At 31.8% G+C, this 115343-nt stretch carries 122 protein-coding genes and 1 riboswitch; of the genes, 6 read left to right on the top strand and 116 right to left on the bottom strand.

Features of this window, described 5'->3' with window-relative positions:
• Positions 1–148: 148 nt before the first annotated feature.
• From JOC47_RS00610 to lysA, 13 genes are all read right to left on the bottom strand, one after another.
• Positions 149–1717, bottom strand: a complete 1569-nt coding sequence (locus JOC47_RS00610) for a secretin GspD/PilQ domain-containing protein (RefSeq protein WP_204700021.1) — start codon at positions 1715–1717, stop codon at positions 149–151.
• A 93-nt stretch (positions 1718–1810) separates the two neighbouring features.
• On the bottom strand, positions 1811–2341 hold the full coding sequence (locus JOC47_RS00605) for a hypothetical protein (protein ID WP_204700020.1): 531 nt from the start codon (positions 2339–2341) through the stop codon (positions 1811–1813).
• Positions 2342–2830, bottom strand: a complete 489-nt coding sequence (locus tag JOC47_RS00600) for a hypothetical protein (protein ID WP_204700019.1) — start codon at positions 2828–2830, stop codon at positions 2342–2344.
• Positions 2831–2833: 3 nt separating this feature from the next.
• Positions 2834–3358 (bottom strand): PilN domain-containing protein, encoded by a 525-nt coding sequence (locus JOC47_RS15840; protein ID WP_204700018.1) that lies wholly within the window; start codon positions 3356–3358, stop codon positions 2834–2836.
• Between the two features lie 18 nt (positions 3359–3376).
• Positions 3377–4240 (bottom strand): pilus assembly protein PilM, encoded by an 864-nt coding sequence (pilM, locus tag JOC47_RS00590; RefSeq protein ID WP_204700017.1) that lies wholly within the window; start codon positions 4238–4240, stop codon positions 3377–3379.
• Between the two features lie 23 nt (positions 4241–4263).
• The gene (locus JOC47_RS15270) at positions 4264–5841 is read right to left on the bottom strand and encodes a LamG domain-containing protein (protein ID WP_204700016.1); all 1578 of its coding nucleotides are present in this window, start codon (positions 5839–5841) and stop codon (positions 4264–4266) included.
• A 54-nt stretch (positions 5842–5895) separates the two neighbouring features.
• Positions 5896–6375 (bottom strand): prepilin-type N-terminal cleavage/methylation domain-containing protein, encoded by a 480-nt coding sequence (locus JOC47_RS00580; protein ID WP_204700015.1) that lies wholly within the window; start codon positions 6373–6375, stop codon positions 5896–5898.
• Positions 6376–6464: 89 nt separating this feature from the next.
• Positions 6465–7529 carry a LamG-like jellyroll fold domain-containing protein gene (locus tag JOC47_RS00575; RefSeq protein ID WP_204700014.1) on the bottom strand — a complete coding sequence of 355 codons (1065 nt, stop codon included), beginning with the start codon at positions 7527–7529 and terminating at the stop codon, positions 6465–6467.
• Between the two features lie 128 nt (positions 7530–7657).
• On the bottom strand, positions 7658–8032 hold the full coding sequence (locus JOC47_RS00570; protein WP_204700013.1) for a type IV pilin protein: 375 nt from the start codon (positions 8030–8032) through the stop codon (positions 7658–7660).
• A gap of 31 nt (positions 8033–8063) precedes the next feature.
• A complete protein-coding gene (locus tag JOC47_RS00565; protein WP_204700012.1) occupies positions 8064–8402 on the bottom strand; it encodes a hypothetical protein in 339 nt (112 codons plus the stop codon).
• A 157-nt stretch (positions 8403–8559) separates the two neighbouring features.
• Positions 8560–9804, bottom strand: coding sequence for a type II secretion system F family protein (locus tag JOC47_RS00560; RefSeq protein ID WP_204700011.1), 1245 nt, complete (start codon positions 9802–9804; stop codon positions 8560–8562).
• A gap of 125 nt (positions 9805–9929) precedes the next feature.
• Positions 9930–11621: a GspE/PulE family protein gene (locus tag JOC47_RS00555; RefSeq protein WP_204700010.1), complete on the bottom strand. Its 1692-nt coding sequence runs from the start codon at positions 11619–11621 to the stop codon at positions 9930–9932.
• A gap of 242 nt (positions 11622–11863) precedes the next feature.
• A complete protein-coding gene (gene lysA, locus JOC47_RS00550; protein ID WP_204700009.1) occupies positions 11864–13180 on the bottom strand; it encodes a diaminopimelate decarboxylase in 1317 nt (438 codons plus the stop codon).
• Positions 13181–13265: 85 nt separating this feature from the next.
• A riboswitch (Lysine riboswitch) is annotated at positions 13266–13405 on the bottom strand.
• Between the two features lie 160 nt (positions 13406–13565).
• On the opposite strand from lysA, the gene JOC47_RS00545 reads away from it, so the two are divergent.
• On the top strand, positions 13566–14963 hold the full coding sequence (locus tag JOC47_RS00545; RefSeq protein ID WP_204700008.1) for a deoxyribodipyrimidine photo-lyase: 1398 nt from the start codon (positions 13566–13568) through the stop codon (positions 14961–14963).
• A 16-nt stretch (positions 14964–14979) separates the two neighbouring features.
• Here JOC47_RS00545 and JOC47_RS00540 read toward each other — a convergent pair whose 3' ends face one another.
• The 23 genes from JOC47_RS00540 to JOC47_RS00430 all read right to left on the bottom strand — a co-directional run bounded on the left by JOC47_RS00540 (position 14980) and on the right by JOC47_RS00430 (position 35388).
• Entirely contained in the window at positions 14980–15915 is a 936-nt protein-coding gene (locus JOC47_RS00540; protein ID WP_204700007.1) for a DMT family transporter, read from the bottom strand.
• A 64-nt stretch (positions 15916–15979) separates the two neighbouring features.
• Entirely contained in the window at positions 15980–16321 is a 342-nt protein-coding gene (locus tag JOC47_RS00535; protein WP_204700006.1) for an Mth938-like domain-containing protein, read from the bottom strand.
• Between the two features lie 24 nt (positions 16322–16345).
• Complete coding sequence (locus JOC47_RS00530) at positions 16346–17785, bottom strand: UvrD-helicase domain-containing protein (protein ID WP_204700005.1); 1440 nt, start codon at positions 17783–17785, stop codon at positions 16346–16348.
• Between the two features lie 5 nt (positions 17786–17790).
• On the bottom strand, positions 17791–17970 hold the full coding sequence (locus tag JOC47_RS00525) for a hypothetical protein (protein WP_204700004.1): 180 nt from the start codon (positions 17968–17970) through the stop codon (positions 17791–17793).
• 150 nt (positions 17971–18120) lie between these two features.
• Positions 18121–18690 (bottom strand): TetR/AcrR family transcriptional regulator, encoded by a 570-nt coding sequence (locus JOC47_RS00520; RefSeq protein WP_204700003.1) that lies wholly within the window; start codon positions 18688–18690, stop codon positions 18121–18123.
• 19 nt (positions 18691–18709) lie between these two features.
• On the bottom strand, positions 18710–20146 hold the full coding sequence (locus tag JOC47_RS00515) for a hypothetical protein (RefSeq protein WP_204700002.1): 1437 nt from the start codon (positions 20144–20146) through the stop codon (positions 18710–18712).
• A gap of 82 nt (positions 20147–20228) precedes the next feature.
• Entirely contained in the window at positions 20229–21041 is an 813-nt protein-coding gene (locus JOC47_RS00510) for an outer membrane lipoprotein-sorting protein (RefSeq protein ID WP_204700001.1), read from the bottom strand.
• Between the two features lie 283 nt (positions 21042–21324).
• The gene (locus JOC47_RS00505) at positions 21325–24006 is read right to left on the bottom strand and encodes an efflux RND transporter permease subunit (protein ID WP_204700000.1); all 2682 of its coding nucleotides are present in this window, start codon (positions 24004–24006) and stop codon (positions 21325–21327) included.
• Positions 24007–24146: 140 nt separating this feature from the next.
• On the bottom strand, positions 24147–25118 hold the full coding sequence (locus tag JOC47_RS00500; RefSeq protein WP_204699999.1) for an acyl-CoA dehydratase activase: 972 nt from the start codon (positions 25116–25118) through the stop codon (positions 24147–24149).
• On the bottom strand, positions 25115–26209 hold the full coding sequence (locus tag JOC47_RS00495) for an acyl-CoA dehydratase activase-related protein (RefSeq protein ID WP_204699998.1): 1095 nt from the start codon (positions 26207–26209) through the stop codon (positions 25115–25117). Before JOC47_RS00495 ends, JOC47_RS00500 begins: the two co-directional genes overlap by 4 nt.
• Position 26210: 1 nt before the next feature.
• Entirely contained in the window at positions 26211–27134 is a 924-nt protein-coding gene (locus tag JOC47_RS00490) for an acyl-CoA dehydratase activase-related protein (RefSeq protein ID WP_204699997.1), read from the bottom strand.
• A gap of 18 nt (positions 27135–27152) precedes the next feature.
• Positions 27153–28607 carry a spore germination protein gene (locus JOC47_RS00485; protein ID WP_239550831.1) on the bottom strand — a complete coding sequence of 485 codons (1455 nt, stop codon included), beginning with the start codon at positions 28605–28607 and terminating at the stop codon, positions 27153–27155.
• On the bottom strand, positions 28591–29166 hold the full coding sequence (locus JOC47_RS00480) for a stage V sporulation protein AE (RefSeq protein WP_204699995.1): 576 nt from the start codon (positions 29164–29166) through the stop codon (positions 28591–28593). Before JOC47_RS00480 ends, JOC47_RS00485 begins: the two co-directional genes overlap by 17 nt.
• 45 nt (positions 29167–29211) lie before the next feature.
• The gene (gene spoVAE / locus JOC47_RS00475; RefSeq protein ID WP_239550830.1) at positions 29212–29565 is read right to left on the bottom strand and encodes a stage V sporulation protein AE; all 354 of its coding nucleotides are present in this window, start codon (positions 29563–29565) and stop codon (positions 29212–29214) included.
• Positions 29566–29567: 2 nt separating this feature from the next.
• Positions 29568–30653 carry a stage V sporulation protein AD gene (gene spoVAD, locus JOC47_RS00470; RefSeq protein ID WP_204699994.1) on the bottom strand — a complete coding sequence of 362 codons (1086 nt, stop codon included), beginning with the start codon at positions 30651–30653 and terminating at the stop codon, positions 29568–29570.
• A 15-nt stretch (positions 30654–30668) separates the two neighbouring features.
• Positions 30669–31115 carry a stage V sporulation protein AC gene (gene spoVAC / locus JOC47_RS00465; RefSeq protein WP_204699993.1) on the bottom strand — a complete coding sequence of 149 codons (447 nt, stop codon included), beginning with the start codon at positions 31113–31115 and terminating at the stop codon, positions 30669–30671.
• A gap of 25 nt (positions 31116–31140) precedes the next feature.
• Positions 31141–31572 carry a stage V sporulation protein AB gene (locus JOC47_RS00460; protein ID WP_204699992.1) on the bottom strand — a complete coding sequence of 144 codons (432 nt, stop codon included), beginning with the start codon at positions 31570–31572 and terminating at the stop codon, positions 31141–31143.
• A gap of 14 nt (positions 31573–31586) precedes the next feature.
• Positions 31587–32234: a stage V sporulation protein AA gene (locus JOC47_RS00455; RefSeq protein WP_204699991.1), complete on the bottom strand. Its 648-nt coding sequence runs from the start codon at positions 32232–32234 to the stop codon at positions 31587–31589.
• Positions 32227–32388, bottom strand: a complete 162-nt coding sequence (locus tag JOC47_RS00450; protein ID WP_204699990.1) for a hypothetical protein — start codon at positions 32386–32388, stop codon at positions 32227–32229. The genes JOC47_RS00455 and JOC47_RS00450 overlap by 8 nt, the downstream gene beginning before the upstream one ends.
• Positions 32389–32524: 136 nt before the next feature.
• Positions 32525–33307 (bottom strand): SigB/SigF/SigG family RNA polymerase sigma factor, encoded by a 783-nt coding sequence (locus JOC47_RS00445; RefSeq protein ID WP_204699989.1) that lies wholly within the window; start codon positions 33305–33307, stop codon positions 32525–32527.
• An 11-nt stretch (positions 33308–33318) separates the two neighbouring features.
• The gene (gene spoIIAB, locus JOC47_RS00440) at positions 33319–33750 is read right to left on the bottom strand and encodes an anti-sigma F factor (protein WP_204699988.1); all 432 of its coding nucleotides are present in this window, start codon (positions 33748–33750) and stop codon (positions 33319–33321) included.
• 5 nt (positions 33751–33755) lie between these two features.
• Positions 33756–34097, bottom strand: a complete 342-nt coding sequence (locus tag JOC47_RS00435; protein ID WP_204699987.1) for an STAS domain-containing protein — start codon at positions 34095–34097, stop codon at positions 33756–33758.
• 106 nt (positions 34098–34203) lie between these two features.
• A complete protein-coding gene (locus JOC47_RS00430) occupies positions 34204–35388 on the bottom strand; it encodes a D-alanyl-D-alanine carboxypeptidase family protein (RefSeq protein WP_338035287.1) in 1185 nt (394 codons plus the stop codon).
• 215 nt (positions 35389–35603) lie between these two features.
• Here JOC47_RS00430 and JOC47_RS00425 point away from each other — a divergent pair, with 215 nt between their 5' ends.
• Complete coding sequence (locus JOC47_RS00425; protein WP_204699986.1) at positions 35604–36065, top strand: chemotaxis protein CheX; 462 nt, start codon at positions 35604–35606, stop codon at positions 36063–36065.
• Between the two features lie 60 nt (positions 36066–36125).
• Here JOC47_RS00425 and JOC47_RS00420 read toward each other — a convergent pair whose 3' ends face one another.
• From JOC47_RS00420 to folD, 24 genes are all read right to left on the bottom strand, one after another.
• The gene (locus tag JOC47_RS00420; protein ID WP_204699985.1) at positions 36126–37430 is read right to left on the bottom strand and encodes a pyrimidine-nucleoside phosphorylase; all 1305 of its coding nucleotides are present in this window, start codon (positions 37428–37430) and stop codon (positions 36126–36128) included.
• A gap of 268 nt (positions 37431–37698) precedes the next feature.
• On the bottom strand, positions 37699–38529 hold the full coding sequence (locus JOC47_RS00415) for a purine-nucleoside phosphorylase (RefSeq protein WP_204699984.1): 831 nt from the start codon (positions 38527–38529) through the stop codon (positions 37699–37701).
• Between the two features lie 15 nt (positions 38530–38544).
• Complete coding sequence (locus tag JOC47_RS00410) at positions 38545–39723, bottom strand: phosphopentomutase (RefSeq protein WP_204699983.1); 1179 nt, start codon at positions 39721–39723, stop codon at positions 38545–38547.
• A gap of 190 nt (positions 39724–39913) precedes the next feature.
• Entirely contained in the window at positions 39914–40561 is a 648-nt protein-coding gene (gene spoIIM, locus JOC47_RS00405; RefSeq protein WP_204699982.1) for a stage II sporulation protein M, read from the bottom strand.
• Positions 40554–41210, bottom strand: a complete 657-nt coding sequence (locus JOC47_RS00400) for a hypothetical protein (RefSeq protein ID WP_338035286.1) — start codon at positions 41208–41210, stop codon at positions 40554–40556. The genes spoIIM and JOC47_RS00400 overlap by 8 nt, the downstream gene beginning before the upstream one ends.
• Before the next feature lie 77 nt (positions 41211–41287).
• Positions 41288–42370, bottom strand: a complete 1083-nt coding sequence (locus JOC47_RS00395) for a DUF3866 family protein (protein ID WP_239550829.1) — start codon at positions 42368–42370, stop codon at positions 41288–41290.
• Positions 42371–42476: 106 nt separating this feature from the next.
• Positions 42477–43592 (bottom strand): M20/M25/M40 family metallo-hydrolase, encoded by a 1116-nt coding sequence (locus tag JOC47_RS00390; protein ID WP_204699981.1) that lies wholly within the window; start codon positions 43590–43592, stop codon positions 42477–42479.
• 122 nt (positions 43593–43714) lie between these two features.
• Positions 43715–43810, bottom strand: a complete 96-nt coding sequence (locus JOC47_RS00385) for a MetS family NSS transporter small subunit (protein WP_204699980.1) — start codon at positions 43808–43810, stop codon at positions 43715–43717.
• Positions 43811–43812: 2 nt separating this feature from the next.
• Entirely contained in the window at positions 43813–45342 is a 1530-nt protein-coding gene (locus JOC47_RS00380) for a sodium-dependent transporter (RefSeq protein WP_204699979.1), read from the bottom strand.
• Between the two features lie 147 nt (positions 45343–45489).
• Positions 45490–46296, bottom strand: coding sequence for a glycosyl transferase family 4 (locus tag JOC47_RS00375; protein ID WP_204699978.1), 807 nt, complete (start codon positions 46294–46296; stop codon positions 45490–45492).
• Positions 46297–46300: 4 nt separating this feature from the next.
• Positions 46301–46966, bottom strand: coding sequence for a glycosyltransferase (locus tag JOC47_RS00370; protein ID WP_204699977.1), 666 nt, complete (start codon positions 46964–46966; stop codon positions 46301–46303).
• A gap of 4 nt (positions 46967–46970) precedes the next feature.
• A complete protein-coding gene (locus JOC47_RS00365) occupies positions 46971–47555 on the bottom strand; it encodes a copper transporter (RefSeq protein WP_204699976.1) in 585 nt (194 codons plus the stop codon).
• 10 nt (positions 47556–47565) lie between these two features.
• Positions 47566–48687, bottom strand: a complete 1122-nt coding sequence (steA, locus tag JOC47_RS00360; protein ID WP_204699975.1) for a putative cytokinetic ring protein SteA — start codon at positions 48685–48687, stop codon at positions 47566–47568.
• A 146-nt stretch (positions 48688–48833) separates the two neighbouring features.
• Positions 48834–49625 (bottom strand): sporulation transcription factor Spo0A, encoded by a 792-nt coding sequence (spo0A, locus tag JOC47_RS00355; protein ID WP_204699974.1) that lies wholly within the window; start codon positions 49623–49625, stop codon positions 48834–48836.
• Positions 49626–49718: 93 nt separating this feature from the next.
• The gene (gene spoIVB / locus JOC47_RS00350) at positions 49719–50885 is read right to left on the bottom strand and encodes a SpoIVB peptidase (RefSeq protein ID WP_338035298.1); all 1167 of its coding nucleotides are present in this window, start codon (positions 50883–50885) and stop codon (positions 49719–49721) included.
• A 423-nt stretch (positions 50886–51308) separates the two neighbouring features.
• Positions 51309–53006: a DNA repair protein RecN gene (gene recN, locus JOC47_RS00345; RefSeq protein ID WP_204699973.1), complete on the bottom strand. Its 1698-nt coding sequence runs from the start codon at positions 53004–53006 to the stop codon at positions 51309–51311.
• Positions 53007–53018: 12 nt separating this feature from the next.
• Positions 53019–53474 (bottom strand): arginine repressor, encoded by a 456-nt coding sequence (gene argR / locus JOC47_RS00340; RefSeq protein ID WP_204699972.1) that lies wholly within the window; start codon positions 53472–53474, stop codon positions 53019–53021.
• 17 nt (positions 53475–53491) lie between these two features.
• Entirely contained in the window at positions 53492–54349 is an 858-nt protein-coding gene (locus JOC47_RS00335) for an NAD(+)/NADH kinase (RefSeq protein ID WP_204699971.1), read from the bottom strand.
• Positions 54350–54402: 53 nt separating this feature from the next.
• A complete protein-coding gene (locus JOC47_RS00330; protein WP_204699970.1) occupies positions 54403–55212 on the bottom strand; it encodes a TlyA family RNA methyltransferase in 810 nt (269 codons plus the stop codon).
• Between the two features lie 113 nt (positions 55213–55325).
• The gene (gene dxs / locus JOC47_RS00325) at positions 55326–57197 is read right to left on the bottom strand and encodes a 1-deoxy-D-xylulose-5-phosphate synthase (protein WP_204699969.1); all 1872 of its coding nucleotides are present in this window, start codon (positions 57195–57197) and stop codon (positions 55326–55328) included.
• A gap of 79 nt (positions 57198–57276) precedes the next feature.
• Entirely contained in the window at positions 57277–58161 is an 885-nt protein-coding gene (locus JOC47_RS00320) for a polyprenyl synthetase family protein (protein WP_204699968.1), read from the bottom strand.
• Entirely contained in the window at positions 58161–58397 is a 237-nt protein-coding gene (gene xseB / locus JOC47_RS00315; protein WP_204699967.1) for an exodeoxyribonuclease VII small subunit, read from the bottom strand. The genes JOC47_RS00320 and xseB overlap by 1 nt, the downstream gene beginning before the upstream one ends.
• Positions 58398–58474: 77 nt before the next feature.
• Positions 58475–59707 carry an exodeoxyribonuclease VII large subunit gene (gene xseA / locus JOC47_RS00310; protein WP_239550828.1) on the bottom strand — a complete coding sequence of 411 codons (1233 nt, stop codon included), beginning with the start codon at positions 59705–59707 and terminating at the stop codon, positions 58475–58477.
• 1 nt (position 59708) lies between these two features.
• On the bottom strand, positions 59709–60569 hold the full coding sequence (gene folD / locus JOC47_RS00305; RefSeq protein ID WP_204699966.1) for a bifunctional methylenetetrahydrofolate dehydrogenase/methenyltetrahydrofolate cyclohydrolase FolD: 861 nt from the start codon (positions 60567–60569) through the stop codon (positions 59709–59711).
• A 326-nt stretch (positions 60570–60895) separates the two neighbouring features.
• Here folD and JOC47_RS00300 point away from each other — a divergent pair, with 326 nt between their 5' ends.
• Positions 60896–61246: a ribonuclease H family protein gene (locus tag JOC47_RS00300; RefSeq protein WP_204699965.1), complete on the top strand. Its 351-nt coding sequence runs from the start codon at positions 60896–60898 to the stop codon at positions 61244–61246.
• A gap of 158 nt (positions 61247–61404) precedes the next feature.
• Positions 61405–61671, top strand: a complete 267-nt coding sequence (locus JOC47_RS00295; RefSeq protein WP_204699964.1) for a hypothetical protein — start codon at positions 61405–61407, stop codon at positions 61669–61671.
• Positions 61672–61851: 180 nt separating this feature from the next.
• On the opposite strand, the gene JOC47_RS00290 is transcribed toward JOC47_RS00295, so the two are convergent.
• From JOC47_RS00290 to JOC47_RS00205, 18 genes are all read right to left on the bottom strand, one after another.
• The gene (locus JOC47_RS00290) at positions 61852–62808 is read right to left on the bottom strand and encodes a Kae1-like domain-containing protein (protein ID WP_204699963.1); all 957 of its coding nucleotides are present in this window, start codon (positions 62806–62808) and stop codon (positions 61852–61854) included.
• On the bottom strand, positions 62801–63229 hold the full coding sequence (nusB, locus tag JOC47_RS00285) for a transcription antitermination factor NusB (protein ID WP_204699962.1): 429 nt from the start codon (positions 63227–63229) through the stop codon (positions 62801–62803). The genes JOC47_RS00290 and nusB overlap by 8 nt, the downstream gene beginning before the upstream one ends.
• 144 nt (positions 63230–63373) lie before the next feature.
• Entirely contained in the window at positions 63374–63607 is a 234-nt protein-coding gene (locus tag JOC47_RS00280) for a DUF2273 domain-containing protein (RefSeq protein ID WP_204699961.1), read from the bottom strand.
• 18 nt (positions 63608–63625) lie between these two features.
• Positions 63626–64174, bottom strand: a complete 549-nt coding sequence (gene amaP, locus JOC47_RS00275; protein WP_204699960.1) for an alkaline shock response membrane anchor protein AmaP — start codon at positions 64172–64174, stop codon at positions 63626–63628.
• Positions 64175–64280: 106 nt separating this feature from the next.
• Positions 64281–64700 (bottom strand): Asp23/Gls24 family envelope stress response protein, encoded by a 420-nt coding sequence (locus tag JOC47_RS00270; protein ID WP_204699959.1) that lies wholly within the window; start codon positions 64698–64700, stop codon positions 64281–64283.
• 30 nt (positions 64701–64730) lie between these two features.
• Entirely contained in the window at positions 64731–66089 is a 1359-nt protein-coding gene (accC, locus tag JOC47_RS00265) for an acetyl-CoA carboxylase biotin carboxylase subunit (protein WP_204699958.1), read from the bottom strand.
• 298 nt (positions 66090–66387) lie between these two features.
• Positions 66388–68277 carry an acetyl-CoA carboxylase biotin carboxyl carrier protein gene (gene accB / locus JOC47_RS00260; protein WP_204699957.1) on the bottom strand — a complete coding sequence of 630 codons (1890 nt, stop codon included), beginning with the start codon at positions 68275–68277 and terminating at the stop codon, positions 66388–66390.
• Positions 68278–68455: 178 nt separating this feature from the next.
• On the bottom strand, positions 68456–69064 hold the full coding sequence (locus JOC47_RS00255; protein ID WP_204699956.1) for a SpoIIIAH-like family protein: 609 nt from the start codon (positions 69062–69064) through the stop codon (positions 68456–68458).
• Between the two features lie 8 nt (positions 69065–69072).
• Positions 69073–69687, bottom strand: coding sequence for a stage III sporulation protein AG (gene spoIIIAG, locus JOC47_RS00250; protein WP_204699955.1), 615 nt, complete (start codon positions 69685–69687; stop codon positions 69073–69075).
• Between the two features lie 14 nt (positions 69688–69701).
• Positions 69702–70253, bottom strand: coding sequence for a stage III sporulation protein AF (spoIIIAF, locus tag JOC47_RS00245; RefSeq protein WP_204699954.1), 552 nt, complete (start codon positions 70251–70253; stop codon positions 69702–69704).
• A gap of 6 nt (positions 70254–70259) precedes the next feature.
• Positions 70260–71438, bottom strand: coding sequence for a stage III sporulation protein AE (spoIIIAE, locus tag JOC47_RS00240; protein ID WP_204699953.1), 1179 nt, complete (start codon positions 71436–71438; stop codon positions 70260–70262).
• An 11-nt stretch (positions 71439–71449) separates the two neighbouring features.
• The gene (gene spoIIIAD / locus JOC47_RS00235; protein ID WP_204699952.1) at positions 71450–71836 is read right to left on the bottom strand and encodes a stage III sporulation protein AD; all 387 of its coding nucleotides are present in this window, start codon (positions 71834–71836) and stop codon (positions 71450–71452) included.
• 23 nt (positions 71837–71859) lie between these two features.
• Positions 71860–72054 (bottom strand): stage III sporulation protein AC, encoded by a 195-nt coding sequence (spoIIIAC, locus tag JOC47_RS00230; RefSeq protein ID WP_204700237.1) that lies wholly within the window; start codon positions 72052–72054, stop codon positions 71860–71862.
• Positions 72055–72068: 14 nt separating this feature from the next.
• A complete protein-coding gene (spoIIIAB, locus tag JOC47_RS00225) occupies positions 72069–72578 on the bottom strand; it encodes a stage III sporulation protein SpoIIIAB (RefSeq protein WP_204699951.1) in 510 nt (169 codons plus the stop codon).
• Positions 72579–72586: 8 nt separating this feature from the next.
• Positions 72587–73543 carry a stage III sporulation protein AA gene (spoIIIAA, locus tag JOC47_RS00220; protein WP_204699950.1) on the bottom strand — a complete coding sequence of 319 codons (957 nt, stop codon included), beginning with the start codon at positions 73541–73543 and terminating at the stop codon, positions 72587–72589.
• Positions 73544–73813: 270 nt separating this feature from the next.
• A complete protein-coding gene (gene trhA, locus JOC47_RS00215; protein WP_204699949.1) occupies positions 73814–74455 on the bottom strand; it encodes a PAQR family membrane homeostasis protein TrhA in 642 nt (213 codons plus the stop codon).
• A gap of 130 nt (positions 74456–74585) precedes the next feature.
• A complete protein-coding gene (locus JOC47_RS00210; protein ID WP_204699948.1) occupies positions 74586–76184 on the bottom strand; it encodes a methyl-accepting chemotaxis protein in 1599 nt (532 codons plus the stop codon).
• A gap of 52 nt (positions 76185–76236) precedes the next feature.
• Positions 76237–77319, bottom strand: a complete 1083-nt coding sequence (locus JOC47_RS00205; RefSeq protein ID WP_204699947.1) for an AI-2E family transporter — start codon at positions 77317–77319, stop codon at positions 76237–76239.
• Positions 77320–77481: 162 nt separating this feature from the next.
• Between JOC47_RS00205 and JOC47_RS00200 the strand changes: the two genes are divergently transcribed.
• Positions 77482–77916, top strand: a complete 435-nt coding sequence (locus JOC47_RS00200) for a hypothetical protein (RefSeq protein WP_204699946.1) — start codon at positions 77482–77484, stop codon at positions 77914–77916.
• A gap of 13 nt (positions 77917–77929) precedes the next feature.
• On the opposite strand, the gene JOC47_RS00195 is transcribed toward JOC47_RS00200, so the two are convergent.
• From JOC47_RS00195 to JOC47_RS00120, 16 genes are all read right to left on the bottom strand, one after another.
• On the bottom strand, positions 77930–80170 hold the full coding sequence (locus JOC47_RS00195; protein ID WP_204699945.1) for a PAS domain-containing sensor histidine kinase: 2241 nt from the start codon (positions 80168–80170) through the stop codon (positions 77930–77932).
• 324 nt (positions 80171–80494) lie between these two features.
• Positions 80495–81052 carry an elongation factor P gene (gene efp, locus JOC47_RS00190; RefSeq protein WP_204699944.1) on the bottom strand — a complete coding sequence of 186 codons (558 nt, stop codon included), beginning with the start codon at positions 81050–81052 and terminating at the stop codon, positions 80495–80497.
• A 19-nt stretch (positions 81053–81071) separates the two neighbouring features.
• Complete coding sequence (locus JOC47_RS00185) at positions 81072–82544, bottom strand: BamA/TamA family outer membrane protein (RefSeq protein WP_239550826.1); 1473 nt, start codon at positions 82542–82544, stop codon at positions 81072–81074.
• Positions 82545–82573: 29 nt separating this feature from the next.
• Positions 82574–83644 (bottom strand): M24 family metallopeptidase, encoded by a 1071-nt coding sequence (locus JOC47_RS00180; protein WP_204699943.1) that lies wholly within the window; start codon positions 83642–83644, stop codon positions 82574–82576.
• A gap of 249 nt (positions 83645–83893) precedes the next feature.
• A complete protein-coding gene (gene aroQ, locus JOC47_RS00175) occupies positions 83894–84319 on the bottom strand; it encodes a type II 3-dehydroquinate dehydratase (RefSeq protein WP_204699942.1) in 426 nt (141 codons plus the stop codon).
• Between the two features lies 1 nt (position 84320).
• The gene (gene aroB, locus JOC47_RS00170) at positions 84321–85409 is read right to left on the bottom strand and encodes a 3-dehydroquinate synthase (RefSeq protein WP_204699941.1); all 1089 of its coding nucleotides are present in this window, start codon (positions 85407–85409) and stop codon (positions 84321–84323) included.
• A 220-nt stretch (positions 85410–85629) separates the two neighbouring features.
• Positions 85630–86148, bottom strand: coding sequence for a shikimate kinase (locus JOC47_RS00165; RefSeq protein WP_204699940.1), 519 nt, complete (start codon positions 86146–86148; stop codon positions 85630–85632).
• Positions 86149–86154: 6 nt separating this feature from the next.
• Positions 86155–87351, bottom strand: coding sequence for a chorismate synthase (gene aroC, locus JOC47_RS00160; protein ID WP_204699939.1), 1197 nt, complete (start codon positions 87349–87351; stop codon positions 86155–86157).
• Positions 87352–87515: 164 nt separating this feature from the next.
• Complete coding sequence (locus JOC47_RS00155; RefSeq protein WP_204699938.1) at positions 87516–88034, bottom strand: hypothetical protein; 519 nt, start codon at positions 88032–88034, stop codon at positions 87516–87518.
• On the bottom strand, positions 88031–88570 hold the full coding sequence (gene pilO, locus JOC47_RS00150) for a type 4a pilus biogenesis protein PilO (RefSeq protein WP_204699937.1): 540 nt from the start codon (positions 88568–88570) through the stop codon (positions 88031–88033). Before pilO ends, JOC47_RS00155 begins: the two co-directional genes overlap by 4 nt.
• Positions 88567–89091: a PilN domain-containing protein gene (locus JOC47_RS00145; protein ID WP_204699936.1), complete on the bottom strand. Its 525-nt coding sequence runs from the start codon at positions 89089–89091 to the stop codon at positions 88567–88569. Before JOC47_RS00145 ends, pilO begins: the two co-directional genes overlap by 4 nt.
• 14 nt (positions 89092–89105) lie before the next feature.
• Positions 89106–90116 (bottom strand): pilus assembly protein PilM, encoded by a 1011-nt coding sequence (gene pilM, locus JOC47_RS00140; protein WP_204699935.1) that lies wholly within the window; start codon positions 90114–90116, stop codon positions 89106–89108.
• On the bottom strand, positions 90117–90923 hold the full coding sequence (locus JOC47_RS15265; RefSeq protein ID WP_204699934.1) for a helix-hairpin-helix domain-containing protein: 807 nt from the start codon (positions 90921–90923) through the stop codon (positions 90117–90119).
• Positions 90923–91351, bottom strand: a complete 429-nt coding sequence (locus JOC47_RS00130; protein WP_204699933.1) for a hypothetical protein — start codon at positions 91349–91351, stop codon at positions 90923–90925. Before JOC47_RS00130 ends, JOC47_RS15265 begins: the two co-directional genes overlap by 1 nt.
• Before the next feature lie 4 nt (positions 91352–91355).
• Positions 91356–91712, bottom strand: coding sequence for a prepilin-type N-terminal cleavage/methylation domain-containing protein (locus JOC47_RS00125; protein ID WP_204699932.1), 357 nt, complete (start codon positions 91710–91712; stop codon positions 91356–91358).
• Positions 91713–91724: 12 nt separating this feature from the next.
• Positions 91725–92189 (bottom strand): pilus assembly FimT family protein, encoded by a 465-nt coding sequence (locus JOC47_RS00120; RefSeq protein ID WP_338035297.1) that lies wholly within the window; start codon positions 92187–92189, stop codon positions 91725–91727.
• 205 nt (positions 92190–92394) lie between these two features.
• Here JOC47_RS00120 and JOC47_RS00115 point away from each other — a divergent pair, with 205 nt between their 5' ends.
• Complete coding sequence (locus tag JOC47_RS00115) at positions 92395–92580, top strand: hypothetical protein (protein ID WP_204699931.1); 186 nt, start codon at positions 92395–92397, stop codon at positions 92578–92580.
• 97 nt (positions 92581–92677) lie between these two features.
• Here JOC47_RS00115 and JOC47_RS00110 read toward each other — a convergent pair whose 3' ends face one another.
• The 22 genes from JOC47_RS00110 to JOC47_RS00005 all read right to left on the bottom strand — a co-directional run bounded on the left by JOC47_RS00110 (position 92678) and on the right by JOC47_RS00005 (position 115162).
• The gene (locus JOC47_RS00110; RefSeq protein ID WP_204700234.1) at positions 92678–93544 is read right to left on the bottom strand and encodes a shikimate dehydrogenase; all 867 of its coding nucleotides are present in this window, start codon (positions 93542–93544) and stop codon (positions 92678–92680) included.
• Positions 93545–93580: 36 nt separating this feature from the next.
• A complete protein-coding gene (locus JOC47_RS00105) occupies positions 93581–95194 on the bottom strand; it encodes an alpha-amylase family glycosyl hydrolase (RefSeq protein WP_204699930.1) in 1614 nt (537 codons plus the stop codon).
• A gap of 295 nt (positions 95195–95489) precedes the next feature.
• Entirely contained in the window at positions 95490–96197 is a 708-nt protein-coding gene (locus JOC47_RS00100; protein ID WP_204699929.1) for a hypothetical protein, read from the bottom strand.
• 118 nt (positions 96198–96315) lie between these two features.
• Entirely contained in the window at positions 96316–96798 is a 483-nt protein-coding gene (locus JOC47_RS00095) for a nucleoside recognition domain-containing protein (protein WP_204699928.1), read from the bottom strand.
• Positions 96799–96816: 18 nt separating this feature from the next.
• On the bottom strand, positions 96817–97230 hold the full coding sequence (locus JOC47_RS00090) for a nucleoside recognition domain-containing protein (protein ID WP_204699927.1): 414 nt from the start codon (positions 97228–97230) through the stop codon (positions 96817–96819).
• Between the two features lie 102 nt (positions 97231–97332).
• A complete protein-coding gene (locus JOC47_RS00085) occupies positions 97333–97476 on the bottom strand; it encodes a hypothetical protein (RefSeq protein WP_204699926.1) in 144 nt (47 codons plus the stop codon).
• 14 nt (positions 97477–97490) lie between these two features.
• A complete protein-coding gene (gene feoB / locus JOC47_RS00080; RefSeq protein WP_204699925.1) occupies positions 97491–99332 on the bottom strand; it encodes a ferrous iron transport protein B in 1842 nt (613 codons plus the stop codon).
• A gap of 19 nt (positions 99333–99351) precedes the next feature.
• The gene (locus tag JOC47_RS00075) at positions 99352–99567 is read right to left on the bottom strand and encodes a FeoA family protein (RefSeq protein WP_204699924.1); all 216 of its coding nucleotides are present in this window, start codon (positions 99565–99567) and stop codon (positions 99352–99354) included.
• 234 nt (positions 99568–99801) lie between these two features.
• A complete protein-coding gene (locus tag JOC47_RS00070; RefSeq protein WP_204699923.1) occupies positions 99802–101508 on the bottom strand; it encodes a BamA/OMP85 family outer membrane protein in 1707 nt (568 codons plus the stop codon).
• 229 nt (positions 101509–101737) lie between these two features.
• Positions 101738–103549, bottom strand: coding sequence for a DUF3857 domain-containing transglutaminase family protein (locus tag JOC47_RS00065; protein WP_204699922.1), 1812 nt, complete (start codon positions 103547–103549; stop codon positions 101738–101740).
• Positions 103550–103578: 29 nt separating this feature from the next.
• Positions 103579–104061 carry a 2-amino-4-hydroxy-6-hydroxymethyldihydropteridine diphosphokinase gene (gene folK / locus JOC47_RS00060; RefSeq protein WP_204699921.1) on the bottom strand — a complete coding sequence of 161 codons (483 nt, stop codon included), beginning with the start codon at positions 104059–104061 and terminating at the stop codon, positions 103579–103581.
• A 123-nt stretch (positions 104062–104184) separates the two neighbouring features.
• Positions 104185–104550 carry a dihydroneopterin aldolase gene (gene folB, locus JOC47_RS00055; protein WP_204700233.1) on the bottom strand — a complete coding sequence of 122 codons (366 nt, stop codon included), beginning with the start codon at positions 104548–104550 and terminating at the stop codon, positions 104185–104187.
• Between the two features lie 10 nt (positions 104551–104560).
• Positions 104561–105358: a dihydropteroate synthase gene (gene folP / locus JOC47_RS00050; protein WP_204699920.1), complete on the bottom strand. Its 798-nt coding sequence runs from the start codon at positions 105356–105358 to the stop codon at positions 104561–104563.
• A 135-nt stretch (positions 105359–105493) separates the two neighbouring features.
• A complete protein-coding gene (gene folE / locus JOC47_RS00045) occupies positions 105494–106054 on the bottom strand; it encodes a GTP cyclohydrolase I FolE (protein ID WP_204699919.1) in 561 nt (186 codons plus the stop codon).
• Between the two features lie 6 nt (positions 106055–106060).
• The gene (locus JOC47_RS00040; RefSeq protein WP_204699918.1) at positions 106061–106825 is read right to left on the bottom strand and encodes an aminotransferase class IV; all 765 of its coding nucleotides are present in this window, start codon (positions 106823–106825) and stop codon (positions 106061–106063) included.
• A complete protein-coding gene (gene pabB / locus JOC47_RS00035) occupies positions 106794–108149 on the bottom strand; it encodes an aminodeoxychorismate synthase component I (protein ID WP_204699917.1) in 1356 nt (451 codons plus the stop codon). Before pabB ends, JOC47_RS00040 begins: the two co-directional genes overlap by 32 nt.
• The gene (locus tag JOC47_RS00030; protein ID WP_204699916.1) at positions 108127–108726 is read right to left on the bottom strand and encodes an anthranilate synthase component II; all 600 of its coding nucleotides are present in this window, start codon (positions 108724–108726) and stop codon (positions 108127–108129) included. The genes pabB and JOC47_RS00030 overlap by 23 nt, the downstream gene beginning before the upstream one ends.
• A gap of 215 nt (positions 108727–108941) precedes the next feature.
• The gene (locus tag JOC47_RS00025; protein WP_204699915.1) at positions 108942–109742 is read right to left on the bottom strand and encodes an ATP-binding cassette domain-containing protein; all 801 of its coding nucleotides are present in this window, start codon (positions 109740–109742) and stop codon (positions 108942–108944) included.
• A gap of 5 nt (positions 109743–109747) precedes the next feature.
• Positions 109748–110809: a taurine ABC transporter substrate-binding protein gene (locus JOC47_RS00020; RefSeq protein ID WP_204699914.1), complete on the bottom strand. Its 1062-nt coding sequence runs from the start codon at positions 110807–110809 to the stop codon at positions 109748–109750.
• Between the two features lie 175 nt (positions 110810–110984).
• Positions 110985–111809, bottom strand: a complete 825-nt coding sequence (locus JOC47_RS00015) for an ABC transporter permease (RefSeq protein WP_204699913.1) — start codon at positions 111807–111809, stop codon at positions 110985–110987.
• A gap of 261 nt (positions 111810–112070) precedes the next feature.
• The gene (locus tag JOC47_RS00010) at positions 112071–113765 is read right to left on the bottom strand and encodes an FAD-dependent oxidoreductase (RefSeq protein WP_204699912.1); all 1695 of its coding nucleotides are present in this window, start codon (positions 113763–113765) and stop codon (positions 112071–112073) included.
• Between the two features lie 77 nt (positions 113766–113842).
• Positions 113843–115162 carry a YeeE/YedE family protein gene (locus tag JOC47_RS00005; RefSeq protein ID WP_204699911.1) on the bottom strand — a complete coding sequence of 440 codons (1320 nt, stop codon included), beginning with the start codon at positions 115160–115162 and terminating at the stop codon, positions 113843–113845.
• Between the last annotated feature and the right edge of the window lie 181 nt (positions 115163–115343).

Raw genomic sequence — 115343 nt, 5'->3', positions numbered from 1 at the left:
TTGCTGCTCATTTTCTATCTTATGTAATTGTATCATAAAACAAGATTAAAAAAAAGCACAGAACCCAGCAATTCCAAAACAAAAAGAGCTATTTTAATAATAGCTAAAATAGCCCTGAAATATATTGCTTATAATTCTTTAATGAAAATTATAATTCTTGTCCTTCTTTTAAATGGGTTGTTTTAAAAAAATATTTATAATCATAATTTTTAAGTTCTTGAGCAACTTGCTTTGCTCTATCTTTATTTACAAAAGGACCTACATATATCTTGTATAATTCTCTTTTAATCAACACAGGGTCAAATTGATTAGTTCTTAGCTCTTTTAATAATTTTTTCGCATTATCTCTATTCTTAAATGCCCCTAACTGTAATACATAATGTTTAGTTACTGGTTCTTGAGACATTAATTGAGAAATAAATAATAGCTTAGGACTTTTATAAGTTTCTTGTTCATCCTTAGCTTGTTGTTTGAGATTTGTTTTATTGCTTTCTTCTGTTCGAGTACTTTTTGAATCTGTAGAAGCATTTTCAGATGAATCTTTTGCAGCATCTTCATTCTGTTTTTCGCTTCTAACTGGCTGCTTATCATCAAGGTCTATAATTTTAGGAGTAATAAAAATTACTAATTCTCTCTTCTCATGTTCGGTTTTTTCTGTTCTGAATAATTTTCCTAAAACAGGCATATCCCCTAAGAAAGGTATTTTAGACATGTTTTCACGTTCCGTTTCTTGAATTAATCCCCCGATGGCAATAGTCTGTCCATCTTTAACTTCCACTTTAGTCTGCACCTTCTTCACACTAGTCTTAGGATAACGATTCTGTCCTACCTCTTTCCACTCTAAAAAAGTAGTAACTTCTGGCTGTAAATCAATAAATATTTTACCATTCTCCCTGATCTTAGGCAAAATATTTAAATCAATTCCTACATTACGGTATTCTACCTCAGTCGAAGTCTCAGTAGTTCCATCATCCTCTTCAGTTGTTTCTACCTTAACAATTGGAATTTCATCTCCAATATTAATATGAGCTTTTTCTCCTGCCATAGTTGTTATTTTAGGATTAGCTATTACACTTGCTGCCCCTGAATTTTCTAGCACATTTAAGGAAGCCTGATAACCAAACTCTAGGTCACCAACTTGAAAACTATCAGCATCTGAATTAGAACTACTATCTATTTCTCCTTTGCTACCTAACTTCCAATCAATGCCTAATTCCTTCAGTTTAGTATGAGAAATTTCTTCAAATCTTACTTGCAAAGAAACCTGTTGTCTAGAATAATCTAAACCTTTAATTGTCTGGTCTATTTGCTCTAAATCATCCTGATAAGTAGTAATTATTAAACTATTAGTCCGCTCATTAATTTTAATTGTGCCTTCTTCTACTAAATGGTCAATATTTTCTTTAATCTTCTCTGGATTAGCATTTTCTAATTTGAAAATTTCGGTGCGCATTTGATTATAATTATTTTTAATCTTTTCCTGGGGGGCAATATAAATTGTCCCCTTAATAAGCTGATAGTCTAAACCATGGGTTCTAGTTAAAGCATCTAAAGCATCATAAACAGTGACATCATTTAAATAAAGCGTAGCAGTACCCTGAACTGAACTATCAATTGCAATATTCATTTCTGTCATTTCTGCTAAATTTCTAAAAGCTTCGGTTAATGGCAACTTACTAAAATTAATATCTAAATTCTGTTGTTCATCCGCCTGCACTGCAAAATTTATAATAAATAACGAGATAATGACTAAAATTATAATTCTGCTTTTTTTAAGTCGTTTAATTTTGATTACCCCCTTGTGCTTAGTTTACTGCTTCTTTTTCTTCTCTTCCCCTCCTAACCAAAAGGTGAATCTTTGCTCAGCCTTTTTTAGAACCACATTATTCTCATTTATTTCCACTAATTTAAAACCCTTTATTTCTTCACCAACAGTTAATCTTTTTATTTCTTTCCCTACTGCTATACTTACTAAACTACGGTTATTGTTTTTTAAAATACCTAACAATTTAAAAAACGGGCGCGGATTTTTAGCTTGCATCTTTTCTTTATTTTTTTGACTTTCAGTTCCAGATTTTTTCTCCTCATTAGCTATATTTTCCTGTTCTTCATTCAATTTTAGTTCTGAAATAAAAGGAGAAATAACTCTAATCTTTTTCTTCTGTTTAGTAGTAGTTTCATTTAATTGAACTGTTACTTCTTCTTCTACTGTTAATGGCTGATCCATTTCTGCTTTAAATTGGGCTAACTGCTCTAATTTTTGTTGCCAATTATTATTATAATATAAGTACAGACCACTACTTAAAGCAATTATTAATAAAATAATAACCCATTTTTTCAATTATTCATCAGCCCCTTCTATAGGAAAAATTAGAGTTAAAGAAGCCTTTAACTCTTTTCCTTTATTAGTAATTGTTAACTCTTGAGTATTATGACTATATTTCAACTCTGCTAAAAAATCATAAATTTCTTCAAACTGACCCTTAAGAGCAAAAGTCAACTTTAGATTATTAGTCGGATTAGAATTGAATTTTATATCTTCTACTACTTGATAAGCATTTAAGTTAATAATAAAATCATTGATTCTATCAGAACTTAAAAAATCAGTAGTACTTTGCTCTTTTAATTTTTTCTCTAATTTTTTATTTTTAAGTTTTAATTTTTCTAGAGTTAGTAATTTTTCTTTATTATCTTCTAGTCGATTAATTTCTTGACTTAGTTTAACAACTGCTTGTCCTTTTTTACTTTCTAATTTATTATAGATTAAAAAATAATAACCAGTTGCTAATAATATAATAATTAACAGAATAATACCTAGCTTGCGATTCATAACTTACTCTCCTTTCTGCAATTGGCCCTCAATCCTAAATATAACAAATTTTTTTCGCTTATTAATCTCATCTAAGTAAAACTTCTGTAATAAGCTCGTCTCTTCTAATTGTCTGTTTAATAAATTCAAATACTGCATATCTTTAGTAATGCCACTAATATTAAAATTTTGTTCACTAAATTCAAAACTCTGCAATTGTATATCAGGAGAAGCAAGTAAACTCAATTCTTCCCAAACTTCTTTCGCTTCAGTCATTTCTTTAAGTTGCTGTTGTTTAGTCTCAATTTTTTCTTTTATATTAGCATTTTGCTCTTCAATTTTCTCAATCTGGGCTATCTTATCTTTTAATTTTTGATTCTGTTTAGCTACAACTTGCTGTTTTTCTTTTAAAAGCTTAAGCTCTAAATAACTATTTATAGTATAATAAGCAACAGCAAAAATTAATAAAATAGATAATATAATTAATATAAAATAAATAAGTCCCTGTCTTTGTTCCCAGATAAATTCTTTTGTTAGAAAGTTAACCACTCAATAACAACCTCCTCTCTAATCATTCTTTACCCTCAGGGCCAATCCTTTAGCAACTGAAAATTCACTTTCCTCTAAACGCTGCGTAGTAATTCCCACCTGATTTTCCAAATATTCTTTAAGTCCTTTAACCTTACTACTGCCACCAGTTAAGAACAACTTAGAAACTGTACCCCGATATTCAGATTGAAAATAGTCCAAAGAACTATAAATCTGGGTTCTTATCTCCTCCAGTACTAATTTTAAATCATCTGTTTCAATCTCTGTCTTTTTATATTCTTCTGCTTCCTCTATTGTCATATCATTTATTTTAGCTAGTCTTTCACTAATATGTTGTCCCGCAAAGCCAAAACTTCTAATAAAGACTGGCTGACTATTTTTAGCAATTATTAAATCAGTTTTATTCTTGCCAATATCAATTAAAGACACTGTCTGTTGTAAGTTAGGATGTTGCTGATATAAATAACGAATATTAGCATGAAATTCTGTTTCTATCACTTGCGGCTTAAAACCTAATTCTTTCATTTGATCAAATTTATCTTGAATCAATTCTTTGTCTACTGCTAAAGCAATTATATATTTATCAGCAAAAAAATCAATTATTTCATACTGCAAAATCAAATTAGGCTCTTCAAATTCTAATTCAATCATCTGCTCTATCTCATTTTCTGATAAATTTTCAGGCACATCAAGAAATTTAATTCGAATTTGATTACTATCAATCGCAGTCACTAAATCTTTAGTATTAAAATCTTCTTTTATCTGTGTACTTAAATCTTGATATTCTTTAGTCTTAAAAGTATTGTCTTTATACTGAGCTGCACGAATACTATTCCCTATATCGATACCCAATTGAGCATCAGAACCAAATATGCCAAACAAAAAATCACCTCCACAATATTACTTTAATTCTTATTTATCTCCAATTGTTCTATTTTTATATAATCAATTCTTACTGTTCCATCTCCATTAGTACTATTCACTTTAAATACAGGTCTGAAACTTTCTACTGCTGAATCTAAGATAGTAGGATTTATCCCAGTAGGTACATTATCTGCCCCAGTAAAATATCCAACAAAAGTTTGCCAACCATCACTAGCTTGCAGAGACACATCATTAGCCGCTACATAATAATTATCTATTGCTTGTTCATTAATATCTAATCCCTGTACACCAAGGAAACACTTTTGGCCCCCTGAATTAGGGTCTTGTTCTTGCTTAACTCTAGCACTTACACGATAGATTTTACTAGGATCATAATTAGAATTACTATCTTTATAATAAGTCTGTTCATTTATTAACTCTAAAGCCGAATTATTTACTGCACTATTGTCATCTACTACTTCTGTATTTTCTCCAACATTTAAAGGAGTAACTTCTAAATTACGAAAACGAGCATCTTTTAAACCATCTGCCATTGGCCCGTAGCTCCCAGATTCCAAATCACTATCATTAGCTTCTAAGACTGGAGTCGGATTATCATTAAAATAGACTTTTAAATTATTTCCTTCAGCTCGAATCTTAATATTAGTCCAACTAGCTAAACTATATTTATCATTAGGCTGAAAATCAAAAAAATAATCATTATCAGCAACTAATTCTGATAAACCTGAGCTAGAAGTTTTCTTATAGATAGCAATTTCATGATATTCAATCTTAAAAATAAAAATATAATCAACTTTCCTTTCCCAACTAAATAAATAATAATTATCCTCATCTTGATATCTAAATACAAAACCCATCTTGTCATTATCATCATTATTATTTCTCATTTCTACTTCAATTTCATAATCCTGCAAAGCAATATCATTAGAATTATACATCCCACTAATTACGGAAGGCTCCTTTTTAGTATATAAATATTGCTCACCACTATTATAACCCCAAATACTATTACCACTATTATTTCCAGGTGGTCCGCCCCCGTTTGGTGGTCCAGCATGGTCGGGGGGACCACCTCCTTCAGGGGGTCCAGCATGGTCAGGACGACCTCCACCATTATTTCCATTACCACCAGTTACTCCAAAATACTGCCACGGTCCTGTTTTATTATTTAAACTAATATTTTTGGGCTCTTGATTAGGATTAACCCAATTATTAAATTCAGCAAAATTATTATAATCGTTCATTAGAACAGGCATTTCTTTTTTTACCGCTAATTTTTTATTTCGTCCATCTACTATACCTTGACTACTTATCAAAAGTTGACCTTGATTATTAATTTCAACTGTAGTCTGATATGAGCCTGCCCCTAAATTACTAGCAGTTGAACCTAAGGTGATCTCCCCTGCTTCTAAGTTATTAAGTTCTTCTTCTAAACCAGCTCTAGCTAACTTTTTAGCTTTTTCTAACTTTTTATCACTTTCAAAACGATTAGTATCATTATAAATAATTCTATTCATCGCAGTAATAAAAATTATTGAAACTGATAACAAAATCAGCGTTAAAATTAAAACTGCTCCCTTTTCACTATTAATTTCCACTTCAATCACCACCTAAGTTAGCAGAGCTTTATAAAGTCAAGCGACTATTTAAAATCAATTTGTAGTATAATTAACAGAGCCAATATGAAAATATTTTGTTATTTGTTCTTTGAAATCTCCACTTTTTAAGCTAATATCTACTTTGATTAATCTAGCTTCAGCTTTAGTAAATTTAATATCAGTTACTACTTCACTATACTGCTCAAGATTAGATTGACTATAAGTTACAAGTTCATCACTACTAGTCGCCTCAAAAACACCGTCTTGATTTTTATCTAATTTCAGTTCTAGTTGCTGGTCATTCACTAACTCATAATCAATTGCTTGACTAATATCCTTTTCTAAATAAGAAATGAACAACTCACTATTTTCCACTACTTTAGCCTGATTAGTGTTAAACTGCCATATCTCATACTGGCTAATAATTGTTCCTCCTAAAGCAGTAGCTAGCATTCCCACTACAGCAACAACCATTACTAATTCTAGTAAAGTGAATCCTTGTTCTTCTTTATATAATTTTGCCTTCCACCTCACATCAGATCACCACACAAATACTGAATTTATATATCACTAATTGATAATCAACAAAGAATAAATTATAACGCTTCATTCTCTTTTAATTATCAATTAGTTTTTCGCTGCCACCAAAAGACTTTTTGATACTGCGCTCCAGAGATTGTACCATTATTGCCCCCAGCATAATCATAAGCAATATCACCGGTACCTTCATCTAATTTCCAATAGCCTACTAAGCCCGCTTCTCCACCTTTAGATTCTTGATACATTTTAGTTTCTATTTCTGCTTTTGATAAAGCTGTCTGCCATAACCTAATTTCTTTTAATTGAGCAGTTGTATATTCTGATAATCTATCATCACTCTTATGGCTAGCTGCTACTAATAAAGAATGGTTATTGCTTAAAATAGTATCATTGATATTAATACTATCCTGCAATTGACCATCTAAATAAAATAATTGTTTAGTTCCTGTAAAAACTCCAGCTACATGATGCCACTTGTTATCAGTTAACTCCTTATTACTTTCAAGTGGCTGATTTCCAGCATCATCATAAGTTACAGAGAATGCTAACTTTCCATCAGATAAATATTCAAAGAACCAAGAAAAATCAAATCCACTTTGATAAGTTCCTTTAGCTACAGGAACAGCAGATGACCCGCTGGCTGGTTGAGCAGTAGCTTTAAACCAAAATTCTATAGTCATGGGTCCTGTAATATCTAAACTAGCACTATCCTTAATTTCAACATAATCATCACTGCCATCAAAATCTAATGCATATTCTTGATTTCTTTTATCAGTTATCATAGTGTTTAAAGTAACTTGACTATCTGGCCAACTAACTGTTACTTTAACCTTAGGCGGATTTGAAAAAGATACTTCCCTTTCAAAATCTATTTTATAATCAGTAATTGTAGTTGATTCTGCATTAGCTATAGCAGTTAATTCAGCTTTGAAATCATCACTTAGATCTAAATTTCCTGCTTCAGCTTTCATCTTTTCGAGAGAGTTTTTAGCTAATTCAGTAGCAATATGATGAGTCTGAATATCTTCTAAAGCTCCTGTGCTAGTCTGCCAATAACCCATCACAGCAACTGCTAAAATACCTAAGACAGCAGTTCCTAATATTATTTCTAAAAGAGTAAATCCTGCTTCAGATTTAAGACCAAACATAAGATTTCACCACACAAAGTATTATAGTTTATAGTTGATAATGTACAATTGACAATTAAAAAGCTAAAGTGTGAAATGGGAGCCCGAGCCAAAAAGATTGGCCCGGGACTTATCTACCTATAAATGATTTAATAAGTTGAATAACCACCGCCAGTACTAATTTTAGAGCTACTAGATTCAATATAATAAGTAGTCCCATTTACTTCTTTGTACACAGAGTAATTTTTATTATCATCATCTACAGAATAATTATACCCTGTACTATCAATATTTAAATCAGATAAAGCATCAGGATATTTATTATTATTACTTTCATTTAACTTATACTGCTCTAAAGCAGTTTGAATACTAGATAAACTAGCTTTTGTACTATTCACCTGTGCATCTTCTTGAATATTACCAATCTGTGGTACTACAATTGCAGCTAAAATACCAATCACTGCAACTACTACAATTAATTCTAATAAAGTAAAACCTGCTTCTTTTTTTAACATCTCTTTCATATCATTTTCCTCCTTAAATTTTATTTACAATTTATTTTGGGGATGCTAAAGTAGGCGGCTGCTCGGCATCTAGCTTTTTTTCTACACCAAACTTACGACTAGATACATATAAATAGTCATCTACTCTACCATCATTATCAAAATCAAGCTTAATACTGACTACATATTCTTTTTTATTTTGAAAAGTACGATATCTAAAGTCATGTTCATTTATTTTAAATATAGATAAATCCTTAGGATATTGTAAGCTATCATTTCTAGCTCTGTATTGAGCCAACATCTTCTGTAAATTAATCAAACTAGCTATCATTTCTTTCTGTTCTGCTTCCTGTTGAAAATCAATAATATAAGGTATTACTAATCGAGCCATAATCACAATCACTAACACCAACAAGACAAGCTCTAAAACGGCAGGGTCTTTTTTCTAAACCACCACTTATTTCTTTCTTCTTGTTCAGTCTCTCTTTCCTCCTTCAGCAGCACCACCTCCTTAAAAACTAATTAACTTAAAAACTAATTAACTATTTTCACCCCATGCCTTGGGACATCTTAAAGATAGGCAATATAACTGAAGCTACTATTCCTCCAATGACTACTGTTAAGAAAATAATCATCATTGGTTCTAACATTGATACCATTTTTTCGAATTTTTCTTCTACTTCTTCTTCATAAAAATCTACAATATCCTCTAATTTTTCATCTAACTCTCCTGTGTTTTCTCCTACTTGGATCATTTGTAGAGCAATTCCTGGAAAGACCTGCTGCCGTTCTAGAGCCGTAGTAATATTAATTCCATCTTTAATCCGTAATCTAGCTGTTTCCAATTTATTTCTAATCACTGCATTATCGATATTACGATTTACTATCTCCATACTCTGTAAAAAAGCCACTCCACTTCTTTCTAGCAAGCTTAAGTTTTTTGCAAATACGATTAGTGAATTCTCTAAAATAAAAGATTTTAAAACAGGAACCTTTAACATCAATCCATCAATCATCTCTTTTCCACTTTCAGTCTGATAGTAATAATAAATCCCTACTATAGACCCTACTACAGCTGATAATACTGCCCACCAATAACTAGTCATAAAAGAACTAATCCCTAAAACTATCTTTGTTGGTAAAGGTAGTTCTACATTTAACTTTTGAAATGTCTCCATAAATTTAGGTAGTACTGTCACCATTAATAATATTAAGACAGTAATTGAAGCTAACATTGTAATCACAGGATAACTAATAGCTGAAATAACTTGCTTCTTCTGTTGATTCTGTTTTTTAAAATATTCGCCTAAATTAGTCAGAGTCTGATCTAAAAATCCACCTGTTTCTCCAACCTCTACTAACTTAATGAAATAATTAGAAAAAACTTCCGGATGCTGCTTTAATCCATCTGATAAACTTTTTCCTTTTTCTATTTCTACCGCTAAATCTTCCGTCACTTCCCGTAAAGTCTTATTTTCAATCTGCTGGGCCAAGGAATTTAGCCCTTCTACAATAGGAATTCCAGAATGCAACATAGAAGATAACTGACGACAGAATAAATATTTATCTTTTAATCCTACACTTTCAGCAGTTAATTCAATACTATTTAATTTATCAATAATCCCTTTAAAGCTAAAATTAAAATTGTTCTTTTCTTTAACTTCAAGCGGAATTAAACCTCTATTTTTTAACCTGGATAAAGCTGTCTGCTTGTCAACAGCTTCAATTGTACCTACTTCTTTATCACCATTTTTGGCCCGAGCCTGATAATTAAAATTTTTCGGCAGTATCATCACCCCCAAAAAAACAGTAATGAGTAACAAGTGAAGAGTCATCAGTTAAAAACCAAAGGAAAATTCAAAATAAAAATTGTTAGATAGTTGACTCATTACTGATCACTGTTTACTCATCACTATTCTTACTCTATATTAGCCACACGCATAACTTCTTCCACACTAGTAATTCCATCATTCACCTTTTTTAATCCGTCTTGAAATAAAGTATCCATTCCTTCTTCTTTAGCTATCTTATTTAATTGTGTAGAAGTACTCTGCTTCACAATTGCTTCTTTAATAGAATTAGATACCATTAACAACTCATGAATAGCAGTTCGTCCTTTATAGCCAATATCTTTACATTCACTACATCCATCTGCTTGATAATGAGTAAAATCTTCTTCTAGATACTCTTGTAAATGTTGGTACTCTTGCTCATCTCCCATAACTTTGCATTCATCGCATAATTTTCTTACTAGTCTCTGTGCTACTACGCCAATCACTGAATCTGCAATTAAGAACGGTTCAATCCCCATATTGATCAATCTACTAATTGCTCCTGCAGCACTGTTAGTATGCAAAGTACTTAATACTAAGTGCCCCGTTAAAGCAGACTGTATAGCTGTTTCAGCTGTCTCCTTATCTCTAATTTCACCAACCATAATAATATCAGGATCCTGACGAACAAAAGTTCTTAAAGCACTTGCAAAAGTCATATCTTTTTTAGGGTTAACTGGAGTTTGAGTAATCCCTTCGAGGTTATATTCAACCGGGTCTTCAATGGTCACAATATTTTTCGTTTCTTCATTTAAATAATTTAACCCAGTATATAAAGTAGTCGATTTACCACTGCCAGTAGGACCAGTTAATAAAATCATTCCATTTGGTTTTTGAATTAATTGTTTGAATTTTCTTAAATTTTCATCAGAAAAACCTATAAAATCAAAACTTAAATTCAAACTACTCTTATCGAAAATTCTAATTACTACTGTTTCACCCAATGAAGAAGGTAAAATAGAAATACGCAAGTCAGCTTTATAGGGGCCAAATTCAACATTAATTCGTCCATCTTGTGCTTTTCTTCTTTCAGCAATATCTAGTCCACTCATTACTTTAATTCGTGATACAATGGCCATATGTATATTTTGCTGGAAATCCATTTCTGTATGTAAAACACCATCAATTCGATAACGCACTCTAGTACCTTGCTTAGTCGGTTCAATATGAATATCACTAGCCTCAGTTTGAATTCCAGTAGCAATGATTTTATTGACTGTTTTAATAATTGGAGTCTCTTCTAACTGCTGCTCTAAAGCCCCTTGGTCAATATTTTCTTCATCCTCTTCTACTTGTTCAAAGGCCATCTGATCAATTTCTTCTAGAAATTGTTCAATTCCCATTTCTCCTAAATAATTATCAATTAATTCATCAATTTCAGTAGGAGTAGCAATTCTCGGCACTACATCTAAATCAGTTTCATCTTCTATCTCATCCATTACTACTATATTTTGAGGATTTTCCATTGCTACAATTAATACTTGTCCCTCTCTACGAATTGGAAAAATTCTTTCTTCGCGAATATAATCAGAATCAACTATATTAATAACTTCATCTTGAATGTTTTCTTTATCAATATCCTTTAATCGCAAAATTCCTAATTGACGATTTAAAGCCATAGCAATCTGCTCTTCACTGACAAACCCTAAATCTTTAAGCACTTGGCCTAGTTTTTTATCTGAATTTTTTTGTTGACTTAATGCTTCTTGCAGTTCTTCCTCAGTGATTAAATCTTCATCTATTAAAATATCTCCTAATCGTTTCTTCTTTAACCCCATTGTTTTCCTCCTCTTTCCAAATAGGAGTTATTAAATTATAATTATATCAAATTATTCCAATTGGCAACAAAAAAATATTGTATACTGAATTATTTTTGCTCTTTTATTTTATTTCGACAGACTAAGGGAAATTACCTCCTTTTGATTCAAAAAAATTATTTTTTAATCTTTCTTGAAATTAAAACTATAGATATTAAAAAAAAGCAGACCACAACTGGTCTGCTTTAAGCTAATCTAATTATTTATTTTTTTAATCTATCTGGTACAACATCATTAGAAATTAAATCTTGATTAGTTTCAGGTTTAACAATCCAATCAACATTATCTTCACTCACTAATAATACACCAGGTCGAGGCAGGCCATTATAATTACTACTCATAGAATAACCATAAGCACCTGTACAAGAGATCAATAATAAATCTCCAGTTTCAACTGTTGGTAATTCAATATCTTCAATAAATATGTCACCAGATTCACAACACTTACCTGTAATTGTAACCTCTTCTTCTGGTTTTTGATCTGCTTTATTCGGAATAATAGCTTCATAATCAGCATCATAAAGAGCTGGTCTAATATTATCTGACATTCCGCCATCAACAGCTACATATTTTCTCACATCTGGTATTTCCTTAATTGAGCCAACTTCATATAGAGTAGAGCCAGCAGTTCCTACAATCGAACGACCAGGTTCATTAATTATTTTTGGTAGTGGCAAGTCTAATTTATCACAAACAGCTTTAACTTCATCTGCTACAATCTTAGCATATTCTTCAATATCAGGTTTCTCTTCATCTTCAGTATATGGAATTCCAATACCTCCACCAAGATTCAATTGTTCTAAAACTACTCCTGCTTCTTCATGGATTTCTTCAATGAACTCGATCATCACGTCAATAGCTTTAGCAAAAGATTCTAGTTTGAAAATTTGTGAACCAATATGACAGTGAATTCCAACTAAATTTAAATTATCTAAGTCTACTGCCTTTTTAATAGCCTCTAAAGCTAACCCATTTTGAATTCCTAAACCAAATTTAGAATCAGTCTGTCCTGTTTGGATATAACTATGTGTATGCGCTTCAATTCCTGGAGTAACTCTCAATAATATTTCCGGTTTTTTATCATATTCTTCCGCCATTTGATTCAATAAGTCTAATTCATAATTATTGTCTACTACAAAATAACCAATATCAGCCTCTAAAGCCTGTTCAATTTCTTGAGGAGTCTTATTATTACCATGAAAATAAATTTCTTCTGTTGGAAAGTCTGCTTCTAAAGCAATACTTAACTCTCCTCCAGATACTACATCTAATCCTAAACCTTCTTGGTCAATAATTCTAGCCATTGCTACAGATAAAAATGCTTTACTAGCATATAAAGTCTGTGAATTAGGATACCACTTATTAAATGCCTCCCGATAAGCCCTGCAATTCTTTCTAATTTCTTTCTCATCCATAATATAAAGCGGAGTATCATATTCTTCTGCTATGTCTACTAAATTCTGATTACCAATCTCTAACTCTCCATTTTCATTAATCTCCATTGTTCCCTGTAATTTCATTTAAATTAACTCCTTTCTCCCTACTCAATTTTTTAATATACTAAAAAAAGCGATTATGACCTATCCCATAATCGCTTAGTAAACGTTTGGAGATAGCTCTTCACATAGGTGAAAGTTCTATAACTATTAATTATAGAACCAACTGCAAAGCAATAAGCTTTGCAGTTTCGGCAGTCTTCCCTTTCATTAAAAATTACTATTGAATTCTGCTCCTCTATCTTAGTCTTTATTTTAGGTTATATTAACATACTACTTATTGCTTGTCAATAAAATTTTGAGATTGATTATCAATATTTTTTTATTAATAATAATTATTTCTATTACTAGGCAGGAATCAAAAATTAACTTATAGAATTATTTATATAGAAAAGGAGGCAAACAATTAATGAAAAAATCACGCATTAAATCTCTTAATCAACAATCTCTACAAAATGGAGAGTACATATTATACTGGATGCAAGCTTCACAAAGAGTAGCTAACAATCACGCTTTAGAATTAGCTATTGAAAAGGCCAATAATTTAAAACAACCTTTAGTGGTGTTTTTTGGGTTGACTGCTAATTTTCCCGAAGCAAATGCTAGACACTATTATTTTATGCTCGAAGGATTACAGGAGGTCCAAAAAAAGTTAAAAAAACGTAATATAAAAATGATTATCAGACATATATCACCACCTGAAGGAATCAAAGAATTAGCTGAACAAGCTTCATTAGTAGTTACTGACCGCGGGTATTTAAAAGTAGAAAAGGACTGGAAAGCAAAAGCAACACAAGAAATTCCTTGTCCTCTATTACAAGTAGAAAGTGATGTTGTAGTTCCTGTCGAAGAAGCTTCAGATAAAGAAGAATATGCTGCTTATACCCTACGTAAAAAGATAAATAAGAAGTTAGATGATTATTTAAATCCTATCGAAACAAATCAAATTCAGGTCTCATCACTAGATTTTAAAATGGAAGGATTAAATTTAGATAACTTAGAGCAAATAATTAATGACTTAAATATAGACGAAACTGTAAATAAATCTCCTGGCTTTACTGGGGGGAATTCTGAAGCTCAAAAATATTTACAAGATTTTTTAAGTAACAAATTAGATAAATACGAAGAATTAAGTAATGATCCAACTACTGACTATCTATCTCACCTAGGTCCTTATTTACATTTTGGTCAAATATCACCATTACATGTGGTTTTAACAGCTAAAAAATATCAAGACAGTTCGGGCTTAGAAGACTTTCTAGATCAAATAATAGTCCGGCGGGAATTAAGTATCAACTTTGTCTATTATAATCAAAATTATGATGGCCAATTAAAAGAAATCCTTTCAGAATGGGCTTATGAAACACTTCAAGAACATAAAAATGATTTGAGAGAGTATAATTACAGCCGTGAAGAATTTGAAACTGCAAAGACACATGATCCTTACTGGAATGCTGCTCAATTGGAAATGATAGCTACTGGTAAAATGCATGGTTATATGCGGATGTACTGGGGTAAAAAAATATTAGAATGGACAGATGATCCTCAAACTGCTTATGACATAGCTCTTTATTTAAATAATAAATACAGCTTAGATGGGAGAGATCCTAATTCCTATGCTGGTATAGCTTGGTGTTTTGGCAAACATGACAGGGCTTGGCAGGAAAGAGATGTCTTCGGTAAAGTCAGATATATGAATGCTAATGGTTTAAATAGAAAGTTTGATGCTGATTTATATGTTAACCAAGTAGCTAAATTATGTAACAAACACAACTTAGAGCATAATCTACCAACTGGGTTACTTTAATTCCCAGTTGGTTTGATTATTCACTAGGTTCTAATTCATAATTTTTGCTTTGTCGACCATAATAATTAGTGCCCCAGACTCCTAAAATAATTAATAGACCGCCTAATAAATGAAACCAATAAAAAGGCTCATTCCTCAATAACACTCCTGCTAATACAGAAATAATTGTCGTTAAATTGGTAAACACTGCTGATTTATAAGCTTCTAATTTCGATAACATAAAATTAACCATTAAAAAGGCCATTACTGAAGATAAAATTCCAAGATACAAAACTGCTATTAGAACATCTTTTGTAGCTAAAGGAGCAAAATAATTAGCTAATTGACCTTTTGAATAATGACGCAGTAAGGACACTCCATTAAAAAACAAAGCACCAATACTCATCATAATATAAGTGATCTCTATTGAAGTGAATTCTAATGAAGATTTACGGGATAGAATATTATATATCCCAGCCGAGATTACTGCTCCTAACAATAAAAACAGTCCTGTTGTATCACTGCTAAAATCAGTATTGCTCTTCATAAAAATAATCAATATTACTCCTACCACAGAGGTAATAATAAATACTACCTGCTTTTTACTTGGCGGTTCTTTTAAGAAAATTGTAGCTAAGATTGCTACTACAACTGGAATTAAAGCAATCATCATGCCTGCTTCAGAAGCAGTACTTAACTTCAATCCCAAAGTTTCAAAAATAAAATAAGCCACTGGTTGAAATAAAGCCAAAAGGAATAATAAATTTAAACTTTTTCCTTTAAAGTTAATTTTAATTAGACCCATTACTTTTAATAAAGTTAAAACTATAAAAGCACAAGCGAATCTGAAACCTAATAAATGAAAAGCTTGGATATTATCTAAAGCTTCTTTAGTAAACAAAAATGAAAAACCAAAAATCACTGATACAAGTAGCCCCGCGAAAATAGGTAAATATTTTGTTTTCTTATCCATTATAATCCTCCTTCAAATAGCTCTGAAACTAAAAGACAATTGTTCTAAACTATAGCAAAAACACTTAACAAGTTAAGTGAAATCCAGCGGCTACTTTTAAATTATTTTTCTGCTGTTCATTAAAAGTCTTTACTGCTTGATTCGTCTTTTCTACAATTAGCTCTAAATCATCCGTTAAATCTTGTCTTAAATTTTGCGGCACAGTCATCACTCCTGATTTACCAGTTCCAATAATCAACAAATCGGGCTTTTGCTTCAAAACCCAAGTTAAATCATTGCGGCATAAGCTATGTCCTTCTTCGCGCCACCAATCAGCCTTTATTTCTTCATCACAAATTAATAAATCAGAACTATACTTTTGATTATCAATCACCATTTCTCCAAAGGAATAATTTTTAATCTCCATTTTATCCCCTCCACAAATTGCTGTTTACTCTGTGTTTTCTTGCTTCATAATATAATTACTTAAAGACTCATTTAACTCTAAAACTCCAGCAGCTCGAGTTAAAGCAACATAAATTATATTTATTTCTTCGCTTACTTCTTCAGCTGTTATTTTTCCCTTATCCAACAACTTCTTGATTAAAGCCACATCTAAAAAATCATCTTCTAAAACTAACTGCTGATATTCCAATCCCTTAGCCCGATGCAAAGTCGAAAGGATAATATCAGCTTGAGCTTTATTATCTAGAGCAAAACGGTTAATTCGTTTAACATAATCTGGAATTTGTCCCTTGTACTTATCTACTACCTTAATTAAATATTTTAACTCTAAATCATTGACATTTTCAGCATACTGCTTCATTTCTTCATAACTAGAAAAAGGAACTAATAAAGGGTCACTATAGGGCTCACCTTGTCTAAATTTCCAGGCTTCAATGAAAGTAGAAAAATTATAAGAATAAACTCCACCTTCAAAATATATTCTTCTCCCTTTTTTGATTTTAGCTACTGCATTATCAAAGACTTTAGCTCTAGTTCGACACAATTTAGTATAACTACTATTTCTATTAACTTCTCCTACTCGTTGATTTTCATTCTTAGCCTTAATTTTAATTGCTCTATCTCCTTTAAAATCATGGAGAAGCAAATTACAAATTTGGGCCAATTCCTCACCAATTCTGAAACTATGTGTTAAATAGTATTTTTCTCCTGATATCTTCTGCAGAGCATCAACAGCTCCATTCCAAGCATAAATCTGTTGATTGGAATCTCCTACTGCTACTTTTTTCATATCTTGTCGCTTAAAAATATCAATTATTACTTCATTTATATCCTGGGCTTCATCTAATAGCAATAAATCATATTTATAATCTAATTGCGGCTTAGTTAATTGATATAACTTAAGATAAAAGTTGTGAGTAATATCTATATCATTATTAGGGTTCTTCTTCAGTTCAAATACTTTTTTAAGTAATTCTAATATTTTATCCTTAGGATTTTTTAATTCTTGTCTCAAATCATCTAAATAATCTTCAATACTAAACGCTGACGAACGCAAATAATTTTTAAACAACCTATTTACTTCAGCAAGCAAATCAACTTGATTAGGATTACTAAAATCATAACCTAAATCTTGGGCCAACTGATAAGTCTTATACTTATAGCTTAATTTATTTTTATATTTATAACCTACTTGTCCATAAGCTAAACTATGTACCGTCCGTACCTCAGTTTTATCTAAACCATTAAACTTTTCTTCTGCCTCTTGCTGCATTGATTTATTAAAAGCCAAATACAGAATTCGCTGTTGCGGACGAGCCTGAGCAAAATTATATAAAGTAGTTGTTTTTCCACTTCCTGCACCAGCATTAACTATTATCTTGTCTGCATTTGACTCTACTACACTCTTTTGTTCTGATGTCAACAAAATTTTTACCTCCCCACAGATGACCTTAACAAAATCAATGGATAAATTAACCAACTTAATAAAATAAAGAATAATGCACCCAAATAATTAATTTCTAATACTCTTCGCTGCTGATACCAATAAACAAGAGCAAATAACAAATTAAATATTACCCCTACTAAATAAATTAATACAATTACATTCATAGTTATCAATCCTTTATTAGTAATATATATTAGTAGTCTATATATATTACTTCTAGACAAATTGATTTTTTCCTTGCTTAAAACAAATATAGGTGAAGAGGGAAGTTAGACCCACTCTTCACCTAGGTTTATAGGCTCTTTATAGCTACCTTAATTAAGCATTCCACTAAGAAAAATATCAATCACTTCTTCTCTAATTTTATCAACTGCCACCTCTCCTTTAAACATAAACCAATGTAAAGCAGTCAAATTAACCATCCCTATCAATGATACAGCAGCAACCTCAGGATCTTTTGCTTTAAATTCATTTTCCTCAATTCCTTCTTCGATAATTCCTTCGATTACTACTGTATAATCACTACGAATTTCTTTAATATTTTCTTCAAACTTATTTTTATACCCCCAAAACTCTCTAGTTAAAAATCTACAAAAATCACAATGTTTTTTGTAAAACTCTAACTGTACCTCAACTACTTTCTTTATTTTATCAGTAGCACTTTCAATACCCTCAATTTCTCTTTTAATTACTTCAGTTAATCTTTCGAACCCATAACTCATTAAAGAAGAAACCAAATCTTCTTTATCTTCAAAATAGCGGTATAAAGTACCTTTTCCCACTCCTGCTTCTTGAGAAATTTCTTTCATTGTAGTCCCCGTAGTACCTTTTTCGGAAAATTTTTTAACTGCAGCATTAAATATTTTTTCTCGTTTTGGGTTCATACTTTCAGCTCCCTATAAATTAAAAATCATATTTGAATTTAGCAGATAGATAATCATTTTCATCAAATTGACCAAAGTCTGTATGATTCTCACCTTCAAATAATTTATAGTTCAAAATCAAGCTCGTATCATCCTTTAATTTCAACTCTAATTCATTATCTAAAACATAATCTTCTCTTTCTAAATTATAAATTAATGTTACTGCTGGCAATACTGTCTGATTTTTAAACTCATCACTAACTTCTAGTGATAATAAATTTGTAAAATACTCGTTATCTTGATTCTGCTGTATATCATAAGAATTATCTTCTATCTCTTCATGATCTAAAATGTATTCACTCTTAACCTGTAAATTAACATTCACATTATGCAGGGGTAAATTTCTATCGCCGCCAATTAACCACGCGATTTTATTATTACGTACTTCAGGATCATCACCTGATGTATCATCAGTTCTATAATAAGCTAATTCTGCTCGAGAATTAATTCCTGCAATTACTGAACTCATTTCAGCACCGAAAACACTAACCTGATCATAATGTAAGTTTAAATCATATAAAAATGATTTGGCATCAGAATAATTTGTCTTGCTATTTGTCTTATAATCATTTTTCAACTTTTCAATTGCCTTCTCATCCATACTAGGTCGCTTTAAATATCCTCGATAAAAGGAAAACCCATAATCATAACCGGCTTTAGAATTAGTATATCGCAATCCAAACTGCCCATCCTCAATTTCTTGTTGGGAATTTTTCTCTAAATCACCCTTTACCTCAGTAGCACTAGCTATTCCAAACTGATCTATTAATACCGGCTCTAAATCATTCATTTGCTGTATCTCATTAGTCACCCAATGACCACTTGTAGCTAAATTATCAGGAGTAAAGTTAGGTGTATAGACTGCTTCTAATGTTCCTCTACCCAAATAATAATTCATTTTAAACATTTCTTCCCCAATCTGTCTGTCTAAATAATCTGGATTAATAAAGTCCGTTAAATCTTCACCATTTAAATTATCAACTACATGCAGTTTATCTCCTTTACCCCACACTTCTTTCTTCTTCCCCACTACTAAATCATAATTATCATAATAAAATCTCATAGTAGCTTCTTCAATTTTAACATTATCATCGGCATTTTCATCAAAATTCAAGGTTACGTCAATCTCTGAATTACCTTTAGTATAATTTAAATTTAAATCTAAAATGGGATCAGAATAAATATCTGATGTACCATTCTTATCTAGAATAGCTCTAGTATCTAATTCTAAAGTACCACTCCAACTTAATTTTTCTTCTGTCTGACTACCAAAAGAGCTAGAAGAAAAAGCACTTTCAGTACTTGATTTATCATCTGAGTTTTTTGCTCCGAAAGCACTTTCTGCTGCCTGCACAGACGTGCCTAATAAACTTATTATTAACACCATACTTAACATAATAAATGTAAATCGTTTCATCTATTCTCCCCCCTTTGTTTAACAATTATTACTTTCGATTAAATTTAATCTTCATCTTTATTTTCCAATTTTAACGTGATATTTATCTACCCTGCTTTAAGAAACGTTGTGTGAATCGTTTTGGACTAATCTTTTTATCATATTCAATAAACGGCTGTCCTGATTGATTTCGTTTAATATACAACCGAGTTTTATGGTCTGCTTCTTTGTCTTCCATTATTGCATTAAATACTGTCCAATACCCACTTATTTTTTCAATATTCTGTTTGATTGTTAATACTTTTTCAATTTCATTAGTCTTTTTACTATACATTTCAACTCGTACTGGGATATCATGTTTTTTAGTAACCCAAGAAATTCTTTTCGCATATTGGGCCTCTTCTTTATCTTTAGGTATAGATTCTACCACATAACACTCATATTTATCTAATTTTTCTTCCCTTAATAATTGATGATTATCTTCTTCAACATCTCTAGTTTCTAAATCATCATAAGTAAAGTCAGACCCAACAAAAGAATCATCACCTTGGTCAGAAGCAATTCTTCTAACTCGACCTAGACCCGGTAAATAAATCCACTTATCATCACCACGATTTTTATTCTCAACTTGTAAAAATCTAGTTCCAGCAATTGAAGCAGGATTTTGAAATTCCATTACTACTTGTGATAAGTCTTCTTCTTTGTTATATTTCATCCCCCAAATTTCTAAAGTCCTTTCTCTAACATTTCCATCTTCATCAATCAAATCCATTCCCATTAAAGCATGCATAGTATCGCCTTCATTTAAAACTCCTTCGGCTTCATCCATTACTTCTTTTCCTGTAATAGCAAAGACAGAAGTGCTCATTAAAAGCATTAATACTAACGTTAAAATCAAACTTCTTTTAACTTTCATTTCTTAACCCCTCCTCATAATAGTCAAAACATTACTGGTCTACTAAACCATCGTTTTCATGTAATATTAATCTTAGCTTACGGGGCTCAAAACGCGAGCCCCTATAGCTCTAGTCTCTCTACTTAGAGCTTATTAAGTACCTACGAGTTTAAAAAGCAAAACTCTCCGTGTAGCCCACAGTCCCTAGCTTTGTTACTAATTATATTGCGCAATCAAAATACAATACATTTTACAGATTACTGTGATTCCGCAATCTATATGCATTGTTTTATTGCTAGGTTGCCTACTTGCTTATAAAGTCAGGCTGAAATAAATTCAATAATGCTGGTAAAATAGTCATTGATGCTATAGAAGAAGTGATCATTGTCAACATTACTAATAAACCTAAATTTACTAACGGATAAAAATTAGAGAATAATAATACTGCAAAACCTGCTGCTACTGAAGCAGCGTTAAAGATAATTGCCTTTCCTGCTGTTAATATAGTATTTTGACAAACTTCTTCTAAATCTTCACTGCGCTGACGTTCATAATGATATGCAGATAAGAAATGAATAGTATAATCAACTCCAATTCCAATCGCAATTGAAGCTACCATTGCTGTTCCAATATCTAATTTTATTCCAGTATAACCCATAATTCCAAAATTGATTAATAAAGAAATCCCTAATGGAATAATACCATATAATCCTGCTATCACAGATCGATATGTGACTGCTACTATCAAAAATACTACTACCAAAGATACTAGAATACTCATAATCTGACTTGATACAATTAAATTATTCACAGCTAAAGACATATCTGCATAACCGGCCATTGAAACTTCATATCCGTCCGGAAAATAATGCTCAATATAATTTTGTATATCCTTTTTAATTTTTTTAATTACAATATTACTACCTGTTTTTATCTGCACCATCATTCGTCCTTTAGAAGGCTCTAGTTGTTCGTTGATTAAATCATCTAAACTTCCTGAATACATTAATAAATACTGTGAAACTAAATTTTTCAATTGTTCTCTATTTTGAGCTGGATATTTTTCTGGATGGTACGGCACTTCATTATAAGCTGCCCCCATATAATTCAATTCTTTACTCACAGCATCAACTAATTCTTCACCTGTTAAATCTAATTTTTCTGCTCTCACTACTGCCTTATTTAATAGTTTAATCACTTCTTTTTCAGACATTTTTTTAGTAGACGGAGCCAGATTTTTAACTTCTTCATTAGCACTTTCAGACTCTTTTTCTTTACTGCTACTGCCAAAATCTGAAGTTGTTTCTTCACTAAAGTCACTAGTTGTTTCAGACCCAAAATCACTCGTGTTCTCTTCTCCAAAACTGCTCGTTGTTTCTTGACCAAAATCTGAAGTTGTCTCATTTTCACTTAAATCTTCAGTCTGCGATTGATTAGTATCTTCAGTTTCTTCTTCAGGGTAATGCATAACTTGGTTCATTCGTTTAATAAAATCTGCTACTGAAGTGACTTTCCCTACTTGATCATATTTATTAATTAAATACTTATTTAAGTTATCCATTTCTTTTAAAACTTCTGGATTAGTAAGACTGCCATCATTAGGACCATCAATCATTACATTTAGAATATTAGTCCCACTAAAGTTTTGATTAATAAATTGATCTGCTTTTCTAATTTCTGTATCTTCTCTAAACATTTCAATCATGACATTATCAATTACTACTTTAGAAATTCCATATAACGAAGCTATCATTATTATAATCGCTAATACCAATACTCTAACTCTAGCTCCAGAAAAATAACTATATAATTTCATCAAAACCCCATTGATAATACTATCTTCTTTTTCTTCTTCATTATATTCTAAATTACCATGCTGAGCTAATAGAATTGCAGGTATTAATGTCAAAGCAACAATTAAAGCTGTAAAAACTCCTATAGCAGTAAAAATACCAAACTCTTTAATTGGAATAATACTACTAGTTGCTAAAGAAGAAAAACCTACAATAGTTGTTAGCCCTGCTAGTAAAACAGGTTTACCTACCTTTTTAACAGTTTTAAATACTATTTCGCGATGTTTTTCTTCAGTTAGATTATGTTTACTTTCTTTTCTCAAGTCATCATAATAATGACTAATAATATGAATTCCATAAGCACTTCCGACTGCTACTAATAACACTGGAATAACTGTAGAAACCATTGTCAGCTCTATTCCTAATAAAGCCATTATTCCTAAAGCCCAAATTGTACTAATAGAAACAGTTAACATTGGTAAAATTACTCCACCAATATTTTTAAAGGATAAATAGAGTACAATTAATACTACAGCAATTACAAATGGTACTAGTCTCCTTAAATCTGATTCCATATTATTTCCCATTAGTACATTAACAGCTGGACTACCTGCTAAATAAAATTCAAAATCATGCTTATTGTATTTTTTTAGCTTATTCTTTATATTATTGTAAACTTCTTCTTTTTCTTCAATCGCTAATCCTTTTTTTAGTTGCACTCTAATCTGCGTTGAAGCTAAATCATCTGAATACAAATTCCCTCGATATAAATCCCAAGCTAATAATTTTTCTTTTAGATCATAGATATCACTTTGACTTTTTGGTAATTCTTCAACTAATTCTTCTACTTTCATTCCTTTACTAGTTCCAGAAATATAATCAGCATTAGTTATTGAAGTTACCTCATCAACATTAACAATTTCTTCTAGAGATTTAGTTATTTGTGATATTTCTTTAATATTTTGCTGATTCAATAAATCTCCTTTTTTACTCTTAATTGCTAAGCCAATAATATCTGAACTACCATATATATCTTCCATCTTATTATTAGCTACTTTAGCAGGATGATCTTCTGGCAAAAAGATCTTAACTGCATTATTGATTTTTATATTTGGTAATTGAAAAGCAAAAAATATAGTTATTATAGCTATAATCCCAATAACCACCCACGGCCATTTTAGTATTCTCTGCATAATTTTTCCTCCTTATATTTTTCTATCAGAACTGACCAGTCAGTTCTATTTGTTTATATTATATTTATTAGAGAAGAGTTTGTCAACTAGAACCTAAAATTAATTTTAACCCGTGGGCCAATTATCAGTATCATACTTATCTACTTACCACTACTTTGAACTTGATTGTTTTCGCCTTTAGAGCATTTAAATCCCCAACGAGCAACTAATTTGCCTTCTTGATGAATATTAATTATCTCACAATGATTAGGACACTGCTGACATTCAAAACTAGAAGCAGTATAATCAAAGTCAGAGACATTAAAACCATTAAAATTACTTTCATCATTTTCTTGCACTGCTTCTTTGGCTAATAATGCTGAACCAAAAGCCCCCATTACATTATAGTATTTTGGAACGATCACCTCTGTATCTAATTCACCTTCAAAAGCTGCCTTGATGCCTTGATTAGCAGCTACTCCCCCTTGAAATATAATCGGCTCTAATATTTCTTTACCTTGTCCCACATTATTTAAATAGTTCCTTACTAACGCTTGCGATAAACCTGCAATAATATCTTCTAGACTATGCCCTAGCTGTTGTTTATGAATCATATCAGATTCAGCAAATACAGAACAGCGCCCAGCAATTCTAACTGGATTATCAGATTCCAATGCTAGCTCTCCAAATTTTTCAATTGCTAATTCTAATCTACTTGCCTGCTGGTCTAAAAAGGAACCAGTTCCAGCTGCACAAACTGTATTCATAGCAAAGTCTACTACTATTCCGTCCCGTAAAATAATAATTTTAGAATCTTGACCGCCGATTTCTAAAATAGTCTTAACTCCTGGAACTAAATGAGACCCTGCTACTGCATGAGCAGTTATTTCATTTTTAACTACATCTGCCCCCACTATTACTCCTGCTAATTCTCTAGCACTACCAGTAGTACCTACTCCCATAATCTCAACTTCTAGATTTTCTTCTATTTTTTTTAATCCATTTTGGATAGCATCAATTGGCTGTCCATTCGTTCTTAAATATAACTTTTTTATTAACTTATTATCAGTTCCTAATACTACTATATTTGTACTTACAGAACCTACATCAATACCTAGAAACCCTTTTTTCATATTACCTCTCCTTTTTGATGATTGCGTTTTAATAAATCTATAAATGCTTCTAAACGAGTAATTACACCAGCTTCACCTGTATGTTCATCAACTGTAATAGATAATACTGGGAGGTCTAAATCTTGACTTACCCGCGGTAAAATGCTTTTAGCAATAATTTCAGGCATGCAAGTAAAAGGACTTAGATGAATAACACCATCATAATTATCTTGAGCATACAAAAATGTTTCTCCAATTGTTTCTAAACCGTGTCCTCCTACCATATGCTGCAAATAGGGTCTTGCAGCCTCCTTAATTTCTTCATGTTTAGTTTCATCTTTGAAATGACCTAAATAGAGATGTTCTTTCACCCACTGGGTCAAAGTTAACGACCTATCTACAACAATTCCTCTTTCTCCTAATTTTTTCTCTATAGCAAAATTAACTGCTGGCTCTAAAACAACATAAATTTCTCCTACGATTCCTACTTTTAAAGGAGAAAAATTTTGGCGTTGTGGTAATTGCTTTAATTCAGTCTGATAACTTTGCTCTAGTTTTTCAATTTCAATTATTCGTTTTGCTGCGTCTATTTCAGTTAAAGCCTGTTCATACATTTCCTGGGCTAACTTTCGATCTTGTGCATAAGCCCTAATCTGGTTAACTGTCTTAGCCAAATTATCAACTGCTGTCCCTTTAGCCCAAGCTCTCTGCCAAGCTTGCTTTAAATTAAACCAAGAGATATTAGTTAATAATAACTTTAATTTCTTATAAAAACCCCACCAATCATTTTGGATTGGTTCTACGATAATCATCTTAAAATCATAACCTAAATCTTCTAATATTTTTCTTTCTACCTCACCATAATATCCAAATCTACATGGTCCAACTCCGCCTCCCATAATGATGGTGTCTGCTCCATTTTCTAAAGCCTCAATATAGTTTCCAATATTTATTTTCAAAGGTAAGCAAGCAAATTCTGGCGAATGTTTAACTCCTAAATCTAAAGTCTTTTGAGTAATTTTAGGAGGGGGTATTACCTCTAATCCTAATTCTTCTAATAAAGTTTTAACAGCAATCTCCATAGTCCCCATTTGAGGAAAAGTAACTTTCATTTTAGTTATCCCTCCACTTAAGCATATCTATAAAGGCTTCTAATCTAGTAATCAACCCTGCTTCTCCAGTATGCTCATCTAAATTAAGACTCATAAAAGGCAAATCAGTTTTGTCTCGTGCTTCACGTGCAATCATTTCCCCTACTAATGAATCAGATCCACAGCCAAAAGCAGTTAATTGAATAATACCATCAATCTCATTATTCTCAAAAAAATGATAGGCTGTTCCTAACATTCGTTCACTAAATGTCCAAAACATATCCTTAGACACTTGTGATAAACCAGACTTTAGTTCTCTCTTATCTAACATTTCAGTTGTAACTGCCCTAACACCTAACTCTTTTAACTTATTAATGAGACCCATATTAATATAATCATCATAAACTATATATTCATGTCCTAAGATTCCAACTTTATATTGCCCCCTCTGCTTTTGTCTGTTCGAAGGATACTGAATAGATCTTTTAAATGCTAAATAGCCTTGTACAAATGCTTTTAAAGATTGATAATAACTTTTATTCAATTGCTGAGTAATTTCTAAAGCTACTTTTAGCAAATTACTTTTCCTGTCTCTTAAATCGATTGTTACATCAATTAATTTAGGTAGTCCTGTAATTGATGACTTGACCATTTCAGGCAGTCCTAGAAACTTAGGACATAAATATTTATTTTTCTCTACACTTACTAAGCGAGGTACAAAGATATAATCACTCTTATCTTTAAGATATTCAACATGCCCTAAAAATAACTTAACAGGCAAACATGCCTCTTCTTCAGCTACTTTAACTCCTCGGTCAAGTATATATTTAGTAGAAGATTTGGCTTTAACTATTTCACAATCTAGACTTTCAAAAAAAGTTTCCCATCCTTCATAATATCTGTGATATAATAAAGCACGAGGCAATCCAATCTTAATCTTTGACATTTTCTCACTCCTTAAACTTCATTTTCTCGTTTGATCTTCTAATTGGTGTACATTACTACGTCTTTTATCTAAACTTAAAGTTGACTGACGAATAAAATAAGTTTTTAATGCTTGCCAATTAAATGGTAGCAACGGCCATAAATATGGAGTGCCAAAAGATTTGCTTAAAGCAAAAATCAAGAAAACAATAACACTTCCCACTATCAATCCAAGTCCTTTAAATAAAATTACTGCTATTATTAAAAATAATCTAAACAACTTCAGGGTCAAGGAAAATTCAAACCCTGGAATAGTAAAACTACTAATGGCTGCAATTGCCATATATAATATTACTTCTGGTGCAAATAATCCTACCTTTACAGAAAACTCTCCCAGCATTAAAGCACCAATCAAACCTAAAGAAGTCGCTAAAGAACTAGGAGTTTGAATGGACGCAATTCTAATTAAATCAATACCTATACTTGCCAGAACAAATTGAATCCCCAAGGGAATTTTGCCGATTTCTTTAGGACCGATAATTTGTAATATTTCTGGTAACCAGTTAGGATTATAAGCAAATAATAACCATAAAGCAGGTAAAAAGAGAGAAATTAAAATAGAACATAAACGTAACAAATTAATATAAGTGCCTGGAATAGGAGGTTGTCTATAATCCTCTAAGGTTTGAGTATGGTCAAACATGGTAGCTGGCAATAACAACACTGTAGGAGAATTATCCACAATTACACAAATCTTGCCCTCTAATAAATGTGAGGAAGCAATATCAGCTCGATTAGTATATCTTACTTTAGGTAATAGATTAAATTTATCTCCTACTAAATAATCTTCTATTGTTCTATCAGCTAAAGGAAGCCCATCAACTTCTATTTTATTTAATCTATCTTTAATATCTTCCACTAGACTAAGGTTAGCAATATCATCGATATAAACTACACATGTATCAGTTTGAGACCTCTGACCAACCTTTATCACTTCAGCTCTTAACTTAGGGTCCCTAATTCTTCTACGAATCATTTGTAAATTAAATAACATAGTTTCAATAAAACCATCTTCTGGACCTCTAGTTGCTTTTTCTAATTCTGGCTCTTCTGGAGTACGACTCATCCAAGTTCGAGCATCAATAATAATGGCTTGATCTATCCCATCAATTAATAATGCTTGTGGACCAGATAAAACTTCATCAATCAAATCATCGATTTTATCAACTACTGTAACTTCTAAAATTGGTAATCGATTATTTAATAATTTTTTTAATACATCTATACTTATTTCTTCCCTTTTGGTCTTCATTAAAAATTCTAAAATTTTATTTAATAAATCTCCTTTAGCAAAACTATCGATAAAAACTAAACTTACTTCTTTATCTCCAATTTCAAAATCACGATTAACCAAATCAAAGGTTTTTGGCCCACCTATTTCTTCTTTAATTGCTGTTAAATTTTTAGATAAATCTTTGCTAATTTCCAACTTCATATTCACTCCTTTGTAGTATCTCTGAAATTGCTCTAGTAGTTATTGGAGCACCTTGCTCAACTGAATCTTTGTCATCCATTTTTCCTATATCACCAATACCAACAATTAATGTATCAGATAACATATTAAGCATATCAAGAGTATCTCCCTCTAAAGTTTTGTGTCCTACTGCTTCTGCTTTTCCTATCTTATCAACTGGCTCTTTGACTAATTCTTGATTCTGAGTAATTGAAAAATCAGGTGTAATTCCTTGAACTTTTTTCAAATCTGAAGCTACAGCTAAAACACCTATAATTTCAATTTCAGGCGCTCTTAAAACTTCTAAAAATGCTTTTTCACCTAATCCTGCCCCTACTTCTCCTTGGTCATCAAACATTACTATTACTGGCTCATCAGCACAATCTTTTATTTTAGTAATTATTTCTGAACCAGAAATAGTTGTAGGGTTACCAGCTGATTCATAAATAACAGTTAAATTTAATTGTTCAGCTGCCTTTTGCACAGCTTTAGCTGCTGTCGAATCACCATCAGTAACTGCTACAACTTTATTATTTCCCATTTTATTCTCCTTTATGAATTGAAATTCAAAAACTATTTTTCACTCTTATTCTTGGGGGTTGAAAATAACAGCTATTAAAAAACTAATAATTATTGCTGCGCTAACACCTGCACTAGCAATTTCTAATGCACCAGTAAATAATCCTAAAACCCCACTTTGTTCTACTTCCATTAATACCCCTTTAGTTAATATAAAACCAAAATTCATTACTGGTACAGTTACTCCTGCCCCTGCTATATCTATTAATTGTGAATAAATTCCCAGCCCAGTTAAACAACATCCAATAACAACTAATAAGACTAATAAATGAGCTGGAGTATAATTACTAAAATCAAGAAATAGTTGCCCACTAGCACAAATTAATCCTCCTACTAAAAAAGATAATAAATAAATGATCATTTTCATTCAACTCCTGACAAATCTTCAATTGAAGTGGCTAAGCTTTGTCTAATATCTTCGCGCCCAATCCCAGAAGTTAAATGCCCTGTACTTTCTAAAGCTACTGCATGAGCTATACTAGGAATTGTTTCTCCTTGTAAAGAAATTGTCGGATTTAATAATGCTCCTGTTCCTAAAACTAAAATTTTATCATAATTATTATGCATAATTTGTGGTAATAAATATGATGCTGTAACTACAGCTGAACAGCCACAACCACTTCCTCCTGCTCCTACTTTTTGACTTGAATTATAAATTAAAACTCCACAATCATCATAATTATCCTGAACTTGACATCCTTGTTCTGCTAATAATTCGATGGTTAATGATTTCCCAACTTTTCCTAAATCTCCAGTGATAATCAGATCATAATAATTCGGACTACGTCCTGTATCTTCTAAATGCTGCAAAATTGTATCAGCAGCCGCAGGAGCCATTGCCCCCCCCATATCTTGAGGATTTGCTATTCCTAAATCAACTATTTTACCAAAGGTAGCTTCAGTTAATTTTACTCCTCCAGTCTGATTAGAAACAATCATTGTTCCTCCTCCAGTAACTGTACGCTGTTTATAAGACGGATACTTATCGCCATATTCATTAGGGGTTCTAAATTGTCTTTCAGTAGCTTGATAATGACTCGAAGTAAATGCTAAAATATTATTCGCTGCACCACCATCAACCATTAATCCAGCCATCGCTAATGCTTCAATCATTGTTGAACATGCTCCATAAAGCCCTAAAAAAGCAGCAGGAAAATTACGAGCAGCAAAATTAGAAGCAACAATTTGATTTAATAAATCTCCTGCTAATAAATAATCAATTTCATTTTGGGCCAAACTGACTTTTTCTAAGGCTTTAGCTAATACATCTTCTGTCATTTTAACCTGGGCCAATTCCCAAGATTTCTGTTGATGATAAGCATCTTTTAGAACCTGGTCAAAGTATTCTCCTAAGGGTCCTTCAAATTCTTTTTTTCCTACAATTGAAGCAGAAGAAATGATTTGAGGTGAATTATCAAATTGAATTGTTTGTTGACCAAGCTTTTTCATGCTTTCACCTCATTTCTAAATTATTAATAGTTTTAAAATTCCTACTAACATAGCAGTTAACATCCCATAAGTCAATACAGGGCCAACAATCGAATATACTTGAGTGCCAGTTCCTAAAATATATCCCTCCTGTTTATACTCTAAAGCCGGTGACACTACTGCATTAGCAAATCCAGTAATGGGCACAATTGTTCCTGCCCCTGCTATCTGAGCCAGTTCATCATAGATGCCTAAACCAGTTAATAAGCCTCCAATTAAAATTAAAACTATTGTGGTTAAGGTTCCCGCTTGAGTTGGATTAAAGTTAAAAAAAACAAATAAATTATTAATGATTTGACCTACCAAACAGATACTACCACCAAATAAATAGGCTAAGAAAAAATTTTTTAGTTTAGATTCTTGCGGATGATGTTTGTTTACCATTTTTTTATAATCTTGAATAGATTTATCTATTTGTGCCATCTTTCAACCCCCTTAGCAATGATTATTATGACCATAATTGAGGATAAAACCAATAAATTAAAGAACCTATTACTTTACCTAAAATAAGAAAAAATAGTAGAGTTTTAATTCTATTTTCTAAATTTACTCTTTTACTTAAAATAGGAAGGGCTTTTAAAGTTTCAGTTAATGCTGCAGCTATTAATCCGACAAAAATTCCAAAAATAAAACCAATAATAATAGTTAATACTTCATTTAAAAGATAAATTTGTGGTAACTGCCAAGTATAAAATTGAAAATAAGTAGCAGTTATTGCTCCTAAAACAACAACTGCTTGATAATCCTTTAGATATTGATTACTACTTCCAAATCTAATTAAACGTGGAATTATTTTAAGAACTAATAAAAAAGCTGCTAATCCTGAACCAATAATTACTCCTTCCGAAAATCCAACTAATATTAAAAAAAATTCTAGCATTATTAACACCTAACCTAACTACTATCTAATTCTTCCTTCTTATATATAGCATATTGATTTATCTTATCTTCATATAAGAACATTTCTATTTCTAATGGGCTAGGATCACTATCAAATTTAAAGCTCAAAAAGTTATTAAAAAAAATAATCATTCCACAAGCTATTCCTAAAGAATAAGGAATCTCTAATAATAAAGGATTGTTTTTTTCTTGACCCATAATCATTTGATACACTTCTTGATGTACTTGTTTAATATTTACATCAGCATGAAAATGCATAATTGCCATGCCAGAGCCAATAAATAAAACTATCCCTACTAAACAAACAACTAAAAAGGAAGGTTGGGTATTAGACAACAAAGATTTATTATTGGAAGGTTCCCGAGCAACAACATCAATCACTAAATTATTTGTCCCTAAGTGTTTAAGACTAGCCTTAGGAAATTTATCTTTAATAGCTGTTATAACTTCTAATGAAGAAACTACAATTGAAGTTTCTGGCTTTTGTTTTACCGTTTTAATTAAAATATTCTTTAATTTTTCTTCTATTTCAGGTGGAGCAATTATATTGACTAAGTCTGATAACAATAAGTCTTGTCCAGAGTAAGCAGTTAGGTCATTTTTTAATTTTAAAAAAATTTCCGGTGGCAGCTCATTATTCATAAGAGACAACACTTATCCGCTGCGGTGCAAAAACTTTTTTAGCTCGAGATGAAACTTCATCTTGAAAAAATATTCCACTATTCACCAACCACAGGCTAATAAATATAATAAATACTACACAAAATAAAATAATCACAAATTTATTGTTTTTCATTATAATCTACTCCTTATGAAGTAATCTGGCTTCTTAATAAGATATTATGTGCAAATGTGAATTTATCATACAAAAAAATAAAAAAGATCGGCAGTTGCCGATCTTTTTTATTACAATTTAATTATGTTTTGCATGACTAGTTTTTAATTCCAGATTGATTTCCTTTTAATTTATCACGGATATTATTCAATATTTTCTTCTCTAACCTTGAAACTTGAGCTTGTGAAACTCCAATCAAATCAGCAATTTCTGATTGGCTCTTGTCATCAAAATATCGCAACTTAATAATTCTTTTAGCTCTAGGGGTAAGGTCTTTTAATATTTGAGATAATGTTAAACGATTAATTTCTTTTTCATAAATATCATCCTCAGACATTAACTGGTCTATTAGTTTTAAGCTATCATCTCCTTGTTGATAGACCTTATCATAAATTGAGCTTGGCGTTTGTGCTGCTTCTAAAGCACTAACTATTTGTTGAGATGATAAATTCAAAGCACTACTCAATTCTTGAATTGTAGCTTCTCTTTTGAATTCCTTATTTAATTGCTCCTGCATTTTCTTTATTTGCTTAGCCCTTTGCTTTAAAGTCCGACCAATTTTAATCTGTTCATCATCTCTTAAATAAGACCTGATCTTACCAATAATCACAGGAACTGCATAAGTAGAAAATTCAACTTTTCTACTTAAATCAAAGTTTTCAATTGCCTTCATTAAGCCAATAGTTCCTACTTGAAAGATTTCATCAATTTGATATTGTTCTGTTTTAAAACGATGGGCTATTTTTAAAACTAAGCGTAAATTATGACAAACTAATTTATCTTTAGCTATTTTATCTCCCTGTTGAGCTTGAGCTAATAATTCTTTTGTTTCAGGCGTAGACAATAATTCCTTTTCTTTAATTTTATTAAATTCAATCATAGTTATTGAGCCTAATTGATCTGTTTTTTTATCTGTTCAGGAGATTTAATCATTTTTATTTTAGTACCTACTTCTACTTTGGAATCTATTTCTACCTTATCCATAAATGAATTAATAAAGGTTAATCCTAATCCCATTCTTTCATCAGTAGTAGTATAAGAAGCTTTAAATGCTTCTTTTGGATTTGCCATTCCTACTCCCTCATCAACTACTACTATAATCAATTGATTATGGCTTAATTCCATACTTATTTCAATTTCTCCATTTTCTTCTTGATAACCATGGACAATAGCATTAGATACAGCCTCTGAAATAGCCACCTTCAATTCTTCAATTTCTGATACAGTAAAGTCTAACTGTGCTGCAAAAGATGCAGCAGTTATTCTAGCTAAACCTAAATTATCAGTTTGGCTTTTAATAATTAACTTTGCATAATTTCCCAATTAAATTACCTCCTTTGCAATTTTTCTAACGCTTCCCTTTGAGAAGAATAAACTTTAATTATATTTAATAGACCTGATAACTCAAATATTCTCTTTAAAGTAGGATTTATATTTATTATAACTATTTTTCCTCCCCTTTTCTTTATTTTTTTATAGATACTTAAAATAGCTCCAATCCCTGAACTATCTATCACATCAATAGACTGAAGGTCTAAAATTAAATTATTGATTTCTTTTTTTAAATAACTGCTAATTTGCTTTTTAAAATATTCAGCAGTATGTAGATCAAAATTACCATTTATTCTAACAATTAAATTCGAAGTAATCTTTTCCGCTATTAATTTCATTTTCCCACCCCCTCCTTTAAGTTATATTTTCATCATTAACCATATTTTTCCTTTAAATTTTCCGAGATAAATATAAAAAAAGTCAATCATAATGATTGACTTTAGATCAAACGATTAAATTACTAACAAATTTAGTAAATAAGTTAGTAATGATTTTTAAAAAACTAGCTTTTTTCACATTATCTTGGGCAACTAAATTTACTGACCCAATTCTTTCTTCCCCTTTAAAAACTAAAATTTTTCCTATTTTATCACCTTTTTTAATTGGAGCAGTTACTTCTTGCTTCAAAATAGTCCTTTTTAATAATTTATTCTCTTCTCCTTTTAAGAATGAAACAGTTAATCCCTTCTCTGATACTGCAGTGACTTCTTGTTGTTCTCCTTTAAAAACTTTTATTTCCCCTATGATTTCATCAGCCTTAACTACTAATAAAGAGCGATAGATATTAAAGGCAGATGATAATAAAAGTTTACTTTCTTCAAAACGAACTTGAGAACTTGGCGCTTTCATAATTACTGATATAAAACGTAATCCGTCTTTTTTAGCAGTTGCTGACAAACAAAATTCTGCCTCTGAAGTATAACCGGTCTTAACTCCATCTGCTCCCTCATAAAATCTAACTAATTTATTCGTATTACGTAAAAAAGAATCTCCATCTCGCAAATGATCAATCCACACAGAAGTATAGTTTAATATCTGAGGATATTGCAATAGTTCTTTCGTCATTAAAGCTATATCATGAGCTGTAGTATAATTTCCTTTTTCCTTATCCCCTTTAATTGGTAATCCATTAGTATTATAAAACTTAGTATTTTTCATTCCTAATTCTTTAGCCTTTAAATTCATCTGCTCTATAAATTCCTCTTCTCTTCCACATAAATACTCTGCTATTGCTACACAAGCATCATTAGCTGAAACAATTGCTACCGCTTTTAAAAGCTCTTCTAATTCCATTTTTTCTCCTGGCTCTAACCAAATTTGCGAACCACCCATACTAGCTGCATGTTCACTAACCATTATTTGATCAGTTAATTTAATGCGGTCTTCTTCTAATGCCTCCATTACTAATAACATGGTCATAATTTTAGTAATACTAGCTGGAGAAAGTTTCTTATCTGCCTTCTTTTCATATAAAATTCTTCCGCTATTAAACTCCATTAGTACTGCTGATTCAGATTTTAATTCAAAATCCAATCTGTTTGCAGTTACTGGCTTAGAAATAATAGCTAACAAGCAAAATAAAAACAAAATACTAAACAATAATTTATTCTTCTTAGCAATGGATACCACTTATTAAACACCTCGCTTTTTATTAATATATTTATTTACAACAAAAAATATTCATTAACTTTTTCGCGAAGTAAAACAAAATTAGACTAAAATTTACTAATGCTATCTTAGATAAAAATAATATTTAATAAAGCAAGGTGTTTTTAATTTTTTGTAGAATGCATATTATATAGACCAAAACCTATTTCTTATGTAATTTAAGGGAGGAATAAAATGTGAAAGCAGAATACATCAATCCTATTTTTAATGCTACTCAAAGTATTTTAAAAGATATGCTAGATGTCGAAATGGAAAGAGGAGACCTAGAAGCCAAAGAAAATCATTTCACAGCTGAAAAAATCAATGCATCAATTGGGGTTACAGGTGATTTAGAAGGATTTGTTTACTTTAGTATGACAGAAGATACAGCTTTAGCAATAGTTGAAAAAATGTCAGGAATGGAAATAGAAGAATTTAATGATTTAGCAAGTTCAGCAGTAGGTGAATTAGCTAATATTATTACTGGAAATTCAATTACCAATTTAAATAACCAAGGATTTCAATGTAATATTACTCCACCATCAATTACAGTCGGCGATAATTTACAAATTTCAACTGGTCCAGGCCAATTTTTAGCAATTCCTTTACACACAGAAATAGGTGATTTCATCATAAATGTTTCCCTTAAAAAATCATAGACACAAATTTTTTAAAACTACTAAAAGACCAGGAGGAAACCTGGTCTTTTAGTTATATTATTATTTTACTACATCATAGATCAACGGATTTTCTTCTGGTGCTTCTTTACCTATCTGATAAGCAGAATTAAGTTTATCTTTTGCTTCCTCCAAATCTTCTTCACTATCATAAATTAAGGTGGCTAAAGTTGAACCTGCTGTTACTTCATCTCCTACTTTCTTAGTTAACTCAATACCTACTGCCAAATCTATTTCATCTTCTTTTGTTGCACGACCTGCTCCTAATAACATTGCGCTTAAGCCAACATCTTTAGCCTTGATCTTTTGTACATATCCTGATTGTTGAGCTTTTATTTCCAATTTATTTTCCCCTTGCGGCAGTAATTGATAGTCATCTACTACTTCTGAATTACCACCTTGATTAGCAATCATTTCTTTTAGCTTATTTAATGCCGCACCATTATTGAGAGCTGTAGTTGCTTTATTAATTGCTTCTTCTTTAGTCTCCACAACATTAGATAACTGCAGCATTTGCGCAGCAAGAGTAATACATAGATTAGTTAAATCTTCAGGGCCTTCTCCTTTTAGAGTATCTATAGCCTCTTTAACTTCTAAACTATTTCCTACAGCTTTACCTAATGGTTGATTCATATCGGAAACTACTGCAATTACATCTCGCCCCACTTCTTCTCCAATTTCAACCATTGTTTCGGCTAATTCTAAAGCACCATCATAAGTTTTCATGAAGGCACCATCACCAGTTTTTACATCTAACACAATTCCGTCGGCTCCTGAAGCAATCTTTTTACTCATAATACTGCTAGCGATTAAAGGAATAGAATCTACAGTAGCTGTTACATCACGTAAAGCATAAAGTTTTTTATCTGCTGGAGCTAAATTACCTGTTTGACCAGCTACTGCTGCTCCAATTTGATTGACACTATTAATGAATTTTTCTGTACTTAAAGAGGTCTTAAAACCAGGAATTGCCTCTAATTTATCAATCGTACCACCAGTATGTCCTAAACCCCGGCCTGACATTTTAGCTACAGGAGCACCACAAGCAGCTACTAGAGGAGCTAAAATCAAAGTAGTTGTATCACCAACTCCACCTGTACTATGCTTGTCTACTTTAGTACCTTTAATCTTGCTTAAATCTATAGTTTCACCAGATTCAGCCATTGTCTTCGTTAACATAGCTGTTTCTTCTTTATCCATGCCTTGAAAATAGACTGCCATAGCCCAAGCTGATAATTGATAATCAGGAATATCACCATTAGTATAACCATTAATTAAGAAATCTATTTCATCAGCTTTTAATTTTCCACCTTCTTTTTTCGTCTCAATAATATCATTTGGTCGCATTATATCACCCCTATAATTGTAACAAGAATAGTAATGAGAAGTTAGTAAAGAGTAATCAGTACAAACACAAACTCAACCCTATTTTTTGTTATTATACAGACTTGGCACTGCCCAGTCTCTACATTTTCTTGTCACTGTCTTACTTTTTTCTCTTTACTCTTCCTCCGAGTCTTAAAATTCAAAGACTCTCCGTACAGTCCTAATCTCTCTACTTATTGCTTATATCAACTGCGCAATCTATATGCAATGACTTACACTTAGCTCTCTACTAGTTACTAATTGCTTTTACGATTCCTTCGACTAAACTAATGAATTTAGGCTTAACTTTTTGTGTAGTCTCAATTACTTCATCATGAGACAATGGCTCAGCTAAAATACCTGCTGCCATATTAGTGATACAGGAAATCCCAAGCACTTCCATTCCAGCATGATTAGCAGTGATAACTTCAGGCACAGTTGACATTCCTACTGCATCACCGCCTAATTGATTAATCATTCTTACTTCAGCAGGAGTCTCATAACTTGGTCCTGACATACCAGTGTAAACTCCTTTTCTTAAACTAAGACCTTTATCATCAGCAACTCTTTCTGCTACTGTAATCAATTGATTACTATATGCTTCAGACATATCAGGAAATCTTGGCCCTAATTCATCTTGATTAGAACCAATTAACGGATTAGTCCCCATTAAATTCAAATGATCATTAATCAACATTAAATCTCCAACATTAAAGTTACGGTTAACTCCACCAGCTGAATTTGTAACTACTAACTTTTCAGCCCCTAATAATTTCATTACCCGGACTGGAAAAGTAATAGCAGACATATCATATCCTTCATAATAATGAAATCTTCCTTGCATAGTAACTACTTTCCGACCTTCTAATTTACCAATCACTAATTGCCCAGCGTGTCCTTCTACAGTTGAAGTAGGAAAATTGGGTATCTCTCCATAAGAAATTTCAATTTTATCTGTTATCTCTTCAGCTAATACTCCTAAACCTGAACCTAAAATTAAAGCTAATTGTGGTTCAAAATCAATCTTATTCTTAATATAATTAACACTCTCTTGCAATTCATCCATTCTAGATTGAGACATTTACAAACTACCCCCTTATTTATTAATCTTTAATTCTTTAGCAAAACTACTTCCATTCCCAGTATCAGGAACAGAGAAAATATCAGCTATTGTAGCAGCTAAATCAGCAAAAGTATCTCTAGTACCTAAGTCCACTCCAGTTTCAGCTCCATAAGCTAATAATGGTACATATTCTCTTGTATGATCTGTTCCTGTATAAGTCGGATCACAACCATGATCAGCTACTATCATTAATAAGTCATCATCATTTAATGCATCAATAATTTCCGGTAAGCGCTGGTCAAAATCCTTTAAAGCTTGAGCATAACCTTCAGGATTTCTCCGGTGACCATACTTTTGATCAAAATCAACTAAATTACTAAAAATCAAACCTTCATTATCTTCTCGCAAATATTCTAAAGTTTTATCGACTCCATCCATATTATCTTTAGTATGAACAGCATCTGTAATACCCTTTTCAACAAAAATATTTTCTATTTTTCCGACTGCTAATACATCTTTATCATTTTCTTTTAAAATGTCTAATACTGTGTCTTGAGGAGGCTCTAAAGAAAAGTCTTTACGATTAGCAGTTCTAGTAAAGTCACCTAATTCACCTACAAAAGGTCTAGCAATAACCCGAGCTACAGCATGCTCTCCTTGCAAAATTTCTCTTGCCTTTCTGCACATTTCATAAAGTTCATCAACTGAAATTACTTCTTCATGAGCAGCAATTTGAAATACACTATCAGCGGAAGTGTAAACAATAGGCTTAGCAGTAGACAAATGTTCTTCTCCTAATTCTTCAATAATTACTGTTCCAGAAGCAGGTTTATTCCCTAAGCTTTCTCTACCAATCGCTTCATGAAATTCTTCCATTACTTCCTCTGGAAATCCATCAGGATAAGTAGGAAAAGGTTCTTGTGATACTAATCCTGCTAATTCCCAATGCCCAGTTGTAGTATCTTTTCCATTAGATTGTTCTTTCATCCGACCAAAAGATGCTTTAGGATCTTCAACTTTATTAACACCTTTAATCTCTGCTAGATTACCTAATCCCAATTGTTCTAAATTAGGCAAATCTAATCCATTTACCATTTCAGCAATATGAGGCAAAGTTGCTGCTCCTTCGTCACCAAATTTCTCTGCATCTGGCAAATAACCAATACCTACACTGTCTAATACAATTACATTTACTCGATTAATTTGATTCATCGTTATCCCCCCGTTAGTTAGATTTTATTTGGCTGTACTTGAATCTTAAATTAACTTAATTAAGTCTTCAGCTTTTATTAACTATTTATTTTGTGTTTATATTATTATAAAAAAAACAATTTATAACTTACTTGTTAGACATCAGACGACTGCTATATTATTTATTCTTTATAAATTATAAAACTCCTGCTTAAGTTCCTAAAAAATTGCTAAATAAACTAATTAATAACGGAGTTAGATAAGTTTCTATTACTGCTGCCATCACTAATAATCCAGCAGACATGCACATTAACAAAGAATAATTAATTATTACAGTAGAAAAATTAGGTGCATGATCATTTTGCCCTACAATTCTAATACTTAGTTTAAAAGCAAAAACTAAACAAAATAAAGCACCTAATAATAATGAAGGTAACATAAATAAATTTTGAGGAAAAATGGCTATCGCAGCTAATAAAAACCCTTTAAAAAACATTTCATCAACCAAAAAACCCACTGTAAATCCTAGAATGAATCCACGAAAGAAGATAATCAGAGGTATAAATACAATTCCTACTAAACTTAAACCTAATAACCATAAAACAAAAACAAATTTTAAATTAGACAAGACAAGTTCTTTAAATACTACTTGACGATTAACTATTAATTTTTCAACTTCTCCTGAAAAATCACCTAAATAATTAACTAATTCTTCTTTCTGCTGATAAGACAAAACTTTAACTGCAATACTACCAGTAATAATACCTACAACTAAAGAAATCAAGATTAATAATAAAAATAATGAATAGCGTCGAAAAAAATAATTTAACTTATGCATTGAATAACCATAATTAATCATGATCTTCTATCCCACCTTGCTTAATGTCTAAAAAGCCTAAATCAATTATTGCTGTTGCTATTTTATCAACTGCTAATATATCTTCATAAGAATTAGAACTAGCAGCTACTATAGTAATTCCTGCACCATACTCTGTAGCTACTGCAATTGCTCTCTGTGCTGCTGTTTTGACTGGTTTGATACCTTTTTGGGATACTGTTCGAACTACTGTACCAGTTATAACTTTTAATGCTTCTTGATTATAGGCAGCGTCAAATGCTACTCCTCCACTATTACTGACAATTATTATAACTTTCCCTGTAAAATTAGCAAATCTAGTTATTTGAGCTCCAACATTAGGGAAAACATCTTCTATTTGAGCTCCACTTTTTACAATTCCCCTACGCACCACTTTTATCTTTTCTAATCTTTGCTCTGGTTTAGAAAAACGAGGCTCTGTAATTATTATAACCTTAGTATTATTCTTTAATGCTACTTTCCCTGCTTGATATCCTATTTTTTTAGGATTGACTTTTACAGGAACATTTATTCCATCAGGACTAGCCCCTAAAACCATTATTGCTCCATCATCTAAAACTGCTTCAGCTGTAGTAGACATATCAATAGCATCAACAATCATAACTACATCACCGCGTTTAGCACCTTGCACTGCTCCTGAAGCATTATACGTTATATTTAAGGTCTTAACTTGATTATTTTTAATCTTCCTCCCCCCTAAACTACAAATTAACCCCTATTTATTTCCAATTGTTCTACTGCAATCACGCCCCCTAATCCAGCTGTTAAAAAATATTCTGGAACTTGATTATAACTATGTCCCATAGTAGTTAACTTAATATCAAAATTATCTAACTCTGAATCTACTTCTTGCTGCGACTTATAAAAAATCTGATGCTTATCGCTAATTTTTGCCTCTTTTAATTGTTCCTGGATTATTCTTTTTCTTTGACCGCTGAATTTAGGAATTCCTATTAATGATTTTACTAATACTAATTCTCCTAAATTAGTTCTGCTATGATGGCTTAAACCATAGTGCCTTTCTCTGGAATCTCCAAAATTGATTCTAGGTACTGCAATCGGAAGGCCACCTAAATTACTAACAGCATTTAATATATCTGCCTGTTCAGTACCACTGAATCCATATTTAGTCCCAGTCCCTACAATACCTGGGCCCATAGTCACAACAATAATATCGACTTCGTGCAGATAAGCTCCCAATAACGCTGAATAAATATTAACCGCTTCTATTTGGCCCCCAAATGCATGCCCACACGTAATGGTTAAATCTATTAACTTTAATTCTTGTAATTGATAGACCAAATCACTCAAAGCCAAAGCTAAGGCAGCACCATCTGTCATAATATAAGCAACTTTAGCTTGAGGTCTCTTAGCCTTAATCATAGCTACAATCGGGGCTAACATACTATGTAAGGTGCCTACTACCACTGGAGTAGCAGCTAAAGAATCTACATCAGCAAATTGTTCGTGGAAATCATTCTCTTGTTCAGCAATCGAACAGGTCTGTAATTGATAGGGAGTATATCTTAATTTCATTATATGTCCTTGTTCTGCTAAAGACTGTTCTTTCCCTAAAATATAAACTATAAAGTCATAACCACCAGTTCCTAACCCCAAAGAAGTAGCAGAAGTATTAACAATTACTTTATCCCCTTCTTCAATTGAGCCCGATAACTGATCATAATTAATAGCGGTTTTTATTTCCCTTCCTATTTTTAATTTTACTTTTGTTAAAGCAGATCTATGAGAAATAATTTCTTCAACTTTAGCTTCTTTTAACTCTATCATCATTTTCTCCTTTCTAAAATTAAAACCTTAGTCATAATTTATTATTACCAGCTTAAGAGCAAAAAATAAAAAAACTCTCAGCAAATTTAACTTTACTGAGAGTTAAAACTTAAAATAAGTTAGCAGATTCTTTAACTATCTCTACCGAATAGCGTACCGCATCAACTAAATCTTTTACTTTGATATTTTCATCAGTAGAATGAACATCAGTCATGCCAACACCTAAATTTACCGTTTCAATTCCTTGCCCATTTAAAATATTAGCATCACTACCACCACCAGTAGCTTCTAATTTAGGTTCTACCCCTAAATTTTTAGCTGCTTCCACTACTAATTTAACCGAAGGATCACTTTCAGTTAAATCAAAAGCAGAATACATCCGTTCTACATCGATATTTACTTCTGCTGAATATTTTTTAGCAGATTTTTCAAAAATATCAATCATATGTTCTATTTGTTGCTCTAACTTATCTTCATCTCTACTACGTGCTTCACCTTCTAATTCAACTAAATCAGGTACAATATTAGTAGCATGACCACCTTTAATAACTCCAATATTAGCAGTTGTTTCTTCATCAATTTGACCTAAATTCAAATTTGAAATAGCCATGCTAGAAACTTTAATAGCATTAACTCCACCTGAAGGATTTAAACCAGCATGAGCTGATTTTCCTATTACTTCAACATTAATCTGATCTTGAGCTGGAGCCTGAGTCACTATAGTTCCAATTGGACCTCCTGAATCATAAATAATACCTAAATCAGCCTCTAATAGATCATAATTTAAATTTTTAGCACCTAATAAACCTATTTCCTCTGCTACAGTAAACACAATCTCTATATCACCATGCTCAATATCACGCTCTTGAATTGCTTTTAGCATTCCTAAAATTGCAGTAATTCCAGCTTTATCGTCAGAACCCAAAATAGTATCTCCCTGACTATAAATAACATCATCTTCAATTACTGCTTCTACATTTTCTCCCGGAATTACTGTATCCATATGAGCACAGAATAACAAAGTAGGCAAATCAGGGTCACCCTTTAATTTAGCAATTATATTACCTGTTTCACCATCAATTTTTTCTCCAGCATCATCAGTTGTTACCTCTAATCCCCATTCTTCTAACAAATTACTTAGGTAGGTAGCTATTTCTCCTTCTTCCTTAGAATGGCTATCAATGCTAACTAATTCTTTAAACTGCTTTACAATCTTATCTTTCATCTCAATTCTCCTTCCTTACTATTATATTATTCAAAACAAAAGAAATTAATTCCTCGTTGAAATAAAGTTAAATACAATTTAAAGGCTCTAGCCTGAACTGCAAGCTAGAGCCGAAAAATAATCTATTTCTTTTGTAGAGCAATTCTTAAACAAACAGTTAAACCACCAAACAAAACAACTAATCCAAATACTAACATGATAATCGCGCCCATAGTCATGATTATTCCTCCTCTAGTGGTTGATGACTTAAGTTAACATTTTGATTCCAATTTACATGTCTCATCATATAAGCAACAGCAATAATACCTAATGCTACTCCCCAACCTAAACTGACAATAGCACTAACTGGATAACCACCATATAATTTATCAAAGTTTCCAGTTACAAGTGGGCCCGCTTCTCTGATTAGTTTATATACTAACATATAACCTAATCCCAAAACAGTTACATATTTAATAGCAAAGTTCCACCAATTACCTACTTTAAAGTCAGAAACTAAATTAACATGATTTTTAATCCGGTTAATATTCCATAAATGGCCAATTACAATACACTCTACAAATCCTACTACTGCTAAACCATAGGCCATTACAAAGTGGTCAATAACATCTAAAATACCAATTCCTAATCCTGTAGCGAAAATTAAACTACCTAGGAATCCAACACTACATACAAGAGTAATTGCTTTCTTACGTCCCATTGCAAACTTATCCATAATTGAAGAAGAAAAAGATTCAATTAAGGACATTGTAGATGATAAACCAGAAATTACTAGACTTAAAAAGAATAAAACACCAAATATTCCTTTAAATGCTGGCAATAAATTAATTGCTTTAGGGAAAGCAACAAAAGCTAAACCTATACCTCCACTAACAACTTCTTCAAAAGGTACTCCTTGGGCTTGAGCCATATATCCAAGCACTCCAAAGACACCCAAACCAGCTAAAAAACTAAATCCACTATTAGCAAAAGCAGTCATAAAAGCATTGTTTACAACATCAGATTTTTTAGGTAAATAACTTGCATAAGCAATCATAATTCCGAAACCTAAACTTAATGTAAAGAAGACCTGGCCATAAGCATCAATCCATACATCTGGATTTAATAATACTGAAAAATCAGGTTGTAAAAAATGGTTAAGCCCCTGAATAGAACCTGGTAAAGTAATACCTCTTAATGTTATTAAAACGAGTAATAATGCTAAAATAGGCATAAATACTTTACTAGCTTTTTCAATTCCTTTTTTAATACCTTTATATAAAATAAAGTAATTTAGACCCCAAACTGCTATTAATCCAAGCAAAACATTAAATTCGAAACCACCAAAGTCCCAAAATCCAGTTGCTTTTAAAAAGTCTCCCATGAAAAAGGCACCGGTTTCAGTACCCCAGCTTTGATTAAAGGCATAAAACAAATAGTTAATGGCCCAAGAAATAATCACTGAATAATAAACCGTTACTATAAAAGTAATGATTACTGCCCACCAACCAACTGTTTCATACTTTTCTTTAATCTTTCTAAATGATAAAGGTGCCGAACCTCTCATCTTATGACCTAATCCCATTTCTAAAATTAATAATGGAATACCTGCTGTTAGTAATGCAAAGAAATAAGGTATTAAAAAAGCACCTCCACCATTATCATAGGCCATATACGGAAAACGCCAAATATTACCTAAACCAATTGCTGATCCAATTGCTGCTAAAACAAATCCAACTCTAGTTCCCCATTGACTACGTTTCTCCTCCATACTCTCAACTCCTTTTCATTTTCTTCTCTATACTTTTTCTACTAGTATGTTTTCTCCTTTATTATATAATTTAATTTAAGGAAATGTCAATAGTTAGAATGATTTAGCTTAGTTATTATATAATTTTTTTGGGAAAAGTTAATTTTTTTAGTTTCTTCCTAATTGGTCTAGAAAATTTAATAATTTATTTCCAGAAATTAATTGACTTAAAGAACAAATCTCAGAACAAAAATTTATTATTATTAATCCACATAACATTAATATTTTTCCCCCCGAAGAAATATTAATAATAAAATTCACTCCTCCTACTGCTCCTAAAACATTAGCCCCTACATCACCCATCATTGCTTCAGCTTTTAAATCAACTGGTAAAAAGAATAAAACCATAATTAAAATTGGCATTAATAATATAATATTTGATGAAAAAAATAATCCTATTCCAGATAATAAAATAAATCCCTTTAGAGCCCGACCTGGTCTAACATCTAATAAGTTAATAAAATTTGCAGCTAATAATACAATTAAAGTTGCTACTAAGGCGGACAATAAATCAAAATACCAATAAAAAAATAAATAAAAAGTAACTATAAAACTTAAACTCATCTTTAAAAAACCAGTAGTTAGTGTAAATTCCAAGAACAAAGCTTTTAAATGTCCTTTAAAACCTTGAAATTCTTTTTGACCTAAAGTATCATCAATAATTCCAATTAGAGTCATAGTTAAGAGTAAAATAATAATTCTAGTACTTAATTGAAGTTCATAAACTCCAACTAAAGTACCTAAAACCAATATGATTATTGAATTAATCCCAAAAACTAATCCATAGCCATAAGGAATTAATTGTTTCTGATAATTTTCAATTACTAAGCCACCTGATTTTAAAAAATCAAAAACTAAAACAAAAGAAATCTTAGTTAAAAAAATAGTACTTAAAACCACCAGCAAGATAGCCATTATTTCACTCCCTTAGTGCAGAGACTAAAACAACTGCAATATCTTTAAATTGCTGCCCTCGATGATAAAAGCCTTTTAAATTTCTACCGGTAACTCGATGACACATATCTACTGCTATTTCTTTTATCTTAAATCCAGCTTGCCAAGTTGCTATAGTTAAAGCCACTTCTACTGCAAATCCAGGAGCAAAATTATTAATTTCTTTTATTATTCTACTATTAACTGCTCTTTGCCCTGATAAGGGAGCGGTAAATTCTTGCCCTGTAATTATTTTTAACCCCCAAGTAGCTAATTTTTTTACTAGACCAAAACCTCCTTGATTAGTTACTTTAGGAAACTTAGCCACTGTCATATCTGCTTCTCTTTTAATAACAGGGGTTATTAACTTTTGTGCTTCTATAGCAGTTACTCCTACATCTGCATCTAATAATAAAATCGTATCTTCCTCTACCTCTTTTAGACCAAAATTTAAAGCAGCACCTTTCCCTTGATTAACTGTTAATTGCAGAACTTTAGCTTTAGTTTGTAGGGCTTGCTGATAAGTTGAGTCAGTCGAACCATCATCTATAACTATTACCTCCTGTACCTCATTTAATTTAAAAACAGTTTCAATGGTTAGCTTAATTCTTTCTTCTTCATTAAAAGCAGGGATTAAAACTGAAACACCCACTCTTTTATCTCCCTTCTTTACTCAAATTAGAGGTTGTTTGACCAACAATTTTCATTAATTTATCAACTGTCTGAGAAAAAGAATTTAATTCCACCTGGGATAAGCGAATGATCTCAGCATTTTTATTAAAATATTGCTGCTTTATTTCTTTATTTGTTCTACCAAGAACTATTATTTTATTATACTTTCCTTGCTCTAAATCATTTTCTTTTAATATTTTAATTACTCCAGGATTAGCTAACTTCAAATAATTTATAACTTTAGTAGTTATTCTTTTTTCTATATTATCCCCCGTTATTACTAATAATTTTTCTCCCTTCAACCTATCTTTAAATAAAAATGATAAAACTTTTTTTCTGTATTTTAAATTAACAGCTAATTGTTCTTCTAACCTGTCAATTTCCCCTTTAAATCTTTGATTCTCAGTTCTTAAAGTTTTGAAATCATCTTTTAAATCACTAATCAGTTTCTGCTGTTGCTCACTAATTGAACCATTTCCAATAATAGTACTTCCAATTAAAATTCCAATAGCTAGAGTAATAAATAAAGCCATGATAGTCACTAAATGATATTTCATATTAACCAGCATTTTATACCACCTAAATTCCTAAACTTAATTTTAATTTAATAATTACTAAATTAAATAATTGTTTTAAAGTTGGAGAAATAAATATAATAGTCAAGATCGGAAACAAAGCCGTTATTAATAGTTGCAAGAAAGATTTTAGCTTTAAATTATTATGCTGATATAATTTATTTACTCCCTTAGCATCTACTAATTTACTACCAATTTTCAATCGAGCTAAAAAAGTACTTGCCATTCCTAATCTGCCTTTTTCCAAAAAATCAATCATATTAGTATGGGTCCCTACAGCTACAATTAATGAAGCCCCTTGTTCGTAGGCTAGTAACATTGCAATATCTTCACTCATACCCGGAGCTGGAAACTTTTTAGCTGTTAAATCTAAGTTCTTAAGTCTTTCCATTCCTGGAGCTTGTCCATCTGGATATGCATGTACAATTAGTTCAGAGCCTTGTCGTAAAGCCTGATTACTTACACTATCCATATCTCCAATAATGATATCGGCTTGAAATCCATATTCTAATAGAGCATCTGCACCTCCATCAACTCCAATTAAAACTGGTTTAACTTGCTGAATATAAGAAGCCACCGTTTCTAAGTCTTGGCGATAATCGCTCCCCCTAACAACAATCAATACTTCTTTCCCTGCTAAATTTGTAGTAATAGGCGGAACATCTAAACCTAAAATTAAATTCTTTTCTTTTTTAGCATAGTTCAAAGTATTATCAATAAATTTATCTAATTCATTAGCTAAATTTTCTTGCGCTAATTTTAACTTTTGATTTATATCGGATTTATTTAATTCTTTACCATGAGCTACAAAATTACCTGAGGTAGATATTTTCTCATTCTTAATTTTTATTTTAGTTCCATTTTCTAAAATATCAAACAAATTTTTATCACAACAATCGATTACAGCTATACCTGCTTCAATTAACTTTTTAGGCCCTAAATTAGGATATCTTCCACTAATAGATTGACTATTATTAATTACCGCTTTAACTTTAGACCTAATTAATGATTTAGCTGCTAACTGGTCAACATCTTGATGATCAATGACTGCAATTTCATTAGGCTTTAACTCTTTTACTAATTCTTTCGTTTTCCTCCCTAATCTAACAGCGCCTTCAATTTTCATCAATTAAAGCCTCCAGACAACTACATATTTAACAGCTCTTAGATTAATAATTATATCTTACTTTATAGTATATCTAATAGTATAAAAATTATACTTTAATCCTTTGCCAAAAAATAAAAAGAGAGACTAGGCTTAAGCCTAATCCCTTAGCTGACCTTCATCTCAATTCTTAACTTATCAGCAATTTTAGCTATAAATTGTGAATTAGTTGGTTTTCCTGTAGAACTTGTAATTGAATGACCAAAAATATCATTAATAGCTTTAGTATTACCATTTTTCCATGCTACTTCTATCGCATGTCTAATTGCTCTCTCTACTCTACTAGCAGTAGTATCAAATTTTTCAGCCACAGACGGATATAATTGTTTTGTTACTGCTCCTAATAATTCTATATCCTTAATTACCATTGTAATTGCCTGTCGTAAATATAAATATCCTTTAATGTGAGCTGGGATTCCTATATTATGCATAATTTCAGTCACACGTTCTTCAATATTAACTTTTTGTTGATTATCTTTTTTGATTATATAATCGTTATTCCCATTATTAGTAGTAGGCTCCATCACCTGTTTAATTCTACTAGCTAATTTGTCTAAGTCGAATGGTTTTAAAATATAATAATCAGCGCCCAAGTCAACCACTTGTTGTGTTAAATCTTCCTGACCAAATGCAGTTAACATGATTATTTTAAAATCTTCTTTCCAGCCTTTTTCTTTTACCTCTTCTAAAACTCCAATTCCATCAAGCTGAGGCATAATTACATCAAGCACTAATACATCAAACTCATTAGCTTCAATTTCTTCTAAAGCATCTACACCATCATGAGCAGTCGTTACCACTGTAAACCCATCTTGTTGATTCAAAAATTCTTCTAACAAATTACAGAAATCCTTATTATCATCCACTAACATAACCTTAATTTCGGATTCTTGTGTCATTTTACTCCTCCTTATTTTTATTGTTTTTCCTATTTAAATATGTTTCTACATATATTTCCAAACTCCTTCTTATAAAATAAAAAAAACCAGAGATTAGGAAACTTTTTCTCTGGTTTTTTTAGTTTGTTCCCAGTATTTTGTCTGCATCAGCATCCACTGGGCCAAAATCCCATAGCCTTTACTTGAATCATTAACAAACACATGAGTAACTACACCCACTAATTTATTATTTTGTACTATCGGACTACCACTCATTCCCTGTACAATACCACCTGTCTGATTTAATAACTCTTGATCAGTAATTTTAATTATTAAACCTTTTTCAGCAGGTTTATATTGTTTTTTAACTTCTTCAATATTAATATCAAAAGAATCTACAGTACCACCGTTAATTACAGTATAAATTTTAGCTGCTCCTTCTTTAACTTCTAAAGAACTAGCCACAGGAATTGCTTGATCAAAATACGGATTTTGTAACCCAGTAAATAATTGACCATAAATACCAAAACGATTATTCTTTTTAATATCTCCAATTAATCCTTGTCGTTTAAAAAAAGTACCCAATTTTTCTCCAGGAATACCTGATTTCCCTTGTTGAATACCTGAAATATAAGCTTTAACAATTTCTCCCTTAGCAATATCAATGGGTAATTGGGTATTAGCTTCTGTAATCATATGGCCTAATGCTCCATAAGATTTATACTGAGGGTCATAAAATGATATAGTTCCTACCCCAGCAGCACCATCATCTACATAAATTCCAATCATATACTGACCTTCTTTATTTACAACTGGTGTTACTGTTTTAGAAACTATTACCCCATTCTGCTTTTTAATTTTAAATCTTAACTTTTCGTCCTCTTTACCAAAATTTTGAATTAATTGAGCTAAATGATACTTATTCTTTATTGAGACTCCATTAACTTTTAATAATTTATCTCCTACTTCTAATCCTGCATTTAGAGCCGGATATCGTTTATGCCCCTTACTATCAACTACAAATGAAGATTTAACAACCATAATTCCATCTGATTGTAAAATAACTCCAATTGAATGACCACCTGGAATCACTTTCACCTCTGGGAAAACATCTATCACCATACTTCGAATAGGAATGATCCCAAATAATTTAAAATCTAAATTATATTTACCTACTGTATTTGATTTAAGAGCCAATTTCTTCCTTAAATTAACTTTTAAACCATCAGCAGTAATCTGTTGCCCATTAATCTTTAAATTTCCAGGTTTTTTTACACTGATCTGAACAGCAAGAGGTAATTTAGGATTTAAATTTTCCTGTCATCCTTTTATTAAATGACAATGTGAAGGCAAACCCAAAAATGATGCAAAATTAGGAAAGAAAAAACTTAAGACTAGAATTAATACTAGATTAATTACTACAACTTTAGAATACTTATTCATTATCTCATCCCCTACACAATCCCCACCTGTGTAGAAAGTAAGCAACTAGGGTAGATCTAAGCATACTGATTGCGCACCTAAACTTGCTCAAATCACAGCGCTTCGGGCTACACGAAGGGTCTCACGCTCTTCGAGACCCGGAGGGACAAACTAAGTCTCTCCCCCACAACATAAGCAAACAAATTTAATAATTTTCTTCTTATAATTAGAAATACCCAATTTCTTTTAATCTATTCAGTTATTTTTTTACAAATTGTTTTCTTAAATAGCATCTTTCTTTTCAGCAGCCTTATGAATGAGTTCAGTTGCATGTCCCAAAGTAGTCGTATTAATATTACCTGCTAACATACGAGCTAATTCTTTAGTCTGCTTATCTGTTGTTAAAGCTTCAGCAGTTGTTTGCGCACTATTATCATTTACTTCTTTTTTAATCAAATAATGTTGATCAGCCATACAAGCAATTTGGGGTAAATGAGTAATACATAGTACCTGATGGCTTTTAGTTAAAAATACTAATTTTTCTGCTACTAACTTAGCAACTCTACCACCAATTCCTGCATCAATTTCATCAAATACAAGAGTAGATAATTGACCTAAGTCAGCCGTGATTGATTTTAAAGCTAACATTACTCGAGATAGTTCTCCTCCGGAAGCAATTTTGGCTAATTTTTTTAATTCTGCTCCTGGATTAGTAGCAATTAAGAAATCAACTTTATCTTTTCCATTAGCAGAAAAATTATCAGTTTCAGTAAACTTAATTTTAAATTTAACTTCAGGCATTGATAAATCATCTAATTGTTTTAATACTTTTTCTTCTATATTTGCCGCTACATTTTTACGGATTTTTGTTAGTTGTTCTGCTAATTTGAAATATTCTTCTTTCAAATCAGCAATTTCAGATTTTATTTGCGACTTACGTTCTTTACTATTTTTTAATTCATCTAATTCTAATTTGATATCTTGATGATACTCTAATATTTCTTCAATTGTATCACCATATTTTCTTTTCAAATTATTAATTAAATCCAATCGCTCTATAATTACTGCTAATCTCTGTTCATTAAATTCTATATCATTTTGATAATCATTTAGTTGAAAAGAAACTTCTTCTAAATCATAAGATACTTGTTCTAATAAATCTAAAGTTTCTTTTAATTGCTCATCCATAACTGGCAAATTTCTTAATTCCTTAAGTAATTGATTTAAATCATCTAAAATACCTGATTGATGCATATCACTTTCATAAATACGTTGATAAGCCTCACTTACAGTTTTACTTATTTCTTCTGCATTATCTAAACGTTTCTTTTCAGACATTAATTCTTCATATTCTCCAACTTCTAACTCTGCTTCTTCAATTTCATTTAATTGAAACTTAAGTAAGTCAATTCTTCTTTCTCTTTCTTTTTGATCTTGATTTAAATCATCTAATTTTTTTTGTTTAGCTTTTAATTCTTTGGCTATTACAGCTAAGTCTTCTTTCAAATCATTAATTTCTGCTCCTTTAAACTCATCTAGTAGTTCTAATTGTTCTTGAGAACTAAGTAATGACTGATATTCATGCTGCCCTTGAATATCAATTAATGACCTACTTAATTTTCGGGTTAATTCTAAAGTAACAACTTGACCATTTACTCGTGATTTATTATTACCAGATTTATTTATTTCTCGTCTTAATATTAAATTATCATCTTCAGATAAGGAAATTCCTAATTCATCAGCTTTATCCTTTACTTCCTGATTATCTTTGATATCAAAACAAGCTCCAATAATAGCTTTTTCTTCGCCATGTCTGATAAAGTCTGTAGATGCTCGAGCTCCTAGTAACATATCTAAAGCTTTAATTACAGTTGATTTTCCTGACCCAGTCTCTCCAGTGAAAATATTAAGTCCTTCTCTAAAATTCAAATTCATTTCTTTAATTAAAGCAAAATTTTCAATTACTAAGTCAGTTAACACTGGATCCGCCTCCTAACTGGTTAAACTTTCTAATTTTTCAATTACAGCCTCAACTTTCTTTTTAGGCTTTATAACTAACATAATAGTATCATCACCAGCAATAGTACCAATTACATGCTTCCAATCACTATTATCTATTAAAGCTGCTACACCTTGAGCAGTTCCGGGCAAAGTACTAACTACAATTAAATTTTCACTATAATCAATATTAATTACTGAATCTTGAAACATTCTTTTCATCCGCGAAGTAGCATTTACTTTTTCTTTATGGCGCGGCGGTAAAGAATATTTATAGCCACCTTCTTCACTAGGTACTTTAATTAAACCCAATTGTTTAACATCACGAGATACAGTAGCTTGAGTCACTTCTATTCCTTCTTGCCTAAGCTTTGCTGCCAATTCTTGTTGGGTTTGAATATTTTCTTCTTTAATTACTTCCATAATTTTTAACTGTCTTTTACTTTTCAATCTCTTCCCCCCCTAAATCAAAACTGACTTCTCTGCAATCTATTACGTAAAATATTATAAAAATTATAATCATCGAGTTTGATTAATTTAGCTTTTAAATCTGATTTCTTTATTTTAATTGTATCACTTGGTTTCACTGAAAAACTATCTTGACCATCAACTGTGAGCATCACATCACTATGATCAGCATCAATTTCCACTCTGATTTCTTCATCTTCAGTAGCAATAATAGAACGTGAATGTAAAGTATGAGGGCAAATAGGAGTTATAATTAATGAATTTAATTTCGGATTTACAATTGGCCCTCCAGCTGATAAAGAATAAGCTGTAGACCCAGTTGGACAAGCTACAATTAACCCATCTCCAGGATAAGTAGCTAAATACTCATCATCAACAAAAGTATCTAATTTAATAATTCGCGAAAAAGGCCCTTTGGTTATTACCAAATCATTAATAGCAATTACACGATTAATAACTTCTTCTTCTCTAATTATTCTTCCTTCTAAAGTCATACGTTCCTCTATAGTATAATCTCCGGCCATTAATTTTTCTAATCCTTCTTCTAATCTATCTACTTCTATATCAGTTAAAAAGCCTAATTGACCTAAATTGATTCCTAAAATAGGTACATCACTAGTAACAAAAGTTCGGGCAGCTTTTAAAAAAGTTCCATCACCACCGAAGACTATTATTAGATCTACTTCCTCCACTAATGAATTATAAAATTTATAATTAACCTGCCTATCAACTAATTCAGCAGTATTTTCATCTAAGCAAAATTCATAATTATGCATTTCTAACCAATCACAGACTTGATTTAATTTTTCTACCGACTGTGATTTTTCTGTATTAGCAATTAAACCAATTTTTTGCATAAATTTTACCTCCATTCAGAACCAAAATCCATCTACTTAACCCAAAAATCAAATTACTGCAACGAATTATGTGCTTCCTTAATTACCTGCTTTATTTCTTGCTGAAACTTTTCCTCTTCATCATTAACTCCACATTTAAAATATGCTAAATATTCTATATTATGACCTTTTCCTCCTGTAATTGGAGAATAAGATAATTGTTCAGGGGTTAATCCTTGCTTCACAGCAAAATCTAAAATTTTATTAATAACCTCTTTATGAATAGCCGGATCTTTAACAACCCCATTATTTCCTACTTTATCAGGACCAGCTTCAAATTGAGGCTTAATTAAAGTCACAATTTCACTATCATCTTTTAATAACTTTTGCAGAGCCGGAAGAATCTTAGTTAGAGAAATAAATGCTACATCTACCACTCCAATATCTCCCTGCTCTGCAATATCATTTGCTTCTAAATAACGAGCATTAGTTTTTTCCATTACTACTACTCGATCATCACTACGTAATTTCCATGCTAATTGATTATAACCTACATCAATAGCATATACCTTTTGAGCACCATTTTGTAAGGAACAATCAGTAAAGCCACCTGTTGATGCTCCAATATCAACAACAATTTTATCACTTAAATCAAGATTAAATTCTTTAATAGCTTTTTCTAACTTTAATCCACCTCGACTAACATAAGAATGCATATCTTGTTTAACACGAATATCAGCTTCAGTATCTACTTGAGTACCTGCTTTATCTATTTGCTGATCATTAACATAAACTAAACCAGCCATAATAGCTCGTTTAGCTTGAGAACGACTTCTAAATTGATCTTGTTTAGCTAATATTTTATCTAATCTTTCTTTAGGCATTTTTTTCCTCCTAACTATATATCGCAATACCAACTTCAAAATTTAATTTTAACATAAATGTTGTATTTAGACTTGGCAATGCCAAATCTCTATATTAGTTTTGATTTCGGCTGTTACTGATTACTGATCACTGCTTTTACTTGTTTTTTAATTCCATCTACATCTAAACCATAACGAGCTAACAAATCATCTTGAGAACCATGTTCTATAAATTTATCTGGTAAAGCAATTCTCTTTACATTAATATCCAAATTATTGTCAACTATTAATTCTGCTACAGCACTACCAAAACCACCTTGCAGCAAATGCTCTTCAGCAGTAAATAAATAGTCATGTTCTTTAACTAATTTAGTAATTAATTCTTCATCTAATGGTTTGACAAAGCGACTATTAACTATTGTTAAATCAATTCCTGCATCTGCTAACTCTTGAGCAGCTTGTAGTGCTCTAGGCACCATCGATCCAACCGCTAGTATTAATCCATCTTTTCCTTCTCTAAGAAGCTCTGCTGTACCTATTTCAAGAGTATCTACTCTACCCTCTTCTTCTACACCTATTATTTCTCCGCGTGGATATCTAAAAGCAATTGGACCCTCATCATATTCGGCTGCAGTTTTAACCATTGCTTTAAGTTCGTTTTCATCTTTAGGAGCCATAACTGTCATATTAGGCATATGACGCAGATAAGAAAAGTCCATGACACCTTGATGAGTTTCTCCATCTTTACCTACTATACCAGCCCGGTCTAAAGCTAATTTAACTGGAGCTTTCTGCAAGCAAACATCATGTACCAATTGATCATAAGCTCGCTGTAAGAAAGTAGAATAGATTGTGACAAAAGGTTTCATTCCTTGTAGAGCTAGACCTGAAGCAAATGTAACTGCATGCTGCTCAGCAATTCCTACATCATAAAAACGATCTGGGAATTCATCTTTAAAATCTCCTACCACTTTTTCCATCGCAGCGCTAATAGCTACAATTCCTTCGTCTTCTTTTGCTAGTTCAGTTAATTGTTGGCTATAGATATTAGTATAAGTTGGTTTATCACGTGTCTTTTTCTTCTTACCTGTTCTAATATTAAAAGGACTTACACCATGATATTTAGATGGATTATCTTCGGCTATTTTATATCCTTTTCCCTTAGTAGTTATAGTATGCAGCAAAACCGGACCTTCAATATTTTTAGCATTTTCTATAGTTTCAATCGTAGCTTTTACATTATGACCATCAATAGGTCCTAAATAGGTAAAACCCATTTCTTCAAATAAAATACCAGGAATAACTAAAAACTTTAAACTATTTTTCAATCTAGCAGCAGTCTTAGTTATTTGATTCCCGAAAGCAGGAATCTTATTCAAAATCTTACCTACATCTTTTTCCACTTGATGCAAGTACGGATTACTACGAATTTTACTTAAATAATTTGACATAGCACCTACATTTTCTGAAATAGACATCTCATTATCATTTAATACTACTAATAAATCTTTGCCAGAATGACCAGCATGATTTAAAGCTTCAAAGGACATACCAGCTGTCAAAGCACCGTCGCCAATTACAGCTGCTATTGTCTGATCTTGTCCTTGCAAATCTCGCGCTGAAGCCATTCCTAACGCTGCCGAAATCGAAGTGCTACTGTGGCCTACATTCAAATGGTCGTGCTCACTTTCTGACCTTTTAGGAAAACCACTTAAGCCATCTAATTGCCGCAAAGTTTTAAACTCTTCTTTACGACCTGTAATCATTTTATGAGCATAAGACTGATGACCTACATCCCAAACTATTTTATCTTGCGGACTATCTAAAACAGTATGCAATGCTAAAGTTAATTCTACTACTCCCAGCGAGGAAGCTAAATGTCCTCCAGTTTCAGATAAATTTATTATTATTTCATCTCTAATTTCTTGAGCTAAATTTTCTAATTGTTCATAATTGAATCCCTTAATATCTTCCGGAGAATTCACTTGAGAAAGTAATTCTTTCATATTAAATATCACCTTCATTTACGAATATTTATCCCACTATAATTCAATACTTACAAGAATTATCGCTTCAAATTTTTATCTAATAATCCCTTTGAATAATATAATCAGCTAATTCCTTTAAAATGTTGGCCTCATCAGTAAAGATATCTAATGCCTCTTTAGCTTCTTCTACAGTTTCAGCCGCTAATTCTTTGGATTCAGATAAACCATAGATAGCTGGAAAAGTAGCTTTATCCTTATTAGAATCACTACCGACTGCCTTACCTAACTTTTCAGATGAACCTTCAACATCTAAAATATCATCTACAATTTGAAAAGCTAAACCAATTTTTTCAGCATAAGTAGTTAATGCAGTTAATTCTTCAGACTTAGCTCCTCCCATTAAAGCACCAATTCTAACTGAAGTTTTAAGTAAAGCACCCGTTTTGTGACGATGAATATAATCTAATTCTTGACTATCAATTTCTTTTCCTTCAGATTCAATATCTACTACTTGCCCACCGACCATACCTTGATGGCCAGCCCCTTCAGCTAATTCTTTAGTGATCATATTTATTTTTTTAGCATCGACTGCTTTAATATCACTAAGCAACTCAAAAGCTAAAGTTAATAAAGCATCCCCAGCTAAAATAGCTAGCGCAGGACTAAACTTATTATGATTACTAGGTTGGCCTCGTCTAATATCATCATCATCCATACTTGGCAAATCATCATGAATCAAAGAGTAATTATGAACTAACTCTACTGCACAAGCAGCTGGCAAAACATCTTCTTCAGCTAAGTCACCTACTAATTTTGCTGCTACTAAAGTTAAAATAGGCCGTAAACGTTTCCCGCCAGCCAAAACACTATAACGCATCGATTGATGTAATTTACTTGGTTTTAAATCTGCTGCGGGAAGATAGTTATCTAAAGCTTGATTAATTATTTTATTTTTCTTAGAAATAAATGTTTTAATCGCCATTACAAACTACCTTCTTCCGTATAATTTTCTAACTCGATAGTCCCTTCTTCATCTCTAATGATCTCTATTTTTTCTTCTGCTTGTTCTAATTTATTAGAGCAAAATTTGCTCAATTTAACGCCTTGTTGATATTTTTGTAATGCTTCATCTAGTGAAATATCCTTATCTTCTAAATTTTCAATAATTTCTTCTAATTGAGATATTGCTTCTTCAAAAGATAGCTCTTGCTCCTCCATAATCAACAACCCCTTACAATTTAATTCAACTTTAGTTATTCTCTATCAAATTACTATTACCTGCATGAAAACCTTAGTTATTCAAATTCATTTTCTTGTTTAATATCCTTTACTTCACAGATCAATTCCCCATCCTGCACAATAACCTCTACTTCATTCCCCACTTCTACTTCTGTAATTGATTTAACCTTTTCCTCGTTATCTACTCTTCTAGTTAAACTATAACCACGACCTAAAGTATGCAGGGGAGATAATGAATCTAATTTACCTATGACCGCCTCTAATTTATCCTCTTTAGCAGCTAATAAATTAGTCATGTTTTTATCTAAGCGTTGAGCTAAGTCATCTATTTTTTGAGCATTTTCATTAATTCGATCTGGAAATAATCTAAAAGCAGATTTAGAAATCAAATTATCTAATCTTTGTTCCTCTTGCTCTAATTTATTATTAATCGCAGCATTTAAGTTATTAATCAACCGCTGTAAATACTTCTTTAATTCTTGACGATCAGAAACTACTAATTCTGCAGCTGCTGAAGGGGTGGGTGCCCTTAAATCAGCTACAAAATCTGAAATAGTATAATCAGTTTCATGGCCCACTGCTGAAATAACTGGAGTCTTCGAATTAAAAATCGCCCGGGCTAATTTTTCTTTATTAAAGGCCCATAAGTCCTCTAAAGACCCTCCTCCGCGACCAATAATTATCACATCTACATCAAATTGATCATTTAACAATTCTAAGCCCCGGAGTAAAGTAGGCTCAGCATTATCACCTTGTACAGTAGCAGGAGCAATCAATAATGAAACATTAGTAAATCTACGTTTCACAACACTAATAATATCTCTAATCGCTGCCCCAGTAGGTGAAGTAATAACTCCGATCTTTTGTGGTATTTCTGGTAATTCTCTCTTATGCTGCTCTTTAAAAAGCCCTTCTTTTTCTAATTTTTTCTTCAACTGCTCAAAAGCAATATGTAACGCCCCAGTACCTTTAGGTTGGACATCAGATACTTGAATCTGATATTCGCCCCGAGGCGGATATACTGTGATTTGACCTTCTAAAACAACTTCCATTCCATCTTCTAATTCAAATTCAACTTTTTCTTTAACCCGATTAAACATAACCGCTTTTAATTGGGTATCCTCATCCTTAAGGGTGAAATAAACATGACCTGAGGCATAATGACAATAGTAATTAGAAACTTCTCCTTGTACTAATACCTGCTGCAAATTGGGGTCATACTGCAAGACCCCTTTAATATAATCATTCAATTGTGAAACTGTTAATACTTCTTCCATCAAATCTGCCATATTACCCCCGTCTTTGTTCACAAGCGGTAATAGTATTTTCTAATAACGTAGCAATTGTCATCGGGCCAATTCCACCAGGCACTGGAGTAATAGCAGCAACTTTTTCTTTTACAGCTTCAAATTCAACATCTCCTACTAAACCATCATCAGTTCGATTAATACCTACATCAATCACTATTGCTCCTTCTTTCACCATATCTGCTGTAATAAATTCTTCCCGTCCTACTGCAGCAATCAATATATCTGCCTGAGAGGTATGCGCCTTTAAATCCTTAGTCCGACTATGACAAATTGTTACCGTGGCATTATTATGCAGTAACATATTTGCTATAGGTTTCCCAACAATATTACTTCTTCCAACTATCACTGCTTCTTTACCTTCGATATCTATATTATATTCGTTTAACACTTCTATAATCCCTTTAGGAGTACAAGGCGCCAAATCCATATCTCCTTGCGTTACTAAACGTCCTACATTAGCAGGATGAAATCCATCTACATCTTTTTCAGGTACAATAGATTCAATTACCTTTTCTTCATCAATATGTTCTGGCAGTGGAAGTTGTACTAAAATTCCATCAACCTGCTCGTCTTTGTTTAAATCTTCAATTTCAGCTAATAAATCTTCTTGACTTACATCTTGTGGTAGGTCAACTATATTCGAATTGATTCCTACTCGCTTACAAGCCTTCTCTTTATATGATACATAAACCTGTGAAGCTGGGTCATTTCCAACTAGAACAACTGTTAAGCCCGGTTCAATCCCTTTTTCTTTCAAACTTTTAATTTCACTTTCTAAATTATCTTCTACTTTTTCAGCTACTTTTTTCCCGTCTAAAATTTTATCACTTTTTACTTCCATATTTCATCCCTCCTGAGTTAGTTTACAATTCTTTAATTTAATTAACTTTAGAGTAAGTTTTAATTACTCATAATTTTTTTCAAAACTATTTTTCATCAGCAATTATATTATAGCACAAAATGAAAAATAATGAAAAACTAATCCGCTATTCCTATTCTTATTTTTTCCATTTGCTGCAAGCTTTTATACTATACAGTACTAAATTCTTTTAAACCCACTATCTTGATGTAGAAATTTATAATTTTTTTAGATATATTGACAAATATATATTATAATTAATATAAGAAAAGATAAATACAATACTTAATTTAAGAAAGGAGATTGTTATGAAGAAAAAAATCGCAATTTTTACTTTTAACGGAGAACTGATGTGTTTTGCTCATGCTTTATTAAATGCAATTGATTTACATGAAAAAGGTCATGAAGTTAAACTAATTATTGAGGGGAGCTCTACACAATTATTACCTCAATTACATAATCCTGATAAACCTTTTTCTAAACAATATCAAAAATGTCGGGATTTAGACCTTTTAGATGGTATTTGTAAAGCCTGCGCTAACAAAATGGGGACTCTAGAATTTGCCCAAGAGCATGACTTACCTGTTATAGGAAATATGTCTGGTCATCCAGCCATGGAAGATTACATTGCAGATGGTTATGAAATAATTTCTATGTAAAGTGTAACTGGCAGTCTTACCATTAAAGTAAAACTATCATTAGATTACTTAGCAAGTTTTTCGCAGTGATATTAAATTTAGGTTAATGAAGAAATGCTTGCTAAGTAATCTCTAAGTTACACTTTATATAACAATTAAAAATGAAAGGAGTTAGCAAAATGGCCAAGCTAATCAAACAATTCTTTGATTTAATCAATCCTGAAAACAATGAAAAAAGTTCAGGCGTAGTTATTAAATTAGAATTAGAATCGGAAACTAAAAAATTTATTGATTTTTATTCCTTTCTTAGCAAGTGCCCTAATCCTAATCAAGCATTCGAAAAAAATATGCAGAAAAAACAGACAGTTAATATGAAAATTGCTGATGAAAAAGCTAAAAATATACTTGAAAATTATCGTCAAAATAAAGACTTCACAGAATTATAATTTTACAAGACTGTTCATGGCTTAATGAAATCACTCTGCTTTGAGCTCATTACAACTTCACGGGCCTAATTATTAGAGCTTTAAACCAATTGCAGCTGTTCATTTACAGTCTAAAAAACATGACTGCTCATGGCTTCAGCATAGCGCTTAAAATCTATGCTGAATTACTTAGTGACGAGACTAGTTATCAAACTTTAACCCAATTGCGGCTGTTCCCACGGCGTTATCACTACTCCAGCGGGGGTCAGCAAAGTAAAGCTGTGTGTCTGAATTTTTTTCTTCTAAATCAGCCTTTAATTTATCTCTTAGGTATTGATTAGCCATCACTCCACCTACTAATAGAACATCTTGGCAATCATATTCTTTTACTGCCTTAGATAAGACCTCAATTAATGAATGAGCTATTGACTGTTGCACTCCTAGTGCAATATCTGCTTTATTTTTTCCTGCTTCAATTTCCCGCATTGCTGCTGAACATGGTCCCGAAAAACTAACTTCTAATCCTTGTACAGAATGTGGTATATCAACAGTATCTTCAGAACCTTGTTGAGCTAACTTTTCCAATTCCGGTCCGGCTGGAAAAGACAAACCTAATTTCACTCCTACCCGATCAATAAACTGCCCTGCTGTTAAATCTTGACTACCTCCTATTTTTTCAATTTCAAAACTAGCATTTTCTTTCTCGTTAACAAGCAATAATTCAGAAGTCCCTCCTGATAGGTGCAAAGCTAAAAAACGCTCTGAATGATAAATCTCATTGGACCATAAACCAGCCATTAAATGTCCCGCTTGATGAGAAACTTTTTCTAAGGAAGCATTCAAAGCCTGAGCTAATGTTGCAGCTTGGCCCTCTCCTACTCTAAACACTGGCATATAAGAATCTGCTTCATTTCGAGGTCTACTGCTAACCACTATTTTTACTATCTGTTCTTGATGACCAGCAATCACTTCATTAATGATTTCTGGTAACTTTTCAACGTGTTGAAAGACTGCCTTAGATTGGCGCAATCCACGATTTCCTTTTTCAACTTCTAATCTAGCCCTATTTTGAGTAACTAACTCTCCTGTCTGAGCAACTAAAGCAGCAGAAGTAGTATAATTACTAGTATCAATCCCTAAGATTAAGTCTTTACTCATTATCATTTAACTCCAATTCATCAATTAGACGACCCAAAACGCCATTGACAAATTTAGCTGACTTTTGATTACTAAAACTCTTAGCTAATTCTACTGCTTCATCTATTGAAACTGCTGAAGGAATATCATCTTGATATAACATCTCATAAACAGCTAACCTAATAATATTCCGGTCCACTTTAGCCATCCGTTTAACTTTCCAATTAGTAACATTTTCATTAATCTGTTTATCAATTTCATTTAACTCTTCATTAACTCCAAAAATTAAGTCTATCACAAAACTATCTTTTAAATTCAATTCCGGATGTTCTTCTTTTAAATTATTTAAATTATCTTCTAAACTATTTTGATTAATATCCATTTGATATAAAAATTGTACAGCAATTTCTCGTGCTTGATGTCTATTAATTTCTTCTTTCATTACAATCGCTCCTTTTTTTACTGTTATAATCTATTTAATTATTCACTATTACCATATAGTATCACCTATTAAACTGCAAATCAAATAAAAAAACCACCCTAAAGGTGGTTGAATTATCCCTAACTTCTAATTAAAATCACTCTTTTATTCATGAGGTGGAAAAATATCATTTAAAACATCTTGCAAATCTTGACGATTATCATAACGAAATCCTAAATAATACCCAATTCCCATACAAGTAATAATAAATATAGCTGGGATAATACCAAATTGAATTATTAAAATAGAACTAATTAACCCAATTAGCAAACCACTAATTCTTCCTTTATATTTATGTAATAAATCTAAAATCTCAGATAAATCATCCCAGTTAAACATCTTTTATACACCTCATTTTTAATCTAATCGTAATTTTTTATTTTTTTCTTTAGGTTTTTCAATCGCTTTAATTAAGACTTCGACTTGATCAACTTTAGCTCCAATAGCTTCTTCTATTTCTGATTTAACCTGTTCCTGGATCTGATTGGCCAAATTAGGTACTTTAACTTTATCATATACAGTTAAGTTTAATATTACATCTAGTCCTTCTTCAGTAACTTTAACTTTAGATTGAGTATCTGTCGTATTAGCTTCAGCTCTGACTACATCTTTAACAAAATTATTAATAGCTTCAATAGTAATCCTAACTGTACCTAATTCTCCTTCTCCAATTATTGTTTGCTTGTCCTTATTTCGACTCATAAATGATAATTGTATAATCCGAATAGCAATTAAAAATAAAACTGCTGCAACTATTAATGTTTCAGCTCTTCCTCCTAATTCAGCAACAAAATTAGCTACTTCGTATTGTGAAACAACTCCAAAATAAAAACTAGCTAGTCCTACGGAAATAGCAACAACTAATAGAGCTAACATTAAAATAAAAAACCTATCTAAAAATCTCATAATAATCTCCTTTCTAACCCTGGGAATCAGGTGATTAAAATTGAAAATGGACAATGAATAGCTACTCAACTACATTGTCCATCTCAATCAGGCACCGACTTTTATATTATCTTACTCGCGGCACTTCTGTAACTTCATCTTCTTCTTCAGTTTCGTCATTATCTTCTTCCTCTTCTTCATCTTTAAAACTAATTCCTTCTATATGAACATTAGCTTCAACAACATCTAAGCCTGTCATACTTTCAATAGCTTTTTTCACATTTTGCTGTACTTCCCAGGCAACATCAGCAATTTTAACTCCATATTCAACTATAATATATAAATCTACTGCTGTTTCAGTTTCACCAACTTCTACTTTAACACCTTTAGATAGATTCTTATTTCCTAACATTTCAGCAAATCCACCATCTAATAAGCCACCACTCATTCCTGCTACTCCTTCAATCTCAGTAGCAGCCAAACCAGCAATAATGCTTACCACTTCATCAGCAATTCTGATAACCCCTACATTTTCTTCAGTTTCCATTTTATCTCCCCCTAAACAAATCTCTAGGTTTTATTCTTCTTCCTCATCATCAATCATATGAGTAGGAATGAAACTAGTATCAAAGTCACCACTAGTAAAGTATTCGTTATTTAACACTTTTTTATGAAATGGAATCGTAGTTTTAATTCCACCAACTTCAAATTCATTTAAAGAACGCAACATTCTTTTGCGGCATTCTTCTCTATCTCTACCCCAAGTAATTAATTTTGCTACCATAGAATCATAAAATGGGGGAATGACATAGTCTTGATAAACTGCACTATCAACTCTCACTCCAAAACCACCGGGGATTAGATAGTTAGTTACCTGACCTGGGGAAGGTCTAAAGTCTTTATCTGGATCTTCAGCATTAATTCTACATTCAATTGCTGCACCTTCTATTTCGATATCATCTTGGTCATAACCTAATTCTTCACCCATAGCTACTCTAATCTGCTCTTTAACAATATCAATTCCTGTAACCCATTCAGTAACAGGATGTTCAACCTGAATTCTAGTATTCATTTCAATAAAGTAAAAGTTGTCATCTTTATCTAATAGCATTTCTACTGTACCAGCATTATGGTAATCAACAGCTTCAGCAGCTCTAATTGCTGCCTCACCCATTTCTTCTCTTAATTCTGAATTGATTGCTGGAGAAGGAGCTTCCTCAATCATCTTTTGATGCCGTCGCTGAATAGAACAGTCTCTTTCTCCTAAATGAACAACATTTCCATGTTCATCTGCTAAAATTTGAAATTCAATATGGCGTGGGTCTTCTACATACTTCTCTAAGTAAACTTCTGGATTACCAAAAGCAGCTTCTGCCTCTGATTGAGCAGTTTGAATTGCTTGTACTACTTCCTCTTCATTATTAGCAATTCTCATTCCACGGCCTCCACCACCAAATGAAGCCTTTACAATAACTGGATAACCAATATCAGCAGCAATCTCTTTAGCTTCTTCTGCTCCTTCTAAAGCACCTTCAGTACCAGGAACAACTGGCACATCTGCTGCAATCATTGTATCTCTAGCAACTGACTTATCACCCATCTTTTCAATTGATTCAGCTCTAGGTCCAACAAATTTAATTCCACATTCTTCGCAAACTTCTGCAAAATGAGCATTCTCAGATAGAAATCCATAACCTGGATGAATAGCATCAGCATTAGAAATTTCAGCCACACTAATTAATCTAGGAATATCCAAATAACTATCCCCAGAAGAAGGTGGGCCAATACAATAAGTTTCATCAGCTATTTTAACATGCAGTGCATTTTCATCTGCTTCAGAATAAACAGCTACTGTCTTAATGTCTAATTCTTGGCAGGCTCTTATAATTCTAACTGCCACTTCTCCTCTATTTGCTATTAATATTTTATCAAACATTTTATCACTACCCCTTTATCCCAAATTCAAAATTTAATCTTCATAATTATTATACTGTCTTTTTATTATAATTACTATTATTAATATTAAATTTCAAGTATAAACATTCACAATTAAGCTTGAGTTTAAGTTTGAGTCTAAGATTAAGCTTGAGTTTAAAATTTAACCCTATTCTTTTGCTTAGCCTTAACCTTAGACTTAAAAATTAGTGCCAGCAACTATAACCATTTGTTGAATTTAGGTTACTGTCACTGACACTAAAGTCTTTAGTTATAATATTAGTTTAATTACTTGTGTTTTATAATCTTTCTAAAATAAATAACGGCTGACCAAATTCAATTGGTTCTGCATCCTCGACTAAGATATCTACTACTTTACACTTATACTCAGCCTCAATTTCATTCATTAATTTCATAGCTTCAATAATACATAAAGTATCTCCAGCTTCTATTACATCTCCCACTTCTACAAATGGGTCAGCATCGGGAGCAGGAGAACGATAAAATGTTCCTACCATTGGTGCTTCAAATTCTTCCCCATCTACATTTTCTTGTGCTTCTTCTTGACTAGCATTGCTCTCTTCACTAGAATCTTGTGTTTCTGTTGTTTGTGGCGGCTGCGGCTGAGAAACAGAAATATCAGTGTTTTCTGTTACCACTTGACCACCTTTCTTGATGCTAATTTTAGTTCCCTCATCCTCTAAGTTTAGCTCAGAAATATCAGTTTCATTTAACATTTCAACCAATTCTTTAATATCAGTTAATTCCATTTCTTCATTAGCCTCCTTAGTATGACCTTCTTCTTTATTATCTTCTCCAAAGATATCTTTTTCCTTTTTTCTTTCCTTTAAAAATTTAAGTGCTACTTGTGGGAATAAAGCATAAGATAAATAATCTTCTTCTTTTTCAGCGTATCTTTCAATTTCATCCTTAATATCATCTAAAGTTGGGTCTAATAAATCAGCCGGACGACAAGTAATTGGTTCTTCATCACCAATTGCTTTTTTCTGTACTTCAGGATCAATCTCAGCTGGAGGTTGACCATAATAACCTCTGATATAAGATTTAACTTCATCAGGTATCACCTTATATCTTTCCCCTAATAATACATTAAATACAGCCTGCGTACCAACAATTTGACTTGTAGGAGTTACTAGTGGTGGATACCCTAAATCTTCTCTTACCTTTGGTATCTCTTCTAAAACATCATGAATTCTATCTCCAGCATCTTGATCTTCAAGTTGAGACACTAAATTAGAAATCATACCACCAGGTACTTGGTGAGAAAATGTCTGCATATCAGTAATTTTAGTAACTCCACGACTAAATCCTCTTTTTCTTCTTACTCTTTCAAAATAACTATCTATTTCAAACAATAAATCAAGATCTAACTCAGTATCATATTTAGTATCTTCAAAAATAGCAGTCATAGTTTCAATCGGTGGTTGCGAAGAACCAAAGGCTAATGATGCAGTAGCAGTGTCAATAATATCTACTCCTGATTCAATACCTTTAAGATAAGTTGTCATTGCCATTCCACCAATATAATGACTGTGTAACTCAATTGGCATATCAAGTTTCTCATCTAAAGCTGAAATTAATTTTTCAGCTCGGTATGGCTTTAACAACCCTGCCATATCTTTAATACATAAAGAATCTACACCCATCTCTTGTAATTCCATAGCAGTCTCTATATAGTGCTCTATAGTATGCACGGGACTAACAGTGTACACTACTGTTGCTTGCACATGTTTGCCAGTCTCTTGTACTGCTTCAATAGCAGTTTGCATATTTCTAACATCATTAAGAGCATCAAAAATTCTAAATATATCTATTCCATTCTCAGCTGCTTTATATACAAATTCTCTAACTACATCATCTGGATAATGTTTATATCCTACTACATTTTGTGCTCTTAATAACATCTGGAGATTAGTATTATTAGTATAAGAATCTAATAACCGTAATCTTTCCCAAGGGTCCTCATCTAAATATCTCATACAAACGTCAAAAGTGGCTCCACCCCACACCTCTAATGAGTGATAACCAACTTCATCCATCTTCCCAATAATAGGAAGCATGTCTTCAGTTCTCATTCTAGTAGCCCACAAAGATTGATGAGCATCTCGTAGGGTAGTATCAGTTACTTTTATTTTTCTTTGTTCATTTTTCTCTACTTCACTACTCATAATTCTCCCTCCTTAATTACTTAGTTACATCATAATTATCTTTTTTATAATAAATTCCACGAGAAAACAAATAAGTTATGGAAAAAGTAATATAAAAAACTCAGGCTAATAATCTTAAACCTGAGCATTGTTTATTTGGTTTGAAATAATTATATCTTTTTTTAGTTGTTTTGTCAATTTATTCAGCTGGTTTCTCGATAATAGTTATATCCTTCAAATTAACATCTGTAGTATTTTTTACTAAATCTCCGATTTGAGCGACATCTTGCTGCTTCAAATTATCAGAAGCTACTATTACTTCAACAGAATTGTTATGGATAAAAGCAATTCCATCTTGATAACCACGAGCTCTAATCAAACTTTCTATTTCCATTTCTTCTTCTATGTTATTGCTAATATCCAATAACTTAGATTGAGCTTTACTTTTCAATTGTTTATCGGAATTTGGATTATTAATCATCTCCCTTAAGAGATTAATCTGTTCACTGCGAGCTTGCTCTCTTTCAATTCTATACTCCACAAAAAAATCTTCTTTTTTTTCAGGAGAGTCTTTCTTTTTAGCTACATTAAGAATAGTAGATTTACTGGTTGATAATTCAACATTACTACTTTGTTCTTCTGTATTTAATTCAACCTCCCCTTCTGCTGAAGACATCTTAGCAATATGATCTTTATCTACTTCACTTCGATGAACTACAACAGCTGTTACCATCCCTACCCATAACATCAGAACCAAAAACCAAGCAAATTTTCTTTTGATTTCTTGATTGGCAATTACATTAATCATCTTTATCTCTACCTTTCTTTTGCTAATACTTTTATTTTATAACTCTCAACCCCTAATCCTACTTTAACAGCAGCAATTAAATTAGCCTTAATTCTTGAATTTGATGCCCCTTCTGCTACTACTAACACCCCTCTGATTTGTGGCTGTACTTTCTTTTTAATTACTGCTTTACTAGTTCCGCCTTGATTCAAAACTACAATTTGGCTTCGTTTCTGTTGCTGTTCTGTTTCTCTAGCCCCCCCTGATTTATCGTTTTCCATAATTTTTTTCGTTGAATCCTCATCGTCTCTAGCATAAATATATTTAGGTCCAGTTTCTAAAGTAATATTAACACTAACACTCCCTACCCCTGCTACCTGAGACAAAACCTCTTCTAGTCTACTCTCTAATCTTTCCTCAACTGAAGAATTAAGCTCAGATTGCTGCTTATGATTTTGTTGGGGGGAAGAATTACTTCTGTTTCTCTGCTTAGAATCAAAGAAATTACCTATTAACATTAAAAAGACTCCCACTAAAATCAAAACAAATAAATATCTTAATAGATTTGATTTATCACTATTAAAAAAACTTTCATTCGAAAATAAATTATTTAAAATATTCCCTTCTCTATCTTGCTTAGCCATAGTATCTATCCACCTCATTTAACCTCAATTTCATCTTCATCAAATCCATATAAGTTAATCAATAACTGTTTCAAATTATGTTGTTGAGACTCCTTCTTCTTTTCACTCTCATTTTGATTAATCTCTACTTGCACTGGAGTTATCTTTTGGGAAGTAGTATCTATTATTATTTTCTCTACTTCATTTTGATTATTAAGAACTACATTGATTTTGGGATCTTGTAATTGAGTATTTAAATTAATAACTGCTGTCAATTGTTTGCTTAGTTTTTTCTTATAATTTTTTCTAATTTCTTTAGCTTCTTCTTTTCTTAGTCTATTTCCAGCTGCTAAAATTTCTTCTAAGTTCTGCTGTCTATTATTATTATCAATCAAACTTAAATCCACCTCTCCTGGTCTAAAACTTAACAATTCTATAAATGGTACTATAATAACTAAAATAACAAAAAAACCAATTACAACTCTAATATAACCTCTAAATTTATTATTAGGTAAGAGCATCTCAATAAAGTTAGCAAATAACACAATTAATACTATATTCTTAACCCATAGTTTAATTTGCTCCATAATTTATCACCTCAACATAACTACAAAATTAGCCGTCCCCACTATAATAATTATAATTGTAAAAAACATAACCCCTACCCCTACTACTGCAGCAAAAACAAGTAACAAATTGTTTCCTAATCGATTTAAACAATCAACAATTTTGGCATCACTAACGGGCTGCACAATTGCTGCTGCTAATCTATAAATAAAGACTAAAGCAATTATTTTAATCACTGAAAAAGAGCAAAAAATTAAAATAGTTAGCACACCAAAAATCCCGAGCGCATTCTTAATTAATAAAGAACCTCCTACAATCATATCTAGAGCATTAGCCACAAATCCTCCTACAATTGGTACAAAACTTCCTGTTAAATATTTAGCTGTTCGAATTGTTACTCCATCACTAACTGCAGCAATAGTACCTTGAGTGACTATTGCTGCCATGAAAATAGTCATAACTACCCCCAATAACCCTACACCAATCTGCTTAAACAAGGAAGCTAAACCCGTTACTTGATAGTGATCAGAAATATTATTGATTATATCTAAGATAGCAGCTAAAAAAATCAGTGGGAAAACTACTTTAGCTACTACAGTACTTAAAGCATTAACAATTAAAAAACTAATCGGATGAAATAAAGTAGCTGAAGTTATACTTCCTAAACTAACTAATAAAGTTAAAAGCAAAGGTAAAAGAGCATGCATAATATCAACCATATTAGTAATTGTGTTTTGGGCAATTACTACTGCTACTTTAAAAGAATTCAAGGCAATGATAATTAATACTAAATAAATAATTCCATTAGCTAATTTACTTACTTCAGTATTACTAAAATTAAATTGAAAAGTCTTTAAAATAGCTACTATCAAAGATAGAATCACCAACTCACCTAATAGTCGTGAATTAACTATTATTTCATCAAATAAATAACGGAGCAATCCTTTTATAATAGCAGTTATCTTAATTTTCAACCCCTGCTCATTAAATAAATCAAGGAGATCATTTATTTGCAGTGGAGGTAAGTAATTATTAGTTTGTTGATTTAACTTCTCTACTTCTTGCCTTAAATTTGTTAAATTAAGTTCTTTTAATTTCTGCTTTATTATCTCTTCTGAATTCAAACGTGCTGAGTTATTACTTTCAGCTGCTATAGGAATTGTAACTAATAATATAATTGAGATAATCAGAATAAATTGTCTCATCTTATCATCCTTTATGGTAATAGTTGCATTACTGATTCTAAAATAGCTAGCATAATTGGAATCCCTAAGACCATGATTAACAGTTTAGCTGCAAATTCAATTTTAGTAGCTATAATTCCTTCTCCAGCATCACGACAGATTTGCGCTCCAAACTCAGCTATATAAGCAATCCCAATTATCTTAAGTATTGTTTGGAAATAAACCATATCCAGTTGAGCACTCACAGCTAACTTCTTTAAAACATTAATAATTACAGAAATTTTAGCTAACATTAGCGTGAAAATTATAAGCCCTACAACCAAACTTAATTGTACAGCGAGCTCAGACTTATATTCTTTAAGTACTACAGACATAATCATCCCTACAATTCCTAACCCTACTATCTGAATAATTTCCACCTGCAATTCCTCCTAATACTGATTCAGAACCCAAAAATACTACGAATATTAGTAAATAGTTGATTAATCAATTGAATAATTACCATTAAAACTATAATCACCCCTACTAAGGTTAACATCTGTGCTTGTTCCTCTTTTTCTGCTTGTTTCAACACCATATTAAAAACAGAAATTAAAATTCCTAACCCCGCAATTTTAAATACTAAATCAATATTCATCATTAGGCCCCTTCCTAAACAATAATAATCACTACTAGTAATCCTGTTAACACTCCTAAATAACGCCACAACTTAACTTTTTGCTGTTTTTCTAGTACTGCTTCTTGATATAAATTATTTATTTTTTCTTGGGCCAATTGCAAATGCCGAATTTGGTCTGCACTACTTGAATTGCCTAAATTACAACCAATATCCAATATCACATTTCTATCCTCTTCTAGCAACGCCAACTCAGAAATTACTTCTGTTACTGCTTTCTGCCAAGCTTCTTGAGCTACTAATCCCTCTTCTATATTTATCTTAGCTAATCTAAACAGCTCTGCTACTGGCGACTGTAAATTTTGAGATAATTTATTAAATGCTTCAGGCAGAGGAGTCATACCATAATCTATTTCTGTCTTTAACATTTCTAAGGCTGTCTTTATTTGCTGTAATTGTTGCGGCCGCAAAGAAATTTTATGGGCCACTAAAAAACCAATACTACTGCTACTAAAAAGAATCAAAATTGCTCCTATTAACTTCAAATTATCACCTACTGCCTAATAATCTGTTCTACTGTTCCCGGGCCAAATCTTTGACTCAAAATAATAATCCGCTTAAAAGTATCCATCTCAAATAAGCCTTGTAAACTAGGTCGTGCTTTTACTTCTCTTAAATTACTATCATGAACTGTGGTCACGACTCTAACTCCAGCATTTAAAGATTCTTGAATTGCTTCTACATCCTGAAGTGAACCTATCTCATCAGTAACTATTACATCAGGCGACATTGACCTAATCAACAATAGCATTCCTTCCGCCTTAGGAGCTCGGTCTAATAAATCAGTTCTAATTCCCAGACTATTTTGCGCTAAGCCCTGATATGCTCCCCCAATTTCAGACCTTTCATCAACCACCCCTACTTTTAATCCACTAAAATTCAAATCTGATATTCCATTACTTATCTGCCTAATCAAATCTCTAATTAAAGTCGTCTTTCCACAGCGCGGGGGGGAAATTATTAGAGTATTATGAATATCATCAGTACCAGCAATTACATTATCAATTACTTTATCAGCAGCACCAATTATCTCTTGACACAACCTAATATTTAGAGCAGAAATATTCTTAATCCGCCTAATAGATTTATTATCACTAATAACTTGACCTACAAATCCTACTCGATGCCCCCCCGTTAAAGTTAAAAATCCCGATTTTAACTCTTCTTCTAAAGTATATAAAGAACTATTAGTCATTAAATGCAAAGTTTCTTTAATATCTTTTTTAGTTATTCGATAAGCCCCAGCAACATTTTTTACAATTTCTCCATCTGCTGAGACTAATACTTCTTGCTTAACCTTTTCTAATAACAAAGGTTTGTTAACTCTAACTCTAATCTCTACTAAATCCTCAATCTCTCGTGCTGGAACCTTTTTAATCAAAGCTCTCAACCCCGGTGCTAAAACAGGTAATATTGTCTTCTCTAATACTTGTTTTGAATTATTCGCCAATCTATACTGCCCCCTTATTATTATAAATTCGAAACTAGAATCAGAAGTCAAACTCTGCTACTTAATTATATTAACCAGATGGTAAAATTATGAAACAAAAAGTAAAAAAATAAGCCACGGCTCATTTAGTAACTAGTAATGAGTAAAGAGATATAAGTTAAAAGATTAAAATCAAAACCTAAAAATCACAATTTTTAACAAAGTAGAATTTTTTTCTTTATAATAAAAAAAGAGCATACCCTTAGATAAGAGTATGCTCTAGTTTAACTTTTATTTTAATAATAAAAATAGCATCGTAAAGAAATGACAAATACTCCCAGCTAGCACAAACAAATGCCAGATAGCATGATGATATTTTAAACTACGCCAAGCATAAAAAATAGTCCCTGCCGTATATAAAACTCCCCCAATTACTAAAAAGATTGTACTTATATCATTTAAAGCTAAGAATAAAGGTTTGATTGCAACTACAATTAACCAACCCATAGCAATATATAATAAGGTAGATAATATCTTAAATTTTTTCACAAAAAATATTTTGAATACAATCCCAAATATAGCTATGGCCCAAACTACTGTAAAGATAGTCCATCCTAAAGTACCCCGTAAAGTAATTAAACTAATAGGGGTATAAGTCCCAGCAATTAATAAATAAATTGCTGAATGATCAAATATTTTAAAGATTTCTTTTACTTTTCCATGAGGAAAACTATGATATAAAGTTGATGATAGATAAAGAATCACCAAAGTTGCACCATAAATACTGAAACTTACTGTATGCCAATTAGTACCAAGCATACTAGATAAAACTACTAATACCACTAAAGCTGCAATAGCTAATCCTAATCCTATACCATGTAAAATAACATTTGTTATTTCTTCTCCGTGAGTTAATTTCCTTTTTTCGGTCATAGCAACTCTCCTTATAAACCATAATTTACTTTGTATTATTCATTATAGCAAAAAATGTTTAATAAGCAAAGAAAGACAAACATAAAAAAACCACCTCTCGGTGGTTAAATTACAGCTAACATTTACGCCTTTATAATTTAAATTCTTCTACTATTTCTTGTAAATCTTGTGACATTGCCGCTAAATCTTGAGCAGAAGTAGCAATTTCGTTAGACATATCTTCAATATCACCAGTAGCCTGATTAACTTCGTCACTACTTTCCACCAAAGCCTGAGCAGCATTAGCAGTTTCTTCAATTTGAGCTGCTGTCTCTTCGCTAGCATCCTCAATTTCTTTAAAAACTTTTCCCGTCTCTTCTACTACTTCTTGTCCATTTTCAACCTTATCTTCTACTTTCTTAATTACTTTTAAGCCTGTTTCAGTTTTATTTTGAGTTTTATCTATTAATCCAGCTATTTTTTCAGTGGCTTGATTAGTTTCTTCAGCTAATTCTCTAATTTCTTCTGCTACTACAGCAAATCCTTGCCCTGCTTCCCCAGCTCTAGCAGCTTCAATAGCAGCATTCAAAGCTAATAAATTAGTTTGCTCTGCTATACTAGTAATTAATTCAATAATTTTATTAATTTCTTCTGAAGTCTCATCTAATTCACTAATCACCTGCACTGCTTCATTAACAGATTCACTAATCTGTTCCATACTAGTCAAAGTATCATTAATATTTTCATTCCCTACTTTAGTTTTGGAAGTAGATTCTTGCGCAAAACTAGTCACTTCTTGCGCACTAGCAGATATTTGTTGAATATTAGAAGTCATATCCTCTATTAAATTATTAGTAGTATCAATAGAGGCGTTACCTTCTTGAGCCGAAGCAGATAATTCTTCACTATAAGCGGACATGTTTTCAGTTGATTCTAATATTTTCTTAATAAGTCCTTTCAAATTATCTTGCATTTTATTAATTTCTATACTTAAAGTTCCTAACTCATCGCTACGGTCAATATTTATATCAGCAGTCAAATCTCCCTCAGCAAATTTACTCACAACAGTAGTAATCTCTTTAATTGGTTTAGCAAAATAGTCAGCTAAATAATAACTGATGATAGATACTATTACTATCAGAAACATTGCAATCAGAACTACTGTTTTGACTAAATCAAATATAGTCTCATTAATATCATTAATATAAATTCCTGTCCCCAAAATCCAATTCCACGGCTCGAATTCTACTACATAAGAAAGTTTTTGTTCAATTCTCTCTTGGTTATCATAATACTGCCAACTATACTCTACAAAACCAGCCCCACCTTTTTCTATTTCTTTTATCATTTCTACAAACAATTTCTTGCCATTAGGATCTTCAACATTAGATAAATCTTCCCCTATCAAGCCAGAATTATAAGGGTGCATAATCATCAATGGTTGATCATCCATAATCCAAAAATAATCTTTCTCATTAGCTCCATAGGTTGATTTCTTAATCATATCCTTAGCTCTAGCTTTAGCTTCAGGCTTAGTCAATTTACCCTGCTGCTGTAAACTGTAATAATATTCTAATATTCCTAAATTAGAATTTATTAAGTTTTTTAATCGTTCTTGCTTATCCTTATATAACCTCTCCCTTAAAAAAGGAAAAGTAGCAGCACCAAAACCAATCAAAATTAATAATACAATTAGTATAATACTAATTAGCAATTCAACTTTAATACTTTTTAACTGTTTAAGAAACATCCCCCCACCTCCCCTCTTAAATTATGTATTAGACAAAATAATACCAAACCCTTTATTCTATATCAAAATCAACTAAAGTACGAATCACTTCTCGTAAAACAGCATAAACAGGAACTGCAAATAAAGCACCTAAGACCCCAAATAATAATACAGAAATCAAAACTATAAATAAGATAATCAAGGGATGAATATCTAATTTATTTCCCTGAGCTAAAGGACGAACTAAATTCCCCTCTAAATACTGGGCAATACTCAATACTAAAATAACCTTGACCATCATTAGAAAATCAATAGTTAAAGCAATAAATAAAGCAGGTAGAATCCCTATCGTTGGCCCTAAAATTGGAATTAGTGATGTTACCATTGCTATTAAAGCTAAAGCAAAAGCATTAGGTAAAGATATAATCAAATAACCCAAGAACATAATAATTCCTAAAATAATCGCTACAATTAGCTGCGAACCTATATAATCAGCTAAAACTTTATCTATTTTAACCAACAACTCATCAATATCTTCCTTCTCCCACTTAGAAAATCTCGTTAACATCACAGATAAAAATTTATGAATCTTTTTATCATCTTTTAAGAGATAAAAAATAACAAAAGGAATTAAAATAGCTATTGTACCTAAGTTAGTTAATGAAGAAAAAGTACCTACATAATTATAACCACTTATTTTAGCTAAGACTTTTTGAAAGAAATCAGAAATTCTTTCTTGAAAATTAAACTTATTCAAAAAATCAAGTCTACCATTACTCGCTTCAATCATTTGATTAAAGCTTTCTTTAGTTTCTTGATAACTTAATTCATAATTATTAGAAAAATAAGAAATCAGTTCTTTAATTTGATTATAAATTATACTACCGCCAAAAAATATAATCATAGCAATAAAAACAATCACTAATAAACAAGTAACTACGACAGCTACAGTTTTATTCTTAAATTTAGAAGTGAAGAATCTAACTATAGGACGTAATAAGTAATAAAAAAAACCACCTAACAATAAAGGTACTATTATAATTGATAATACTGTAGATAGCGGTTCCATTATATAGGGAACTTGTCCCGATAAAAAGATAATTACTAAGACTAAAATAATTCCATAAGTAATCTTAAAAAACTTACCTTTAAACATTTGTCTTTCCCCCTTCTTACTTATAATACTTATATTCTTAATTAATTGTTATCTAGTTAAATATTTTCTTGATAAATATATTATATCCTTTTATCTAGATTGTATAATAACTTTGGATTGAGATAAAATAAAAGTTAGATAAATTCTTAGGAGGAATTTAAAATGGATAAAATTTTCAAAGGTTTAACTGCTGGAATTATTGCAGCAATTATAATGAATATAATTAACTTAATATTATTTTATAACTTTCACTTAACTACAATTCGCTTTCTGGATTGGGCAGGAATAATAATGTTAGGTTCTGTACCACAAACTATATTTGAAGTTGTTTATTCCCTATTTGTTCATATATTTTGGACAGGTACTCTAGGTATTGCTTTTAACTATATAATTACTCAAATCAGTTCGCAAGGCATAATTATTAAGGGAGGACTTTACGCCTTTTTTATTACTTTTATTTTTAGATCATTAGTAGTATTATTTAAACTACCAATCTTAGCTGATTCCAATCTCACTACTAGTATTACTAATACCATTACCTCATTCATTTGGGGTCTTATTTTAGGAGTTTTATTATATATTCTCAATAATAATTAACCTCTCTACAAATTTAATTATAAATATCAGAAAACTCCATATTAATCCGGTCAATTAATTGTTGACTATTATATTCTAAATAAGAATTATCTTCTGTTTCTTGCTCTAATTTAGTAACTGGCAAATCAATAATAAATTCACTACCTACTCCATACTCACTCTCAACTTTTATTTCTCCTCCGTGAGCTTGAATAATCAATTTTACAATTGACAACCCAATGCCACTACCTTCAGTATTTCTAGTCAGCGATTTATCTACTTGTCCAAATCTTTGGAAGATTAATTCTTGTTTATTCTTAGGAATTCCAATACCGCTATCTCTAACTTTAATCCGCATCGTATTTTCTAAATCAATGATTTCTATTTTTATCTTATCTCCCTTTTCTGTAAATTTAATAGCATTTGATAATAAATTCAATAGTACTCTTTCTAAATTAAAGGGATCACAGGCAATCACTTTTTCATCAATTTTTGATTCAAATTCAAATTCTCTCCCTTTTCCTTCTATATGGTCAGTAATAGAAAAGGCAATATTTCTCACAATTTGTACTAAATTATGATTTCCTAAATTCAAATTAAAAGCATTTGCTTGAAATTTATTAATATCTAATAAATTATTAACCAATCTCAGTAATCTATTACTATTTTGAGAAATAATATTTGAATATTTTTTTAATTTGTTCTCAGTTTCTGTAGGCAGTTTTTCTTGTTCCATCTCTAGCATCTGATGGGCAGAAAATATTAAATTTAATGGAGTTTTTAATTCATGAGATAAATTAGCAAAAAATTGCATCTGCAACTTGCTATGTTCTAATTCCTCTCTTAAACTCTTAATTTCAGTAATATCTACTCCTAAACTCAAACTTTCTACTACTTCTCCTGCTTCATTAGTTAAAATATTATTATGCCATAAAATATTTTTTTCTTCCCCTGTAGTAGTAACTACAGTATTTTCTCCATTAATTATTTCCTTCTCTTCAAAGCCCTTGCGAAAAACTCGCTCACTTTTGGGTCTATCGTCTTTTTTAACAAATTTCTTAAACCAATTACTTCCTAATGCTTCTTCTCGAGTACATTCTAAGATTTCACAACCATTTTGATTGATTTCTCTAATCTTTTTATTTTCGTCTAAACGAATCACAATAGCTTGAGTTATTTCAAAATACTTCTTTAGTTTATCTCGTTCAGCTCTAATTTCTCTTTCTATTTCTTTACGGTGAGAAATATCGTCCGCAAAACCAATGTATCTATCACTATTAATCTTAACCGCATTAATTTCGACGTCAAGTTTAGTCTCAAGACTTTTTCGAAATACAAATTCTCCTCTTACTGCACCTTCTTCTTTTAGTTTTACAAAATATTCTTGCGCTTTTTTGCTATCAAGAACTGAACCCACGGTACCAAATTTTTCTCCCAAAATTTCTTCTTCTGAAAAACCACCTAATTGACAAGCCATAGGATTAACTTCAATATATTCTCCTGCACTATTAAATACCGCAATAGCATAAGGAGCATGTTCAATATAACTTTTAAACTTAGCTTCACTTGCTTTTAACTTTCTTTCTTTTTCTTTTCTAGCACTAATATCTCGCGCAAAAACTATAAATACTCCCTCTTTAATATCATCTACATAATTTACAGATGTTTCTAAATTAATAGTTTCTCCATCTTTGGCCTGATGTAAACTTTCAAATTTATTGCCACCATTAATAGCAATAATTTTTTTAATATGTTTATCATGTTCTTCTTTATCCATTATTAAACTTATATCATTAATATTAAAGTTCAATAACTCTTCCTCTGCATAACCTATCATATTTTGATAAGCTTGATTGGCTTTGATGAAATTACCCTCTTTATCCAACATGAAAAAACCATCTATTGTAGTTTTCAATATTTTATTCAACATTTCTTTCTCTTTTCTTAGACTATTACTTTTTTCTTTCAAATCGTCTTTCAAACTAGCCTGATATTCAAATAGTCTCCCAAAAACTAATCCTTGAGTTACTAAAGCTAATGCATTAACAGTAGCAAGAGAAGTCCAAACTTCTAAAGAAAAAATCATCCACACAGCAGTCAATAATCCTCCCACCCAATGCTTATAATAAGCACCTAAGCCTACAAAAAGTACAGCAAAAACTGCATGCCAATTAGAAGAAAAATGAGGAATTGCTAAAAGTAATATCAATCCCAAAACCATTAGATAATATTTTATTCTAGTATCTTCGTCGTTAAGTTTAAATATATTAAACATTGTAATTTCATCTCCTGAATACTTTATAAGTGTACAATTTACAGTGAACAGTGGATACGGTTTTTGTGCTTTTCACGAAGGGTCTTGATAAAGACCCGTAGGTATATTTAAGGGTCAAAATCTAGAGGCACAATCAAAAAATAAGCAATTTCAAAATAATACAATTCCTACCTACAACTCCAAAAGTTAAGCTTTATATAGATATTTCTATACTTATTGCTATATTCCTTGTAAAAAAAAGAAAAAATCTATTTATTTGACAAAAAATATAAAATCAGGTGCCATTAAGCACCTGATTAGAAATTATGATAATGTTTTTTATTTTTAAACTCTTTCTATATATTCTGCACTCCGAGTATCGATCTTTATCATTTCTCCTTTTTCAATAAATAGAGGCACATCAACCTTAGCCCCTGTCTCTACAGTTACTTCTTTTGTTGCCCCTGAAACTGTATTTCCTTTGACTGCCGGCGGAGCCATCGTCACTTCTAATTCTACAGAAGCTGGCAAATTAACTCCAATTGGATTTCCCTTATACATTTCAATCTCTATTTCGTCATTTTCTTTGATAAACTTAACTGCTTCGCCAATATCTTCAGCAGGAATAGTCACTTGTTCATAAGTTTCAGTATCCATAAAAGTATACTCTTCATCACTATTGTATAAAAACTGGAACTTACGATGATCAATATGGGCTTTTTCTACTTTTTCCCCTGCTCTAAAACGCTTATTGACAGTTTGACCTGTCTCAATATTCTTCAATTCAGTCTGTAAAAATGCGCCTCCTTTACCCGGCTTTACATGATCATAATTCATAATCTTATACAGCTTACCATCTAATTTAATCGTTAGTCCTGTTCTAAAATCTCTTGTTGTAATCATTATCTATCATAATCCCCCTTTAAAATGTTTGACCAATATTCATTCTTACTTGTGTACCTTCTTCAGAATGACCAATATCCAATCTAGCTATTATATCTTGATTAAAGAAGTATTTAAATCCTATACCTCCCACATAGTGCATATCCTCAGTAAACAACTCTGTATTAAAACTACTGCTCACCCGACCTGCTTCAGCAAATAGTGTTCCTTGAATTTTTGGCACTTGCTGCGCTAAAAATCCATCTTGAGCATAAGGTATTACACTTTTCATAGGAAATCTTAACTCTGATTGATACAATACAGAATTATTATCATAAAAGCGGTAGTATCTATAACCGCGCATCGTATTTAATGTTCCCAGTAAAGACATATCAAAGAACGGTGCATAAGTATATACTGCAGCATCTAGATTCCCTGTCTCAAGTTTTTTCAAAGCAGTTCTTTCATCATCTTTGATTTCAGTTCCCGTAGTACTTTGAGTTCTCATCCGCACTGCAAAAGTAGAGTCTTTAAAGACAGGAATATACTTTCTCAAATCTAAAGTATACTTTGTATAGTCCCAATCTTCACCACCATTGCCTGCTATCAGTTCTAAACTTTTCTTAACTCTTGCTACTACTTTATGACCCTGCTGCGGATTATTCTTATTATCAACATTTTCATTCTCCCAAGCTAGAGATAAGGTATCAGATTTATAATCATTAGCTTGACTAGTCAATTCTTCATAGGCATATTCAGTTACTATCTCATTGTACTGGTTGATTTCATAAGTTAAATCAATTGCAATTTTATTGTTCCAACCTTCATAAGTACGATAACCATCAAGGTTGTCTTCTATTTTATCATTATCTAAATCATTTAAAACTTCTTTTTCTTCAGAAGAAAGTATTTTTTTCAATGTGCTTTCTGGAGCACCTTTAGCATTTTCAGTAGCAATAGCAGAAATTAAATCTTTATTTGTTTTTATATCCTTGCTTTGATATGCTAAATATAATTGAGAACTTAAACCTGCATCAGTAAAGTCTTTTTCAGTTAAATCTCTTTCAGCTAATCCCTTATATTCTTCCAAAGTAGCAAAATATTCTTCTGGGATCTCCACATTAGCACTATCATTACCAACAGCACCATTCTTAATATCATTAAACTTAATTATCTTTAAATTTCCACCCAGCTTCCAATTCTCTGCTAGGGGATAATCTTTAATTTGATTATAAGAAGTTACAATTCCTGTGCTCGGTGAAGCTAATAAGACTGAAGTGAACTTTGTATCTTTGTCAAAAAGATTAGAATTGTACCAAAATTCACCAACCATTAATCCGCCTTCACTAATATAAGTGACTAAAGGAACTTTCCCCTTTTCACCTTCCATTTTCGGGCCAATTACTTCTTGAATACTCTTTACAAATCCATCTTCTGCTGCAACAATTGAACTACTAATTAAAGATGTTAACATTAACATTACTACTAAACTAAGTATTAATTTCTTCTTCATTTCCTTGCTCCTCCTTATTTAATTTATAATTAATCAAGTACTAATAATTCTTTTGGTGAGTCTGTTAATATCTCACAACCATCATCAGTAACTACTACTATATCTTCGATTCTAACTCCGCCCCAGTCAGGAATATAAACTCCTGGTTCAACAGTAACTACCATTCCTGCTTCTAAAACTGTGTCATCTTTTCTTGATAATCTAGGGTTTTCATGAATTTCTAGACCAACACTATGTCCTAAACCATGACCGAAGTTAGCTCCATAACCTGCTTCAGCTATTATATCACGAGCTACTTTATCTACTTCTGCTCCAGTTTCACCTGGCTCAATTGCTGCAATAGCTGCTTGCTGAGCTTCCAAAACTAAATTATAAATCTTTTCTTGCTTAGCTGTCGGCTCTTCTCCGACCATTACAGTTCTAGTCATATCAGAATGATAACCCTGATAAACACAGCCAAAGTCCATCGTTACTAAATCGCCAGCTTCTATTTCTTTATCACTAGCCACTCCATGAGGCATAGCACCTCTTGTTCCTGAGGCTACTATAAAATCAAAAGCATTCTTAGTAGCTCCCTGCTTTTTCTGAGCAAATTCTAATTCTAAAGCAATCTCTCTTTCTATAGCTCCTACCTGCAGTTGCTCTTGAATCTGCTCAAATGCATAATCACTAATCTCTACAGCTTGAGAGATTTTATCTATTTCACTTTTATCTTTGACTTTACGTAAACTTTTGACTACATCTGTAGTAGCTACTAATTCTACATCTAATTCCTTTTGATACTGCAAATACTTGCGATAGCTAATACCCTGCGCTTCAATACCTAATTTTTCAATTCCTTCTTCTTGTAATAAGCGATTAATAGTTTCTAATTTATTATCTCCTTGCTCAACAATCTCAAAATCTGTAGCCTCATCCTCTGCTTGTTCAGTATAACGAAAATCAGTTATTAATTTCGCACTATTATCGCTAATTAAAACTACTCCCGCAGTACCAGTAAAAGCAGTTAAATACTGTCTGTTTTGCGGATTATTAATTAATAACGCATTAACTTCTTCTTCATCTAATTTCGATCTCAATTTTTTTATTCTTTCTTTCATATTTTCCGCTCCTCTATCCATAAATAATATCTATATAAAGTTGCACTTACAATGCAACTTTATAGCTAGAAGTAATTAGCTAGGAGCTAGTAGCCAAAAACATAAAATCAAATTCAAAACCTAAAACATTAGCCTAGTATTCAATAATTTCTAGCTATGAACTGTTTTTTTGGTTTTGAATTTACTACTAGCTACTAGCTTCTATCTACTAACTCGTGGCACGCAAGTGCCACTTTATAAAGTTACACTTTACAAATTGCTAATCTTCTCTAAAGCTAAATAGTAACCATCAGCCCCTAGACCAGAAATTTGTCCTGTAACTACTGGCGCAGTTACAGATTTATGTCTGAACTTTTCTCTTTTATAAATATTACTTAAATGCACTTCAATAATTGGAATATCTAAAGCTGCTAATGCATCACGAAGGGCAATACTATAATGAGTTAAAGCACCCGGATTAATAATGATCCCTTCAACTTCCTCGGATACCCCTCGCTGCACTTGGTCAACTATCTCCCCTTCGCTATTCGATTGAAAGCTTTCTAATTCAATTCCCATTTCAGATGCTTCATTTGATAATTTTTGATTAATATCTTCTAAAGTAGTTGTACCATAAACATCAGGCTCTCTCACACCTAACAAGTTCAAATTTGGACCGTGAACTACTAAAATCATACTATTCCCCTCCAATCTCTGCTAAGACTTCTCTAATTATTGCTTCCGGAATATCAGATAAAATCTTAACTTTGCCAATTTTCTCTGCTAGGATAAAACGAATTACTCCATCTTCTACTTTTTTATCTTTAGTTAAAGCATTAATAATTTGATCATGATCTACCCCTTCAAATCTAATTGGCAATCCAAAGTCAGAAATTAATTCTTCATGCTCTTTTACTTCTTTCACAGTCAGCATATCTAATTTATGAGCAATTCGAGCAGCCGCAACCATCCCAATTGCTACTGCCTCACCATGGCGATAACAATCATAATTAGTTACTGCTTCTAGAGCATGACCAATAGTATGACCATAGTTTAAAATAGCACGCAACCCCTGTTCAGTTTCATCTTCTTCTACTACTTCTGCTTTAATAGCACAGGAAGTTTTTATAGCTTTAATAACTGCTTGTGTATCTAAATTCATAACTTCTTCTCGCTTATCTTTGAGGAAAGAGAAGAACTCTTCATCCCAAATAAAGCCATACTTAATTACTTCTGCTAAACCAGCTTTTAATTCTCGCTCTTCTAAAGTATGTAATACTTTTTTATCAGCTACTACTAATTGTGGTTGATAAAAATCCCCAATTAAGTTCTTCCCTTGAGGATGATTAACTGCTACTTTACCACCTACGCTACTATCTACCTGGGCCAAGACAGTAGTTGGCACTTGAATGAAATTGATACCCCGCATAAAACTAGCAGCAATAAATCCTGCGATATCACCAACTACTCCGCCTCCTAAAGCTACAATTGAGGAAGTTCGATCTAATCCTGCTGCTACTGCCTCATCATATAAATCTTTAGCAGTATCTAAGGATTTATATTTTTCTCCATCAGGGATTAACGCTTTTTCAACCTCAAATCCAGCTTCAGAAATCGCTTTTTCTACTTCTGCACCATATAAGCTATCTACTAAAGGATTAGAGATGATTAATACTTTTTTTCCAATCTCTAATTCTGATAAATACTGACCTAAATTAGCTAATATATCTTCTCCAATTTTAATATCATAACTTCTCTCACCTAAATCAACTCTCAATTTCTCCATGCTCTCACTCCTTCAAAAGCAGTCTAACAATTTACAGTAAGACAGTTAAACAGTTAAAATCAAAACCGTACAATCAAAATCATAAAATCAACACATAGACTTGGCAGTGCCAAGTCTATACTGTTCTTACTGTTTCCTCCGAGTCTTAAAGAACAAAGACTCTCCGTGCAGCCCCAATTTCTCTACTTTTAGCTTTATTTAACTGCGCAATCCATATGCATCATTTTTCCCTAAACTCACTACCGGCTACTATCTCTTCTATTTTTTTAACTACTTCTTCAATACTCAACTCAGTAGTATCAATTTGATACGGCGTACATTGATAGCTTTCTTTTCTTTCTTCTAATAATGAATTAATTTTAGCTAGTGGATCTTCAACTTCTAATAACGGTCGATTATCATCATCTTTAGTCCGGTTATAAATTTCTTCTGGTGTTGCTTGTAGTAAAATCACAATTCCATTTTGCTTCAGATTAGCTATGTTCTGATCACGTAAAATAACTCCTCCACCAGTGGCAATGACTTGATTATCTCTACTTCCAATTTTTTCAGTAACTTTAGTTTCTACATCTCGAAAATAGTCTTCTCCATCTTCGGCAAAAATATCAGGAATCGGCCGTCCATCTTCTTTCACAATTTCTTCATCTAAATCAACAAATTTATAGTCTAAGTTTTGAGCTAATTCTTGACCAACACTACTTTTTCCAGTTCCCATAAATCCAATTAATGATATATTCATTATTATCTACCTCTGTTCCAACATTTTTAGATAATTATTGTAATTAGCTTTAATCTCTTCTAAACTATCGCCGCCAAATTTATTTAAAAAGGCTTTAGCTAATTCAAAAGCTACTACATTTTCGCCTACTATACTAGCCGCTGGTACTGCTGTAACATCAGAACGTTCAACACTTGCTTTAAATTTCTCTTTTGTCTCCAAATCAACTGAAGAAAGAGGCTTATAAAGAGTTGGAATTGGTTTCATAGCTGCTTTAATAACTAACGGTTCTCCATTGGTCATACCACCTTCAATACCGCCGGCATTATTAGTCAAACGGTGAAATTGATCATCATAAGCAATTTCATCATGAACTTCTGACCCTCGCCGACTAGCAGCTTCAAATCCTAATCCTACTTCTACTCCTTTTATAGCTTGAATACTCATCAGCGCCTGAGCTAACTTTCCATCTAATTTTCTATCCCAATGAACATGACTCCCTAAACCGGCTGGTAAATTAGTAGTTCTTACCTCAAATACGCCACCTAAGGAGTTACCTTCTTCTTTACAGTCATCAATTTCAGCTATCATTTCTTCTGTAACCTCTTCATCAATACATCTTACTTCTGATTGAGCGCTTTTATTTCTAATCTCAGCAAAATCTAATTCCTGTTCTGCTAACTCTACAGCACCAATGCGCTGAACATGACTAGTCACATCAATCCCAAATTCTTTTAATAAAATTCTACCAAAGGCTCCAACTGTCACTCTCATTGCAGTTTCTCTAGCACTGGCTCGTTCTAAAATATTCCTTAAATCACTCTGATTATATTTTAAAGCACCTGCTAAATCAGCATGACCAGGTCGGGGTTTAGTCACCTTTGGTTTAACAGTTTTGATTTTGTTCTCTTTTTGAATCTTAATCTCATCTTGATCATAACCATTGTCTCCAAAAGGGGCCAATACTTCTTCCCAATTCGGCCAGTCATCATTCTCTATTTGAAAAGAGATAGGCGTTCCTAGCGTCTTTCCTCCTCTTATTCCAGATAAAATATCGATTTGATCATTCTCAATCTGCATTCTTCCGCCTCGTCCATAACCACCTTGTCTTCTAGCTAATTGTCGATTGATTTCATCTTTATCAATTTCTAAATTAGCCGGCATTCCTTCTAAAACACCTGTAATTGCTCTGCCGTGTGATTCACCTGCAGTTAAATAACGCATATTCGTCCTCCTCCAATTCTAAAAATTGCTATTTAGACACAGTGATTGTATTATATCAAAAGATTAGTCCTTATATCAATTTTTATCTTGAATTAATCAAAAAAACAACTTTTAACCATTAAAAAAAGAACTTAGTTTAAAAATAAACTAAGTTCTGGCTATCATTATTTAATTTTAACTGCTAGCGTAGAAAAATATTTTTTTCCTGCTTTGCTATAAATCACTTTATTACCTCTAATACTTAAAACTTTATACCCCCCAACTTCTGCTCCAACTTGAGCAACGAAAACTTGGCCCTGATAATTAATAATTGCTTTGTCATTAATGATTCCCTGCAATTTCAAATTATCATCTACTTTTTTCAATTCCAAGGGTTTATCATCTGATTGTGATTGATAAGTAAATTTTGCAGCCGCTTGGAATTGATCAATAAACGGATTACTATTCTTTTTAATTTGAGTTCCATATATTTTTTCTAAATTAACTTTAGTTGCACTAATTTTCTCATTAGTTGAATTTGAAACATTATTACTCTTGGCTTTCTTTTTTTCTTTAACTTCTCCTGTTGAGTTATTAAACAATAAAATTTTAGCCCATAAAGTAGTAGCAATTAAAAATAATAGTATTAACAAAATCAACTTACTTTTAGGGTCACTTTTTAGTTGAGCAATAACTTTTTTCACCTTTTATCAGCTTCTTGAGCTAAAGAATAAATAGCAATTAACAATTCACTCTGCAATTCTTCTTTTTTATTAAATATCTTCATTTCTTCAATTGTTACTAATCTAGTTGTAGTCTCTAATTCTTTGAAAAAATTATTCAAGGCATCATAATCACCACTGATTTCTAATAAAATTGGCAATTTTGCATAACCTTCTTTTTTAATTATATCTTCGGGGACATATTTATTTAAACTTAATTTAGTTTTAGACACTAAGTCTTTAATTTGAGTTAGAAAATTATTACTCTGCATTTGATAGGGAATAGCTTTTAGTAACTTATCTTCTGCTAAATTACCCTCTAATTTAGTTTTAAGTAAACTTTTTTTGCTATGTAGTTCTTGTTCTAAACTTTGAAAATTTGTCTGTCGATTATTTAATTGCTGCTTTAAATTAAAGACCTTCAGCACTTCAGGAGTAAATTCAAATAATGAAAAGCTAATTAAAGCAACTACTAAAATTAATAACAATCCCGTGGAAAATTTATATTTCAACTTCATAATCCTTGACTCACCTGCCCTTGAATTTCAAAGTGTAGATTACCTTTTACTTCTTGGCTAGAAGCTATTTTTACTCCTTCAAAATAAGGATATTTCTCTAATCGCTTAGCAGTTTCTAATAATTGTTGATTATTAACTGTCTTTCCTCCAATTAATAACTTATTATCTATGGTAATTGTCAATTGTTCTAACCATACCTTTTCTGGAATAATTAACTGCAAATCTTGAATCAACCAATTATAATTTAAATCCTTTTTTAAATTATTAACTAAAGTTAATTGTTCTTGCACTTTATTCTTTTCTTTTAACTGCGTAGAAATTACTTTTTTAGTTACTTCTAATTGCTGCAGTTGTTCATCTAATTTCTCTAGTTTAGTCTGATAATTTGCTGCCAAGTTTTCTATATAACTACTTGTCCCCATTAATACTACTAATAACAAAACTATGATTACCAGCGCTATCTTTTTATATTTTTCTCTTTTTCTTTTCTTCTTTATTTCATCTGGTAACAAATTAATCATTCCACCATCCCACCTTAATTTAGATTATATTCTTGCGAAGCTGCAGCTAAAAGCAATGATAAGTAAGGTAACTTAGTCTTTAGAAAATGAAGACTATAGTCAGTGCTAGAAAATTCAACTTGAGATAGACCAAGCAAAAAATCAACCTTGATTCCTAATCTCTGAGCTAAAATTTGCTGCAACCCTTTTAATTTAGAAGTACCCCCTGTTAAAAGAATCTGGTCTACACTTTCTCCTCTCTGCTCCCAATAATGAATAGAAAAGCTTATTTTTTTAATTAACTTTTCTAAAGTTTTAGCTATCACTGCAAGGTCAAAATCACCACTTTGCTTTATCTTCTCGGCTTCTCTAGTTGTTAACTCTAATCTCTTCTTTATTTCAGATGTAAAATCTTCCCCGCCTACATAAAATACTCTTCTAAAATCAAATTGTCCCTTATTTAAAATTGATAATTCACATTCTTGGGCTCCAATATCAATTATAGCCAAATTATCTCTTTTTAATTCAGGACTCAAAAGATTATTCATAATTAGTGGAGCAACTTTAACATTATTCACTTTAATTCCTGCTCTTTCTAATAAATTTATCTGTTCTACTAAAAGCTTTTTATGACTCAGAACCACCAATACTCTAGTTTGGTCTTCACTTACTGATAAAACTTCATAATCAATTACCCAATCTACTTTAGAAAAATCCAAACACTTTATTTCCCAAAAAATTAATTCTTTTAGTTCTTCAGTTTTTACAGTGGGTAAAGTTAAAATCTTAGTAATTACATTAGAACCACTAACAATTAAATCTATATTTTTAACAGAAAATCTTTTTCTATCCAACAGAAACTTTAGCAGACGCAGAGATTTATTAAAATCAAGTCCTCCATTCTTTAATAAGGGCTGCTGTAATTTTTTGATTAAAAAATCTTTAACTTGCAAAATCTTATTTTCTTCTATTATTTCTAAAATTTTTAATCTATCACTACCTAAGTCCAAGAGCAAAGATTTTTTTGCTCTCGTGCAAAAACTCATTTAATCCACCTCCACTTGGACTAATTCCGTAATTTTTTCTTGCATCTTCCGCTTAGGAATTGAAATTTTAAACACTACTGTAAATAACTCAGATTGCACTGTTATTTTTTGAGCTAGTTCTTGATAGGTAGTATCTCCAATTCCTGATACATTCTTTAATGCTTCTGTTGTACTAAAGGCACCATTGTCTTGGCGATAACTTACTATATTAGCAGCAGTAATTGCTGCAATTCCATTCATAGTTTTCAATACTTTGCGAGAGGCTGTATTAATATTTATTTTCCCTTGGTTATTAACTGTTACTAAAGGCTTTAATTCTCTATATTTTTCTGCCCCTATCCCCTTAATAGTTTTTAATTCCTGCTGAGCAAGAAAAGAATCTTCTAATCTCTTTTTATTAATTCTAGCACTTAAAATACTTCCTACTCCAGGCAATTTCCCTAAATCCTGCTGAGGAATAGAATTAAGATTTACTTTTCCACTTTCAGATACAATTTTTGCTGCACTATACTTAATCACTACTCGATCATCAGTTAACAATTCATCAATAGTTAATTGCCCACTAAAATCAATTCCTTCTAAATCACAAGTTCTCCAGTAATCAGCACTTGATTCCAATTGTTCTTGTAGCTCTGTTTTGGCTTGTGTAATTGCTGCTTTTATAAGATAATCATTTTCTATATTTCTTTGATAATGAGTAGCAGTTACTTTCTGTTTACCTACTATAGCTAATAAACTGACAGCTATAATACTAACTGTTACAATTATAAGCAACGTAAAAATTAAGATACTTCCCTCATCTCGCACTATAATTCAACCCCAGTGATTAACTTTTTTAATTTACCATGACTCTTAAGTTCTAAATTTATAATTAAAAACGATTCACTTTCTTTGTCAAATTTTACGCTCACTACTTTTCTACTAAGCACATTATTATTTGCTGCCCAACACAAGCCCTGACCTTCTTTATAATAAATTTTTTCCCAGTCTCCATCTGCAGTTAATACAGTCATTTCATTTTCAGTAATATCTTTCACAGCAGATGCTTGATTAATAATATCTACCATCATTTCCATAGTAATTACTGCTTCTCTTTGTAAGTTAACTCTATTGCGATTGAAATCCCATAATTCTACTGCTGTCAAATTCATCATTGCTAGCAAAAAGACTACTAAACTAAACAATAAAGAAACAAGCATAATTTCAACTAGAATATAAGCTGATTCTTCTTTCATCCATCTAATTCTCCTTAGCTTTTAAAGTTACTAATTTGGCCCTGGTTTTCTTTAAATCTTTAACTATCACTATTATCTTTTTCAATCCATCCTCTATCTCTTGAACCACAATTTGATACTGATAATTTTGATACTCTTCATCGCTAAAACTTTCTAAAGTCGAAGTACTTAAATCATCATAATTTTGATTTAAACTTGCTTCAATTTTTAATCGGGCTAAATTATTAGCTACTAATTGATGATTACTTTGTCTTAAATATTGACTACTTGCAATAAAAAAGTTGAGTAAGAAAGTTAAAGTTACTGCAATTAAAGTAATCACTACTAGTACTTCTACTAAAGTAAAACCATCTTCACACACTTAACTACTCCTTTATCTAAGATTGATTTCTCCTGCATTAGAAGAAAATACAATTTCTTTTTCTTCATCTGCTAATTCCAATTTGATTCCACCATTTCTATGGTCTAGATTACCTAAGCTTTTATAAAATAATGTTGGCCCAGAAAAACTTAAACCATTATAGGTGGGTAAATCAACTTGTTGCAACTTAACTTTTTTTAATTTTCTTTTTTCTAAAATACAGGGGTTATTTTTATCTTTAATTAAGTAATAAGAATTATCACCTACATCAAATACAATTCCATGCTTTACAGTAGTAATAATTGATTGTTGTTGTACATATCTTATATCTGAGAGTAACCTTTCAATATCTGTTTCACAATTCCACTGTTCTTGATAATTATGTACTGTAGGTAATGTTACTGCAGTTAAAATGCTAACTATCATTAAAGCTAGGATTATTTCTACTAACGTAAATGCCTTTTCTTCATTATAAATTTTCGGTTCAGATAATGATTTAATTAAGCTTATACCCCCTTTTTTAAATTAATAAGTCTAAAAAATAATCATTTATATCATTATTTATAGTCCCCTTGCTTAGTAAAAATATACATCTAATAGCAAATTTTTAAGATATAGAATAAAAATAACTTCTACTGTTTTGGAATGAAATTTAAAACAAAGAAAGTGGGAGGATGGATTAATGAATTTATGTCCATTATTAATTATTGCTAATCAAAGTTTTAACCCGCATCGGAAAACACTAAAAAAAGAAATGCATTGTAAAGGTAAAGACTGTTCGTGGTATGACTCTGTAGGTGAGAAATGTAAATTAGCTGATTCGATTTGCAAAAAAGAATATGTGTTAAAAAGTTTTAACTTTATCTAGAAATAAGCTAATGTCTATTAAGCTATAATCAGAGCTTATTCTTAGCTAATAATAAAAGAGCCGCCTTAAGGCAGCTCTTTTATCTACAACTATTCAATTAATCTTCATAAATACCTTCTTCTAAAGCAGTACGCATTACTTCTACTGGTGCTTCTTCTCCAGTCCAAATTTCAAACGCTATTACTCCTTGATATAAAAGCATTCCTAATCCACTCACCGCTTCTGCTCCAGCCTGTTGAGCGGCTTCAAGTAATACAGTTTCTTGTGGATTATAAACTACATCATAAACTATTAAATCAGAATGCATTACTTCAGCACTAACTACTGGGGCTACATCAACATGAGGATCCATCCCTACCGGTGTAGCATCAACTAATAAATCAACATCATCCATTATAGTTTCGACTTTTTCTTCTTTAACTGTATTTACTTCTATATCAACATTTTCTTCTACTTCAGAACTTAAACTTTGAGCTTTAGCAGTATCTAAATCACTAATTAGTAATTCTGAAATACCCTCTAAAGCTAGTTGAAAAGCAATTGCTCTAGCTGCTCCTCCTGCTCCTACAAGTAATACTTTTTGCCCATCTGCTTTAAAATCTGTTTCTTCTTTTAAAGATCTAATAAACCCCCGACCATCTGTATTGTGACCAATTAGGCTTCCATTATCATTAAAAATAGTATTAACTGCCCCAATTAATTCTGCTTCTTCAGATAATTTATCTAAATGAGGAATTACATTCTGTTTATGAGGAATTGTCACATTAACTCCTGTGATATTTAATCCTCTAAGTCCTGCTACAGCTTGCTCTAAATTATTAGGTTCCACAGAGAAAGGTAAATAAACATGATTTAACCCTAACTCTGAAAAAGCATCATTATGCATTGCCGGAGATAAAGAATGTTCTACTGGATAACCAAATAAACCTGTTACTTTAGTTTCAGCTAAATTCAAATCAGACAAATGCTGCACTCTATCACTCCTTAATTAGTTTTCATCTTAACTGTGGTCATGTTTATTAACCGTTAATTCCCAACTATACTGATAAGGTTCTAGTTTAATATCATTAATAATTACTTCTTCTCCACTTAAATTATTATAAATAGTTAGTTTTTTAGAACCTAATTCTCGCGTTGAAATAAAGACATTATCTTCTTGACTGTACTCAGGCTCTGCTGTAAATAATTCAGCTTCTTTATTCTTAAAGGCAATCATTTCTTGTAATCCTTTAAATATCTGATGACTATCAGAATCAGGATTATTTAACATTTCTTCTTTAAGTTCTTCATCAAAAGGTCCTCGATTTAAAAATCTACTATCAACATATCCAGTCTTCTCATTCATTTGATTATAAAATTCTACATCATTCTCCATCCCCAATTCATCTCCATAATAAATAATTGGAGTCCCATCAATTGAGAATAACATGGAATACATTAATAACATCTTGTCTACATCTTGCTCTACTAAATCATAAAGACGCCCAGCAATTCCTTCTCCATCTCTAAAAGTCCATTTTTCATCTTTTAAATAATATTTGTTCATTTTCTGACGCTCTTCTTCAGTTACAAATTCTAAAGTTAGTTCATCATGACATCTTAAGAAGGTAAACCATTGAGCAGATTCAGGTACATCTAAATCAGCATTAGATTCTAATTCTTCAATTAGATGGTCTGGATCATTTTCAGCTAAAGCTAAATAGAATTTAGGCATAATTGGGAAATTATAAGCAACGTGACATTCATCCCCTTGGCCTAAATAGTCTACTACATCTTCTGGCCGCTGGTTAGCTTCAGCAATAATTGCTGTTCCTTCTCCTAAATAATCAAGAGCAGCGCGATAAATTTTTAAAATCTTATGAGTTTCTTCTAAGTTCTCGCAATTAGTTCCTTCTTCTTTCCATAAGAAAGGAGCTGCATCCATTCTAAATCCATCTACTCCCTGTAGTTTCCAATATGTAAACACCTTAATCATTTCAATCAAAACTTGCGGATTCTTATAATTCAAATCTGGTTGAATATCATAAAAACGATGGAAATAATAATCATCAGTTTCTGGATTATATGTCCAATTGGAATTCGAAATTCCCTTTAACAATAATCTTGTATCTTCATACTTCTGCTTATCCTCATTCCAGATATAATAATCTCTATATTCAGCATCTTGACTCTGTTTTGCATTTAAAAACCAATCATGTTGCTCAGAACTGTGATTAATTGGCACATCAAAGATAATTTTTATGCCCCGCTGATGGGCTTCCTCAATAAACTCGAAAAATTCTTCATTTGACCCTAATTCTTCTCTAACTTTATAATAATCAGATACATCAAACCCCTGATCTACCATTGGCGAATCCAAAATAGGCAGTAACCAAATAGCAGTCACTCCTAAATCATCTAAATAATCTAACTTATCAATTAAACCTGAAAAATCATCAGCAAATAAATCAACATACATAGAATAAACAATACCTTTTTTATACCACTCAGAATCATCAGGTAAATAATCTAATTCATTTTTTCTTTCTTCTAAAATATTTACTAATTCTTCTAGTTGCTTATCATATTCTGCCCCATATACTTCATGCCATAACCCCTTTAATTTCTTCAACATAGATTTTCCCCCCACTAATTAATTTTTTAGTCCATAAATTTTACATTAACAACTATATTTTTTAGCTTTCTAAATCTAGCTCCTACTAATATCATACTTAAAATAATTAAAGAACCATTCCTACAACCTATAGTACTAGTAGCTTCTCTTAAAATATGTCTATAAATTAATTATATCATTTTATCTAGGCTTTTAAAAGTCAATCCTTAATCTAAATTCTAAATAAAGATACTTAACTACAATAAATTAAGGTCAACTTATATAAGTTGACCTTAATTTTAAATATTATTTATTTTTAGAATTTAGTCTCTAACCCCAAAAACAAGCCATACTGTAATTGATTAAACAAGCTTAGGTCATATCCATTAATAATTGTATTTCCACTGTTACTTCGCTCTAAAGATTCCTGACTAAATTTATAGCCCAGCTTAGCATTTAAGCCAGAGCCTACTTTAAAACTAAGCCCAGATTTAATACTATAACTATAATTGCTATCATAACTAATATCAGACTCTAAATTTTTATTGAAAAATTGATAATCATTATATAACCCATACTTAAACTTAGTAAATAAATTAACACGATCCATTAATTCTTTTTCCACATCTACAACTAACTGTAAAGACTTTTTATCTAGTTGCGATAAATCTATTCTTTCAGATTCTATCGTCTGTTGATAATAATCAACGCCAAGTCCTAGGGCCAACTTCTCATCTTCGCTCGCAGCAAAATCTTTCACTGCATCCAGAGTGAAGTTTTCTAATTGATTATTACCTGCCTCTGTTCCATCCCAAAAACGATAATTCAATTTCATAGCTATATTAGATTCTAAGCCTAATTCTCCAGCTATCTCTCTAACATCTTCTCTAGTTTCAACTATATCCTTTAATTGATACTGCATCTGCCAAAACTCAAACTCTAATTTATCTTTAGTCTGAGCCCCAGCTAAATCAGGAATAAATAAAGATAAAATAATCAAGACTATTACTAGTTTTAATTTCAATTTTTACATCCCCTCTATGTAAAAATCCAATTTATTTTATTTTATCTTAACTTTAACTATGTTGAAAGAAGTAAATCTTGTTTAATGAGGGGAAATCATGGCACTTAACCTCTAAATACTAACAACAGTCTGTTTCGGCTAATTTATCATAATCCAACTCTTCCTCAGCAATAAAAACTTTAGAATAGACAAAGGTTAACACAACTGCTAACACTAACCTTGTTCCTAACATAATCAAGCCATTGCCACCAATCGCCATGAACAACAATGTATCTTCAATCACAGCATGACAAATTACTAAAAAGACAGCCATTATTTTCAAATCAGACTGCGATAATTTATCATCTTCTACACTCCGCAGCATAACCCCAGCTCCGTATGTTAAACCAAAAATTTGGGCTACAATTAAAGGCAAACTTGCCTCTGAAGATAATTTGAACTTCCTTAAAATCGGATCAAACAACTGCGAAAATTTATCTAATATTCCGCTATCATCTGCAACTTCAATACTGATTAACAGCGGAAAAATAATTAAAGCTAATTTTTTCAACATCTCTAAACTACCCCACATTGTTTCAGATAAAAACTGACTCCATTCCATATCAATTTCACCTCTTTATTATAAAATCAAATTCAATACTACACCTGCTAAAATAGACGTGATTACTCGTAAAGAAATCAAAGGGATTAATTTTCCTTTGATCTTTTTAATCACTGCCGCTTCAATTACTAAACTATGGGCCAAGCCTAACATTGTCCCCAAAATTGTAATTTCTCTGACCCCTAGTTCTAAGCTGGCCATGACTCCTAAAGCACCATAAATATTTAATAAATAGCCTGTTAATAGAGCTAATACTGCTTCTCCTGGTAAACCTACTAATTTCATCGCCGGGCTAAAAAAATCTGCTAAATAATTAATTACTCCTGTATATTTAAGGAACTTAACGCCAATATAAACAGGCAAAATAATTTTAATTAAAGTTAAGTATGTCTGCCATGCTTTCTTAGTCCCACGTTTAATTGCTTCCTGCATATATTTTCCTCCTTTTTCTTATTTCTCAGATTACATACGCAATTTTAACACAAAAAAAGAAAAGATGCCACAGATTGGGCACCTTTAATAATAATTTATTTATTAAACTAAACTACAACCATCACATTCAGAACATTTTTTCAATAAAATTTTATTGCAGCGGGGACATCTTATTTTTTCAGGGTCTTTCACTTCATAACCACACTGCGGACAAATTCTGCGTTTCTTTTCGGTATTACACTGCACACTAACACCTTCTTTTATAAAATTTGCGCCACAATTCCACCGACTACAAAGGCAGTAATCCAACTACCAAACCAAATAGCTATTGATTCCGTCCAATTTCTTTCTTTGATCATAATCATCATTGCTGCAATACACGGTACAAATAAAGTAATTGTAATTAAGGCAACCGTCGTCTGGACCGGAGTCATAGCTAAGTCAGTTAAGCCAGCGGCTCCAAAGTCACGTCTTACAATTCCCATAATAAAAGCAGTTGCTGCTTCTTTAGGTAACTCTAACCAACCTACTGTAATTGGAGCTACTGCATCTTGAACTGCTACTAGCATGCCAAAGTGCTCCATTAAAGTAATTATTATCGCACCTAAAGCGAAAATTGGCCCTGCTTCTTTAATGAAGGAAATAGATTTAATATAAGTTTTATGAAAAATATTTTTGAACTTAGGAATTCTTAACGGTGGTAAATCAATTAATAAATCCGTCGATTGACCTGGCAGTACTTTATTTAAGATAGTACCTGCTAATACATAAACTGCCACAAGTACTCCCACATAAATCAAGAAAAATTTAGCTCCTAAAGGTGCAATCAATCCTACAATTACCCCTAACTGAGCTGAACAAGGAATCGCTAATCCTAATAAGAAAATAGCAATAATTCTTTCTCGTTTAGAACCAAGCACCCGCGTCGTAATTGTAGCCATAGTTACACAACCAAAGCCTAATAGCATCGGAATAATAGCTCTCCCGTTCATTCCTAATTCCGTTAAAATCCTATCTACTAAAGTTGCTACCCGCGGCAAATAACCTGAATCTTCTAATACAGATAAAAATAAATAAAAGCCAATTACTAATGGAAGTAATAATCCAAAGGTATAGGTCACAGCCATAGTCAGTACTCCAAATTCTCCCGCTAACAATTTATATCCCAATGAACCAGAAGCAAATACTTGACTGATAACATCTCTAACAAGCGGTTCATACATTCCTACAAATATAGTACCTTCTGTGATACCAACTACAGTTTGCGCTATAAATACCCCTACAAACTTATATAAGCCATATAAAGCTAAGAGTAAAAATGGAATTCCGGTTATCGGTTTTACCATCCACTGCGCTAACTTTGTTTTAAAGTTATTTCCTTCACTTTTAATCTCAACTGCAGAATCTACAACTTCATTAACTCTTTCACGCCGCTGTTTATATATTTCTTCTTGTAATTCTCTTGGCTCTTGCTGATGTTTAGCAGCAATATTTTCATCGCCTTCTAAAATCAATAGTGCTTCGGGACGATTCCCTACTTGAGCAATCAAATCTTCTAGTTCATCTTCTTGTTGCAAACTACTATGGCCTACTTGAGCATCTGTTACAGCATCTTTAACTTCTGCTAGTCCTTGGCCCTCAGTAGCTACTGTAGGAATCACTGCTACTCCTAATTCTTCACTTAATTTATCTATATCAACATCCAACCCCTGGCTTTTAGCTTCATCCATCATATTTAAAGCTACTACAACCGGGATTCCCATATCTATAATTTGCTGTGTTAAAAATAAGTCTCTTTCTAAATGCACTGCATCAACAATATTAACTACTACATCAGCCGATGCAATCACATCTCTAGCTACAGTTTCTTCATCATTGAATGAAGAAACACCATAAACTCCTGGAGTATCAATTACTATATTATCTTTATATTTACCAGAACTAATTTCAAGAGTTGTACCTGGATAATTAGATACATCTACATAAACCCCAGTAAAATCATTGAAGAAAATTGATTTACCTACATTGGGATTACCTGCTAAAACAATTTTAGTTGCATCGCTTGGAATATCTATTTGATGACTAATATCACAACAATCCATTACTGCTTCCTCCTTGGCTTTATTGTTCAACTGTTATATTCTTAGCTAATCTTCTACCAACTGCAATCTCTTGTAAATTACGTTTTATAATTACTGGTCCTCCTGGGACTTTTTCTGCACACGATACATTCGCCCCTTCAGAAATACCAAATCTTAAAGCTTGAGCTCTAATTTTATCATCTTTTATATCAGTAATTTTAAATTCTTCTCCACAATTCACGTCAGCTAAAGTCATAAATATCCACTCCTTATTTTATAAAATTGGGATTCATTATCATTAGTCTGGAAAAAATATATTGTCATTAACCTGATAATGGTTTTCATTTCTTTTCTATTATATTATCAGTATTTCTAGCAAATGTCAAGCAGCCTTGTGAAGCTTTTATTTAATCAATTAAAAACAAATTTTAACTTATATAGTACTTCTTTTTATAGAGAAAGCCAGGAGGAAAACCTCCTGGCTAAAAGTTTAAAATTTACTACCTAAAACTAAGCTGAAGTCATCTTTAGAGTTTCTTTTAGCATCTGGAGCATAACCATAATCTAAACCTAATTCACCTACTGGTGTTTTAAATCTAAGTCCTACACCATAAGAATAATTGAAATCTCCTATATCTAAGTCAAGACTATTACCTTGATAAGTTCTTCCAACATCACCAAATACAACGCCTCGTACAGCTTCAACAATCGGAATTCTATATTCAACACTACCTAATAACATTGAATTTCCGATAAATCCTGCTTGAGTTGGATCATAACTTTGAGCATCTTCATCATAATAAGAACTCCCGTAACCTCTAATCCCATTTGTTCCTCCTAAGTAATAACGCTTATCATCAGGAAGGTCTCCGTTTGAACCTGCTACCTTCAATCTCAGAGCCCAGCTATTCTTTTCTAAAGAAGGAAAATATTTTTTCAATTCTAAATTATATTTACTATAATCATCATCGCCACCAATCCAACCTGCTTTTTCTAAAGTTAAACTTTGTTTACTACCATAACGAGGACTGATGGGAGCTGTAGTAGTATCTCTTATTGTACTTAATCTTAAAGTTCTATTATCACGCCAATCAGACTCATCTTCATCTTTAATTTTACTAATATCTACTGTGAAATAACTATTAGTATTATATGTTAATTGCCGCCCAATAGTAACATTACCACCCTTTTCTCTAATTTCATCATTATTTAAATCTTCTTCAGTTTTATTATACAAATTAAACTTGAAACTCGTTTTAACATCAAAATATTTAGACATCCACGGATTACTATAACCTAATTCATAATAATCACGTTCTTCACCTGATTCTAGCTTTACATTTACTTTTTGACCTGTACCAAATAAATTATCTTTAGATACATTAATAGTCCCCATCATTCCTGCATCAGGACTATGACTAATCCCAAATTGTAAGCTACCTGTTTTTTTCTCTGTTACTTCAAGAATTACATTTACTGCTTGAGGGTTATTCTCTACTCGTTTGAATTGAGGTTTAATTCCTTTAAAGAAACCTAAACGATATAAGTCTCTAATATCTCGCTGTAACTTGTTCATATTTAAGACTTGTCCTTCTTGAAGTGACAATTCTCTTCTAATTACATACTCCTTTGTTTCTTTATTACCTTTAATTTTTATCTTATTAATCTTACCTTCATTAACTTCTAAATACAGTTGATTACCATTTTTGATTCTTCTATCTACAACTCGTCCCAATGGGAATCCTTGATTTTGATAGTAATTGTTAATCTCTTTGATCCCATTTTTCAATGTATTTACATTTAATATTTCTCCTGACTTAACTCCTAATAACTTTTTAAGCTTCTTAGTTGTTACTTCTTTATTTCCTTCTATAACAACTTTTTCTAATACTGGATTCTCCATTACTTTAAATATTAACTGCACTCCATCTTTATAATTTCTAAAATTAATTTTAATATCTAAAAAATAGCCTAAATCATAAATTGATCTTAAATCTTTTTTCAATTTATCGTTATCTATTTTATCTCCTACTTGCGTTTCTACTTCCATTAAAATCTCTTGCTCACTAACCTTCTGGTTCCCCTCTACCTTTATATCCGTAATCTTATTACCTGATAAGCCATCTGCTGCAAATACACTAGTGTTGAATACTACTATAGTTAACAAAAAAGTTATTACTGCTACTTTCTTTAACATTATATCCCTCCATTATCATTTTTAGATGCTACATCCAAAGCAATAATTCTGAGCTCTTGTTATAAATTATACCTACTACTTGTGATGAAATTTTGATAAAAAAATAAAAAATATAAATTATTCCTCAATTGCTTAAAATTATAGTTTACACTATAATAGTTTGGCCCTCCCTATCTTTTATTATACTTATTTATTTAATCTCCTGCTTAAATATCATTTTTTTCGATTACTATTCTAGCAAAATTTGCTGTTCTTTAATTTCGCGATAATTATTCAGCAAATCATTGATATAAACCCAACTTACTTTCTCTACCCCTGCTAATCTATTGAATTGATAAGAAAAATTACTTATTATCTGATTTTCTTTCTTTTGATAGTTAACCCTTATTTCTCCTTCATTATTGATAAACTTTTTATCTTTAGGCAAGATAATTGAATTATATTTAGATGGAATATTAATTACAATCTTTCTTTCTATTTTACAAGGTATAGTGTTGCGTGCTTCAGCAATACTAAGTAAAAAACTAATTGCTAATTGATTAACCTGCAGTAAAGCTTTATCTTCATGAGTTTGATAGTAATCTTCAACTGTGAATTTAAAATTCAACTCAGCTAATTCAGTTAAATTATTAATCCCCTTAATATCAATTTCATTTAATTGTAAACCAGAAAAATGCTTATTTAAAATATTTAAAGAAGCCTCTCGTTGGCCCATTGGACTCAACTCTCCAAATAAAGCTTTAGCGATAAAATCATAAAATCCTCGAGAATTAATCTTTAAATCAATAGCGGCTGCTCCTTCTTCCTTTAAATTAATAGTGGCAGTCACTTGTTCTTGGTTGCGTTCTTTAGATAAAATGGGGGTCTCTCTAATTTGACCTTGGGCTAAACTTAAGACTCTTTTTCCTTGGTCACTTAACGGTAAATTCCCATAACGGATAAAACCCGAATTAGGATTTAAATACAAATCCTGCTGTGGTAAATAAAGCAACATATGATTAAAATTAACTACTACTATTCCCGCATCAAAATTACTTTTACGATCAACCAAGACCGCTTCTGCTGGAACATTTATTTCTTTTAACAAAGCAATTAAAAAATAAACCTTATCTTTAGTTACTGCATATTTATGCTTATATATTTCCTTTACTGCTAAAGGTTGATAACCATTAACTCCTAATTGATAGTCAAGATATCTTATATCTTCTGCTACATAATTATATAATGCTTTTATCTTAGCTTTCTTAGTTGTTAATCCTGCTGTTAACTTTTTAACTTTTTGTTTCACGTCAGGAGTTAGTTTTCCTTGTTGAGTAATTAAATTATTATACCAATGGCTCAATTCAAGCCAAGAATTAAGAGTAGAAACTAATAATTCACCTTCACTTTTATAACCACTCCAAGTATATTCCTTAATTTCTCCCTTAGTATTAATAACTGCCTGATTCAATTCATTTTTAGGTTTGATTTTAGTATTTATTTTCCTTCCTTTAGGTAACTTTAATACTATTTCACTTCGATGACTAGTAAAAGTAGTAGCAAATTGAATTTCATTAGGAATCAATGTCCGTTTTAATTGCTTTTGATAAGCATAAATTATAATTGAGCCAGCTTCTACTTCAGGAAAATTAATGATTTTTTCTTGCTTACTCTGATAAACCTTACTATTAGGAGTATATTTAGCAGCTTGTTTACTAATCTTTTCTTCACTTACTGTAATTAATTCACCAGAAGGCTTAATTATTAAAGCAGTAGTAATATTTAATTTATGCCACTGAGGATGATAATTTATCTTCACCTGAGAATAGTCTTTAACCCCTTGTTGATTGAAAACTTTAATAGCTCGATAATGACTAACTCGGTATGGCTTCTGAGAATAATCAAATACTTGTTCTTCTTTCCAGACTACTGCATCTTTATCAGGATAATAAAACTGGCTGGGGGCTTCTTGCAATAATTGATTAGGATCTTTTTCCAGGGCAACTGCAGTATTAGTAAATAACAATACTAGCACTACCAGTAATAAACACCTTTTTTTCATAGTTTCACCTCCCAGGGTGGGCATTCCAATCAATAACTACTATAATTGATTATTCCAGATGTTGACACTTGCTCTAACCACTGCGCAATCGATTTCCCTTTAATCATTAAATTTGAATCTAATTCTTGTAATGGAACTAATACAAAAGCACGTTCTTGTATTCTAGGATGCGGTATAACTAATTTAGAAGTATTTACTTCTAAATTATCATAAATCAAAATATCAATATCAATAATCCTTGGCCCCCATTTTTCTTCTCGCTTTCGTCCCATTCTCTTTTCTATTTGCTGACATTTTTCTAATAATTCCTGAGGTTTTAAATCAGTTTTGATTTTCAAACATAGATTCAAAAACTGATTTTGTTCTTCATAACCCCAAGGTTCAGTTTCATAAATAGAAGAAACTTCTGTTACTTCTACATCAGTTGTTTTTTTGATATGAGCTACTGCTGCTCTTAAATTTTTCTCTCGCTCTCCAATATTAGTACCTAAACCTAAATATGCCTTATCCATTATATCTCGCTCCCTGTAAAAATCAAATGATCTATATTCCCTCCGGGTCTCGAAATGCGTGAGACCCTCCGTGTAGCCCTCTTCGCTCTACTTTCTCCATATAATGTGCGCAATCACTATACGTTAGTTCCCCCGCGTCCTTTTAATTTCTACTCCAACATAATCAAAAACACCTGCTACTGGGGCTTCTGGTTTCTTGACTTTGATTGTGACTTCTTCTACTAATGCAAACTGCTCTAAAATTGTTTGGGCAATATTTTCTGCTAATGCTTCGATTAAATCAAACTCTTTATTTTCACATATCTCTTTAATAACTTCATAAACTTCAGCGTAGTTAACTGCTTGCTCAACATCATCACTTTCTCCTGCTGGATGCAGGTCAGCATATAATTCTGCATCTATAAAAAATTTTTGTCCTAAGTTATTTTCTTCTGACAACACTCCATGGTAACCATAAAAAACTAAGTTATTTAAGATTATTTTATCGATAATATTTCACCTACTCTTCCTGTCTCCAAATAGCATCAGTTACTTTAGCTGCTTGTAAGTTTTCAGCTACATCATGGACTCTAAAAATATCTACTCCCTGCATGATCCCCATTACTGTAGTAGCTACAGTACCTTCAACTCTCTCTTCAGCTGGGATATCTAAAATTTTACCTAACATAGACTTACGAGAAGTCCCTAACAGCAGTGGATATCCTAAGCGCTTAATCTCTGATAAGCGACGCATTATTTCTTTATTTTCAAATTGAGCTAATCCAAATCCTATTCCAGGATCTAAAATAATATTTTCCTCTTTGACTCCTGCTTTTTTAGCAGTCCGAATACTCTCTCTTAAAAAGTTTTTAATGGCTATAATAATATCTTTATTAGAATCATTACCTCGTCCATTATGCATAATTACTATCGGAACATCATATTCTGCAACTACTTTTGCCATTTCACTATCCCACTGTAAACCTCGCACATCATTAATCATATCTACTCCTAACTCTAAGACTTCACGAGCTACTTGTGGTTTATATGTATCTACTGAAATAGGAACTTCAATCTCTTCTACTAATGCTTTAATTACTGCTTTGATTCTTTTTATCTCCTCTTGGGGAGTTATTTTTTTCGCTCCCGGACGAGTTGATTCGCCGCCAACATCAATTATATCTGCTCCTTCAGCTACCATCTCTTTAGCATGAGTGACAGCAGCTTCAACATCATAATATTCTCCACCATCTGAAAAGCTATCAGGCGTTACATTTAAAATACCCATAATATAAGAATGATCTCCAAACTCAAACATCTTATCACTCCTTTTAAAATTAAAAATAAATAACTAAAATAGAAAACCAAACCCTGGATTTAACAATTTTTCCTACAAAAGAATATATTCCTGCTCCTCACAATTACATCTCAATCCCGCCAGCTACACTTTAAATTAATCTTTTATTAAGTTCATCACTTCTTCTCTAGATTTCTCATCACTTCTAAAACTACCGCGGACAGAAGAAGTTACTGTTCGTGATTCAGATTGTTTAATTCCTCGCATTGTCATGCACATTTGCTCGGCTTCTACAATCACACAAACTCCTAAGGGATCTAAGACATTATCTATAGCATCTGCAATCATTTTAGTCATTCTTTCCTGTAGTTGCGGTCGTTTAGCTACAGATTGTACCACTTTAGCTAAACGAGATAATCCTGTCACTTGACCATCTTTAGGGATATATGCTACATGAGCTTTCCCAAAAAAGGGAACCAAGTGATGTTCGCACATAGAATAAAAATTAATATCTTTAACTAATACTAAATCTTCATAGTCTTCATCTTCTAAAACCAATTCTAAATGTTCCTCTGGATCTTCTCCAATTCCTGAAAAAATTTCTTCATACATTTCAGCTACCTTTTGTGGGGTATTTTGCAAACCTTCACGTTCAGAATCCACTTCAATTGCCTCTAATATGTCTGCTACTGCATTTTCAATCTTTTCTTTATCCATAACTAGTCAGCTCCTCATTTCTCTTTGCTTTAATTCTTCAGATAATAAAGTGAAGATATTATTTTCACTCTGATATTCAATTCCAGCAATCCTATTTACTTTCATTACACCAAGTAAGCTATTACTTATAAATGCAAAATCAAAACAAGTTAACTCCGGTTTCTCAATGATTACTTCCTTAATATCTAGCCCTAATTCATTAGCAATCATAATCACCTTATTTCTTATTATCCCCGGTAATAATTCCAAATCAGAACTAGGAGTATATATCTTTTGATCCTTAATAAAAAAGAGATTAGCCATTGTAGATTCTAACACATAATTGTGAGAATTTAAAAATAAGGCTTCATCATATCCAGCTGTTTGAGCCTCTTTCCTAACATAAAGATTAGTAAAATAGTTAGTAGTCTTATGTTTATGTAACGGATTATTGCTACGTTTGATATTAGCAATTGTTAAGTCATAGCCTTGCTCATAATCTTCCCTTTGATAGGAAATATCCCTAGTTGAAAAATTATAACCTTGGTCACAAACAGTTACTCGTAGAGCCTTCTGCTCTAAATCAGCAGCAAAATCATCTATTTTTTCTTTTAATATTTCCTGATTTAGATCAAAATCTATTTCCAAAACTCGAATTGAATTATATAAACGCTTTAAATGTTCATCTAAAAATACTGCTTGACCATTAATTACTTTAATTGTCTCAAACAATCCAATTCCATATTTAGCTAAATTACTATTAAAAGAAATTTTCTCCTGCATAATCACCATTCACCGCCTTCATTATTGCTTGAGCTTTATCTAAAGTTTCTTGATACTCAGATTCAGGATTTGAATTCCATGTAATACCGCCACCAACATTAAAGTTAATTTGCTTGTTCTGTTTAACAATTGTTCTAATAGCAATATTCAAATCTAAACTCCCATCAAATCCTAAATAACCAATTGACCCAGTATAAATATTTCTCTGAGTTGATTCTAACTCATCAATAATTTCCATCGCTCTAATTTTAGGTGCTCCTGTAATAGAACCTCCCGGGAAGGTAGCTTCAATCAAATCAATTACATCTTTATCTACTTCCAACTCTGACTTTATTGTAGCCACTAAATGATGTACATTAGCATATTCTTCTAATTCATATAATTGAGGTACTTCAACACTACCTACTTTAGAAACCTTAGCTAAATCATTTCTTTCTAAATCGACAATCATTAATAACTCTGCTTTATCCTTCTCACTGGCCAATAATTCTTGGCGCATTTTCTCATCTTCTTGTTCTGTTTTACCACGCGGTCTGGTCCCCTTAATTGGTCTAGTTTCAATAAGATTATCTCTAACCTTAATAAATCTTTCTGGTGAATTAGATAAGATTTCAATCTCCGGAAATTCTAAAAATGCTGCAAATGGGGCAGGACTAATTTCTCTTAATCGCTTATAAAGTTGATAGCCAGAACAATTTATTTCTCCTTTAATCTTTTGACTTAAATTAACCTGATATATATATCCTGTTTCTATATAATGCTGAATCTTTTTAATAGCTGATAAATACTGTTGACGAGTGAAATTAGCTTTTAAATTACTACATTTTATTTCGTTTTCAGGTACTTGATTAAAAAACTCGTTCTTTTCGGCTAATCTAATTTTCCCAATTACTTTTTCTTTAATATTATTTTCTTTATTTAGGTCTAAATTAGGACTAGCAAAATAAACCTCATCCTGCCCATGGTCAATTACTAATACCCAATCATATAATCCCATATATAAATCTGGTACAACCACATCTTTTTTAGCTCTGCGGGGTAATTCCTCTATACAATGACATAAATCATAAGATAAATAACCAACTGCCCCCCCAATAAAGGGTAAATCACTAGTATTCTCCACTGCATATTGATCTAATTTAGTCCTTAATTTAGCTAACGGTCGTTCATTGTCAAGATCATACTTTAAAACCTCAAATGGTTGAGCACTAACAAAAGAATATCTTCCTAAATTATTATTCAAATTACTATCTAGAATAAAACTATATTCCTGCTCTTTAAAAATTGTATACAATTCAAAAGCACTTAAACTAGTTGCTATTTTTTCGATCACCTTTTTCACCTCTAGCTTCAGCAATAAAATTAGCTAGCAATTCTCGCCCTTGTTCTGTCAATAATGCTTCAGGATGAAATTGAACTCCTTCAATTAAATATTTTTTATGTTTTAATCCCATGACCTCTCCTTCTTCACTTACAGCAGTTATTTCTAAATCGAACGGTAGATTCTTTTTAGCAACAACTAACGAATGATAGCGAGTTATTCTTAAAGGATTAGCTAATTTATTAAATACTCCTTGATTATAATGATTTATTGCTTCAACTGTCCCATGTTTTGGCTCTAATGCTTTAACTATCTCAGCATTAAATACTTCAGCTATAGCTTGATGACCCAAACAAATCCCTAATATAGGAATTTCTCCTTTAAAATTATTAATTACTTCCATTGAAACTCCAGCTTCTTTAGGGACTCCTGGCCCAGGAGAAATTATAATCATTTCAGGAGCTAAATCTTTAATATCAGAAATAGCTAACTGATCATTTCGCTTGACCATAACTTCTTCTCCTAATTGCTCTAAATAATCAACTAAGTTGTATGTAAAAGAATCATAATTATCGATCATTAAAATCATAAGCAACTACTCCTAAATTTATTTACCTTTTAATTAATTTTATCTTTATTAAGCTTAATTATCAACTATAAATTAACATTTAGTAATTAGTAAGCAATAATGCGAAAAAAGTATTTAATAATTGTTTATCCTTAAATCAAAATAAAAAAATCCTTTAGCTTTGAATGAACAATGCAAAGCTAAAGGATTAATAATAATTAACTTTTTACTATATTCTATACTTGATTGTTGATAATATCTAATATTTCATTTTTGACCTTGAAGTATTCATCTTCATATTCTACACGTTGAGAACTATCATCAAACTTTGTATTCTCATCAAATAATGTATCTGTAAAATCTACATTAAATTCTCTAATTATTCTTCCAGGGCGTTTAGACATTACAACAACTCTAGTAGCCAAAGATAATGCCTCGTCAACATCATGAGTAATAAAGAAGATAGTACTATTGTTCTCTTTCCAAATATTATGAATCAATTTTTGCATATCATTTCTAGTTAAAGCATCTAAAGCTCCGAAAGGCTCATCCATCAAAATCACCTGTGGATTATTGGCCAACACTCTTGCTAAAGCTACGCGTTGTTTCATTCCTCCTGACAATTCAAAAGTAGCTTTATCACCAAAACCTGAGAGATTAACCTCTTCTAGAAAATACTCTTGAATCTCTTTTATTTCATCTTCAGGTAGATTTCTCATACGCGGGCCAAACTCTACATTATCCTTAACACTCATCCAAGGATACAAGGTTGAAGATTGAAAGACAACACCGCGATGCCAATCCGGACCTTCAATCTCTTCTCCTTGCATTAAGCATTGACCATTTGTCGCTTCAATATACCCAGCAATAGTTTTCAATAATGTACTTTTACCGCAACCTGATGGTCCTAAAACACAAACAAACTCTCCACGTCTAATCTCTAAATTAATATCTTTTAAAGCTAAAACAGAATCTTCCCCTGTACCGTAAATCTTATCTAAATTTTTAGTCTCAATTAAAACTTCTTCTTGACTCACTACTACTAATTTCCTTTCCCTTGTTCTAAAGATCGTTCTATATATTTAGGATTAACATACTGATTATATTCTTCCTGAGACGGGGAAGTTTGAATAGAATTCTGCTGCTTTAAAAAGTCTGAAGTTTGCTTCATGATTTGAGCAAAATCTCCCGGCTTTTCACTTGTACCAAAGAAATTTTCACCCAATTGTTCTTTACGAGTCAACCACGTTGAACCCTGCATCTGTTTTAAAGCTTCTTGAGGTGTTATTTCTAACTTTTGTGAGACAAGAGAAGCTGCTTTTTCAGGGCTTTCTCGATATATATCTGCTGCTTCTGATAACATTGTAATAAATGAAGTTACTACCTGAGGATATTTAGCAGCAAAATCTTTATTAACTACTTCTACATTAGCAGTTACATAACCTCGCTTAGCCATTTCCTTACTTGATACAAGCACTCTTCCACTTTCTAATAATTTAGCTAAAGAAGGTTGCCAAACATAAGCTGCATCTATATCTCCACGTTCCCAAGCAGCAACAATTTCTGCTGTCTGCATATCTAAAAGCTGTACCTCATCTGCAACTCCTGCATTATTTAAAGCATTTAATAACACATAATGACATGTAGAAGCAAAAGGTACTGCTACTTTCTTTCCCGCTAAATCTTCTATCTTATTAATTTCAGAGTTGTTTTTAACTGCTAAAGCTTCAATATCTCCTAACACTTCATGGATCCAAATCATTTCTACATTCAAGTCTCTTGACAATGCAGTTACAGCATTAACATTACCCATTGTAGCAAAATCAATACTTCCCGATGCTAAAGCCTGATTAGCTTCTGACCCAGAATCAAAAACAGTAAAGTTAACTTCAATATCTTTTTCCCCAAAACGTTCTTCAAACATCTCCTCTACCATTGCTATAGTTTCATCATTTGGCACCCGCAAAATACCAAAATTAATTTCATCTGGTAAAGAATCAGACTGCTGCTCTTTATTATTAGAACCACCACAAGCTACTAAAGAAACAGACATAACACCGATTAATGTTAGTAATAATAATTTCTTAATTACTTCTTTATTCATTATTATCTCTCCTTATTATATTTGTTTTCATTTTAGACTTGGCATGCCAAGTCTCTACATTTTTCTTTTTTTCTTGTTTCTTCTTTATTCTCTTCACTCTTCACTGTTCTTACTGTCTTACTGTTCTTACTCTTCACTCTTTACTCTTCACTGTTTACTCTTCACTCTTCACTGTTTAAACTTTCCCTTTCCAAAACACAATCTTTCGTTCTATAAATCGCAATCCTGCATCAATTAATACACCACTAATGCCCATGATAAAGATTCCTATGAATATAACCTCACTCTTTAAAAAATTAGAGGCATCTAACACCATCCAGCCAATACCGGAAGTAGCAGCTATCATTTCTGAGGAAACTAAGGTAGTATAAGCTACTCCAAAAGCTGTCCTAATCCCTGTAAAAATTTCAGGCAAACAAGCTGGTAATACTATCTTAAAGAATATTTTCTTTTGACTAGCTCCTAATGATTTAGCACTTAATATATAATCTTGATTAATTTTTCTCACAGCTGAAATACAGGCAATATAAATTGGTGCAAAAGCTGCTAAGAATAATAATATTATCTTTGATTTATCATCAATGCCAAACCATAGTATAAGTAATGTATAATACGCAAGTGGCGGCAAAGGACGATAAAATTCAACTACTGAATCCACAATTGCCTTAACTTTAGAAACATAACCACTTAACAATCCGATTGGAATTGCTGTTATAATTGCTAAACCTAAAGCTATAAATAACCTTCTAAAACTAGCTCCTAGATGTACCCACAGTGCAATTCCATTATAACCATCTTTTAATAATTTAAAAAACGCAGTCACTACTTCAGTCGGTGGTGGCAGTAAAGTAGGAGAAAATAGTTCTAACTTAGTTACTATATACCACGCTCCTAAAATAACAACCCACGTACTTAGGGTTAATACTTTTTCGGTTTTACTCTTTTCAGTTCCCGCTTCTGAATTATTGTTTTCTACTTTATCTTCATTTTCTAAATCCATAAATCACCGAATTTCATCCTAGCAAAGCTATAAATTAATAACGAAGATGAATCGGCTTCTTACTCCCTCCTTTCTAATATCAATAAACTACTTTTATCATATAATATTCGACAATTTATATAAAGAATAATTTATAATCATTATTAATTAGAATATTAAATATCAACTATTACTTATTTTAAAATTATTATTTATATAATACCAAATATAAATCAGGCAGGGTTAACCCCCGCCTGATTATTGATCTTAAAATTAATCTATTTAGTTAAAGTTGTATTCTGTAACTATTTTTTCTCTACCGGTTAATTGGTCTTGGAAGTACTCATAACAGCAAACTCCAAGGAATGAACCAGAAACATTGTATAAATTGTCATATCCCATATCTTGTAGAGCCATAATTGCATTATAACTTCTCTGCCCTGAACGACAGTGTAAATATACAGGCTCATCTTCTGGAATTTCATCTACTCTATCTCTAAGTTCACTTAAAGGAATATTCACTGCATTCTTAAGGTGACCATTAGCAAATTCATCCTCTTCACGTACATCAATAATACAAGCATCATTTTCAACTAATTCTCTTACCTTTGTAACAGGAACTTGTTCAAATACACCATTTAATAGATTTAATCCTACTAGAGCTGTTTGATTAATTACATCTTTTGGTGTACCAAACATTGGTGCATAGCATAATTCTAACTCTTTTAGGTCTTCTAAAGTAGCATCCATACTAATCATACTAGCAATTACATCTATTCTTTTATCTACATTACCTTTACCAATTGCTTGAGCTCCAAGAATTCTACCTGTTGGATCTTCATAAACTAATTTAAAGTGCATTGGATTACTATCAGGCATTAATCCAACTTTATCCATTGGAATTGTATAAACAATATCATGAGGAATACCTGCTTCTTTAGCCTGCTTTTCATTTAATCCTGTTGCTGCTGCAGATAAATCAAAAGCCTGCACTACAGAAGAACCAATAACACCATTATTATTATGTGACTTACCATAAATATGATCAGCTGCTGCTCTAGCCTGTCTTTGTGCAGGGCCAGCTAAAGGCAATCTGATTGTTTCATTTGTTAGCTGATGATAAGTTTCAATTGCATCTCCTACAGCATAAATATCATCATCACTCGTTTGATAATTATGGTTAACTTTAATACTACCAGTTTCACCAAGTTCAAGACCTGCATCTTCAGCCAATTCAGTTTCAGGACAAACTCCAATAGCCATCACTACAGCTTCTGCTTCTACTTCTTCTCCTGAGCTTAGAACTACTGAATCTTCAGTAACCTTCTCTACAGTTTCACTTAGAATTAAATTAATTCCTTTATCCATAACTTCTTTATGAATTAACTGCGCCATATCATAATCAAATGGATTCATAATTTGGTCTTGAGCTTCAACTAAGCTAACATTTTTACCATCTAAATGTAAGTTTTCAGCCACTTCTACTCCGATATAACCGCCACCAACAACAGCAATATTTTCAACATTATTTTCTTCAATATAGCTATCCATCTCTCTAATATCTTGAACATTTCTTAGCGTAAATACATTTTCATTCTGTGCACCTTCGATATTAGCACAAATAGCACTAGCTCCTGGAGATAAGATTAATTTATCATAATCTTCTTCGTATTCTTCTCCAGTTTCTAAATTCTTAACAGTTACTTTTTTCTCTTCTCTATTAACACCAGTTACTTCATTTCTAGTTCTAGCTTCAATATTATACTTATTCTTAAAAGTTTCTGGACAAACTAATACTAAATCTTCACTATCCTCTACAATTCCACTTAAATGAAATGGTAGTGAACAGTTTGAAAATGAAACATGTGGACCTCTCTCAAACATAATGATCTCTGCTGATTCATCAATTCTTCTCGCTCTTGCTGCAGCTGAAGCGCCTCCAGCTACTCCGCCAACAACTAAAATCTTTTTACTCATAATATTATTGCCTCCTAATATATTTTGATTTTTTATTTGCCTTGTTTTAGATTGTTTATTCCGTTTTGTATTTAACGTTAGTTATTAGAAAGATTACGATTTGGAATAATATTCAGCTTTCCTTCAAAGTACATTAAGCCAGTAATGCCACCTAAAGAAAGAGCAATCAAGAATGCCCAGCCATGTAAAGAGAAACTACTAATTGCTGCGTATAAAGCACCAATATTACAACCTTTAGCAAATCTTGCTCCAAATCCCATGAACAAACCACCTATAGCATACATTGCTGCATCATAAAATCTGAAATTGTATTTAAGTTTGAACTTACTACCTAGTAGTAAAGCTAAAGCTGAACCGAAGATGATTCCTAAGTTTCTAAGAGTACCAGCATGATTCAATAAACCATTATTAACCGTCTCTGCAATTCCAGAATAAATAGGGCTATTAGCAAAATTCATACCTAACTTTTGTAAGATAGCTACTCCCCAATAAGTATAAGCACCAGTGATACCCCAATCAGTACCAGTAGTATTCATAACGAAAATAAACATAACAGCAATTAATAAGCCACCTGTGATATAATCCCATCTTTCTACAAAGAATTTATGATATGTTTCATAATTGAATAAGCCAAAATCATCTGTTTCTTCAACAGGTCTCTGTTCAGGACTATATTCAATCTCTTGATAACTGCCATCTTTCTTTCTCATAGATTCATATTTTTTCACAATTACATATAAAATTACTAAGAAAAAGACTGACAGCAAAATCGCTCCGAGATAACCAAATACTTCAGGTAAATAAATCGTCGTTGAAAAGTCTGCTAAAGATGACTTATCGAAAGTATATCTTGCCCATCTACCAATTACAGCACCTAAGGCAAAGAAAAAGAGTGCAATTGCTGAACGAACAGCACCTTCTCCTAAATCAGCTAAAGTACCTGATGCACAACCACCAGCCATAATCATACCTATTCCAAACACAAAACCACCAATTATTACTGCTAAATTAAGTGGTTTAACTGCATTGCTACCTGGAGCAGGATGAGCGCCACCTTTTACAGCAACCTCTGCTACTGAAGCTCCATCTAAAACCATTGTTCCCCAATGAACTCCTGCTGTTGCAATTATTGTTACTGCAAAAGTAACTAATAAGCCTTTGACAAGAGCTGAATTACCTGTCATATAAGGCTGTTTAACTCCTCCTGCAAAACCAAATCTAGCTCGAGTTAAAATGTAGCCAAAGATAATTCCCGTCACTAAAAATATTCCTAACATTTGGTTTTTAGTAGCAAGAGAAGTCCCAAATGCTCCTAACAAAATCAATGCAATAATAGATATTAATACCTGCTTACCATCAAAATTCTGCTTAGCAGTCTCAATTGATTCTTTTTTCATTACCATTTCCACCCCTATTGTGATATTTTATTAGTAAAGCACATTACTTCTAGATAGAAAGCAAGTACTTCACCTTAATTTTTTATCTTTGATATGATATAATTATTTGTAGCGAGGTGGAGTATCTCTGCGACTCCTATCTAGGAGTAACGCTCTAACATTGAGATCTCTACCTCGTTTT

The organism is Halanaerobacter jeridensis (genome assembly GCF_016908315.1).
GTDB lineage: Bacteria > Bacillota > Halanaerobiia > Halobacteroidales > Halobacteroidaceae > Halanaerobacter > Halanaerobacter jeridensis.
Note: the sequence above shows the minus strand (reverse complement) of the source record. Positions and strands in the feature narration are given on the sequence as shown.

Bases quoted from the DNA above. Each gene is read 5' to 3' on its own strand.
- JOC47_RS00600 (WP_204700019.1), bottom strand. From the start codon at position 2,830: ATGAATCGCAAGCTAGGTATTATTCTGTTAATTATTATATTATTAGCA.
- JOC47_RS00575 (WP_204700014.1), bottom strand. From the start codon at position 7,529: ATGTTTGGTCTTAAATCTGAAGCAGGATTTACTCTTTTAGAAATAATA.
- JOC47_RS00570 (WP_204700013.1), bottom strand. From the start codon at position 8,032: ATGAAAGAGATGTTAAAAAAAGAAGCAGGTTTTACTTTATTAGAATTA.
- JOC47_RS00565 (WP_204700012.1), bottom strand. From the start codon at position 8,402: ATGGCTCGATTAGTAATACCTTATATTATTGATTTTCAACAGGAAGCA.
- JOC47_RS00560 (WP_204700011.1), bottom strand. From the start codon at position 9,804: ATGATACTGCCGAAAAATTTTAATTATCAGGCTCGGGCCAAAAATGGT.
- JOC47_RS00555 (WP_204700010.1), bottom strand. From the start codon at position 11,621: ATGGGGTTAAAGAAGAAACGATTAGGAGATATTTTAATAGATGAAGAT.
- lysA (WP_204700009.1), bottom strand. From the start codon at position 13,180: ATGAAATTACAGGGAACAATGGAGATTAATGAAAATGGAGAGTTAGAG.
- JOC47_RS00545 (WP_204700008.1), top strand. From the start codon at position 13,566: ATGAAAAAATCACGCATTAAATCTCTTAATCAACAATCTCTACAAAAT.
- JOC47_RS00540 (WP_204700007.1), bottom strand. From the start codon at position 15,915: ATGGATAAGAAAACAAAATATTTACCTATTTTCGCGGGGCTACTTGTA.
- JOC47_RS00535 (WP_204700006.1), bottom strand. From the start codon at position 16,321: ATGGAGATTAAAAATTATTCCTTTGGAGAAATGGTGATTGATAATCAA.
- JOC47_RS00525 (WP_204700004.1), bottom strand. From the start codon at position 17,970: ATGAATGTAATTGTATTAATTTATTTAGTAGGGGTAATATTTAATTTG.
- JOC47_RS00520 (WP_204700003.1), bottom strand. From the start codon at position 18,690: ATGAACCCAAAACGAGAAAAAATATTTAATGCTGCAGTTAAAAAATTT.
- JOC47_RS00515 (WP_204700002.1), bottom strand. From the start codon at position 20,146: ATGAAACGATTTACATTTATTATGTTAAGTATGGTGTTAATAATAAGT.
- JOC47_RS00510 (WP_204700001.1), bottom strand. From the start codon at position 21,041: ATGAAAGTTAAAAGAAGTTTGATTTTAACGTTAGTATTAATGCTTTTA.
- JOC47_RS00505 (WP_204700000.1), bottom strand. From the start codon at position 24,006: ATGCAGAGAATACTAAAATGGCCGTGGGTGGTTATTGGGATTATAGCT.
- JOC47_RS00500 (WP_204699999.1), bottom strand. From the start codon at position 25,118: ATGAAAAAAGGGTTTCTAGGTATTGATGTAGGTTCTGTAAGTACAAAT.
- JOC47_RS00495 (WP_204699998.1), bottom strand. From the start codon at position 26,209: ATGAAAGTTACTTTTCCTCAAATGGGGACTATGGAGATTGCTGTTAAA.
- JOC47_RS00490 (WP_204699997.1), bottom strand. From the start codon at position 27,134: ATGTCAAAGATTAAGATTGGATTGCCTCGTGCTTTATTATATCACAGA.
- JOC47_RS00485 (WP_239550831.1), bottom strand. From the start codon at position 28,607: ATGAAGTTGGAAATTAGCAAAGATTTATCTAAAAATTTAACAGCAATT.
- JOC47_RS00480 (WP_204699995.1), bottom strand. From the start codon at position 29,166: ATGGGAAATAATAAAGTTGTAGCAGTTACTGATGGTGATTCGACAGCA.
- spoVAE (WP_239550830.1), bottom strand. From the start codon at position 29,565: ATGATCATTTATTTATTATCTTTTTTAGTAGGAGGATTAATTTGTGCT.
- spoVAD (WP_204699994.1), bottom strand. From the start codon at position 30,653: ATGAAAAAGCTTGGTCAACAAACAATTCAATTTGATAATTCACCTCAA.
- spoVAC (WP_204699993.1), bottom strand. From the start codon at position 31,115: ATGGCACAAATAGATAAATCTATTCAAGATTATAAAAAAATGGTAAAC.
- JOC47_RS00460 (WP_204699992.1), bottom strand. From the start codon at position 31,572: ATGCTAGAATTTTTTTTAATATTAGTTGGATTTTCGGAAGGAGTAATT.
- JOC47_RS00455 (WP_204699991.1), bottom strand. From the start codon at position 32,234: ATGAATAATGAGCTGCCACCGGAAATTTTTTTAAAATTAAAAAATGAC.
- JOC47_RS00450 (WP_204699990.1), bottom strand. From the start codon at position 32,388: ATGAAAAACAATAAATTTGTGATTATTTTATTTTGTGTAGTATTTATT.
- JOC47_RS00445 (WP_204699989.1), bottom strand. From the start codon at position 33,307: ATGATTGAATTTAATAAAATTAAAGAAAAGGAATTATTGTCTACGCCT.
- JOC47_RS00435 (WP_204699987.1), bottom strand. From the start codon at position 34,097: ATGAAATTAATAGCGGAAAAGATTACTTCGAATTTAATTGTTAGAATA.
- JOC47_RS00420 (WP_204699985.1), bottom strand. From the start codon at position 37,430: ATGCGACCAAATGATATTATTGAGACGAAAAAAGAAGGTGGAAAATTA.
- JOC47_RS00415 (WP_204699984.1), bottom strand. From the start codon at position 38,529: ATGTCTCAATCTAGAATGGATGAATTGCAAGAGAGTGTTAATTATATT.
- JOC47_RS00410 (WP_204699983.1), bottom strand. From the start codon at position 39,723: ATGAATCAAATTAATCGAGTAAATGTAATTGTATTAGACAGTGTAGGT.
- spoIIM (WP_204699982.1), bottom strand. From the start codon at position 40,561: ATGATTAATTATGGTTATTCAATGCATAAGTTAAATTATTTTTTTCGA.
- JOC47_RS00395 (WP_239550829.1), bottom strand. From the start codon at position 42,370: ATGATGATAGAGTTAAAAGAAGCTAAAGTTGAAGAAATTATTTCTCAT.
- JOC47_RS00390 (WP_204699981.1), bottom strand. From the start codon at position 43,592: ATGAAAGATAAGATTGTAAAGCAGTTTAAAGAATTAGTTAGCATTGAT.
- JOC47_RS00385 (WP_204699980.1), bottom strand. From the start codon at position 43,810: ATGACTATGGGCGCGATTATCATGTTAGTATTTGGATTAGTTGTTTTG.
- JOC47_RS00380 (WP_204699979.1), bottom strand. From the start codon at position 45,342: ATGGAGGAGAAACGTAGTCAATGGGGAACTAGAGTTGGATTTGTTTTA.
- JOC47_RS00375 (WP_204699978.1), bottom strand. From the start codon at position 46,296: ATGGCTATCTTGCTGGTGGTTTTAAGTACTATTTTTTTAACTAAGATT.
- JOC47_RS00365 (WP_204699976.1), bottom strand. From the start codon at position 47,555: ATGCTGGTTAATATGAAATATCATTTAGTGACTATCATGGCTTTATTT.
- steA (WP_204699975.1), bottom strand. From the start codon at position 48,687: ATGAAAATTGAAGGCGCTGTTAGATTAGGGAGGAAAACGAAAGAATTA.
- spo0A (WP_204699974.1), bottom strand. From the start codon at position 49,625: ATGACACAAGAATCCGAAATTAAGGTTATGTTAGTGGATGATAATAAG.
- JOC47_RS00335 (WP_204699971.1), bottom strand. From the start codon at position 54,349: ATGCAAAAAATTGGTTTAATTGCTAATACAGAAAAATCACAGTCGGTA.
- JOC47_RS00330 (WP_204699970.1), bottom strand. From the start codon at position 55,212: ATGCCTAAAGAAAGATTAGATAAAATATTAGCTAAACAAGATCAATTT.
- dxs (WP_204699969.1), bottom strand. From the start codon at position 57,197: ATGAAAGAATTACTTTCTCAAGTGAATTCTCCGGAAGATATTAAGGGA.
- JOC47_RS00320 (WP_204699968.1), bottom strand. From the start codon at position 58,161: ATGGCGATTAAAACATTTATTTCTAAGAAAAATAAAATAATTAATCAA.
- xseB (WP_204699967.1), bottom strand. From the start codon at position 58,397: ATGGAGGAGCAAGAGCTATCTTTTGAAGAAGCAATATCTCAATTAGAA.
- xseA (WP_239550828.1), bottom strand. From the start codon at position 59,707: ATGGCAGATTTGATGGAAGAAGTATTAACAGTTTCACAATTGAATGAT.
- folD (WP_204699966.1), bottom strand. From the start codon at position 60,569: ATGGAAGTAAAAAGTGATAAAATTTTAGACGGGAAAAAAGTAGCTGAA.
- JOC47_RS00300 (WP_204699965.1), top strand. From the start codon at position 60,896: ATGAAGAAAAAAATCGCAATTTTTACTTTTAACGGAGAACTGATGTGT.
- JOC47_RS00295 (WP_204699964.1), top strand. From the start codon at position 61,405: ATGGCCAAGCTAATCAAACAATTCTTTGATTTAATCAATCCTGAAAAC.
- JOC47_RS00290 (WP_204699963.1), bottom strand. From the start codon at position 62,808: ATGAGTAAAGACTTAATCTTAGGGATTGATACTAGTAATTATACTACT.
- nusB (WP_204699962.1), bottom strand. From the start codon at position 63,229: ATGAAAGAAGAAATTAATAGACATCAAGCACGAGAAATTGCTGTACAA.
- JOC47_RS00280 (WP_204699961.1), bottom strand. From the start codon at position 63,607: ATGTTTAACTGGGATGATTTATCTGAGATTTTAGATTTATTACATAAA.
- amaP (WP_204699960.1), bottom strand. From the start codon at position 64,174: ATGAGATTTTTAGATAGGTTTTTTATTTTAATGTTAGCTCTATTAGTT.
- JOC47_RS00270 (WP_204699959.1), bottom strand. From the start codon at position 64,700: ATGGAAACTGAAGAAAATGTAGGGGTTATCAGAATTGCTGATGAAGTG.
- accC (WP_204699958.1), bottom strand. From the start codon at position 66,089: ATGTTTGATAAAATATTAATAGCAAATAGAGGAGAAGTGGCAGTTAGA.
- accB (WP_204699957.1), bottom strand. From the start codon at position 68,277: ATGAGTAGTGAAGTAGAGAAAAATGAACAAAGAAAAATAAAAGTAACT.
- JOC47_RS00255 (WP_204699956.1), bottom strand. From the start codon at position 69,064: ATGATTAATGTAATTGCCAATCAAGAAATCAAAAGAAAATTTGCTTGG.
- spoIIIAG (WP_204699955.1), bottom strand. From the start codon at position 69,687: ATGGCTAAGCAAGATAGAGAAGGGAATATTTTAAATAATTTATTTTCG.
- spoIIIAF (WP_204699954.1), bottom strand. From the start codon at position 70,253: ATGGAGCAAATTAAACTATGGGTTAAGAATATAGTATTAATTGTGTTA.
- spoIIIAE (WP_204699953.1), bottom strand. From the start codon at position 71,438: ATGAGACAATTTATTCTGATTATCTCAATTATATTATTAGTTACAATT.
- spoIIIAC (WP_204700237.1), bottom strand. From the start codon at position 72,054: ATGAATATTGATTTAGTATTTAAAATTGCGGGGTTAGGAATTTTAATT.
- trhA (WP_204699949.1), bottom strand. From the start codon at position 74,455: ATGACCGAAAAAAGGAAATTAACTCACGGAGAAGAAATAACAAATGTT.
- JOC47_RS00210 (WP_204699948.1), bottom strand. From the start codon at position 76,184: ATGTTTCTTAAACAGTTAAAAAGTATTAAAGTTGAATTGCTAATTAGT.
- JOC47_RS00205 (WP_204699947.1), bottom strand. From the start codon at position 77,319: ATGTTTAAAGGTAAGTTTTTTAAGATTACTTATGGAATTATTTTAGTC.
- JOC47_RS00200 (WP_204699946.1), top strand. From the start codon at position 77,482: ATGGATAAAATTTTCAAAGGTTTAACTGCTGGAATTATTGCAGCAATT.
- JOC47_RS00195 (WP_204699945.1), bottom strand. From the start codon at position 80,170: ATGTTTAATATATTTAAACTTAACGACGAAGATACTAGAATAAAATAT.
- efp (WP_204699944.1), bottom strand. From the start codon at position 81,052: ATGATTACAACAAGAGATTTTAGAACAGGACTAACGATTAAATTAGAT.
- JOC47_RS00185 (WP_239550826.1), bottom strand. From the start codon at position 82,544: ATGAAGAAGAAATTAATACTTAGTTTAGTAGTAATGTTAATGTTAACA.
- JOC47_RS00180 (WP_204699943.1), bottom strand. From the start codon at position 83,644: ATGAAAGAAAGAATAAAAAAATTGAGATCGAAATTAGATGAAGAAGAA.
- aroQ (WP_204699942.1), bottom strand. From the start codon at position 84,319: ATGATTTTAGTAGTTCACGGTCCAAATTTGAACTTGTTAGGTGTGAGA.
- aroB (WP_204699941.1), bottom strand. From the start codon at position 85,409: ATGGAGAAATTGAGAGTTGATTTAGGTGAGAGAAGTTATGATATTAAA.
- JOC47_RS00165 (WP_204699940.1), bottom strand. From the start codon at position 86,148: ATGAATATATCATTAATTGGATTTATGGGAACTGGAAAAAGTAGTGTT.
- aroC (WP_204699939.1), bottom strand. From the start codon at position 87,351: ATGCGTTATTTAACTGCAGGTGAATCACACGGCAGAGCAATTACAGGT.
- pilO (WP_204699937.1), bottom strand. From the start codon at position 88,570: ATGAAGTTGAAATATAAATTTTCCACGGGATTGTTATTAATTTTAGTA.
- JOC47_RS00145 (WP_204699936.1), bottom strand. From the start codon at position 89,091: ATGATTAATTTGTTACCAGATGAAATAAAGAAGAAAAGAAAAAGAGAA.
- pilM (WP_204699935.1), bottom strand. From the start codon at position 90,116: ATGAGTTTTTGCACGAGAGCAAAAAAATCTTTGCTCTTGGACTTAGGT.
- JOC47_RS00130 (WP_204699933.1), bottom strand. From the start codon at position 91,351: ATGAAAGAAGAATCAGCTTATATTCTAGTTGAAATTATGCTTGTTTCT.
- JOC47_RS00115 (WP_204699931.1), top strand. From the start codon at position 92,395: ATGAATTTATGTCCATTATTAATTATTGCTAATCAAAGTTTTAACCCG.
- JOC47_RS00105 (WP_204699930.1), bottom strand. From the start codon at position 95,194: ATGTTGAAGAAATTAAAGGGGTTATGGCATGAAGTATATGGGGCAGAA.
- JOC47_RS00095 (WP_204699928.1), bottom strand. From the start codon at position 96,798: ATGGAATGGAGTCAGTTTTTATCTGAAACAATGTGGGGTAGTTTAGAG.
- JOC47_RS00090 (WP_204699927.1), bottom strand. From the start codon at position 97,230: ATGCAGGAAGCAATTAAACGTGGGACTAAGAAAGCATGGCAGACATAC.
- feoB (WP_204699925.1), bottom strand. From the start codon at position 99,332: ATGGATTGTTGTGATATTAGTCATCAAATAGATATTCCAAGCGATGCA.
- JOC47_RS00075 (WP_204699924.1), bottom strand. From the start codon at position 99,567: ATGACTTTAGCTGACGTGAATTGTGGAGAAGAATTTAAAATTACTGAT.
- JOC47_RS00070 (WP_204699923.1), bottom strand. From the start codon at position 101,508: ATGTTAAAGAAAGTAGCAGTAATAACTTTTTTGTTAACTATAGTAGTA.
- JOC47_RS00065 (WP_204699922.1), bottom strand. From the start codon at position 103,549: ATGAAAAAAAGGTGTTTATTACTGGTAGTGCTAGTATTGTTATTTACT.
- folK (WP_204699921.1), bottom strand. From the start codon at position 104,061: ATGGATAAGGCATATTTAGGTTTAGGTACTAATATTGGAGAGCGAGAG.
- folP (WP_204699920.1), bottom strand. From the start codon at position 105,358: ATGTTTGAGTTTGGAGATCATTCTTATATTATGGGTATTTTAAATGTA.
- folE (WP_204699919.1), bottom strand. From the start codon at position 106,054: ATGGATAAAGAAAAGATTGAAAATGCAGTAGCAGACATATTAGAGGCA.
- JOC47_RS00040 (WP_204699918.1), bottom strand. From the start codon at position 106,825: ATGGTGATTATGCAGGAGAAAATTTCTTTTAATAGTAATTTAGCTAAA.
- JOC47_RS00030 (WP_204699916.1), bottom strand. From the start codon at position 108,726: ATGATTTTAATGATCGATAATTATGATTCTTTTACATACAACTTAGTT.
- JOC47_RS00020 (WP_204699914.1), bottom strand. From the start codon at position 110,809: ATGAATAAAGAAGTAATTAAGAAATTATTATTACTAACATTAATCGGT.
- JOC47_RS00015 (WP_204699913.1), bottom strand. From the start codon at position 111,809: ATGGATTTAGAAAATGAAGATAAAGTAGAAAACAATAATTCAGAAGCG.
- JOC47_RS00010 (WP_204699912.1), bottom strand. From the start codon at position 113,765: ATGAGTAAAAAGATTTTAGTTGTTGGCGGAGTAGCTGGAGGCGCTTCA.
- JOC47_RS00005 (WP_204699911.1), bottom strand. From the start codon at position 115,162: ATGAAAAAAGAATCAATTGAGACTGCTAAGCAGAATTTTGATGGTAAG.